The organism is Syntrophobotulus glycolicus DSM 8271 (assembly GCF_000190635.1).
Classification (GTDB): Bacteria; Bacillota; Desulfitobacteriia; order Desulfitobacteriales; family Syntrophobotulaceae; genus Syntrophobotulus; species Syntrophobotulus glycolicus.
Map to the genome: position 1 here is coordinate 173,015 of NC_015172.1, position 115,343 is coordinate 288,357.

The 115,343-nt window shown below is 44.0% G+C and carries 95 protein-coding genes, 10 tRNA genes, 5 rRNA genes, 3 pseudogenes and 1 other annotated feature (2 of these 114 running past the window's edge); of the genes and pseudogenes, 90 read left to right on the forward strand and 23 right to left on the reverse strand.

Annotation, left to right across the window (positions count from 1 at the left end):
• Positions 1 to 2,760 carry the 3' portion of a pyruvate:ferredoxin (flavodoxin) oxidoreductase gene (gene nifJ, locus SGLY_RS00835; RefSeq protein WP_013623407.1) on the forward strand. Its footprint begins 777 nt before the window's first position, so only the last 2,760 of its 3,537 coding nucleotides appear in the window; its start codon lies off the left edge, out of view; the stop codon is at positions 2,758 to 2,760.
• A gap of 89 nt (positions 2,761 to 2,849) precedes the next feature.
• Here the strand turns inward: nifJ and SGLY_RS00840 are convergent, their stop codons facing one another.
• A complete protein-coding gene (locus tag SGLY_RS00840; protein ID WP_013623408.1) occupies positions 2,850 to 3,047 on the reverse strand; it encodes a CDIF630_02480 family spore surface protein in 198 nt (65 codons plus the stop codon).
• Between the two features lie 169 nt (positions 3,048 to 3,216).
• On the opposite strand from SGLY_RS00840, the gene SGLY_RS00845 reads away from it, so the two are divergent.
• From SGLY_RS00845 to rsmI, 6 genes are read left to right on the forward strand one after another with little or no spacing between them, the layout of a single operon-like run.
• On the forward strand, positions 3,217 to 3,528 hold the full coding sequence (locus SGLY_RS00845; RefSeq protein WP_013623409.1) for a sigma factor G inhibitor Gin: 312 nt from the start codon (positions 3,217 to 3,219) through the stop codon (positions 3,526 to 3,528).
• Positions 3,529 to 3,582: 54 nt separating this feature from the next.
• The gene (locus tag SGLY_RS00850; protein ID WP_013623410.1) at positions 3,583 to 5,034 is read left to right on the forward strand and encodes an aminotransferase class I/II-fold pyridoxal phosphate-dependent enzyme; all 1,452 of its coding nucleotides are present in this window, start codon (positions 3,583 to 3,585) and stop codon (positions 5,032 to 5,034) included.
• A 33-nt stretch (positions 5,035 to 5,067) separates the two neighbouring features.
• Positions 5,068 to 5,928 (forward strand): DNA polymerase III subunit, encoded by an 861-nt coding sequence (locus SGLY_RS00855; protein ID WP_242822965.1) that lies wholly within the window; start codon positions 5,068 to 5,070, stop codon positions 5,926 to 5,928.
• On the forward strand, positions 5,921 to 6,667 hold the full coding sequence (locus tag SGLY_RS00860) for a PSP1 domain-containing protein (protein WP_013623412.1): 747 nt from the start codon (positions 5,921 to 5,923) through the stop codon (positions 6,665 to 6,667). Before SGLY_RS00855 ends, SGLY_RS00860 begins: the two co-directional genes overlap by 8 nt.
• 2 nt (positions 6,668 to 6,669) lie before the next feature.
• Complete coding sequence (locus SGLY_RS00865; protein ID WP_013623413.1) at positions 6,670 to 6,978, forward strand: initiation-control protein YabA; 309 nt, start codon at positions 6,670 to 6,672, stop codon at positions 6,976 to 6,978.
• Positions 6,979 to 6,995: 17 nt separating this feature from the next.
• Entirely contained in the window at positions 6,996 to 7,865 is an 870-nt protein-coding gene (gene rsmI, locus SGLY_RS00870) for a 16S rRNA (cytidine(1402)-2'-O)-methyltransferase (RefSeq protein ID WP_013623414.1), read from the forward strand.
• Between the two features lie 43 nt (positions 7,866 to 7,908).
• Here the strand turns inward: rsmI and SGLY_RS00875 are convergent, their stop codons facing one another.
• Positions 7,909 to 8,166 carry an AbrB/MazE/SpoVT family DNA-binding domain-containing protein gene (locus SGLY_RS00875; protein WP_013623415.1) on the reverse strand — a complete coding sequence of 86 codons (258 nt, stop codon included), beginning with the start codon at positions 8,164 to 8,166 and terminating at the stop codon, positions 7,909 to 7,911.
• A gap of 218 nt (positions 8,167 to 8,384) precedes the next feature.
• Here SGLY_RS00875 and metG point away from each other — a divergent pair, with 218 nt between their 5' ends.
• Both metG and SGLY_RS00885 read left to right on the forward strand, forming a co-directional pair.
• Entirely contained in the window at positions 8,385 to 10,352 is a 1,968-nt protein-coding gene (gene metG / locus SGLY_RS00880; protein WP_013623416.1) for a methionine--tRNA ligase, read from the forward strand.
• Positions 10,349 to 11,113, forward strand: coding sequence for a TatD family hydrolase (locus SGLY_RS00885; protein ID WP_013623417.1), 765 nt, complete (start codon positions 10,349 to 10,351; stop codon positions 11,111 to 11,113). The genes metG and SGLY_RS00885 overlap by 4 nt, the downstream gene beginning before the upstream one ends.
• Before the next feature lie 35 nt (positions 11,114 to 11,148).
• Here SGLY_RS00885 and SGLY_RS00890 read toward each other — a convergent pair whose 3' ends face one another.
• The 8 genes from SGLY_RS00890 to SGLY_RS00930 all read right to left on the reverse strand — a co-directional run bounded on the left by SGLY_RS00890 (position 11,149) and on the right by SGLY_RS00930 (position 19,644).
• Positions 11,149 to 11,865: a M48 family metallopeptidase gene (locus SGLY_RS00890; protein ID WP_013623418.1), complete on the reverse strand. Its 717-nt coding sequence runs from the start codon at positions 11,863 to 11,865 to the stop codon at positions 11,149 to 11,151.
• A gap of 72 nt (positions 11,866 to 11,937) precedes the next feature.
• Positions 11,938 to 12,942 carry a signal peptidase I gene (locus SGLY_RS00895; protein ID WP_013623419.1) on the reverse strand — a complete coding sequence of 335 codons (1,005 nt, stop codon included), beginning with the start codon at positions 12,940 to 12,942 and terminating at the stop codon, positions 11,938 to 11,940.
• Between the two features lie 265 nt (positions 12,943 to 13,207).
• Positions 13,208 to 13,963 carry a TIGR03915 family putative DNA repair protein gene (locus SGLY_RS00900; protein ID WP_013623420.1) on the reverse strand — a complete coding sequence of 252 codons (756 nt, stop codon included), beginning with the start codon at positions 13,961 to 13,963 and terminating at the stop codon, positions 13,208 to 13,210.
• 60 nt (positions 13,964 to 14,023) lie between these two features.
• Positions 14,024 to 15,334, reverse strand: a complete 1,311-nt coding sequence (locus SGLY_RS00905; protein ID WP_013623421.1) for a putative DNA modification/repair radical SAM protein — start codon at positions 15,332 to 15,334, stop codon at positions 14,024 to 14,026.
• Complete coding sequence (locus SGLY_RS00910; protein WP_013623422.1) at positions 15,331 to 15,915, reverse strand: indolepyruvate oxidoreductase subunit beta; 585 nt, start codon at positions 15,913 to 15,915, stop codon at positions 15,331 to 15,333. The genes SGLY_RS00905 and SGLY_RS00910 overlap by 4 nt, the downstream gene beginning before the upstream one ends.
• The gene (gene iorA / locus SGLY_RS00915) at positions 15,915 to 17,639 is read right to left on the reverse strand and encodes an indolepyruvate ferredoxin oxidoreductase subunit alpha (RefSeq protein ID WP_013623423.1); all 1,725 of its coding nucleotides are present in this window, start codon (positions 17,637 to 17,639) and stop codon (positions 15,915 to 15,917) included. Before iorA ends, SGLY_RS00910 begins: the two co-directional genes overlap by 1 nt.
• Positions 17,640 to 17,805: 166 nt before the next feature.
• Positions 17,806 to 19,101, reverse strand: coding sequence for a phenylacetate--CoA ligase family protein (locus tag SGLY_RS00920; protein WP_013623424.1), 1,296 nt, complete (start codon positions 19,099 to 19,101; stop codon positions 17,806 to 17,808).
• A 240-nt stretch (positions 19,102 to 19,341) separates the two neighbouring features.
• Positions 19,342 to 19,644: a type II toxin-antitoxin system Phd/YefM family antitoxin gene (locus SGLY_RS00930; protein ID WP_013623425.1), complete on the reverse strand. Its 303-nt coding sequence runs from the start codon at positions 19,642 to 19,644 to the stop codon at positions 19,342 to 19,344.
• Between the two features lie 303 nt (positions 19,645 to 19,947).
• On the opposite strand from SGLY_RS00930, the gene rnmV reads away from it, so the two are divergent.
• The 12 genes from rnmV (at position 19,948) to SGLY_RS00990 (ending at position 33,592) form a co-directional block, all read left to right on the forward strand.
• A complete protein-coding gene (rnmV, locus tag SGLY_RS00935; protein ID WP_013623426.1) occupies positions 19,948 to 20,514 on the forward strand; it encodes a ribonuclease M5 in 567 nt (188 codons plus the stop codon).
• Positions 20,507 to 21,400, forward strand: coding sequence for a 16S rRNA (adenine(1518)-N(6)/adenine(1519)-N(6))-dimethyltransferase RsmA (rsmA, locus tag SGLY_RS00940; protein ID WP_013623427.1), 894 nt, complete (start codon positions 20,507 to 20,509; stop codon positions 21,398 to 21,400). The genes rnmV and rsmA overlap by 8 nt, the downstream gene beginning before the upstream one ends.
• Positions 21,401 to 21,676: 276 nt before the next feature.
• Positions 21,677 to 23,446 carry a methyl-accepting chemotaxis protein gene (locus SGLY_RS00945; RefSeq protein ID WP_013623428.1) on the forward strand — a complete coding sequence of 590 codons (1,770 nt, stop codon included), beginning with the start codon at positions 21,677 to 21,679 and terminating at the stop codon, positions 23,444 to 23,446.
• Positions 23,447 to 23,643: 197 nt separating this feature from the next.
• Positions 23,644 to 24,471, forward strand: a complete 828-nt coding sequence (gene yabG / locus SGLY_RS00950; RefSeq protein ID WP_013623429.1) for a sporulation peptidase YabG — start codon at positions 23,644 to 23,646, stop codon at positions 24,469 to 24,471.
• 48 nt (positions 24,472 to 24,519) lie between these two features.
• Entirely contained in the window at positions 24,520 to 25,323 is an 804-nt protein-coding gene (locus tag SGLY_RS00955) for a cyanophycinase (RefSeq protein ID WP_013623430.1), read from the forward strand.
• A 98-nt stretch (positions 25,324 to 25,421) separates the two neighbouring features.
• A complete protein-coding gene (cphA, locus tag SGLY_RS00960; RefSeq protein ID WP_013623431.1) occupies positions 25,422 to 28,049 on the forward strand; it encodes a cyanophycin synthetase in 2,628 nt (875 codons plus the stop codon).
• Between the two features lie 81 nt (positions 28,050 to 28,130).
• On the forward strand, positions 28,131 to 29,039 hold the full coding sequence (gene ispE / locus SGLY_RS00965; protein WP_013623432.1) for a 4-(cytidine 5'-diphospho)-2-C-methyl-D-erythritol kinase: 909 nt from the start codon (positions 28,131 to 28,133) through the stop codon (positions 29,037 to 29,039).
• Positions 29,040 to 29,113: 74 nt separating this feature from the next.
• Positions 29,114 to 29,821: a GntR family transcriptional regulator gene (locus SGLY_RS00970; protein ID WP_013623433.1), complete on the forward strand. Its 708-nt coding sequence runs from the start codon at positions 29,114 to 29,116 to the stop codon at positions 29,819 to 29,821.
• Positions 29,822 to 29,851: 30 nt separating this feature from the next.
• Positions 29,852 to 30,667, forward strand: a complete 816-nt coding sequence (purR, locus tag SGLY_RS00975; RefSeq protein WP_013623434.1) for a pur operon repressor — start codon at positions 29,852 to 29,854, stop codon at positions 30,665 to 30,667.
• A gap of 168 nt (positions 30,668 to 30,835) precedes the next feature.
• Complete coding sequence (gene spoVG / locus SGLY_RS00980; protein ID WP_013623435.1) at positions 30,836 to 31,093, forward strand: septation regulator SpoVG; 258 nt, start codon at positions 30,836 to 30,838, stop codon at positions 31,091 to 31,093.
• Between the two features lie 180 nt (positions 31,094 to 31,273).
• Positions 31,274 to 32,635 carry a bifunctional UDP-N-acetylglucosamine diphosphorylase/glucosamine-1-phosphate N-acetyltransferase GlmU gene (gene glmU, locus SGLY_RS00985; RefSeq protein ID WP_013623436.1) on the forward strand — a complete coding sequence of 454 codons (1,362 nt, stop codon included), beginning with the start codon at positions 31,274 to 31,276 and terminating at the stop codon, positions 32,633 to 32,635.
• 15 nt (positions 32,636 to 32,650) lie between these two features.
• A complete protein-coding gene (locus SGLY_RS00990) occupies positions 32,651 to 33,592 on the forward strand; it encodes a ribose-phosphate diphosphokinase (protein ID WP_013623437.1) in 942 nt (313 codons plus the stop codon).
• 63 nt (positions 33,593 to 33,655) lie between these two features.
• Here SGLY_RS00990 and SGLY_RS00995 read toward each other — a convergent pair whose 3' ends face one another.
• Complete coding sequence (locus SGLY_RS00995; protein WP_013623438.1) at positions 33,656 to 34,456, reverse strand: PRC-barrel domain-containing protein; 801 nt, start codon at positions 34,454 to 34,456, stop codon at positions 33,656 to 33,658.
• 99 nt (positions 34,457 to 34,555) lie between these two features.
• Here SGLY_RS00995 and pth point away from each other — a divergent pair, with 99 nt between their 5' ends.
• The 37 genes and pseudogenes from pth (at position 34,556) to SGLY_RS01190 (ending at position 75,187) form a co-directional block, all read left to right on the forward strand.
• Complete coding sequence (gene pth / locus SGLY_RS01000) at positions 34,556 to 35,113, forward strand: aminoacyl-tRNA hydrolase (protein WP_013623439.1); 558 nt, start codon at positions 34,556 to 34,558, stop codon at positions 35,111 to 35,113.
• Positions 35,114 to 35,500: 387 nt separating this feature from the next.
• Positions 35,501 to 39,049: a transcription-repair coupling factor gene (gene mfd, locus SGLY_RS01005; RefSeq protein WP_013623441.1), complete on the forward strand. Its 3,549-nt coding sequence runs from the start codon at positions 35,501 to 35,503 to the stop codon at positions 39,047 to 39,049.
• A gap of 40 nt (positions 39,050 to 39,089) precedes the next feature.
• Entirely contained in the window at positions 39,090 to 40,025 is a 936-nt protein-coding gene (locus SGLY_RS01010; RefSeq protein ID WP_013623442.1) for a peptidylprolyl isomerase, read from the forward strand.
• 244 nt (positions 40,026 to 40,269) lie between these two features.
• Positions 40,270 to 40,818 (forward strand): stage V sporulation protein T, encoded by a 549-nt coding sequence (gene spoVT, locus SGLY_RS01015; RefSeq protein WP_013623443.1) that lies wholly within the window; start codon positions 40,270 to 40,272, stop codon positions 40,816 to 40,818.
• Between the two features lie 88 nt (positions 40,819 to 40,906).
• Positions 40,907 to 42,010: a nucleoside triphosphate pyrophosphohydrolase gene (mazG, locus tag SGLY_RS01020; protein ID WP_013623444.1), complete on the forward strand. Its 1,104-nt coding sequence runs from the start codon at positions 40,907 to 40,909 to the stop codon at positions 42,008 to 42,010.
• A 105-nt stretch (positions 42,011 to 42,115) separates the two neighbouring features.
• Positions 42,116 to 42,388 (forward strand): HU family DNA-binding protein, encoded by a 273-nt coding sequence (locus SGLY_RS01025; protein ID WP_013623445.1) that lies wholly within the window; start codon positions 42,116 to 42,118, stop codon positions 42,386 to 42,388.
• Between the two features lie 83 nt (positions 42,389 to 42,471).
• Entirely contained in the window at positions 42,472 to 42,747 is a 276-nt protein-coding gene (locus tag SGLY_RS01030; protein WP_013623446.1) for an RNA-binding S4 domain-containing protein, read from the forward strand.
• 174 nt (positions 42,748 to 42,921) lie between these two features.
• Positions 42,922 to 43,203, forward strand: a complete 282-nt coding sequence (yabP, locus tag SGLY_RS01035) for a sporulation protein YabP (protein WP_013623447.1) — start codon at positions 42,922 to 42,924, stop codon at positions 43,201 to 43,203.
• Positions 43,204 to 43,259: 56 nt separating this feature from the next.
• The gene (gene yabQ / locus SGLY_RS01040) at positions 43,260 to 43,715 is read left to right on the forward strand and encodes a spore cortex biosynthesis protein YabQ (RefSeq protein ID WP_013623448.1); all 456 of its coding nucleotides are present in this window, start codon (positions 43,260 to 43,262) and stop codon (positions 43,713 to 43,715) included.
• Between the two features lie 157 nt (positions 43,716 to 43,872).
• Entirely contained in the window at positions 43,873 to 44,142 is a 270-nt protein-coding gene (locus SGLY_RS01045; protein ID WP_013623449.1) for a sigma factor-like helix-turn-helix DNA-binding protein, read from the forward strand.
• Positions 44,105 to 44,440 carry an FtsB family cell division protein gene (locus SGLY_RS01050; RefSeq protein ID WP_013623450.1) on the forward strand — a complete coding sequence of 112 codons (336 nt, stop codon included), beginning with the start codon at positions 44,105 to 44,107 and terminating at the stop codon, positions 44,438 to 44,440. Before SGLY_RS01045 ends, SGLY_RS01050 begins: the two co-directional genes overlap by 38 nt.
• 250 nt (positions 44,441 to 44,690) lie before the next feature.
• Positions 44,691 to 46,817 carry a SpoIIE family protein phosphatase gene (locus tag SGLY_RS01055; protein WP_013623451.1) on the forward strand — a complete coding sequence of 709 codons (2,127 nt, stop codon included), beginning with the start codon at positions 44,691 to 44,693 and terminating at the stop codon, positions 46,815 to 46,817.
• 38 nt (positions 46,818 to 46,855) lie between these two features.
• Positions 46,856 to 48,283 carry a tRNA lysidine(34) synthetase TilS gene (gene tilS / locus SGLY_RS01060; protein ID WP_013623452.1) on the forward strand — a complete coding sequence of 476 codons (1,428 nt, stop codon included), beginning with the start codon at positions 46,856 to 46,858 and terminating at the stop codon, positions 48,281 to 48,283.
• Positions 48,284 to 48,387: 104 nt separating this feature from the next.
• Entirely contained in the window at positions 48,388 to 50,325 is a 1,938-nt protein-coding gene (gene ftsH, locus SGLY_RS01065; protein ID WP_013623453.1) for an ATP-dependent zinc metalloprotease FtsH, read from the forward strand.
• A gap of 31 nt (positions 50,326 to 50,356) precedes the next feature.
• Positions 50,357 to 50,809 carry a nucleoside-diphosphate kinase gene (gene ndk, locus SGLY_RS01070; protein WP_013623454.1) on the forward strand — a complete coding sequence of 151 codons (453 nt, stop codon included), beginning with the start codon at positions 50,357 to 50,359 and terminating at the stop codon, positions 50,807 to 50,809.
• Between the two features lie 51 nt (positions 50,810 to 50,860).
• The gene (locus SGLY_RS01075; RefSeq protein WP_013623455.1) at positions 50,861 to 51,553 is read left to right on the forward strand and encodes a DUF881 domain-containing protein; all 693 of its coding nucleotides are present in this window, start codon (positions 50,861 to 50,863) and stop codon (positions 51,551 to 51,553) included.
• 2 nt (positions 51,554 to 51,555) lie between these two features.
• The gene (locus SGLY_RS01080) at positions 51,556 to 52,260 is read left to right on the forward strand and encodes a DUF881 domain-containing protein (protein WP_041444531.1); all 705 of its coding nucleotides are present in this window, start codon (positions 51,556 to 51,558) and stop codon (positions 52,258 to 52,260) included.
• 121 nt (positions 52,261 to 52,381) lie between these two features.
• On the forward strand, positions 52,382 to 54,052 hold the full coding sequence (locus SGLY_RS01085) for a formate--tetrahydrofolate ligase (protein ID WP_013623457.1): 1,671 nt from the start codon (positions 52,382 to 52,384) through the stop codon (positions 54,050 to 54,052).
• Between the two features lie 130 nt (positions 54,053 to 54,182).
• A pseudogene (gene folP / locus SGLY_RS18285) lies at positions 54,183 to 55,010 on the forward strand (dihydropteroate synthase); the annotation flags it as partial.
• Between the two features lie 12 nt (positions 55,011 to 55,022).
• Positions 55,023 to 55,394, forward strand: a complete 372-nt coding sequence (gene folB / locus SGLY_RS18290; RefSeq protein WP_169312036.1) for a dihydroneopterin aldolase — start codon at positions 55,023 to 55,025, stop codon at positions 55,392 to 55,394.
• Positions 55,391 to 55,861, forward strand: a complete 471-nt coding sequence (gene folK, locus SGLY_RS01095; RefSeq protein ID WP_013623459.1) for a 2-amino-4-hydroxy-6-hydroxymethyldihydropteridine diphosphokinase — start codon at positions 55,391 to 55,393, stop codon at positions 55,859 to 55,861. Before folB ends, folK begins: the two co-directional genes overlap by 4 nt.
• 259 nt (positions 55,862 to 56,120) lie before the next feature.
• Positions 56,121 to 57,044 (forward strand): Rossmann-like and DUF2520 domain-containing protein, encoded by a 924-nt coding sequence (locus tag SGLY_RS01100; protein ID WP_013623460.1) that lies wholly within the window; start codon positions 56,121 to 56,123, stop codon positions 57,042 to 57,044.
• Positions 57,041 to 57,904: a pantoate--beta-alanine ligase gene (gene panC, locus SGLY_RS01105; protein ID WP_013623461.1), complete on the forward strand. Its 864-nt coding sequence runs from the start codon at positions 57,041 to 57,043 to the stop codon at positions 57,902 to 57,904. The genes SGLY_RS01100 and panC overlap by 4 nt, the downstream gene beginning before the upstream one ends.
• A 5-nt stretch (positions 57,905 to 57,909) precedes the next feature.
• Positions 57,910 to 58,293: an aspartate 1-decarboxylase gene (panD, locus tag SGLY_RS01110; protein WP_013623462.1), complete on the forward strand. Its 384-nt coding sequence runs from the start codon at positions 57,910 to 57,912 to the stop codon at positions 58,291 to 58,293.
• Positions 58,294 to 58,357: 64 nt separating this feature from the next.
• A complete protein-coding gene (gene nadA / locus SGLY_RS01115; RefSeq protein ID WP_013623463.1) occupies positions 58,358 to 59,287 on the forward strand; it encodes a quinolinate synthase NadA in 930 nt (309 codons plus the stop codon).
• A gap of 21 nt (positions 59,288 to 59,308) precedes the next feature.
• The gene (gene nadB, locus SGLY_RS01120; RefSeq protein ID WP_013623464.1) at positions 59,309 to 60,928 is read left to right on the forward strand and encodes an L-aspartate oxidase; all 1,620 of its coding nucleotides are present in this window, start codon (positions 59,309 to 59,311) and stop codon (positions 60,926 to 60,928) included.
• Positions 60,915 to 61,784 carry a carboxylating nicotinate-nucleotide diphosphorylase gene (gene nadC / locus SGLY_RS01125; RefSeq protein WP_013623465.1) on the forward strand — a complete coding sequence of 290 codons (870 nt, stop codon included), beginning with the start codon at positions 60,915 to 60,917 and terminating at the stop codon, positions 61,782 to 61,784. The genes nadB and nadC overlap by 14 nt, the downstream gene beginning before the upstream one ends.
• Complete coding sequence (locus SGLY_RS01130) at positions 61,781 to 62,548, forward strand: type III pantothenate kinase (protein ID WP_013623466.1); 768 nt, start codon at positions 61,781 to 61,783, stop codon at positions 62,546 to 62,548. Before nadC ends, SGLY_RS01130 begins: the two co-directional genes overlap by 4 nt.
• A gap of 71 nt (positions 62,549 to 62,619) precedes the next feature.
• Positions 62,620 to 63,585 carry a tRNA dihydrouridine synthase DusB gene (gene dusB / locus SGLY_RS01135; RefSeq protein WP_013623467.1) on the forward strand — a complete coding sequence of 322 codons (966 nt, stop codon included), beginning with the start codon at positions 62,620 to 62,622 and terminating at the stop codon, positions 63,583 to 63,585.
• Between the two features lie 187 nt (positions 63,586 to 63,772).
• On the forward strand, positions 63,773 to 64,243 hold the full coding sequence (gene greA / locus SGLY_RS01140; protein WP_013623468.1) for a transcription elongation factor GreA: 471 nt from the start codon (positions 63,773 to 63,775) through the stop codon (positions 64,241 to 64,243).
• 151 nt (positions 64,244 to 64,394) lie between these two features.
• Positions 64,395 to 65,858: a lysine--tRNA ligase gene (gene lysS, locus SGLY_RS01145; RefSeq protein WP_041444905.1), complete on the forward strand. Its 1,464-nt coding sequence runs from the start codon at positions 64,395 to 64,397 to the stop codon at positions 65,856 to 65,858.
• A 349-nt stretch (positions 65,859 to 66,207) separates the two neighbouring features.
• A 16S ribosomal RNA gene (locus tag SGLY_RS01155) occupies positions 66,208 to 67,773 on the forward strand.
• 136 nt (positions 67,774 to 67,909) lie between these two features.
• A tRNA-Ala gene (locus SGLY_RS01160) sits at positions 67,910 to 67,985 on the forward strand.
• 204 nt (positions 67,986 to 68,189) lie between these two features.
• Positions 68,190 to 71,229, forward strand: a 23S ribosomal RNA gene (locus SGLY_RS01165).
• Positions 71,230 to 71,340: 111 nt separating this feature from the next.
• Positions 71,341 to 71,445 (forward strand): 5S ribosomal RNA (gene rrf, locus SGLY_RS01170).
• Together the 16S, 23S and 5S rRNA genes with 1 tRNA gene alongside form the textbook arrangement of a ribosomal RNA operon.
• Before the next feature lie 709 nt (positions 71,446 to 72,154).
• Entirely contained in the window at positions 72,155 to 73,264 is a 1,110-nt protein-coding gene (locus SGLY_RS01180) for a M20/M25/M40 family metallo-hydrolase (RefSeq protein WP_013623471.1), read from the forward strand.
• Positions 73,265 to 73,891: 627 nt separating this feature from the next.
• Positions 73,892 to 75,187 (forward strand): glycosyltransferase family 2 protein, encoded by a 1,296-nt coding sequence (locus SGLY_RS01190; protein ID WP_013623473.1) that lies wholly within the window; start codon positions 73,892 to 73,894, stop codon positions 75,185 to 75,187.
• Between the two features lie 104 nt (positions 75,188 to 75,291).
• Here SGLY_RS01190 and SGLY_RS01195 read toward each other — a convergent pair whose 3' ends face one another.
• From SGLY_RS01195 to SGLY_RS01210, 4 genes are read right to left on the reverse strand one after another with little or no spacing between them, the layout of a single operon-like run.
• A complete protein-coding gene (locus tag SGLY_RS01195; RefSeq protein ID WP_013623474.1) occupies positions 75,292 to 76,401 on the reverse strand; it encodes an efflux RND transporter periplasmic adaptor subunit in 1,110 nt (369 codons plus the stop codon).
• Positions 76,402 to 76,414: 13 nt separating this feature from the next.
• On the reverse strand, positions 76,415 to 77,116 hold the full coding sequence (locus SGLY_RS01200) for an efflux RND transporter periplasmic adaptor subunit (RefSeq protein WP_013623475.1): 702 nt from the start codon (positions 77,114 to 77,116) through the stop codon (positions 76,415 to 76,417).
• Between the two features lie 34 nt (positions 77,117 to 77,150).
• A complete protein-coding gene (locus SGLY_RS01205) occupies positions 77,151 to 78,725 on the reverse strand; it encodes a DHA2 family efflux MFS transporter permease subunit (RefSeq protein ID WP_013623476.1) in 1,575 nt (524 codons plus the stop codon).
• Positions 78,694 to 79,167, reverse strand: coding sequence for a MarR family winged helix-turn-helix transcriptional regulator (locus tag SGLY_RS01210; protein WP_013623477.1), 474 nt, complete (start codon positions 79,165 to 79,167; stop codon positions 78,694 to 78,696). Before SGLY_RS01210 ends, SGLY_RS01205 begins: the two co-directional genes overlap by 32 nt.
• A gap of 215 nt (positions 79,168 to 79,382) precedes the next feature.
• On the opposite strand from SGLY_RS01210, the gene SGLY_RS01215 reads away from it, so the two are divergent.
• The 12 genes and pseudogenes from SGLY_RS01215 to SGLY_RS18000 all read left to right on the forward strand — a co-directional run bounded on the left by SGLY_RS01215 (position 79,383) and on the right by SGLY_RS18000 (position 84,020).
• Positions 79,383 to 79,458, forward strand: a tRNA-Val gene (locus SGLY_RS01215).
• A 5-nt stretch (positions 79,459 to 79,463) separates the two neighbouring features.
• Positions 79,464 to 79,539: transfer RNA gene (locus SGLY_RS01220), tRNA-Asp, on the forward strand.
• A 3-nt stretch (positions 79,540 to 79,542) separates the two neighbouring features.
• Positions 79,543 to 79,618: transfer RNA gene (locus tag SGLY_RS01225), tRNA-Phe, on the forward strand.
• Positions 79,619 to 79,627: 9 nt separating this feature from the next.
• A tRNA-Gly gene (locus SGLY_RS01230) sits at positions 79,628 to 79,702 on the forward strand.
• 10 nt (positions 79,703 to 79,712) lie between these two features.
• Positions 79,713 to 79,787, forward strand: a tRNA-Cys gene (locus SGLY_RS01235).
• 6 nt (positions 79,788 to 79,793) lie between these two features.
• Positions 79,794 to 79,882 (forward strand) — tRNA-Leu (locus SGLY_RS01240).
• Between the two features lie 7 nt (positions 79,883 to 79,889).
• Positions 79,890 to 79,966 (forward strand) — tRNA-Val (locus SGLY_RS01245).
• Positions 79,967 to 80,702: 736 nt separating this feature from the next.
• Positions 80,703 to 81,824: a Shedu anti-phage system protein SduA domain-containing protein gene (locus tag SGLY_RS01250; RefSeq protein ID WP_013623478.1), complete on the forward strand. Its 1,122-nt coding sequence runs from the start codon at positions 80,703 to 80,705 to the stop codon at positions 81,822 to 81,824.
• A 104-nt stretch (positions 81,825 to 81,928) separates the two neighbouring features.
• A pseudogene (locus tag SGLY_RS17340) lies at positions 81,929 to 82,640 on the forward strand (IS3 family transposase); the annotation flags it as partial.
• Positions 82,634 to 83,293 (forward strand): annotated as a pseudogene (locus tag SGLY_RS01265) (transposase); the annotation flags it as partial. The pseudogenes SGLY_RS17340 and SGLY_RS01265, both read left to right, overlap by 7 nt.
• Before the next feature lie 287 nt (positions 83,294 to 83,580).
• Positions 83,581 to 83,817 (forward strand): YkoF family thiamine/hydroxymethylpyrimidine-binding protein, encoded by a 237-nt coding sequence (locus SGLY_RS01270; RefSeq protein ID WP_013623479.1) that lies wholly within the window; start codon positions 83,581 to 83,583, stop codon positions 83,815 to 83,817.
• Positions 83,818 to 83,867: 50 nt separating this feature from the next.
• The gene (locus SGLY_RS18000; RefSeq protein WP_169312001.1) at positions 83,868 to 84,020 is read left to right on the forward strand and encodes a hypothetical protein; all 153 of its coding nucleotides are present in this window, start codon (positions 83,868 to 83,870) and stop codon (positions 84,018 to 84,020) included.
• Between the two features lie 110 nt (positions 84,021 to 84,130).
• Here SGLY_RS18000 and hcp read toward each other — a convergent pair whose 3' ends face one another.
• Complete coding sequence (gene hcp, locus SGLY_RS01275) at positions 84,131 to 85,774, reverse strand: hydroxylamine reductase (RefSeq protein WP_013623480.1); 1,644 nt, start codon at positions 85,772 to 85,774, stop codon at positions 84,131 to 84,133.
• A 148-nt stretch (positions 85,775 to 85,922) separates the two neighbouring features.
• On the opposite strand from hcp, the gene SGLY_RS01280 reads away from it, so the two are divergent.
• Positions 85,923 to 86,600 (forward strand): Crp/Fnr family transcriptional regulator, encoded by a 678-nt coding sequence (locus SGLY_RS01280; protein WP_013623481.1) that lies wholly within the window; start codon positions 85,923 to 85,925, stop codon positions 86,598 to 86,600.
• Here SGLY_RS01280 and SGLY_RS01285 read toward each other — a convergent pair.
• On the reverse strand, positions 86,595 to 87,662 hold the full coding sequence (locus tag SGLY_RS01285; RefSeq protein ID WP_013623482.1) for a YkvI family membrane protein: 1,068 nt from the start codon (positions 87,660 to 87,662) through the stop codon (positions 86,595 to 86,597). The genes SGLY_RS01280 and SGLY_RS01285 overlap by 6 nt on opposite strands.
• Positions 87,663 to 87,757: 95 nt before the next feature.
• On the opposite strand from SGLY_RS01285, the gene SGLY_RS01290 reads away from it, so the two are divergent.
• From SGLY_RS01290 to SGLY_RS01345, 12 genes are all read left to right on the forward strand, one after another.
• Complete coding sequence (locus SGLY_RS01290) at positions 87,758 to 88,393, forward strand: hypothetical protein (RefSeq protein WP_013623483.1); 636 nt, start codon at positions 87,758 to 87,760, stop codon at positions 88,391 to 88,393.
• A gap of 102 nt (positions 88,394 to 88,495) precedes the next feature.
• Complete coding sequence (ytxC, locus tag SGLY_RS01295) at positions 88,496 to 89,308, forward strand: sporulation protein YtxC (RefSeq protein ID WP_013623484.1); 813 nt, start codon at positions 88,496 to 88,498, stop codon at positions 89,306 to 89,308.
• A 75-nt stretch (positions 89,309 to 89,383) separates the two neighbouring features.
• Positions 89,384 to 89,622, forward strand: a binding site (T-box leader).
• 53 nt (positions 89,623 to 89,675) lie between these two features.
• Positions 89,676 to 91,586, forward strand: coding sequence for a threonine--tRNA ligase (thrS, locus tag SGLY_RS01300; RefSeq protein ID WP_013623485.1), 1,911 nt, complete (start codon positions 89,676 to 89,678; stop codon positions 91,584 to 91,586).
• A gap of 102 nt (positions 91,587 to 91,688) precedes the next feature.
• A complete protein-coding gene (locus tag SGLY_RS01305) occupies positions 91,689 to 92,675 on the forward strand; it encodes a 3'-5' exoribonuclease YhaM family protein (protein ID WP_013623486.1) in 987 nt (328 codons plus the stop codon).
• 246 nt (positions 92,676 to 92,921) lie between these two features.
• Complete coding sequence (gene infC / locus SGLY_RS01310; protein WP_013623487.1) at positions 92,922 to 93,443, forward strand: translation initiation factor IF-3; 522 nt, start codon at positions 92,922 to 92,924, stop codon at positions 93,441 to 93,443.
• Between the two features lie 21 nt (positions 93,444 to 93,464).
• Positions 93,465 to 93,662: a 50S ribosomal protein L35 gene (gene rpmI, locus SGLY_RS01315; protein WP_013623488.1), complete on the forward strand. Its 198-nt coding sequence runs from the start codon at positions 93,465 to 93,467 to the stop codon at positions 93,660 to 93,662.
• Between the two features lie 36 nt (positions 93,663 to 93,698).
• Positions 93,699 to 94,082 (forward strand): 50S ribosomal protein L20, encoded by a 384-nt coding sequence (gene rplT, locus SGLY_RS01320; protein ID WP_013623489.1) that lies wholly within the window; start codon positions 93,699 to 93,701, stop codon positions 94,080 to 94,082.
• A gap of 95 nt (positions 94,083 to 94,177) precedes the next feature.
• Complete coding sequence (locus SGLY_RS01325; RefSeq protein ID WP_013623490.1) at positions 94,178 to 94,999, forward strand: TrmH family RNA methyltransferase; 822 nt, start codon at positions 94,178 to 94,180, stop codon at positions 94,997 to 94,999.
• Between the two features lie 70 nt (positions 95,000 to 95,069).
• Positions 95,070 to 95,207, forward strand: a complete 138-nt coding sequence (locus SGLY_RS18005) for a hypothetical protein (protein WP_013623491.1) — start codon at positions 95,070 to 95,072, stop codon at positions 95,205 to 95,207.
• 212 nt (positions 95,208 to 95,419) lie between these two features.
• On the forward strand, positions 95,420 to 96,442 hold the full coding sequence (pheS, locus tag SGLY_RS01335) for a phenylalanine--tRNA ligase subunit alpha (RefSeq protein WP_013623492.1): 1,023 nt from the start codon (positions 95,420 to 95,422) through the stop codon (positions 96,440 to 96,442).
• A gap of 35 nt (positions 96,443 to 96,477) precedes the next feature.
• Entirely contained in the window at positions 96,478 to 98,892 is a 2,415-nt protein-coding gene (gene pheT, locus SGLY_RS01340) for a phenylalanine--tRNA ligase subunit beta (RefSeq protein WP_013623493.1), read from the forward strand.
• Between the two features lie 64 nt (positions 98,893 to 98,956).
• Positions 98,957 to 99,217: a cell division protein ZapA gene (locus tag SGLY_RS01345; RefSeq protein ID WP_013623494.1), complete on the forward strand. Its 261-nt coding sequence runs from the start codon at positions 98,957 to 98,959 to the stop codon at positions 99,215 to 99,217.
• Positions 99,218 to 99,319: 102 nt separating this feature from the next.
• On the opposite strand, the gene SGLY_RS01350 is transcribed toward SGLY_RS01345, so the two are convergent.
• Positions 99,320 to 100,135 carry an MBL fold metallo-hydrolase gene (locus SGLY_RS01350; protein WP_052298658.1) on the reverse strand — a complete coding sequence of 272 codons (816 nt, stop codon included), beginning with the start codon at positions 100,133 to 100,135 and terminating at the stop codon, positions 99,320 to 99,322.
• 175 nt (positions 100,136 to 100,310) lie between these two features.
• Here SGLY_RS01350 and SGLY_RS01355 point away from each other — a divergent pair, with 175 nt between their 5' ends.
• Together SGLY_RS01355 and SGLY_RS01360 are read left to right on the forward strand one after the other, a co-directional pair.
• Positions 100,311 to 102,884, forward strand: coding sequence for a U32 family peptidase (locus SGLY_RS01355; protein ID WP_013623496.1), 2,574 nt, complete (start codon positions 100,311 to 100,313; stop codon positions 102,882 to 102,884).
• Position 102,885: 1 nt separating this feature from the next.
• A complete protein-coding gene (locus tag SGLY_RS01360; protein WP_013623497.1) occupies positions 102,886 to 105,267 on the forward strand; it encodes an endonuclease MutS2 in 2,382 nt (793 codons plus the stop codon).
• A 122-nt stretch (positions 105,268 to 105,389) separates the two neighbouring features.
• On the opposite strand, the gene SGLY_RS01365 is transcribed toward SGLY_RS01360, so the two are convergent.
• From SGLY_RS01365 to SGLY_RS01385, 5 genes are all read right to left on the reverse strand, one after another.
• Positions 105,390 to 105,623, reverse strand: coding sequence for a zinc ribbon domain-containing protein (locus SGLY_RS01365; protein ID WP_013623498.1), 234 nt, complete (start codon positions 105,621 to 105,623; stop codon positions 105,390 to 105,392).
• 117 nt (positions 105,624 to 105,740) lie between these two features.
• Entirely contained in the window at positions 105,741 to 106,346 is a 606-nt protein-coding gene (locus SGLY_RS01370) for a TetR/AcrR family transcriptional regulator (protein WP_013623499.1), read from the reverse strand.
• A 43-nt stretch (positions 106,347 to 106,389) separates the two neighbouring features.
• On the reverse strand, positions 106,390 to 107,640 hold the full coding sequence (locus tag SGLY_RS01375) for a sensor histidine kinase (RefSeq protein WP_013623500.1): 1,251 nt from the start codon (positions 107,638 to 107,640) through the stop codon (positions 106,390 to 106,392).
• 2 nt (positions 107,641 to 107,642) lie between these two features.
• A complete protein-coding gene (locus tag SGLY_RS01380; protein WP_013623501.1) occupies positions 107,643 to 108,314 on the reverse strand; it encodes a response regulator transcription factor in 672 nt (223 codons plus the stop codon).
• A gap of 149 nt (positions 108,315 to 108,463) precedes the next feature.
• Entirely contained in the window at positions 108,464 to 111,151 is a 2,688-nt protein-coding gene (locus SGLY_RS01385; RefSeq protein WP_013623502.1) for a transglycosylase domain-containing protein, read from the reverse strand.
• A gap of 254 nt (positions 111,152 to 111,405) precedes the next feature.
• Between SGLY_RS01385 and tyrS the strand changes: the two genes are divergently transcribed.
• The 5 genes from tyrS to SGLY_RS01410 form a co-directional block, all read left to right on the forward strand.
• Complete coding sequence (tyrS, locus tag SGLY_RS01390) at positions 111,406 to 112,647, forward strand: tyrosine--tRNA ligase (protein WP_013623503.1); 1,242 nt, start codon at positions 111,406 to 111,408, stop codon at positions 112,645 to 112,647.
• A gap of 338 nt (positions 112,648 to 112,985) precedes the next feature.
• Positions 112,986 to 114,551, forward strand: a 16S ribosomal RNA gene (locus SGLY_RS01395).
• A gap of 136 nt (positions 114,552 to 114,687) precedes the next feature.
• Positions 114,688 to 114,764 (forward strand) — tRNA-Ile (locus tag SGLY_RS01400).
• Positions 114,765 to 114,781: 17 nt separating this feature from the next.
• Positions 114,782 to 114,857, forward strand: a tRNA-Ala gene (locus tag SGLY_RS01405).
• 216 nt (positions 114,858 to 115,073) lie between these two features.
• Positions 115,074 to 115,343 (forward strand): 23S ribosomal RNA (locus SGLY_RS01410) (it continues 2,770 nt past the right edge of the window).

The following is a 115,343-nucleotide window of genomic DNA, read 5'->3' on the forward strand; positions in this document are numbered from 1 at the left end:
TTCGAATATTATGGTGCCCCTGATGCTGAAAATATCATCGTTGCTATGGGTTCGGTTACGGACACCATTAAAGAAACGATTGACTATTTAGCAACAAAAGGCGAAAAAGTCGGCGTGATCATCGTTCATCTTTATCGTCCTTTCTCAGCAAAATATCTTCTTGATGTCATACCTGCTTCAGTGAAGAAAATTGCAGTGCTTGACCGCACAAAAGAACCTGGTTCACTCGGCGAACCGTTATATCTTGATATTGTCGACGTATTCTACAATAATGATAAAAAACCGATCATTGTCGGCGGACGTTATGGTTTGGGTTCCAAGGATACAACTCCTTCCCAGATCCTTGCAGTATACGAAAACCTGAAGCTCGATCAGCCTAAGGACCGTTTCACTGTTGGTATTGTTGATGATGTTACATTTACCTCACTGGAAGTTAAAGAAGAAATTGACACCACTCCGGAAGGCACAATCAATTGTCAGTTCTGGGGCTTAGGTGCAGACGGTACAGTTGGCGCCAACAAACAGGCAATTAAAATCATTGGTGACCATACCGATCTGTATTCTCAGGCTTACTTTGCTTATGACAGCAAGAAATCCGGCGGTACAACCGTATCTCACTTAAGATTTGGGAAGAAAGAAATTAAAGCTCCATACCTGGTGCAAAACGCAAACTATGTCGCTTGTCACAACCAGGCTTATGTTGATAAATACAATCTCCTCAAATCCTTAAAACCGGGTGGTTCATTTGTTTTGAATACCCAATGGACCGTTGAGGAACTGGATGAAAAACTTCCTGGTTCACTGAAAAAAGCAATCTACGATAAAAAGGCAAACTTCTACATTGTTGACGCCATTAAGATTGCCAAGGAAATTGGCTTGGGCGGCAGAATCAATATGATCATGCAGTCCGCGTTCTTCAAGCTTGCCAATGTTATTCCCATTGATGACGCCATCAAATATCTGAAAGACTCCGTTGTGAAGACTTACGGTAAAAAAGGTCAGGAAATTGTCGACATGAACTATAAGGCTATTGACGCCGGTGTTAATGCCATTGTAAAAGTTGATGTTCCTGCGTCCTGGGCCAATGCGGACGCTAACGACGGGATCTTCCTCGGTGATGAAAATGATCCTGCGTTCATTAAAAAGGTTGTTCGTGTAATGGCCGCTCAGGAAGGGGATACTCTCCCTGTAAGCGCATTCGACGGTTATGAAGACGGAACATTCCCAGCCGGTACTACCGCCTATGAAAAACGCGGTATTGCGGTAACGATTCCTCGCTGGATCAAAGAAAATTGTATCCAATGTAATCAGTGCTCTTATGTTTGCCCACATGCAACAATCAGACCTTTCTTGCTCGATGCTGATGAAGTGAAAAAAGCTCCTGCCGGATTTGAAACCATCAAAGCAAGCGGGAAAGAGCTTGAAGGCTTACAGTATCGTATTCAGGTAACTCCTCTTGATTGTACCGGTTGCGGAAACTGCGCAGAAATCTGCCCGGCTAAACAGAAAGCGCTGGTGATGAAGCCTGCTGCTGAAGAAACCGAAGCAGAAATTCCAAACTGGAATTATGCGCTTACTGTTTCTGATAAAGATAACAGGATTGCGAACAAATATACGGTCAAGAACAGCCAGTTCCTCCGTCCGACCTTTGAGTTCAGCGGAGCATGCCCTGGTTGCGGTGAAACTGCATATGTCAAACTTCTGACTCAGCTCTTTGGTGACCGGATGATGATTGCCAATGCCACAGGCTGCAGCTCCATCTGGGGCGGTAGTGCTCCTTCCGTACCTTACACAGTAAATGCTAAGGGTCAAGGTCCTACATGGGCAAACTCCTTGTTTGAAGATAATGCTGAGTTTGGTTATGGGATGTTCCTCGGTGTTACACATCAGCGTGTAAAAATTGGCGAAGATATGACCGAAGCGATTAAACAAAATATTCCGGATTCCCTTAAAGAAGCGTTCAAAGAATGGATTGCCAGCATGTATGATGGCGATGCTTCTAAAGCTGCCAGTGTGAAAGTTGAAGCTGAATTAGCAAAAGTTGATCTGAATGCTAATCCTCTTCTGAAAAGCATCGCGGACAAGAAAGATCTTTTCGTCAAAAAATCCCAGTGGATTGTTGGTGGGGACGGCTGGGCTTATGATATCGGCTTCGGCGGTTTAGACCATGTTCTCGCTTCCGGTGACGACATCAACATCATTGTTCTGGATACTGAAGTATACTCCAACACCGGCGGACAATCATCAAAATCAACCCCGCGTGCTGCTGTTGCTAAATTCCAGGCAGCCGGTAAACAGATCCGTAAAAAAGACCTTGGGATGATGATGATGAGCTATGGATATGTCTATGTTGCACAGGTTTCCATGGGTGCCAGCTTACAGCAGACCCTGAAAGCCTTCCAAGAAGCTGAAAACTACAAAGGACCTTCCGTAGTAATCTGCTATGCTCCTTGTATTACACACGGTATTCGTACCGGTATGGCAACAAGTATTACCCAAGCCAAAAAAGCTGTTGAAGCAGGTTACTGGCACACTTACCGCTTCAATCCAGATCTTCTGGAAAAAGGCGAAGCTCCATTTACCTTGGATTCCAAAGAGCCATCTGCTTCCTTCAGAGACTTTATTATGAGCGAAGTTCGTTATACGTCACTCATGAATACCTTCCCGGATACCGCTGAGCTTCTGTTCCAGGGCGCTGAAAAATTTGCCGGCGAACGTTACAGAACTTACAAACGTCTGGCAGGACAGGCTTGGTTCTAAGATTCAGGTTAAAAAAGAGATTTACAATAGTTAATCTGGAGGCAATGTCAACATTGCCTCCAGATTTTTTTTCTTAGAATGACTGCGGACTATTTTTTGCTTTCGTTATCTACCCAGCCTTTGGCGTCAATAGTATCTTGTAAAGGCGGAATAGCGACATTGGATTCAGGTTTGAAATATTGCGCCTGAGACCATGCTGTCGTTGTATGTGGTTCGGACTCCAGAGACAATTCTTTCGGAATTTCTTGCCGTAAATCTTTTGTTTTTGCAGGGTGTTTTTTTGACATGCGAAATTACCTCTTTATTTTTTAGTATTTCATAATTCATTTTAATCATGCTTTTAATCTCTCTGGAAATAATCGACAATGAATACTAATAACCATTTTTTTCGGTAAGAATATACATATCAATAGAGGATTGAATCACACAGCAATTTGATTAAGGAGAACAAGATTCATGCCAAAAAATCAAAAGAAAAATTCAAGAAAAACTGAATTGAAAAAGCGGGCTGATCGAATAGGAGAAAGTACTTACCGAAAAGATGAAGAAGAAATGAACAATATTTATCCTAAGTGCATGATCTGCGGAAAAAATCCAGAGCAAGGCTTGCACGACGGACTTTGGCTATATAGGAAATTTATCTGCTCAAATTGTGAAAATTCGTTGATTTCCGTTGAGGAGCAAAAGGATTATGACCACACCATAAATGTGATTAAGGCAATCCTGTTTGGTCATAGGTTACAGTCTAAAAAATGTATGTTAAAATAAAGAAGACTGAAAATAACCGCAAAAACATTGACCTTAGATTTTTGGAGGTGCCGGGTGTATCCTATTGGGAACGGAATAAAGGAGTATCTAAATTCGAGGAGAATCTCTTTTCATACACCCGGACATAAAGGCCAAGAGACAATCCATGCCGGTATCGCTTTTCCGGAGGCTGATTTGACGGAATTACCGGGATTGGATATGCTCCACTCGCCGACAGGAATAATCGCCGAGGCTCAGGCCCAAACAGCCAGGATTTTTGGGGCTGATGAAACCTTTTTTCTTGTTAATGGGGGAACAGTAGGAAACCAGGCATCCTTGCTAGCCATTGCCAACCAAAACCCGCCTTCAGCTTTAGCGAAAACAAGGATCAGAGTGCAAAGAAATGCGCATAGATCTGTTATCTCGGGGCTGGTACTATCAGGACTCAGGCCAGAATATGTTCCTTCGGTGATTCATCCTGATTTTAACTTGGCATTGGGGTTGGATTTGCCCAGATATATGGCAAACGCGGAGGGAACGGCAGCATTTCAGATCACAAGTCCGAGTTATTACGGGACTTGTGTTGACTTGGGACAAATGGTAAGTATACGCAACGAACAATATCCTGAAGCTCCCATCCTGGTTGACCAGGCACACGGATCGCATTTTGGGGCGCATGGGTTTCCCCCTAACGCTTTGAGCCTGCAGGCAGACATTGTTGTACACAGCACTCATAAAACACTGGGTTCACTTACCCAGACGGCCTTGCTTCACGTTCTGGGAAGCAGGATAGACCGGCATAAAGTTCGACAGAGCTTAGAAATACTTCAGACATCCAGTCCGAATTATATTTTGATGGCTTCTCTGGAAAAAGTAGGAGAGCAGGTTCGCGATGCGAAAGCTTGGGATATTCTGTATTCGGAAGTTCATGAGCTGCACGCCAGGCTGGAAAATAAGATCCGGATACTGGGGGCTGGGGACAGAGGGAGATTCGGCATTAATGACTTGGATTGGTCGAAAATTCTGATCAATACTTCAGGTCTGTTCCTGTCCTGTGAGGAGATAGTAAGGCTTCTTAGGAATGAATATGGAATAGAACCGGAACTATGGGATGATGAGAATATTTTGTTTATGCTTGGGATTGGCAGCGACCCAAATGATGTCAATTATTTAGCCGGATCTCTGGAAAATATACTGAATAGAGACGGACAAGCCAAGAAGAGCCAGGCGCAAAAAAAAGCTAAAGTTCAACCGGAGATTGAACGCTGGAACTATGAGGATATTCCCAGACTGAGGCTGACACCAAGAGAAGCATGGCTGGCGCCAAAGAAAAGGAATATCGCCTTAAAGGATTCTCCGGGTCTGATCTCCGGCGAAACAATAGCAGTATATCCGCCGGGAATTCCCTTAATTGCCGCCGGGGAAGAGATCACCCCGGCTCTAGCGGATTTTTTGGCCCATCATGAGAAACGAGTCCGCTTTCAGGGATGGCAGGGCTATGGAGTCATTAATATTATCGATATTTAATGGTATAATGAAATGAGTATGAATTATTCTTTAATGAAACGAGCAGCTGAGCAGGGGAAGCTGGCACATCTACTTTTATTTTATAACAGCGGTGAAAAAGAGAGGACAGAGGCGGCCCTGGAACTGGCTATGCTCCTGAATTGCTCTTCTGTAAAAGACCGCCCTTGCCATGAGTGTATTTCATGCCGAAAAATCAGCCAAGAAAATCATCCCGATATCCACATCCTGAAGCTCCAGAAAAGCAGTATCGGAATTGAAGAAATCCTCAAAATGCAGGAGAATATCTATAAAAAACCTTTTGAGGGGAAATATAAGGTTTATTTGATCGAGCAGGCGGACAGGCTGACCCTTCCCGCAGCCAATGCTTTGCTGAAGGTTGCGGAGGAGCCGCCGGAGAATACTTTGCTGATCTTAAGCACAGCCAATTCAGAGAGGATTATTGCCACCTTGAGAAGCCGGGCACAGGAGGTATACTTTCCGGTTCCGGATAAGGACGTTTTTCTGAGGAATGGGATTGAGTCAGAAACTTCAGGAGAGATTGATTATGAGCTTGCTTATAAACTGGGCGGCCGGGATCCCGATCTGATTCGCCGGATTGTCGCTATGGGAACAGAACGAGTTGAAAATTGGCTGGAAACCTATCTCGCAGTAATTAAAGGTGATTTTTTAAAGATGTATTCCTTGTTTCCGTTGGATAAAGAAGAGGCATTGGTGCTGGTACAGGTTTTACAGATATATTTCATGAAAGAAATCACTGAAGGCAGAGTCCCGCCGGCCTACCTTCCATCAATTAATCAGGCTGTCATCGCATTGCAAAGACAAGCCAACAGTCGGCTGGCAATAGAAGTTCTTGCCCTTAAACAGATGAGAATTGGAGGAAACACACTTGGCTAAGGTTGTTGGTGTACGCTTTAAGGCTGCAGGAAAGATTTACTTTTTTGCCCCGGGCAATCTGGAAATTAAACAGGATGATGCCGTTATTGTCGAAACAGCCAGAGGGACGGAATACGGGAAAGTCGTTCTCGGCTTAAGGGAAGTCAGTGATAAGGAAATTATTGCTCCTTTAAAAGAGGTCATTCGTAAGGCCACTCCGGAAGATACAAAGATTTACCACGGCAATAAAGACAAAGAGCAGGAGGCTTACAAGATTTGCCTGGAAAAGATCGCTGCGCATAAGCTGCCGATGAAGCTGATTGATGTTGAATATACCTTTGACGGCAATAAGATTATTTTTTCCTTTACAGCGGAAGGCAGGGTTGATTTCCGTGAATTGGTTAAGGATCTTGCGTCAGTGTTCAGAACCAGGATAGAACTTAGGCAAATCGGAGTCAGAGATGAGGCAAAGATGTTGGGCGGTCTGGGCTGCTGTGGGAGAGAGTTATGCTGTACAACATTTCTTGGGGACTTTGAACCGGTCTCGATCAGAATGGCAAAGGACCAGAATCTGTCACTCAATCCGACTAAAATATCAGGTATTTGCGGCAGATTAATGTGTTGTTTAAAATACGAAAACGGATGCTACGAATGCCAGTCAAATCAAGAAAATAAAAAATTCCCGTACAGTACGGAGATATGGGAAGATGATGTCTCTCCGGAAGATCTTAAGAAGCTGGTCGACGAATCGGAGGAATAAAATTGGGTCAATTTACCCAGGCTATATCAGAGATTGAGGATCATTTAGGCAGGCTGCTGGATGAAATAAAAAGCTTAAGGCAGTATGTTCAGTACCTGGAAGAAGAAAATATTAAACTGAAAAGACAAATTTGCGCAGTTTCTGAGGCAGATACCGAAAGAGTGCAAAAAAACGCTGCTAAAATTCAGAAAGAGGCTCATGAAAACTTGGAACGGCTTTATTTAGAAGGATTTCATGTCTGTCATCTGTATTTTGGAGAGCAACTCGACGGGCCATGCTTATTTTGTACTGCTTTTCTGAAAAAGGACTGAACAAGTAGGGAGAAAACATGTCAGAAAGTGATCATAAAGGAAGCTTATATATTTGCGCTACTCCGATCGGCAATCTCAGTGATGTTACCCTAAGGGTACTGGATACGTTGAAAAAGGTTCATTTTATCGCGGCGGAGGATACCCGGCATTCCAGAATCCTGCTCAATCATTATGGAATAAAGGTTCCGTTACTCAGTTACCACGAACATAATGAAAGAAAAAGAGCGGAAGAAATCATAGAAGCACTAAAATCAGGGCAAGATGTGGCCCTGATTTCTGACGCCGGAATGCCCGCGATATCTGACCCCGGACAGATACTCATCAAGCGGTGTCAGGAAGAAAAGATTAGCGTTGATGTTTTACCGGGCCCTAATGCAGCTTTGACAGCCCTTGTTCTTTCGGGGATAAGTACGGAGCATTTTCTGTATCTGGGATTTCCTCCCGCCGGGAAAAGTGAGCGCAGAAAATTATTAGAAAAAATTAAAGAGCTGCGATTTACATTAATTTTCTATGAAGCCCCTCACCGTTTGCTTGATACCCTACAGGTGATGCATACCATGCTGGAAGACAGGGAGGCTGCTGTTGTCAGGGAATTGACAAAGATACACCAAACCGTCCATAAGGGGAAAATATCGGAGTTGATTCAAGAGTTTGAACAAAAGGCGGCAAAGGGAGAGTGCTGCATCATCATCAGCCCTGCGGAGGATATCCAGGATCATGGAGATCCGGATTTATGGGTTAAAGAGTATCAGGACTTAAAAACGCAGGGGATGCCCCCAACAGAGGCAATGAAAAGGATAGCGAAAAAATACGGAGTAAGCAAAAGAGAGATCTATAAAGCGACCCTGGACAATGAGAATAAAAAAGAAAGGCATAAGCCTTTCTAAAACAATCCTGAATATGATATCGTATGTTTAAAGAAAACAATTATTAGACAGCTTTATTGGCGACTTCGCCCATGGCAGCAGCACAGTCCATACAAACATTTTTGCCACGGAAGTTTTGCACATTGCTGGCGTTTCCGCAAAAGACGCAAGCCGGTTCATACTTTTTAAGGATGATTTTTTCTTCATCAACATAAATTTCTAAAGCATCTTTTTCATCGATTCCTAAGGTTCTGCGCAGCTCGATAGGTAATACTACTCTACCTAATTCGTCAACTTTTCTGACGATTCCCGTTGATTTCATCATTTCTCCTCCTTCTTCCAACAACTTTCGACATCTATTAACCTTATCTTACCAATAATACCTTAAGAAGTCAATAGTAATTATGGCTTAAAAACACCAATTTATTATAGAAGTTACCAGATAGATTTTATTTTTTATCATTTAAATTGATATTTTGAATCTAAAAACTTATTTATGATATGATATGAGAAGTCAGTATTTTGGAAAGGAGTAATATCATGAAATATTACATAACAACCCCGATCTATTATCCAAACGCCAGTCCCCATATCGGAACGGCTTATACAACGATAGCCGCTGATGCGATGGCCCGCCTTCGCAGAATGATGGGCGATGATGTATATTTCCTTACGGGTACCGATGAAAATGCTCAAAAGATAGTCAGAACTGCAGAAAGCAAAGGAATGGCTCCGCTTGACTATGTCGACAATATTGTTGCGAAATTTAAGGAATTATGGCGAATTTTAGACATTAGCAATGATGACTTTATTCGAACAACGGAAGAACGACATGCTAAGGTTGTCCAGCACTTTTTCACAAAATTGTTTGAACAGGGAGATATTTATAAATCGGAATATGAAGGATGGTATTGTACGCCCTGTGAGACCTTTTGGACCGAGAACAGATTGGTGGAAGGCAGATGTCCCAATTTGGACTGTGGAAGAGAAGTTGAACTTCTGAAAGAGGAAAGCTATTTCTTTCGTTTATCTAAGTATCAAGACAGATTACTCGAATATATCAAGGCAAATCCGGAATTTATTCAGCCTGTTTCCCGGCGTAATGAAATGATCAAATTTATAGAGAGTGGCCTGGAGGATTTGTGTGTAACCAGAACGACATTTGAGTGGGGAATACAAGTGCCTTTTGATCCCAAGCATGTCGTATATGTATGGCTGGATGCCCTCATTAATTATATTTCTGCCCTTGGCTATCCGGACGGGGAAAAATATCAGAGATACTGGCCTGCGGATCTCCACCTTGTGGGCAAGGATATTGTCAGATTTCACACTGTTATTTGGCCGATTATTCTGATGGCCATGGAGATCCCCCTACCCAAGAAGGTCTTTGGGCATGGTTGGTTCATGAGTAAAGAAGGGGGCAAAATATCCAAATCGCGGGGTAATGTCCAGGACTCATTTGAACTGATTGCGCGTTATGGTTCTGACCCCATTCGCTATTTTTTGCTGAAAGAAATGCAGTATGGGTTAGATGGGACATATTCGGAGGATGATCTGGTTGAAAAGCTGAACAGTGATTTAGCAAATGATTTGGGTAATTTTATCTCCAGGTCCCTGGCTATGGTGGAAAAGTATCGCGATGGAATTGTACCAGAGCCCGGAGAAGACTCTGTACTGGATAAAGAGCTGAAGGAATTGGCCGTCAGTGTGAAAACCGGGATTGAAGAAAAAATGCTGGATTGTGATACAGCTAAAGCGATAGAGTATCTCTGGCAATTTGTCAGCCGCTGCAATAAATACGTGGATGAGACGGCACCCTGGGCTTTGGCGAGGGATCCAGAGCAGAAATGTCGTTTAGACACGGTTTTATACAATTTAATAGAGGCCATCAGGATTCTGGGAGTCTTCTGCGCCCCGTTTATGCCTGGTATTCCCCTGAAATTGCAACCTTTGCTCAATAGCGGGAATCTGTTTACTAAATGGAATGATGCCGGGAAATGGAAGATTATTGTACCGGGAACCAAGGTCATAAAAGGGGACCCGATCTTTCCGCGTATTGATCTGGAACAGTTTGAAAAAGCGGCAAATGACAGCAAAACTTCTGAAGAAAGCTCAGGGCTTGAGACAAAGTCAGCTCATGGGCAGAAATCTCAAGAAAAACCGGCTGAAATGGCCCCATTAAAGGAAGAAATCACGATTGAAGATTTTGCCCGAATGGATCTGCGGGTAGCTAAAGTACTTCAAGCGGAGAAGGTCGAAAAGACGGAGAAACTCCTTAAACTGGAGGTAGAGCTTGGAAATGAACGGAGAACAGTTGTCTCCGGGATTGCACAATATTACCGGCCGGAAGACCTTGTCGGACAGAAAGTCGTCTTAGTAGCTAACCTAAAATCTGCTAAGCTAAGGGGGATTGAATCAAGGGGAATGATTCTGGCAGCATCAGACAGCGGAAAACTGGAGGTTTTGACGATAGAAAGTGATCTTCCATCAGGAGCTCAGGTCAAATGATTTGGGATACACATGCTCATCTTGATGACGAACAGTTTGATCAGGATTTATCAGCTGTGCTTGAACGGGCAAAGGAAGCCGGTATTACACAGATCATAAACCCCGGACACAGCGAAACCTCCAGCAGAAATTCTGTTAAAATAGCCGGAAAGTATGATTTCATCTATGCGGCAGTAGGAATTCATCCCCATAATGCGAAAGACTGTACGGAGAATACTTGGGAACTCCTGAACAGATTAGCTCAAAATCCCAAGGTAATTGCCTGGGGAGAAATTGGCTTGGATTATTTTAGGGATCTCTCCCCGCGAGAGCTGCAACAAAAGCATTTTATTCAACAGATTGAACTGGCCAATGAGGCAGGTTTGCCGATCATTGTGCATAATCGGGATGCCCATGCCGATTTATTGAAGATCATTAAACAGTACCGGCCGGAAAACGGCGGCGTTTTCCATTCTTACTCCGGATCATGGGAAATGGCTAAAGAATTATTGAAAATGGAATTTTACCTTTCTTTTTCAGGGCCCCTGACCTATAAAAATGCTCGTCATGCAGTGGAAGTGGCTCAAAATGTGCCTCCGGACAGGTTTTTGCTTGAAACCGACAGTCCGTATCTCCCTCCCGAACCTTATCGGGGGAAGAGAAATGAACCGGCTCATGTCAAACTGGTGCTGAAGAAACTGGCGGAGCTTAAAGGGCTGTCTTTGGAAGAAACGGCAAGGCTCAGTACGGAGAATGTGAAAAGGCTTTTCAGGTTAGCTTAAAATGGAAGAGCTCAGGAAATTCCTGAGCTCTTGCTTTATATTTTCATTAATAGTTGTCCGTAATCGCGCAGCCACAGCCTCCATCGTTCATATTCGGGCATATAGTTTCGCACCTCTTTCCAGAAGGTTCCCGAATGGTTCATCGATCTTAGATGAGAAAGCTCATGAATAATGACATAAGCGACAACCTGGTTGGGGGCCATAATAATACGCCAGTTAAAGTTAAGGTTCCCTTTAGATGAGCAGCTGCCCCAGCGGGTTTTCTGATCCTTGATTTTAACTTTTCCGTAGGATAAACCCATTACTTTAGAATAATAATCTACCATATCGGGGAGAATTTTTTCTGCCTGATTCACATACCATTCCCTTAAAACAGCGCGTATACTATTGGGCTTGTTTTCAGAGGGGATACACTCAGGCAGAAAGACATAGATTTGACTTCCCTTAAAAGCGGCATAACCGTTAATTAAATCAGCGTAAACAATTTTCAGCGGGTAGAATCTTCCCCGGTAAAATAACTTTTCCCCGGTAACAAATTGATAAGAAGAGTGGAAGCCCTTTAGAAGATTCAATTTTTTAGCAAGAAGATCACTGTTTTCTTCGATGTATTTCCGCGCATCCTCATAAGTTACACTTTTGGGAACAGCAACTCTCAGCTTAAAATCATGGACTGAAAAGCAAAGCCTTTTCGCTCTGTTGCTTTTATACATTTCATATTCAATTATCTGACCGTTAAAACGCAGCAAGTCCATTCCTATATCCTTATATTCCGATTAATCCATTCTACAATAATAATAAAGTGAATTGAATAATTAATAAATATATTATTTCATTTTATAAAAAAATTTTTCCATTAAAGGAAATAACATAAGCGGAAGCCCGGGAATTAAAGATACAGTAATGAGGGCCAGGCTAAAACTGATTCGGGTAAGATCATGGATCAAATGAGGAGGAAGAAGAGGCAGAAAAGTGGCAACCCAAAGATAGGAAGACTCTTTTCCCTCTTGAAAGGCCTGAATGATCAGGTTAGGGTAAACAGAATGATCAGCCGGAATAGTTTCCTCCGGGTTAATGACTTTGAGGCCGGGGTCTGATGTATGATAAGCCAGAATTAAAGGAAAGGGCCATCGATTATCGATTTTCCCCAATTCTTTTTGAAGAGAGGTATGATCAGGGAAATCATGATTAATGAACCAGAGTTGGCTTGAGGAAACCGTATAAGCAGCAATCAACAAAGATAAGAACAGGCCGCCTCCGCCAAAAAGCACATTTTTTTTATAGGACAGAATTTTATTTATTCCTGTTTTGGTCATCACGGCATCAATGATCAAAAGAAGAAGAACCGTGATAGACAATAAAGGTAAAACAAGGATGAAGTCTTTTACTTTATTCAGCCAAAGGAAAACAAAACCTAAAAGCGGAAGTTTAAGAATTATTCCGCCCGGAGCAATCACTTTGCCGGCAATCGAGTTAGGCATAACAGCGGGAAATCCCTTCATTTCCTGATCGGGCCGGAGGTTGGCAGTCCCTTTAGTGACATACCCATCCCGGTCATTGCCGGATATGATTTGGTGAATAATCCACTGATTGGAAGAAAAAAAAGTACTTTCTTTAAAAAGTACAATATCCCCGGGACGGAAGACTGCTGAAGAATGAACGGGACGGACGAAAACAATATCTCCACGAGATAATAAAGGGTACATACTATTGGATTGAATGACCGAAAAAAAAGCCGGCTTATGGGTCACTGTCCCTGTGATAACGGCTAAACTAACGATTAAGACAGCCATTCCGATTAAGCAACGAACCATAACCCCAATTTTCTTCATGAATATTTCCGATCTGAATATAATTAATAACAGGTGTCAATATCCATAATACATAGAAAATAATGGGAAAAGCAATCAAAAGTGTTTGATGATATCTGACAAAAAGGAAACCAGGTATTGTCAATAGAAGAAATTATGACAGCAATCTGTAAAAAGCATGAGCAATCTTGTCAGAGGGAGTAATAATTTTTTTTGTTTCTAAAATAAAAACTGGCTGTCCGGGCAAGAAAAGCATTTACCCTGCTGAACGATGATGATATTGAGGTCATTGCCGGTGATGGCCGTTCAGGATATTGTTAAATTCCGGCAAGTCTTTTCGATATCTATGAGGGACAAAACGGGCTTGCAGGCGGGGATTTATTCGATGAGCGATCCCAATCCGGTCGAAATATTTCAGCCAAAGCTCCTGGTAGAAAGCCTCATCAGCAGAGAGGCCAAGGCTGATTTCTGAAGAAAAATCACTGACATACCATTCTTTCGTATCATAAATTACAGCCAGCTCCCTTTTTTTATCGTGGATCATAAAATGTTCTTGTTTGAGCCTGTCTGCAAAGAAATCTGCCAGCAAAATAATGATATTATGGTCCGGCGCTAAAGAGGAGTAAAGGAATTTGCCCATGTCCGCAAAACGAAGCAATCCTTCAAAACGGTGGGCTTCAAAAGACACCTTATGGGCGGTTTCTAAAACAGGAAGCACATCAGGATGAGTACGGTAAGCACTGACTGATGGTCCCAATTTAAAACCGAGCCGGAGATAGCTATGGATTAAGTTCCCTTTATCAGGGCGGTTGGATAAAAAAACATAGTAGGTATGAGTTAAGGCTTCCCTGGATATTTTTGAGCTTATTGCGGAGTAAACCTTGAAAGCCAGTTCCGGGGCGGTTTGAACAGAGAGGCAGGAATTGAGCAGACTGTACTGATAATCGTCTTCAAGGTAGATACCTGTTGCCCGGTCTGAATAATAGCTGTGATAAATGCAAGTCAGAAGACCATCAAAGCTCCCGTCATAAAGATAGTCCATGATTGATCCTCTCTTTTAAGGATAATAAAGGTAATGCAAATATGTCCTGAAGGATATTCTCTAAAAAGAGAACTGCAATTGCTGAGGTTCTTCGGGTGGTTTAAGCATTTTGGCGATTCGGTTGGATTCAATCGGGATTTTTCCATAGTATTGTCCGGAACAGAGAATAAAATATTTGGCTCGCTTAAGGACAATGCCCATTTTGCCAAGGTGATCGTAGTGTACTGGGGCCAGCCTGCGCTGCCGGAGAATTCTTAAGGCGGATTTCACACCAATGCCGGGAACACGCAGCAATTCTTCATAAGAGGCACGGTTAATTTCAACCGGGAAAAAATTAATATTCCTCAATGCCCAGGCAGTTTTGGGATCATAGTCTATTTCCAGCCTGGGGAAAGAGGAATTAACGATTTCATCCACTTTAAAATGATAAAATCGCAGCAGCCAATCCGCCTGATAAAGCCTATGCTCCCGCAAGAGCGGAGGCAGAGAGGCCAGGGCGGGGAGATGAGGTCCGTCATTCACGGGAACATAAGCGGAATAATATACCCTTTTCAGAGAAAACCGGTGATAAAGAACATCTGTGGTTTTCAGGATAGTTAAATCCGTATCGTCGGTAGCGCCGATGATCATCTGAGTAGATTGACCGGCCGGCGCAAATTTTTTTATATTTCTGAATTTCCTTCGTTCTTCAGTATTCGCTGTGATTTCATTTTTGATTTGATCCATCGGCGCAATTAATAAAGGCAAAGATTTTTGGGGAGCGAGAAGCCGGAGGCTTTGTTCGGTAGGCTGTTCAATATTTACACTCAGGCGGTCGGCCAAGAGACCAGTCTTTTGAACGATTAAAGGATCTGCTCCCGGAATGACTTTAACGTGAATATATCCACAGAATTGATAGTCGTTTCGCAAGATCTGAAGAACGCGGTATATTTTTTCCATGGTATGATTAGGACTGATTTCCACTGCCGAGCTCAGAAAAAGTCCTTCAATATAGTTGCGGCGGTAGAACTGAATGGTAAGATCAGCGATTTCTTCGGCCGTGAAACTAGCCCTGGGAATATTGTTGCCGGCACGGTTCAGACAGTAGCTGCAGTCATAGATACAGCAGTTGGTCAGAAGTATTTTGAGAAGAGAAATACAACGTCCGTCAGCAGACCAGGAATGGCATATCCCATAAGCTTTGGAATTGCCGATTTTACCATGGTTAGCTTTATTTACCCCGCTGGAGGCGCAAGAAACATCGTACTTGGCAGCCTCGGCCAAAATAGCTAATTTTTCTAAAGTGTCAGCATTTTTTTTCATCATATCACCAAGACTATGGTAACATAAATTAGCCTCTGATGCAAACACCTGTTCGATATGCGCGGTCAATTTCCTCCTGCGGTTCGTCCGGCAAAAAAGGCTTTGATGTTGATATCCACCAGCTTAGGAGGTACGAATTCATTTAAAGCATCAAGCCAGAGCTGCCAGTCAAACTCAAGGTAAGCAGATAAAAGCCCGAGAAGAACAACATTGACCGTTTTAGAACTTCCGGAATCAATAGCTTTTTGCAAAGCGTCAATGATGAGGACATTTTTACATTCTTTTTTTATGAGGTCAAGAACATTCCCCGGATATTTTGCGACCCCTGTAACAACCGGCATAGGATCGATTTGCTGGTTATTCACCAGAATATATCCGTCTTTCTTCAGGTAATTCAGCCAGCGCAAGGCTTCGAGCTTTTCAAAAGCAAGAATAATATCGGCTTCGGATTGCGGAATAATCGGAGAAGCGACTTTCTCTCCGAAACGGACCTGAGTGACAACACTGCCGCCTCTCTGAGCCATACCGTGGATCTCTGAAACTTTCACATCAAGGCCTGCACGCTGAAGGACCCCTGCCAGCACCCGGCTGGCAAGAATTGTCCCCTGGCCCCCTACGCCAACAATTAAAACATTCGTAATATCGGACATTATTGCACACCTTCCTTTTTAATCGCATGACGTGTGCATACGGTCTGACATAATCCGCAGCCAACACATTGAGTAGAGTTAATGACGACGCGTTTATTTTCTTTGACGATACAAGGACAGCCCAGTTTTAAACATTGCATACAGCCCACGCAGTCAGAGGTAACAAAACAAGAAGTTCCTTTGCTTTTTTCGATCAGAACACACTTGCGTTTCACGATGATTACGGAAGGTTCTTCAGCGGCCAATTCGGCTTTCATGATCTGCTCCAGTTCGGCCAAATTGAAAGGATCGACGATTGCTACGCGCTCTACACCCACAGCTTTGGCCAATAGTTCCAGATTTACTTCTTTATTGGCTTCTTTTTTGATGGTACAGCCATTGGCCGGATTATCCTGATGGCCGGTCATCCCGGTTGTTCTATTGTCAAGAATGATGGTTGTGGTTGTCGCCTTATTATAAACGACATCGATAAGTCCGGTGATTCCGGAATGAATAAAAGTAGAATCACCGATCACAGCAACCAGATTACGGGCAAAATCTTTGCCCCTGGCTTTTTCCATGCCAATAGCAGCGCCAATACTTGCCCCCATACAAATCGTTGTATCCATGGCATTGAGCGGAGGAAGGCTTCCCAAGGTGTAACAGCCGATATCTCCGGTTACGGTCAGATTAAGCTTTTTAAGCATATAGAATAAGGCTCGATGAGGACAGCCCGGACAAAGGACTGGCGGACGGACGGGAATATCCTGAGTAACAAGAGCAGGTGTGTGTTTGAGCATTTTTTCATTAATGATCTCCGGCAGGATTTCCCCGATATTGGAAAAGATATCCTTGCCATGGGTCTTTATTCCCCAAGCTTTCATTTGATCTTCAATAAACGGGTCCAGTTCTTCGATGACGTAAAGTTCGTCAACCTTCTGCGCAAAGTCCCTGATCATTTTTTCCGGCAGGGGATAGGACATGCCTATTTTAAGAACGGATGCCGAAGGAAGCGTCTCTCGGACATATTGATAAGCTACCCCGCTGGTAATAATTCCGATCTTTGTTTCATGCCACTCAACCCTGTTGAGGGGACAGGAATCAGAATATTCTTTTAAGGCAAGCAGTCTTTTTTCCAAATCAAGATGTCTTTGGCGGGCATAGGCGGGAATCATGACATATTTGTGCGGATTTTTCTTGTATTCTTTCAAACCTTTCTCTTCACGGTCATTGAATTCAACCAGAGATTGAGAATGGGCAATCCTTGTGGTAATCCTCAACATGACCGGAGTATCGAATTGTTCGCTGATCTCCAAAGCTAATTTTGTGAAATCTTTTGCTTCCTGGCTATCGGAAGGTTCGAAAATTGGAATCTTGGCTGCTCTGCCTAGATGGCGGTTATCCTGTTCATTTTGGGAGCTGTGCATTCCGGGATCATCGGCGGAGACCAAAACCAATCCCCCGTTGATACCGGTATAAGCAAGGGTAAACAAAGGATCGGCCGCAACATTAACCCCCACATGTTTCATGGCGACCAGAGTCCGTCCGCCGGCAATGGAAGCGCCTAAACCTACTTCCAGAGCAACTTTCTCATTAGGGGACCATTCGGAATAGATTTCGTTATACTTGGCGGCATTTTCCGTGATTTCGGTACTGGGAGTACCGGGATAAGCAGTACAAACCACCACTCCCGCTTCCCAAGCGCCGCGGGCAATAGCCTCATTTCCTGTCAGCAATTTTTTCATGTTCAATATCCAGTCCTCTCTTTAGTAAGGCCAAAAGCCATGACAATCCAGATTAAATCAATAAAATTAATTATAGTACAAAAAGTAAATCCAGATCAAGATGACCTGGATTGAAAAGAGGTATTGTCAAATTATACATAAAGATATTCGGATTAGAAGATCGTGTTTAGCGAGAATCAAAAACTCTTTTGGACTTACCGGTGGTTCTTTCCAGAGTACCCGGCTGAACAATTCTGATCCGGGCATGCAGGGAAAGAACACTGTATAGCTTTTGCCGGATAAAGTCTTCAAATTCTTCCAGACGGGAATAAGGTTCAAGAAGATCGGGACTGGTCAGTTCAACGACAACTTCCAATTCATCAAGGTAATTCTTTCGGGAAACATTAATAAGATAATGAGGACCAATCCCTTCGATAGGCATAAGAATGCTCTCAATTTGGGAAGGAAAAACATTGACACCCCTGATAATCAGCATGTCATCAGTCCGTCCTGTCACTTTGCGCATCCGGGCCGTTGTCCGGCCGCAAGAGCAGGGCTCTTGGTCAATGCAGGAAATATCCTTGGTTCGGAAGCGGATTACAGGGAAAGCCTCTTTAGTCAGAGAGGTAAAGACCAGTTCCCCCTCTTCACCGGGTTCCAGGATCTCACCGGTATCAGGGTTGATGGTTTCAACAATGAAGTGGTCTTCAGCAATATGATGGCCGGCATGGGATAAACATTCGCCCGCAACACCCGGCCCCATGACTTCGCTTAGGCCATAATTGTCCGTAGCCACAAGATGGAGACGGGATTCAATTTCTTTGCGCATTTCTTCAGTCCAGGGCTCGCTCCCAAACAGTCCTGTTTTCAGCTTCAATGAAGCAATATCAATACCAGATTGCTCAGCTACTTCCGCAATATAGAGGGCATAGGATGGAGTGGCAATCAAGGTGGTCGTACCAAAATCCTGCATCAGCATCAACTGGCGTTCGGTATTGCCGCCGGAAGCCGGGATCACCAGGGCGCCAACTCTTTCCAACCCATAGTGAAGGCCGAATCCGCCTGTGAACAGACCATAATTAAACGCGATTTGAGCAACATCATCTTTGGTTACCCCGGCTAAAGTAACCATTCGGGCGGTCAGCTCAGTCCAGGTATTCAGATCATTAGCCGTATATCCTGCGACTACGGGACGGCCGGTTGTACCGGAAGAAGCGTGAATTCTGATCAGGTCTCTGGCCGGCACAGTAAAAAGGCCAAAAGGGTAATTGTCCCGCAGGTCATTTTTTGTTGTAAAGGGCAGCCGGGCCAAATCCTTCAAGCTTTTTATGCTTTCCGGTTTGATCCCCAATTCGTCAAACTTTTTTCTGTAATGCGGCACATGGCTGTACACTCTGTTTACCGTCCATTTTAAGCGTTCCAATTGCAATTCGTTTAGTTTTGGACGTGGCATACATTCATGTTCTTGGTCCCAAATTAGCATATTACTTTTCTCTTCCTTTCAGATGGCGGGCAGCAAGGCTGATAAAAAGAATAAAAAAGCTGTCATCAAGACAGCTTTAATAAGACTACAGTTTGAAATAATCTATGCCACCATTTCCCGAAACATTGAAATCATTGAAGTTCAAACCGGTCCGTCTACCTTGCTTGCTTTAATCATTAAAAACATCAGAGAGCCAATACATAATGACTAATCTTATTTTATCTGATCCGATAAATATCATCAATCATTTTCTTCTTTGGACAGAAAAATGTTGATTTCATCGTCCGATAAGATCCCGGAATGATCATCACCGGTAAAAACGGGGGCCGAGAAGAGGGGAGCATGGAGGGAATCCAGGCTGTCCTTGCTTTTCAGCAGTTTTGAATATTCTTCGATAGAAATAATGACAGCTTGAGGCTTATTATTCTTCACGACAATATAAGGGTTTCCGGTATCCTCTACGGACTGTATAATTTTAGAGGCTTGTCCTCGTCCGAGTTCTGAAACTGAGATCATATGGTCAAAGAGTTTCCTCAGATCCATATCGCTACCTCCCTTTATTCAGGAGTCTGGAAATAACAGGCTGTTCTATTTGATTATAAAATGGAATAATGGATAATTCAATATTTCTCAAAGGAATCAGCAAATAATTTTCATGAAGATTTACATGAAAAAAATCGATTCTCATAGGATCAGAGGGTAAAAAATCAAAAAGAGCAAAAAATGTATAGAAAAGATCATTAATTTGATAAAATACAGTAGGCGAATATCGATCAGACTTATTGTTTTCGAAAACGCCGTAATGATTGGTGCCCGTGGATGATCATCTGAAAAAGAGGTAAAGAGATGGATATCGAGGAATTGATTGTAGTAGAAGGAAAAAATGATGCCCATGCAATACGCCGGGCCCTGGGTGATGTGGATGTTCTGTGGACAGAAGGATTTGGCTTATCACAGAAAAAGATTGCCTATCTTCGTGAAATGGCAGTCAGACGAGGAGTCATTGTGTGTACTGATCCCGATTTTGCAGGAAAAACAATCAGAGATAGGATCAGTAAATGCGTTCCGGGAGTAAAACATGTTTATCTGCCCAGAAAAGAAGCTTATGATCCCCTGCGTAAGGATATTGGCATTGAAAACGCTTCTCTTGAGGATATTCGAAAAGCATTTCTGAAGAATGTCGGGGAGAAAACGAGGGTATCCATCCACCAGCCGGAATATATCATGGAGGATCTCTTGGAAGCGCGTTTAGCCGGCTGTGAAGGAGCCAGAGAAAGGCGAAACCGGGTTGGGGCAATGTTAGGGCTGGGAGATACGAATGCGAAACAGTTTTTATTCAGGTTAAATCGTTTCAGGGTAAATAGAGCCGACTTTCAGGAAGCATTAATGCCGGAGCAGATCAATCATGAATAATTCAAGCAAAGACCTCAAAAGAAAAGAGACTTTACTTCAGTATACGAAACGGGTCCTGCGGGGAGGGAAAACAATCCGTAAATCTTTGGGACAAAATTTTCTCGTTAGCGCTGAAGTGGTAGAATCGATCGTTGCGGCAATAGGAGAAAATCATTTTTGGCCTGTGGTTGAAATCGGTTCCGGCCCCGGTGGACTGACAAGGGCTCTGGCGGAAAAGGTTGATCAACTTTGGGCGGTAGAATTAGATCAAGAGAATGTAGAAATCCTCCGCGAAGAAATGCCGCCGGAAAAAGTAAAAATCCTTCAGGCCGATGCGCTGAAGCTTAATCTGGAGGAACTTTGGGGTAAGCAAAAAGGTTGGTTGGTAGGGAATTTGCCGTATTACATTACCAACCCTTTGCTGATGCATTTTTTAGAGCAAAGTTCAAATTTGTTTGGGATGATTGTAATGGTTCAAAAAGAAGTCGCCGAACGAATGACAGCGAAACCGGGAGGAAAAGAATATGGTATTCTCTCCATTGCTGTTCAATTGGCCGCAGATGCCAGAATCCTTTTTGAAGTTCCGCCAACCTCATTTCATCCCCAGCCCAAAGTGACCTCAGCTGTAGTCAGGCTGGATATTCGTCCGTTTCCCGATTTCGATTGTGAGCGGGATGAGTTTTTCCGAATTGTGAAAGCGGCCTTTGCCCAGAGAAGAAAAACCTTAGCAAATGCGTTGAGCGCAGGACTGCATATTTCCAAGGAAGAAGTCATAACGGCTTTGGGAAAGGCCGGGCTGGAGGGAAAGCGCAGGGCTGAGACCTTGAGCATAGCGGATTTTCAGGAAGTCACTAGACAAATGACAGGACGAAAACAAGTCAGCGAAAAGAATAGACAAAGCGATTAGGACGTAAGGCCTAAAAAACGGCGAAAATACTAGTAGGATAGTCATAATTTTGTATAAATTGATTGAAGCAAGGATAATGTTCATGGTAAAATAATCGAAATCTAAATATTTACATATTTTTTTGACTGTTTTTCAAAAAAATAAAGGAAAATTGGAATTTATTCAGAAATAAATTATGTAAATATTTTCTTTTCCAAAATATTTCTCTTATTCTAAAACGACCACAGAACTGATAAAGTATGTGAGGAATAGAAAATGCTAAGGAGGAAGAAAGCCGTGAAAAGCATCAAGAACAGACTCATTATGAATATGGTTATTGTTGCATGTATAACCTTGCTGGTTTTGGGCTCTTATACAATTTATAGCCTCAAATCTATCAATGATCAGGATCTGGAGAATTATAAGGATACGTTATATCAGAGTTTTGACAGGGAAATCAAGCTGGAAGTTGAAACTGCTGTAAGTTTAATTGATCAGGTACATAAGAAACAATTAAATGGAGAATTGACTGAAGCCCAGGCGAGGGCAATGGCCGCGGATTTAGTCAGGCAGCTGCGTTTTGATGAAAATACCAGCTATTTCTGGATTGATACAACTGCAGGTGTTAATGTTGTGCTTCCCGGCGATCAGGCGGAAGGCACAAACCGTCTGAATGCCCAGGACTCCAACGGTGTAAAGTATGTGGAGGAATTTATTAAAAACAGCAAGCTTTCAGGCGGAGGGTATACGGATTATGCTTTTCCCCATCCGGGGGAAACAGTTGCTGTTGCCAAAAGAGGCTATACCTTGTTATATCAGCCTTATAACTGGGTTATTGGCACAGGTAATTATATCGATGATATTCAGGAAGTTGTTTTAGTAACCGAACAAAAGAAAAGAGCGGAATTTTATTCCCACATGCTGATGTCACTGTTGGCTGTAATCGTTTCCCTTGGTGTATCGGTACTTTTAGGGGTTTATTTTGGAAGAAAGATCGCCAATCCGATTGTCCAAATTACAGATTCAGTGAAAAAGGTTGCTGAAGGTGACCTGCGCGTAGAGAAAATTGAGATTGCCAATCAGGATGAACTCGGACAGCTTGCTCAGGGGTTCAATACAATGACAGAGAACTTACGACAGCTGGTTAAACAAATTACCGGGTCATCGAGCCAGCTTGCATCAGCTTCCCAGCAGTTGTCGGCAGGTGCGGAACAGCTTGCGAAAGCTGCCTCTTCTGTTGCGGAGGTAATTTCCGAAGTTTCTGTCGGAACCGAGAAACAGTTGGAAGCGGTCACAGAGGTTTCGGTAGTTGTTGAAGAAATGAATACGGCTTTCGGCAATATTATTACTGAGGTAAAGACGGTGACGGAGGTTTCTGAGCAAACCACCTTGACAGCTGAGGAGGAAAGCCTGGAAATTGACAACACAATGACCCAAATGGCCAATATTGAAACATCAACGAACAATGCCGCCCAGCTTGTCAATCATCTGGGAGAGCGTTCCAGAGAAATCGGACAAATCGTAGACACGATTTCCGGCATAGCGGAGCAAACGAATCTATTGGCGTTAAATGCGGCCATTGAAGCGGCCAGGGCCGGTGACCAGGGGAGAGGATTTGCTGTTGTTGCAGATGAAGTGCGTAAACTGGCAGAACAGTCTCAAGATGCTGCCAAGCAGATTGCGGACCTGATCAAACAGATTCAACAGGATACGGACCGGGCTGTCAGTGCCATGAATTCAGGCACGGAAGAGGTTAAAACGGGAACCAATTCCGTCAATAATGCGGGCAAAACCTTTAAACAGATTGCCACCCTGATCAGCAACGTTTCCGAAAGAGTCAATGAATCCGCTGAACTGCTCAACCAAACGGCAATGAACAGTGAAAAGATTGTTGGAGCAGTGCTTGAGGTGGATAGAATAAGCAGGGAAATCGCTGCTCAGACTCAGTCTGTAAATGCCGCGGTTGAGGAACAGACCGCCTCATCCGAAGAGATTGCATCTTCGAGCAATATGCTGATGAAGAATGCCGAAGAAATGCAAAATATTCTTTCCAGGTTCCATATCTGATTTTTGGGACTGAGAAAATTTAGGCTGAGAACAAAAAAATATTGTAAAAGAAACGTCTTCGTGCTTAGGCAGCGAAGGCGTTTCTTTTTAGATTGTAAAGGGTTTTCCCTAGTTTTATACAAGATTGGAGGGCAAAATATAAAGTAAATCATAGAATATTATTAGCGCACAGGTTGATGCACAGGGAGGTTTCTTCGATGTTGGGAATCGGAAGTGTTGTGGCCCGTCGTTCTTACAAGGAGGATCTGTTTCATATCATCATTGATTTTAAAAAAGACGGCAGACATAAAAAAGCGGTGCTGAAAGGAGTAAACTACAGGTTGTCTGCCGATGCTTTCATGGAGGATCTAGTTTTAAAGAAAGAAAAGGAATTATTATACTATAGTCTGGCTGACGCGCAAGAAGTGTATAAGAAGATGCATAAAGTAATCTATGATCGTAAATTTCAGCCTGAGGAAGAGTATTTTGAAATACCGGGGAGAATTTTGCATCTTGATGGAGATAAAGAATATCTGGAACAGTGTACGAAGATTTATAAGCAATTGGGACTTCAGGCCAAAGGCATATGCGTAACGGAAAAAGAGCAGCCAAAGGTCATTGGCAAGATGCTTATAGAAAATCCGACAGATATTTTGGTTCTTACTGGGCACGATTCAATGATCAAGGGCAAAGAAGATTACAAAAGCCTTGATAGTTACAAGTGCTCGCATTTTTTTGTAGACTCTGTCAAAGAGGCAAGAAAAGTTCAGCCGAATAAAGATTCCCTTGTAATATTCGCCGGTGGGTGTCAGTCAAATTTTGAAGCAATTATCAAGGCAGGAGCAAATTTTGCTTCCTCACCGAAAAGGATGCTGATTCATGCGCTTGACCCGGTCTTCATTGTCGAGAGTATTGCTTTTACCCCCATTGATCGAACAGTGTCAATTAAGGAAGTGTTGATGCATACGGTCACAGGAATCGACGGAGTAGGCGGGATTGAAACCCGGGGGCAATTGCGTCGCGGATACCCTAAAATTGAGTGTTAAGAATAAAAAAGGTAAGTTTCCGCAGACAATAAAGAAGGAGGGATCGGAATGAAAGAAAAAGTCTGTGGAAATTTACTGATTATCGGGGGAGCAGAGGATAAAAAAAATGAGTGTATTATTCTCAGGCACTTTATTGAAGAAGCCGGAGGGTCAAACGGCAAAATCTGCATTCTGACAGTTGCTTCTGAAGTTGAGGAACAAATGGGGAAAATGTATGTTCAAGTATTTCAAAGACTGGGCTGTACCTCTGTCGAGGTAGTACATATAAAAGACAGGAAACAGGCGGCAGAAAAGCAAACCGTAAAAGCCTTGAAGGAGGCCAAGGGAATATTTTTCACAGGAGGAGACCAATTGCGGATTACCGGCCTGCTTGGAGGGACAATTGCGGAGAAGATTATCCAAGAAGCCTATCATCAAAAGAAAATCATTGCAGGGACAAGCGCCGGCGCCTCTGCAATGTCGGATACGATGATCATTGGCGGAGATACCGACACTCCTGAAAAAGACAGTATAAAAATGGCCCCGGGACTGGGACTGCTGGGGGGAGCAGTGATTGACCAGCATTTTTCTCAAAGGGGCAGGATTGGAAGGTTGTTGCTTGCTGCGGCAATGAATCCATTGATTCTAGGCCTGGGCATTGATGAAGATACAGCAGTCCATATCCGGGACAATGGAGTACTTACTGTTCTTGGCCGCGGAACAGCCATGATTGTTGATGCTTCCTCAACGGTAATGTCAAATGTCTGTGAGACAGGAGAACAAAGGCCTCTTTATTTGTCTCCCGTTACTTTGCATGTCTTATCTGAAGGGTGTATTTATTCATTGACAAATCGTTCTATGCTCAATAGCTGAACAGAAAAAGAAAATAAATAGGAAAAGAATAGTAAACAGGAAAAGGGAGAGAATAGAACTAGATGAATTTTATACCATATGCGGAGGTTTCAAACAGAATGAGAATAATTCAGGTCAATGCAATTGAAGGACCAAACTACTTTCATCATAAACCTGTAATAAGAGGAATCGTTATGATACCTAAAGAAAAAAGGAAAACCACTGATCAAATCGATGGTTTTAATGAAAGATTGCTGCAAGCAATTCCAACCTTAGCTGAACATTCGTGTTCCAGAGGAAGAAAAGGCGGGTTTATTGAAAGAATAAGGGAAGGAACTTTGTTGGGGCATGTTTTGGAGCATGTTGCCATTGAAATGCTGAATTTGGCCGGGGAAAGAGTATCCTATGGCAAGACGACGACATTGGATGAAAAAAAGGGAGAATATGAGGTAGTTTTTGTCTACCATAGCCGTAAGGCGGCAATAGAGGCCCTGAAAATGGCCTGTCAAAATCTTAACCTGATCCTGGATCAAAAGGAAATCAACCTGCAAAAGGAGATCAATAAACTTGTAAGCCTGATTGAAGAATCCAAATATGGTCCTTCTACAGCAAGTATTGTCGATGAATGCGTAGGCCGGGGAATACCAGTTCAGAGATTATCTGAAAACGGACTTCTTCAATTGGGGTATGGGTTCCGGCAGCAAAAAATATGGGCGTCAATGAGCGGAGAAACATCCTGTGTAGGAGTGGACATCTCTTGTGATAAGGGGTTGGCCAGGCAAATTTTATCCGATGCGGGGATTCCTGTCCCCCAAGGGAAGGTCGTGGAGACGGAAGGAGAGCTGAAGCAGTATTTCCGAGAACTCGGTCAAGCAGTTGTGATCAAGCCTTGTGGAGGGAACCAAGGTAAAGGAGTATCGACAAACATCAAAACGGAGGCGGAGGCCTTAATCGCCTTTCGTTTGGCAAAAAGCTACGGCTCAGGAGTGATTGTTGAACGATATGTGAAGGGATTAAACTATCGGTTTTTAATAGTAGGGAATAAAATGGTTGCCTGTGCCCGAAGAGTACCGCCTTTTATCACGGGGGACGGAACCTCGACAATAAAAGAGCTGGTCATGAAAGAAAACAGTTTGTCAATGAGGCAGGAAGGACACAGTGGATATCTCAGCAAGATTGCGATTGACCCCATCGTCGTGTTTGAATTAAAGCGTAAGGGATTATCTCTCGAGAGTATTTTAACAAAAAACAAAAAAATATTTTTGCGGGAAAGCGCCAATTTAAGTACCGGAGGTATTGCTGTAGATGTGACGGAAGAAGTTCATCCCGACAATGCTCAGTTGGCGGTTTGGTCCGCTAAAGCGATTGGGCTGGATATTGCGGGGGTGGATTTTAATTGTGAGGACATCAAAAAATCCTATTTGGAAAAAGGGGGAGCTGTCCTCGAAGTGAATGCTTCCCCTGGGCTGCGCATGCATCTTAGGCCCAGTACGGGGAAGCAAAGGGATGTGGGGGCGGAAATCGTGGACAGGCTTTTTCCCGAAGGAAACGGCAGAATTCCGATCATCGCCGTCACAGGCACAAACGGCAAGACGACTGTGGTGCGCATGATCAATAAAGTTCTGCTGGAAAATATGGTGAGAGTAGGGATGACGTCAAGTGAAGGAGTATTTATCAACGATAAACTGCTTGTGACCGGAGATATGACCGGGCCTCAGAGTGCTCAGATTGTTTTAAGACATCCTGATGTTCAGGCGGCAGTATTGGAGACTGCTCGCGGGGGAATTTTAAGGGCGGGACTGGCCTATGATTATGCGGATGTAGCCGTTATTACTAATGTATCGGACGACCATCTGGGACAGTATGGAATTGAAACAGTTGAAGAAATGGCTAAGGTCAAAATGCTTGTGGCAGAAAGAGTAAACAAGTATGGATATGTCGTCCTGAATGCCGATGATCCTATCGTGGCCGGCTTTGATAAAAGAACAGAGGCCAAAGTTATTTATTTTTCCTTAGATCCGGCGAACCGGAAATTGTGTAAACATATTGCTTTGGGCGGCACGGGGATTTTTGTCGATAAAAATCAGATTAAGCTCGGTCAGGGATTTGATGTTCAGCAGATCTGCAAGATCCAGAATATCCCTTTGACTTGGAGCGGGAAAGCCAAACATAATATTGAAAATATCCTGGCGGCAATCGGAGCATGCTGGGCTTTAGGCTATTCGGCAAGCCAGATGAGGAAATCCCTGAAAAAATTCGGCAGTGAAAACAAAGATAACTATGGAAGGCTGGAATATTACGAGGTAAATGGAGTGACGATTATTCTTGACTATGCGCATAACTGCGCCGGTCTCAAGGAAGCAATTTCAACTCTTCGGCAAATAAAGAAGAGGAGAATAATCGGGTGTATCGGCTTACCGGGCGACCGCAGAAATGAAATGGTAAAAAAATACGCGCGGATAGCCGCGCAGGGCTTTGATGATATTTTTATTAAGGAAGATTTATGCAAGAGGGGTCGGCAAACAGGAGAAATCGCTGAAATATTGCATAATGAACTGATTAAAGCGGGCTTTCAGGAAAAGAATCTAAAAAAGGTTCTTGATGAGAAGGAGTCTTTCAGGCAGGCAATAAGTCAAGCGGAGCCGGGGGATATCGTGGTTGTTTTTTTTGAAAAAGCAGAACCGTTAAGGAGAATCATTAAGGAAGCTTCTGAAGATAGGCAAAAAAAAGGCGCTTATCAGCTTTAGAAAGATTTTTCTGGCGAAAAACCTGGAGAATAGGATATAATTGAAGGAAAATAATGTTATAATGTAAAAAAAGGTTGAAACATGATTAATGAAATTGAAATGACTGCCTATGCTAAAGTAAATTTAGCCTTGGCCGTTACTTCGCGGAGAAAAGACGGATACCATAATATTCAAACGATTTTTCAAAGCATCAGTCTGAGTGATATGGTGAAGGTAAGGCTTGTTCCGGAAAAAGGGATTAGATGTGATTGCGGCAGCTTAAGTGGAGAAAAGAACTTGGCTTATGGAATTGCTGAAAAATTTCTTTGTTCACTCAACCCTGAAGGGCGATCAAAACACTTAGCGGAAACGGGGATTGAAATCACTATTGACAAGCATATTCCCCTAGAGGCCGGTCTGGGTGGCGGCAGCAGTGATGCCGCAGCTGTACTGAAGGCTTTAAATCTCCTTTATGGAAAGCCGTTGACGGAGGAAGGACTGCTGAGCATCGCTTCGCAATGCGGTTCAGATACGGCTTTTTGCTTGGCTGGGGGTACCCAATGGGGAGAGGGGACGGGAACCGAGCTTGAACCGTTGCCGGAAATGCCTCCGGTAGAAATGATCGTAGTAAAGCCTTTGGCCGGTGTTAATACTGGTCTGGCCTATCAGTTGTTTGACGAGCAGGCTGTTTGGGGCAAGCTTGATCAGGCAGATTGGAGAAAGGCATTGCAGGGGCAAGACAGAAGGGAAATAGGCAGGCTGATGCAAAATTCCCTGGAAGATGTCTCAATTAAAATTGTTTCGGAAATAGGGGAAATCAAAAAACTCCTGATAAAGGCCGGATGTATAGGAGCTTTGATGTCAGGAAGCGGTTCGGCGGTCTTTGGAATCGTCCGTGATGCCGAACATGGCAAATTTGTAAAAGACATTCTGGGCGAAAAGGGCTTTTCTGATTCCTGGCTGGTGCGAACAATAAGGAATAGTGAGATGGTCTTCCGATCAAGCAGTTAAATCAGAAGATCCGAGGAGAAACCGGAAAACGAAGAAGAGAGCAAAGGCCAATATATGAAAAAGGAGTCAGGCAGATGGAAAGACGTTTGGTACCGGTTAAACTTGATAGTTATAAACCTCTGCGGGAGATTGTACTTGAAGCGCTTAGAGAGGCTATTGTATCCGGAGTGCTTGAGCCGGGGGAGCGTTTGATGGAGATTCAATTGGCTGAGGAAATGGGCGTTAGCCGGACTCCGGTTCGTGAAGCCATCCGCAAGCTTGAGCTTGAGGGTTTTGTGGTGATGATTCCGCGTAAAGGGGCCTATGTTGCAGGTGTCTCCTATAAGGATGTCAAAGACGTCTTTGAAATCAGGAGAGCTCTTGAGGTATTGGCGGCGGGCTTGGCGGCGGAAAAGGCGACAGATGATGAGATTGAGCAAATGGAAAGGGCTTTGCATTATGAAAATGAGCCGAATTCCCTGGACGAAATTGTTCAAGCGGATACGGATTTTCATGCCCTTTTATATAAAGCCAGCAGGAATGAAAGACTGACTCAAATATTATCGAATTTAAGGGAACAGATTCAACGTTTTCGGGCAACTTCGCTGGCTGTGCCGGGAAGACTGAAAACAGCCATTCAGGAACATATGGATTTGGTAGATGCGATCGCCAGACACGATGTGGAAGGGGCGCAAGGCATTGCTATGCTGCATATTGAAAATGCGTCGAATGTGATGTTTGAAACCATGAGAGAATCAGAATCACGCCGTCTCAATCGCAGCAGGGAGCAACAAGAATTCTAGAATACCAGTGATAAAGACAAAGAGGGAAGAATGAAAAGAACGGAAAGAATAGCAGTCATAACCGGAATACTGATGTCAAGGCCAAATGACCTTATCCCCCTTAGTTTTTTTGCGTCAAAATTCAGTACGGCCAAATCAACAATCAGTGAAGATTTAGTGACGATAAAGGAAAGCATACACCTCGCGGGGAAAGGCACATTGGACACTTTGCCCGGTTCTTCAGGAGGAGTAAAGTTTTTGCCGGGGATCGGAGAACATGAGGCAATGGAGTTCCTGAACCGGCTTGCGGACAAGCTTAGTTCTCCGGACCGGATGCTGCCCGGAGGATTTCTTTATATCACCGATGTTCTTTTTGACCCTTCAATTGTCAGACCGCTGGGTCTTATTTTTGCACGCTTATTCAGAGAGAGAAAAGTCGATGCCGTTGTTACCGTTGAGACAAAGGGAATCCCGTTAGCCTTGATGGCCGCTGATGCCCTGGGAGTGCCGACAGTAGTGATCAGGCATGGGAATAAAGTCACAGAAGGTTCTTCGGTAAGTATTAACTATGTTTCGGGATCGTCCAAAAGGATTCAGGCAATGACTCTGGCCAAAAAAGCTTTGGCTCCAGGTCTGAGGGTGTTGGTCATTGACGACTATATCAAGGCGGGAGGTACGGCCAAAGGCATTATGAGTCTAATGGAAGAATTTGAGGCTGAAGTTGTTGGGTTAGGGATCCTTATGGAAGAAGCGATCTCTGCTTCTGTAAGACTGGTGGATAATTACTGTGCCTTGTTAAGCCTTGTCCAAATCAATCAGGCGGAAGAAAAAACGGTTATTCAAGCAAATCATCTTTGGAAAAATTAATGAGAATGGTTAATCATATTTATGTTAGAAAAAGCGTTATTGATCGGGGAAAATATAGAAAAAGAAAAATATTTTGATAATTTTAACTAGAAAAGAAGGATTTTTTTGCCACATAGAGAATAAAATTGAAAGAGATTTCTTGCACGCATAAAGAAGGGTGGTGATTCTGTGGAAATAACAGATGTCAGAGTCCGGAAGGTGAATACTGAGGGTAAGATGAAGGCTGTAGTATCGGTAACTTTTGATAATGAGTTTGTTGTTCATGATGTGAAGGTTGTTGAGGGAACGAATGGTCTTTTTGTGGCAATGCCGAGTCGCAAGACTCCAGAAGGTGATTTTCGTGACATAGCTCACCCTATTTCTTCTGCGGCAAGAGAAAAGATCCAGACCAGAGTATTGGAAGAATTTGAAAAGAATCTTGAGTAGGATTTTAATCATAATGGAGATTGCCGAAAAGAGACCGTGTCAATACGGTCTTTTTTGATGTGATAATTTCTTTTTTTAATGTCAGATAAAGTGGTATAATGTATAATGTAAGACGAAGAGAATAACATTCTTGGTCTTTCTTTTTGGGCTCAATTTTCAATTTGGAGGTATTGATCTGTTATGTCTGATTTTGCAGCGGTCATCCTTGCGGCAGGAAAAGGAACGCGCATGAAATCCGATTTGCCCAAAGTTATGCATCAGATTGCCGGTAAAACGCTCATCGATCATGTTTTGGGCAGGGTTGGAGAACTTGGATTAGTTGATGTCATCACAGTAGTTGGTCATGGCAGGGAAATTGTTGAAGAACATCTAAAAGACAGAGGAAGATTGGTCGTTCAGGATAAACAATTGGGTACGGGACATGCCATCATGCAAGTTCTGCCCTTGTTGTCCGATCAGCAAGAGATCATTGTGCTAAGCGGAGATCAGCCGTTGTTTAAGCTGGAGACTCTTCAGGCTCTTCTAAGAACTCATATTACCGGAAATGCTGCCGCTACCGTGCTTTCAGCCGTGATGGACAATCCTTATGGTTATGGCAGGATTCTGAAAAAGGACGGGCAATTTAACGGTATTGTGGAAGAAAAGGATGCTTCGGAAGAACAGCGGGCTTTACACGAAGTGAACACGGGTACATATTGTTTTCAAGTAGAGGCTTTAAGGGAAGCTCTTCAGACGATTACCCCCAAAAATATCCAGGGTGAATATTATTTAACGGATGTTTTTGCAATCATGCAGCAAAAGGGACAAGTCATAGAGACATGCTGCACTGTTGATCAGACGGAATCATTGGGGATTAATAATCGAATTCAACTGGCTCAGGCCGAAGAGATATATTACCAGCGGATTAAGGAATATTGGATGAATGAAGGAGTGACGATGGTGAATCCCGCATCAATTTTTATTGATGCAGAAGTGGAGCTAAGCCAAGATATCCTTATTCATCCATTTACTATTCTTAAAGGAAAAACGAAGATCCGCAAAGGGTCCGTAATCGGCCCATATACGACCATAGACTCCTGTGTATGCGGTTCCGAATGTCGGATAGAGAGTTCAACCGCGAAAGGTGCTGTTATTGGGGACAAATGTGTGATCGGTCCCTATGCTTATTTAAGGCCCGGTACAGTACTGGATGATATGGTTAAAATCGGGGATTTTGTGGAAATTAAGAACAGCACAATTGCTAACGGCTCCAAGATTCCGCATCTCAGCTACATAGGGGATTCCGATATTGGAGAGAATGTTAATATTGGTGCAGGAACGATCACCTGCAATTACGACGGCTTTGTAAAATCCAGGACTGAAATAGGTGATGGAGCTTTTATCGGCAGCAACACAAATTTTGTCGCTCCGGTCAAGGTCGGCAAAGAGACGGTGATTGGCGCAGGTTCCACGATCACCAAAGACGTTCCGGACAAAGCGTTGGCCTTGGAAAGATCCACCCAAAATATCATCATCAACTGGCGGTCCGCCAAAGACAAATAAGAGGAGATGGAAGTAATGGCAACAAGGGAATTAAAAATTTTTTGCGGCAATTCCAATCGAAAGCTTGCGCAGGAAATAGCAGACTATTTAGGGATCTCCATAGGGGAAGCAAGGGTAAAATGTTTTCAGGATGGAGAGTTAAATATCGGCATAGATGAGAGTGTGCGGGGAGCAGATATCTTTGTTGTCCAACCTACCTGTGCGCCGGCCAATGACAGTATTATGGAATTATTGATTATGATTGATGCTCTTAAGCGGGCTTCGGCAAGCAGAATAACCGCTGTCGTGCCCTATTATGGATATGCCAGACAAGAGAGGAAGTCTCGGGGCAGGGAACCGATCACGGCCAAACTGATGGCGAACTTGATCACCAAAGCGGGGGCGGACAGGCTGGTGTCGATGGACCTGCATGCTCCGGCTATTCAGGGTTTTTTTGATATTCCGGTCGATAATCTTCCTTGTGTGCCCATCTTGGCCGAATATATCAAAGAAAAGGATTTGGAAAATATCTGTGTCGTTTCTCCGGACATTGGAGGAGTGGCCAGAGCTCGTGAACTCGCTTCAAGGATAGGCGCCACTTTAGCAATTGTTGATAAACGCCGTCCCGAACCGAATGTTTCAGAAATCATGCATGTTATTGGGGAATTGAGGGATAAGACGGCAATTCTGATTGACGATATTATTGATACCGCAGGGACCATTACTCAAGCCGCGGCCGTCCTGAAAGAGAAGGGCGCCAAAGGAGTATATGCCTGCTGTTCGCATCCTGTATTATCCGGACCGGCTATAGAAAGGCTGGAAGGGTCGGTTATCGAAGAAATCGTGATTACGAATACGATTCCATTGGCTGCAGAAGAAAAATGCGGTAAAATTACAGTTCTGTCGGTCGCTCCTTTGTTAGGGGAAGCCATTGTAAGAATTCATGAAGATCTATCGGTCAGTAAGCTCTTTAGTTAAATCACAGCAGAAATAAAAAAGTCAGACATCTTATCGGTAAACTGTCTGACTTTTTTATTTACTTTAGGTGAAATTTTCATACTTGTCACTGTCATTTGGTTTTTTATCTGAATCCGCAGAAAGGTCAGTACTGGTATTTTTCTCTTCAAGCAGGGATATTTCCGACTGGTCGGAAAAGCCGGCAATATCCTCCGGGGCAAAATTGTCCTCGAGTTCTTCGGGATTCTCGTCCGGTAAGAGAGAAACATTTTCAGTTTTTTTTCTGTTCTTTGTAAGATATTGATTAATCTGATGTCCTTTTTCTGATGCTTTGCTGGAAGCAGAATGCCAAAAAGATTTGATATTTTCATTGAGTCCTTTATTATAAATTTCCAGCTGGGATTCTGTATCTTTACTCACGATAACTGCATGAGGGCCAATCGTAATAATTAAATCGGCGTTAAGATAAGCTTTACTGCCAAAGATTCCTTCGATACGCCCTTCACTGAGCTCCAGATTAACAATGTGGCCGTTTTGGCTGTCGATATAAAATTCTTCCACGATCCCAAGGGTTTTCCCTGTTTCGGTAATGACCTTGATGCCAATGACAGAAGCCTTCTCCTTCAGAAGGTCCAGAATATCGGGCAAGCTGGTCGCTTTTTCCACTTGGCTTTCTGTGCTTATGGTAATCGCGTTCTCGCCGACACTAACAACTCTATTATAAGGAATGATCCTTTGCTCTTTAAAAAAGCCGGTCGGATCAATGACTAAAGCTGCGATCCCTTTTGATTTCGGATTCACGACCAGATTGCGGACATAGCCTATCTGTTGGCCTTCTTTGAGAGAAATGATGGGCAGGGACAAAAATTTTTTGCTAGGCAGCACATTTACTCCCCCTTTTTTGGTAAAATTTATTTGGAAAGATATACTATCTCGCTTCAATTTATTCTGCTATGTAAATTAATATGCTTGAAAGGGAAAAATATGAAAGCAGTGATCGGCTTAGGCAATCCGGGAATAAAATATGCGGATACCCGGCACAATGTCGGATTTATGCTTTTAGACAGAATCGCTGGAAATGAGGATGTTCAATATTCTAAAGGCTTTAAAGGGAAATTTGCCGAAATAAGGCATCAGAATAGGAAGATTATTTTATTGAAACCGTATACCTTCATGAACTTAAGCGGACAATCAGTCGCCGAGCTGATCAACTATTACAAGGTTCCTTTGGAGGATATGCTTGTTATTCATGATGATATGGATATTGCTTTGGGCAGGCTGCGTTTTAGAGAGAAAGGAAGCGCCGGCGGGCATAACGGAATAAAATCAATTATTCAGGAATTGGGCACCCAGGAATTCTGGCGGCTTAAGATAGGTGTCGGCAGACCCCAAAAGGAAAGAGATGTGGTCAGTCACGTTCTTTCCGGTTTTGATCGAGAAAGCCGCGAAGTGCTCTCGGAGACTTTGGAGAAAGCCCGAAAGGCTGTGTTTCTCTGGCTGGAAGGCAAGGAAGCCGAAGCTATGCAAAACTACAATTCTTAAATAGGGTACTGTACAATATAATATTAGGAAAAAATATCTTTGTTCTTTATTTTGAAGATAAAATAAAATTATACGTGAAAAGCAGCCCCGGTCTGTATAACTGTTTATGGATAGGGTAAATCTACTTGTGGGGGTGTTTTTACATTGTATATGTTTAAAGTGTGTCGCTGCTGTGATGCGATTATCGGTGAAATAGAGTTTGAAAATATTCAAAAATTAAAAGCGGACAAAACCATGGATCTCATCGGTAATGTAGCTTATACTCTTTGTCCCCGGTGTATGAAAGAATTGGAAATCAATCAGAGGAGTTTCTATCAATAGTACAATCGCGGGAAAAGGCATATCCTTGAAAGAAAATTCACAAACTATTTGGGCGGAGGAAATCGGATGCCGACTATTGATGACTATTTAACCAAAGGACTGGAATTGGATCAAATTCAAGCAGCTATTGAAAAAAGGGATTCTCCTCAAATGATTTTTCATATTTCCGGAAGTATGAAGACTGCTTTGGCGGCAAATTTAATCAAAAAGAAGGGCCAGAGTTTGATTCTTACGTTTTCAGATGAGCAGGCATTGAAATGGATCAATGATCTGCAGACCTGGCTTCCCCAAAGGCGGATTTTATTCTATCCCACGACAGAGTGGCTTCCTTTTGAAGTGCTTGGACGGAGCAGGGAAACTACGGCAGAGAGAATCAGAGTCCTGCGGGCTCTTTCGGAGGGAGGAAATGAGATCATTGTCGCTCCCGTTCAAGCAATAGTCCGGAAGCTTTTTTGTCCGGAACATTGGAAAAAGTATAGTTTGCAGGTCGCTGTCGGAAAGACGTATCCTCTCGATGAATTGATCAAGACTTTGGTCACCGTGGGGTATGACCGGCAGGAAATCGTGGAGGCCCGGGGTCAATTCGCTTTAAGGGGGGGGATATTGGATATTGCTCCTTTGGATTGTGAACCGGTAAGAATAGAATTTTTTGATGAAGAGGTTGACTCGATCAGGACCTTTGATCTGGAAACGCAAAAATCATCTGATGCGCGAACCGAAGCATGGATTTTTCCCGTACAGGAATATGTGATTAAAATAGAGGAGCAGCAGGAACTGAAGTGGGAAATCAAAAACAAGGCCCGCAAGGCCGTCGGTCGGCTGCTGAGGCTGGGAAAAACTGAAGCGGTCAAGCGATTGCATCATAAAGTTGAATATTTGGGGGAGAGACTGGACCAGGGGATAATGGACGAAAACAGTTATCCTTTTCTGAGTTTGCTTCCCATAAAGTTTGTTTCTTTGCTTGGTTGGCTAAATGAACAGGCCTTGATTTTTCTTGATGAGCCCTTGCGCTTAAAGGAACAATTAGATTTTCAACATTCACAAAGGATGGAGGAATATACCGCCAATTTGGAAAAAGGTGAAGAATTCGTTGATCCGGACAGACTTTTTCTTCATTTTGAAACGATCGTCAGCAGCGAGCAAGAAAAAACGGTGGTGGGAATGGCAAATTTATTTCGGGAAGTCCCCGGTCTTTTTCCTCGCCGGGTACATCATATCAATGCCCGCCCGATTGCAGGGTATCATAAGACTTCGATGCTGGTCGAAGAGATCAAGAAAATGGCAGCGACCGGAAATACCGTCGCCTTATTTGCGGGGAATCAAGACCAGGCCGGCAGATTAAGCCAGGGATTAAAAGACAGTGGGATGGAAAATCAGATCCGGGGAATGGAAGATGAGGTCGCCACTAGGGGAATCAGTATTTTTCCCTGGGCCTTAGATCAGGGCTTTGAGCTCCCGGCAGGCAAGCTTGCGATTTTTACGGAGAGTGAAATTTATCGCAAGGAAAAACGTCGTCAGGTTAAGGCTCAGCGGCAAAATAAGGACGAAATGCTGCTTTTTGCGGACCTTAAACCCGGCGATTTCGTTGTTCACCTTTATCACGGAATCGGAAAATTTATTGGGATTGAGAAAATCGGGGTCGATGGGATAGAAAAGGACTATTTTGCCATAAAATACGCGGGAGAAGACAAGCTTTATGTTCCTTTAGATCAGATCCAGCTTTTGCAAAAATATCTTGGAGCAGATGCAGACAGGGCACCGAAGCTGAACAAGCTTAACGGGAATGAGTGGAATAAGGCAAAAAGTCGTGTCCGAAGCGCTGTCAAGGAAATGGCGATTGATCTAATCGAGCTTTATGCCAAGAGGGAAAGCTCTAAAGGCTATGTGTTCAGTGCGGATAATCACTGGCAAAAAGAATTTGAAGATAAATTCCCTTATGAAGAAACCGCCGATCAATTGCAGAGTATTCAAGAGATAAAGAAAGATATGATGAAGTCTAAAGTCATGGATCGTCTTTTATGCGGGGATGTTGGTTATGGAAAAACGGAAGTCGCAATGAGAGCGGCTTTTAAAGCGGTCGCGGATGGAAAGCAGGTGGCAATCCTGGTGCCCACAACCATTTTAGCTCAGCAGCACTATACAACATTTCAAGAAAGATTTATGGATTACCCGGTAAAAATTGAGATGATCAGCCGCTTCAGAACGGCAAAGGAACAAAAACAGATTATCCGGGGCCTAAAAGACGGGACAATTGATATTATTATCGGGACTCATAAATTGGTTTCTGAAGGAATAGATTTTAAAGACTTAGGGCTGCTGGTTGTGGATGAAGAACAGCGTTTTGGGGTAACCCATAAAGAAAAAATTAAAGCGTTAAAAACGAATGTCGATGTTTTGACTCTCTCTGCTACACCCATTCCAAGAACTTTGCAGATGTCTCTGGTCGGACTGAGAGATATGAGCGTAATCAGTACCCCGCCGGACGACAGGTACCCGGTTCAGACTTTTGTGGCGGAATTTAATCCGGATATGGTCCGGGATGCCGTTCGCAGGGAGATTCACAGAGGCGGACAGGTGTTTTACGTTCATAACAGGATTGAAAGCCTGGACAGAGTATTAAGAATGTTAAAATCTCTTGTGCCTGAGGCCAAGTGTGGTGTTGTGCATGGCCAGATGAATGAAACTCAGCTGGAGAACGAAATGATTTCCTTTTTAGAAAAAGAAAAAGATATTCTGATCTGTACCACAATCATTGAAACCGGGTTGGATATGGCAAATGTAAATACTCTTATTGTGGATGAAGCGGATAGATTTGGGTTAAGCCAGCTTTATCAGCTGAGAGGGCGGGTAGGCCGTTCTAATCGGAAAGCTTATGCTTATTTTTTGTATCAGCCTAGTAAAATATTGACCGAAGAGGCTGAAAAAAGATTGAGTACCATCAGGGAGTTTACAGAGTTTGGTTCCGGTTTTAAAGTGGCTATGCGGGACCTGGAGATCAGGGGAGCGGGCAGCTTGATCGGAGGAGAGCAGCATGGGCATTTGGCTGCGGTTGGTTTTAACTTATATGTACGGATGCTCAAGGAGGCCATCCAGGAGCTCAGAGGGGAAGAAACAGAGGAACAGATGGAACCAAGTATTGATATTCAAATCAAAGCCTTGCTGCCCGACGAGTATATTATCGATAAACAGGCTAAGGCGACTTTGTATCAACGGATGATCGGAATTTCCGGTGAAGAAGAGATGAGTGAGATGCTGGATGAACTTGTGGACAGATTTGGAACACCTCCCCAGGAAGTTGAGAATCTAATGGAGATCATCAGAATCCGATACCGGGCGAAAACCTTAAAAATTGATCAGATTGTTCAAAGCAGACAGGAAATAACATTGCGTTTTGCTCAAGATCCCGGGCTTGCCGGCGAGCAATTAATGGAACTGGCGTCAAATTATCCTTATCCTTTAGCTTTTGCATTCACTGAAGGACAATTAGAATTTAAAATCAGGTTGCGTACAGTATTTCAAGATGATGTGCCCAAAGTGATTCTTAAATTGTTTGACCGGCTGGAGCAGGCCAAAAAGGAAATAGGAAAATCAAGTGAATTGCTTAACCAAATATGATTTGCTATAATGGGTTTCATTAGCCTGTGGAGGAGAAAAAATGAAAAAAAAGTTTGGATTGGGATTGGGTTTGACCATCTTGTTGGGGTTAGGGCTTATACTCGGAGGATGTTCCAATGTTGATTATGTTGCAAAGGTCAATGATGAGCTTATTGCCAAAAAAGATTTTGACAATAAGCTGAATGATATCAAAACCTATGTGCAAAGTCAGGGAGTAGACTTTACAACGGAAGAGGGCAAAGCCTATCTTCAGAATATACAGGGGCAATTGTTAAGCATGTCCATTCAGGATGCGATCATCAGACAGGAAGTCAAAAAGAATAATTGGGACACAAATATCCCCCAAATTACGGAAAAAGTCAATCAAATCAGCCAGAAAAACGGCGGAGATCTGGCGACATATCTTAAACAGCAGGGTTTGACGGAAGAAGATTTGAAAAATACTTTTGCTTTTGCTTACTATACCGGTAAGGATGCAACAGTTTCTGAGGAGGAAACCCGGCAGTATTTCGAAGATCATTTTGATCAATACGGGGGCCAGATGGAACAGGTTAAGGCCCGCCATATTCTGGTCGGCACTGAGGATGAAGCCAAGGATATCATCAGGCAAATTCAGGCCGGAGCAGATTTCGCCGCTCTGGCCAAGGAAAAATCTACTGATGGGTCCAAAGATAATGGAGGGGAGATAGATTATTTCACCAGAGGGAAAATGGTGGAGGAATTTGAGAAGGCTGCTTTCGACATGAAGATCGGTGAGCTTACAACGACCCCGGTTAAAACGAAATACGGCTATCATGTTATTCAAGTATTGGATCATAAACAGACGGTCAAACCTGATTACGAAAAGGTGAAAGAAAAGGTTCAAGCGGACGCCCTGGAAAATGCCCAGAATCAAAAGGCTGAAAGCTATTACATGAAACTGGCTCAGGAGGCCAAGATCGAATACGCTAAGGGCTATGAACCGACCACAGAATGATTACCCGGCGGCTGTAATCGCATACGTTCAGAAATGACAAGAGGATGTCCTTTAAGGGATATCCTCTTTTGATCATCGTCATAGTTCAGATCATCAGAAAATCAAGAAACAACAAACAAGTGAAATTGTTGAAGAAATTTCAAGAATATTTATGCTTTTTGGCATGGAAAAATATGAATAATATTAATCATGCTGATATATACTAAGATTGAATCATGATAATGGCAAAAGGAGGGAGAGCTGATTGAAAGCAACCGGAATAGTCCGAAGGATTGATGATCTCGGCCGCGTTGTAATTCCTAAGGAGATTCGACGCACTTTACGCATCAGGGAAGGCGATCCTCTGGAGATTTTTGTTGATAGGGAAGGGGAAGTCATTCTAAAAAAATACTCACCGATTGGAGAGCTTGGCGATTTCGCAAAAGAATATGCCGATTCTTTATATGAAGCAACCGGGCATATCGCCTGTATTGCTGATAGGGATGTCATTATTGCTGTTGCAGGAGCCTCCAAGAAGGAGTATTTGAATAAAGCCCTTGGTCCAGTCGCTGAGCAGGCCATGGAAGAAAGAAAAACAATTGTTTCCCAGGGAGAAAGCTCTATTCTGAAAGAAGCGGACACAGATGACAGAAACAAAGTATCCACACAGGTTATTGCCCCGATCATAGCCGAAGGGGATCCCATAGGGGTTGTGATCCTGATGTCCAAAGATCCGGCAGGCAAAATGGCCGAACTTGAGCTTAAGCTGGTCGAAACGGCTGCCGGCTTTCTTGCAAAGCAAATGGAGCAATAGAGAAATATTTCTACATAGACTGTTGGCAAATCGGAAAATTTGTTAACAGTCTATATTTTTTGTATAATTTTCCTGGGGAGGTGAAAAAATGAAACCATTGTTTCGCATTCTTGGTCTGACAGAACCGACAATGGAAAAAATCAGTCTGGAAAAATATAGATTACTCAAAGATTCAGCGAGGATATGGGTACTTCCGCCCTATGGCAAGTGGCCGGAGGAGATGAAAAGAGAAGGCCTGAACGTATCTTTGATTACGCCTGAGGATCTGATCGAACTTTTGGGAACAGGAACGAAGCGCCAATTCCCTGATCAAGATATTCTCCTGGTTATACCCGGTTATGTACTTCCGGAAGGTGCCCTGGTCAAAAAGATTAAAGCTCTGGGCCAAGATGATTATGAGCTTTCTTTAGAACCGGTGCCCCCCTCTAACGAATTGGACAGGCTTGTCGGCATTATGGCTGAATTGCGTTCCCGCCAGGGATGTCCCTGGGACAAGGAGCAGACCCATGAATCCTTAAAAAAGTATTTGATAGAAGAGACCTATGAAGTGATTGAGGCAATAGAAATTGGAGATTTGCATAATTTTTGTGAAGAATTGGGAGACTTATTATTACAAATCATATTTCATGCCCAAATCGCGACCGAGAATGGCGGGTTTGACATCAGCAAAATTATTGAAGGGATAGCTGAGAAGCTGATTCGAAGGCATCCGCACGTATTTGGAAACGAAGCTGCAGCTACCAGCACCGAGGTTTTGGAGAGCTGGGAAAAAATCAAGCGTGCTGAAAAGAAGGATCAGGTTGAGACGGGAGGTACAGATTACTTTCATTTGCCCTTAGGACTACCGTCCTTGATGCTGGCGGAAAAGACACAGAAAAAAGCCGGTAAAGCAGGATTTGACTGGGATTCCTATGAAGGCCCGCTGGCTAAGGTCGAAGAGGAAACGGCGGAGTTGAAGCAGGCGATCGCTTTGGGAATGGGGAGAGAAGAGGAACTGGGGGATTTATTGTTCTCCATTGTCAATCTTGCCCGATTCTTCCAGATAGATTCCGAGGAAGCTCTTCGCTCCAGCACTCAAAAATTTCAGAAGAGATTTAGAAAAATGCTTGAACTTATGGCTGAAAAGAATCTTAGTCCGGAAGGCATGGATCTGGAACAATTTGATATTTATTGGGAACAAGCAAAAAAATGAAGGAAAATATAGCAAACAAGAGGTATTTAGCATTGCGCCAGAAGGAAAATCGTTATTTATAGCGAATATAGGGTCAAACAGTAAAACTTTTTAGGAGGGACTACTTTGAATAAAGCGGAACTTGTGTCTGCTGTAGCAGAAAAAATTGACTTTACTAAAAAAGATGCAGAAAAAGCCGTGGCTGCTGTTATTGAAACAATCAGTCAGGCTCTCGCTGCCGGTGACAAAGTGCAGCTGGTTGGTTTTGGGACATTTGAAGTGAAAAAACGCGAGGAACGCGTAGGAAGAAATCCTCAGACAAAAGAAGAGATTATTATTCCTGCGTGTAATGTTCCCGGTTTTAAAGCTGGAAAAGCTTTAAAAGATGCTGTGCAGTAAAGGGCCTTTAAATGTACCCGGAATTTACAAGAAAATCAGGATCTTCGGACCTGGTTTTTTTGTTTGGAAAGGAATAAAATGCGGTGAGACTGGATAAGTATTTAAAAGTTTCAAGGTTAATCAAAAGACGTACTGTGGCCAAAGATGTATGCAGCGGAGAGAAAGTGAGCATTAACAGCAAGGTGGCCAAACCTTCTGCTGAGGTCAAAATTGGTGATGTGATCGCAATAGAGATGAAGAACCATCTTCTGGAAGTAAGGGTGGCGGCAACTCCTGCCAATATCAGAGCAGATGAGGCTTCGAGCCTGTATGAGGTGCTCAGGGATGAAAAAAAGAAAACCGAGGGATTTGGGGAATAAGTAGTCGGAACGGGAAGAGGCTGTAAAAGGGCTCAACATAATGATCAGACCGGATGGGCGATATAGACAGGCCAGCCGGTCTTTTTATTGATTTTGTCTTTTGGTTACCAGGATGATGTCTAAATGAACGAATTTATGAATATTTTTAGTCAGAGGAGAATTGGAGGGATATTGATGGTTAAGAAAACAGATGCACTTGAACACAAGATTACGATGGAGAACAGGAGCCAAATTAATCTGAGTGGAGTAAACAAAGTCAAATCATTTGAAGCCAAAGAAATCGTATTGGACACCATTCAAGGGGTTTTGGCCATTAAAGGGCATGAACTTGGAATTAAAAATTTAAATTTAGAGGACACCCAGGTAGAAATCGAAGGAATGATCGATTCCCTGCACTATTCAGCGAATAAATCAGGAACGACATCCCGCTCTATTTTGGAAAAGATGTTCAAATAACTCTAAATCTTCAATGGCACCGCTGAAGGGAGAGATGAAAAATCGCTCAGTTTGTTGTGCTGTTTAAAATTATTGTGAGCGGTATAGCAGTAGGTCTGGCTTTTGATGTTTATCGGATTATCCGTTGGAAATTGCAAACAGGCAAGGTATTAACTTTTTTTGGCGATCTCCTTTTTTCGATGTCTGCGTCAATGATCATGATTTTATTTGTTGTGGAGGCCAATCATCTTGAATTGCGTTTCTATGTATTTTTGGCTGTTTTAGCGGGGCTTTTGATTTATCTCGGCTTGTTCAGTAAACCGATCAAAAAAGTCATCACTGGTGTTTTTAATATCTTGAACCGGATCTATACCCAAATCATATGGATGATCTCATTTGTATTTAGAGCCGTCAAAAGTTTATTGGAGGGCGTGATGTCGGTACCCTTTTCTATTTTGCGCTGGCTGGCCTTATTGCTGTTTCGGATCGTAGAAGCGATTTATCGCAGTGTACATAGGACTAAAAGACTATGAATCTAAAGGAAAATTCAAATAAGGTTTATTGATTTTACTGAAAATCCAAAGTATAATAGCAGTAATTAACAATTCTTAACGGTTTTGTAGTTGATTTGTACACAGTATGTGGATAATATGTGGATATTAACTCTCCAGAGCAGTGGGATGTGCCGGGATGCATGTTGAAATAAGAGGTTTGGAAAGATTAAGCTTTCGGGAGCGTCAGGCGGTTATCCTGAAAGAGAGCGGAAATTCAATTGAAAAAATAGCCCGGATCTTAAAAATCAGTACGAGCTCGGTTTCAACGATTCTTGCGCGGGCGAAGACAAAAGGCTATCAGATTATAGCCATTATCCCCGAAAATGAATTAGGGCTTGAAGAGACGTTGACGGAGGAAAGGATTTCTGATGAAAGCAGCAGTCAAGAGCAAGAAGAAGATGATTAATAAAACAAAAAAAGCGAAGAAAAAAAAACTTAATCCGGTAGGCTTTATTTTTTTCAGCATCATCTTGTTTCTGGCTGTAAGCTGGACGTACAAGCTTATTCAGACTGATTATGCCGTAGAAGTGGAGAAGGCTGGACTCAACCAGAAAAAGCAGGATTTGATCGCTAAGAACGAACAAATCCGCAATGAGATTGAGCAGTTGAATACTCCTGAATATATTGAACAGCTGGCCAGAGAAAAGATTGGATTGGTGCGTAAAGGAGAAATCATGGTCGCCCCTAAAAACACAGAACCGTAGAAAGATGGTCAATAGAAGAGGAACCCTGCTTGCCTGGTAAGTTGAAGGAAGCAGGGTTTATTTATGCTGAGCAGATGGCGTAAGAATATGTCTCATCACAAATATTACTGGGGAAAGGACAAGAACAAAAGGCCTCAGCGGGAGAAAAGCAAGAGAAAAAGAATTTGCTGACATAAATTGATCCCGGGTTAGACAAGCTTCGCTAAAAGCATAAGCTATAATAATGCCATCAAATGTAAGGGGTGGCATTATGGCGGAATGGGCTCCGGCACGAGCCGGCTTTATGAAGAAACAGACAAATATCATACTGGGTCATCTCATTTGGGCTCTGGGCGGCATCCTTTTTGCCAGGGCCAATATTGAAGGGATTTTCGCCTTTGGCACAGCATATTTGGCCTTATTGATCCTGAAAGGAGAAAAAAACATTGTCACAGGGCTGGCGGGGATCATCATAGGGAGCCTTACCGTTCAAAACTACTCACTGCTTGCCTGCCTGGGCGGGGAAACATTGCTTTATTATTTGGTTTTGAAGAACAAGAAAAAGGATAAGAATAAAGCTCTGATTCTGGGAGCTGCCGTATTAGGGGCGAGCTTTCTGAGCGGAGTGTTATTGTTTCTCTGGATGAAAGGCCTAAATACTGAAGAAATCATCAGAGTATCGGCAAGAGCTCTGATCGCTGCCGCCTTTTCTCTTTTGCTTGATCACGCATTAGCCGATCATCATCATATTTTAAAAGCTACCGAAAAGAAGGAAATGAGTATAACCCTGTTAATTGTGATATCAATAGCTTTGAGCGGACTAAATCAAGTCGTGTTTGGATATGCCAATCTGCAGATCATTCTCGTGTCTTTTCTGGTGCTTTCGATCGCTTCCAGGTTTGGAGCGGGTCTGGGCGCGGGAGCCGGTGCAGTACTGGGTTTTCTGCTGCAGTGGAATTTCGGCCCGGAAAGCCTGATCAATGCGGGGTTGTATGGACTGAGTGGATTTATTGCCGGAGGGTTTGGAAAATTCGGCAAGCCAATCACCTGTGTTGCCTATGTTTCCGCAGTCCTGATGTTTACCTTTTTTGTGAACAGCTTGATCATTCCCATGCATCTCTTATCTTCAGGTCTCGGCCTTTTGCTTTTTTTACTCCTTCCTCAGGGCGGGCCTAAGACCAATATTCTAAAGAAAAGAGTTGTTCCTGAGATTGAAACAACGGTAAGTAAAGTAAAAACTTTAGCGGAGATTTTCGACCAATTGGCTTTCGGTCTGCATGCGGCGGGGGTGGAATCCTGCAGATTGAAGCCGGAGGTTCCTGAGCTGATGAATATGCTGGTTGAGAGGATTTGTAAAAATTGCCCCAATATGAGTTATTGCTGGGAAAAAGAGTTTTATAAAACATATAATCATCTGTTTGATCTTTTTATTAAATTGGAAAATGAAGAAAGTATAGAAACGGATCATCTGCCGGGAGAATGGAGAAAGACCTGCGGACGCTTTCAGGAGGTTATCCTCGCTGCCAGGTTCATTTTAGACCAGCAAAAAGACAGGGAGACTTGGCAGAAAAGAATGGCCCTAAATAAAGATGCGTTGGCAAAACAATACAAGAGTGTTTCAGATGTCATTGGTCATTTGGCCCAGGAACTGCATTCAAGGCATAATCAGGAAGAAGGAAGGCCATTGGTTTGGGGCCGCCAGCAAAAAAATCTGATCGATATCGGAATCGGAACCTTTGTCAAAGAAGGAAATGGAATCAGCGGGGATAATTTTAATGCAGTGCCCCTGTCTTCAACAAAAATGGCTCTTATTGTCTGTGACGGGATGGGAGTCGGTGAGGAAGCGGCCAGAATGAGTTCAGCAGCTCTGACCATATTGGAGCAATTGTTAAGCACGGGATTTGAACCTGAGGGGGCTGTTAAAGCACTGAATTCTATCCTTGTTTTAAGGTCTCCGGAAGAAAGTTTTGTTACGGTTGATATGGCAATATTGGATGTTCAAGAACAAAAAGGCAGAATAATCAAGATTGGAGCTGCGCCATCCTATGTTAAAGATGGTTCCGATGTCAAGGTGCTAAGTACATCAAGCCTGCCCGCGGGAATTTTTAATGAAATAGAGATACCCGTTGTTGAAATCAGCTTTACGGATGAAATCCTGATCCTTCTGACTGATGGTGTGATTGACGCGGGGAAGAACATTGATGTTCATCGGGACTGGCTCAAGGACATGTTAGAGAAAACAGCGGTCTGCACGGCACAGGAAATGGCTGAAAAGATTATAGAAGAAGCAAAAAAAATGGCTAATCATAAAATGGAGGACGATGGAATAGTCCTGGTGGTAAAAAAGAAAGAAAAAACCTTTGACAAAAATAAATCGTCAATGGAAAATAAGCATTAAGATGAAGGAATAGGTTACGTCATGCCGGAGGAAGACAGATGTATGCGAGACTGAAAAAAGATATTTTACCAATCCTGGTTCCTTCGGGGTCGAGAATTTTGGTGGCTGTATCAGGAGGGCCTGATTCTATCGCGCTCTGGCATATTCTAGACCGCTATGCCCGGGAGGAAAAAAGCGATATCTCCCTGGTCATCAGTCATATTCATCATGGGGTCAGGAGAGAGTCTGATCAAGAAGAGGAGATGGTCAGAAAACTGGCGGGAAAGTTTGAAACAGAGCTTTCTGTCCACAGATTTAAGGCCAAGGACTATGCGGACAAAAGCAAAAAGTCATTTCAGGAAGCGGCGCGGGAGTGGCGTTATGCCCGTTTTCAGGAAGATAAAGACAAATATCAATGTCATTTGATTGCAACGGCCCATCATTTGGGTGATCAGGCAGAAACACTTTTATACAGGCTGCTTAGAGGGAGCGGAACATCAGGTCTGGGGGGGATATACCCTTCAGCAGGAGAGATCATCAGACCTTTGCTGACGGTAAGCAAACAAGAAATCTTGGCATACTGTGAAGCGGAGGGTCTTTCTTTTGCTTTGGATCAAAGCAATTTTGAGCCGGTTTATGTCCGGAATAAAATCAGGCTGGAATTATTGCCGATACTGAAAAAAAACTACAACAGCAGAATAGAGGAAGCATTGGGCAGGACCGCGGAGCTTTTGCGTTGGGACGAAGAATATATCCAGACTCAGGTTGTTGCACTCTGGAGCAGGTATTGCCTGGAGGAAGATGGGAGGAGGATTGTATTTTCTCGTGAAGCGTGGCAAGAGCCGAATGCGGTATTATCCAGGCTGCTCCGCCTGGCGGCGGAAAAGATCAATGGTGATCCGCGGGGATTGGAGTTTAAGTTGATCAAAACCTTAATGGAAGAAGGATGGCAACAGGACTGGCAGCAGGATCTTCCCGGGATAAAGGTCTGCGGAATGAAGGAAGGCCTGGTTTTTTTGCGCAGGGAGATAAAAAGTGAAGAAAAAGATCATAATAAAAAAGAGAACATTCCGGCAGAGAGAGAGAGGCAAAAGCATGAAGTGCAATTGGAGAAAAACAGGTGGAACAGCAGTAACGAATTAGGGATAAAGGTGCTGCTGTCCCAGGAGTCAAAGACAGATCAACAATGTTTGTCGACAGTTCTCAGCGGCAATGCATTAGAGAGACTGGAGGTTCCTTTGGTATGCAGGGCGCGTAAAAACGGAGACAGAATGTTTTGGCGGGGGATCGGCCATAAAGCAATCAAAAAAGTCTTTCAGGAGCATGGCATTACAGGTGAAGAACGCAGAAAAATCCCCCTGATTGCTGTCGGATCTCTTGTTATCTGGATACCCGGAGTGTGTCGCAGTGACAGTCTGCTTCCCCAAAATGAGGACGAGGAGAAGTGGTTTTGTCTTATCCGGCACATCCCCCGGAGCCTACTTTGAATTGATTGTAAAATAATTTTCGGCATGATATAATACTAATATTGTTTAAAAGGCAGAAGTTTATGTGGATAGTTGTTTTCCGTTAGAGAGGAGGATCTGCGGAATTGAAAATATTTAAAAATGTAGCCATTTATGTTTTTATTCTTTTGCTTGCGGTTTTACTGTTAAAAGTCGTCAATCCTCCCGCCGAAACCAGTGCCAAACTGGATTATAGCGGGTTTAAAAAAGCGGTAAGCGAGAATAAGGTAAGCAATGTTTCCATAGTAGTCACCGACCTGACGTATAAATACACCGTGACGATGACGGATGGGACAAAAAATGAGGTATCCGGTCCGAAAAATGACCAGAAGCTCATTGATGATCTGGCAGTCCTGAATGTTCCTTCAACCTATGAAGAGCCGCAGGGAGCACCCTGGTGGTTTTCCGCTCTGCCTACTTTACTCATGCTGGTGTTTATCTTTGGCTTGGTTTTCTATATGATGCAGCAAACTCAGGGCGGTGGCAGCAAGGTTATGCAGTTTGGCAAAAGCCGGGCCAGGTTAGTGACCGAAGACAAAAAAACAACATTCAAAGATGTCGCCGGAGCGGATGAAGTAAAAGAAGAATTGGAAGAAATCGTTGATTTCTTAAAATCTCCCCGTAAGTTTAATGAAATAGGGGCGAAGATTCCGAAAGGAGTTCTCCTATTCGGCCCTCCGGGAACAGGAAAAACCCTTCTGGCTAAAGCGGTATCCGGTGAGGCCGGGGTTCCTTTCTTTAGCATCAGTGGTTCCGATTTCGTGGAAATGTTTGTCGGGGTAGGGGCTTCCCGTGTCCGAGACTTGTTTGAGCAGGCCAAAAAGAGTGCTCCATGTATTGTCTTTATTGATGAAATTGACGCGGTTGGCAGACAACGTGGAGCGGGACTCGGCGGTGGACATGACGAGCGCGAGCAAACCTTGAATCAGCTTCTGGTTGAAATGGACGGGTTTAACGGGAATGAAGGAATTATTATCGTTGCGGCGACGAACAGACCGGATATCCTGGACCCGGCCCTTTTAAGACCCGGGCGTTTTGACAGGCAGATTGTTGTCAGTGTGCCAGACGTCAAAGGCAGAGAAGAAATTCTGGCAGTCCATGCCAAAGGGAAGCCTTTGGCCGGTGATGTTGATCTGAGTGTATTGGCCCGCAGGACACCAGGGTTCACCGGGGCGGACCTGGCCAATCTGTTTAATGAAGCGGCGCTGTTGACAGCGAGGCGGAACGAAAAAGCTGTCTCCATGAAGGCTTTGGAAGATTCTATTGAACGGGTGATTGCCGGTCCTGAGAAAAAAAGCCGGGTGATCAGTGAGTATGAAAAAAAACTGGTTTCTTATCACGAAGCGGGCCATGCCCTGCTCGGGGAATATTTGCCCCATACTGATCCTTTGCACAAGGTGTCGATCATTCCACGGGGCCGGGCCGGCGGATACACTTTGCTTTTGCCGAAAGAAGACCGCAATTATATGACAAAGTCCCAGCTTTTGGACCAGGTGACAATGTTGCTCGGAGGCCGGGTTGCTGAAGCTTTGGTGCTTCATGAAATCAGTACAGGAGCATCAAATGACCTGGAAAGAGCAACCGGGACGGTAAGAAAAATGATTACCGAGTTAGGGATGTCGGATGAACTGGGTCCTGTAACATTTGGTCATAAAGAGGAACAGGTGTTTTTGGGAAGGGATATCGCAAGGGACCGCAACTATAGTGAGGCCGTAGCCCAGGCTATTGATAACGAAGTCCGCAGAATGATTGATGAGTGTTATCAAAAGGCTCAGGATATTATCAATGAGAAGATGGATATTCTCCATGCAATTGCCCAGGCGCTCATGGAAAATGAAACATTGGAAGCACCTGAGTTTCAGAAAATCGTTTCACGCTTTGATTCAAGCAATCTGAAGGAAAGAAGAATGGAAAAGATTGAGGAACACAGTCCTGAAGAAGGTACCGGTGCTTCCGGAAACGGCAATGAGGAGAATAAAGTGGTTGAAGGTAAAATAAGCGGTTTTCCGGAAGTGGAAATATAAATCATAAACTATACAAAAGGAAGGTTATGGCATGTCGGAAAGGACTTTTCTATTATTGAAACCTGATGCGATACAAAGAGGTTTGATCGGAGAAATTATTTCCCGGTTTGAAAAAAAAGGACTGAAATTAGCAGGGCTTAAGCTGCTGAGTGTCAGCAGAGAATTGGCTGAAGAACATTACGCGGAGCACAAAGGAAAAGGTTTTTTTGAACCGACTGTAAGCTATATTATGTCTGCTCCTGTTGTTGCCATGGTTTGGGAAGGCCCGGAAGCGGTTGCATTGTGCCGAACGATGATGGGGGCGACCAATCCGAAGAATGCTGATCCCGGTTCAATCAGGGGCAGCTATGCGGTAGATATCAGCCGCAATATCATCCATGGATCGGATTCTGTTGAAAGTGCCGTTCGAGAGATTGCTTTATATTTTAAATCTGAAGAAATTTTGGACTATGCAAAAGCTGGGGAAGAATGGCTGAGTGAGTGAAAGCAGAGACACCCGAAAGGGTGTCTTTTTTAATAAACAGGAGTGGTTGAAATGCGGTTAAAGAACAATACCGGGTTGAAAATTATTTCCATCGTAGCATTGCTCACGGGGCTTTTTTTATCTTTAGTGATCAAAGTTTATTATCAGCAGCAGGATAAGAACACTGCGCAAGAAGCCGCAATCCCAAGCTTAATGCAGCTTGAGATTGAAAACGAACAGTTGGCCAAAGAAAATCAAAAACTGACCGAACAATTACACAAGATTGAGTCCGGTCAAAACACCCGGCAGTGGGATGACGCCATGATGAATGCCGGGCTTGTAGCGCTTAAAGGGCCGGGGATAAAGATTACTTTGGATGACGCCAAAAACCAGTCTGATCCTCAGGGATTCAATGTTATTCATGAAGAATACCTGCGAGAACTGATTAACATCCTTTGGAACGGCGGAGCGGAGGCGATCGCGGTGAATGACCAGCGCGTGACCTCTCATACGGAGATCTTCTGCAGCGGTTCATATATTCAGATCAACGGCACCAGGCAAATGCCGCCTTATATCATTACAGCCATAGGAAACCAGAGCAATTTGCAGTCCGCCCTCAATTTCTATGGCTGGGACAAATTGGGTGAGTATCAGCAGCAGTATGGGATTACGAGAAAATTAGATGTGCCCCCCGTAGAAGCGGTAACCGTCCCTGCCGGAATACTCTATAGATATCAGTTTGCTCAAGCGGCAAAGGAGTCTTGATGATGTGGAATAAAAGAATTTTGCCTGCAATTACAATTGCGGCTTTACTGATCGGATTTTTGATTTCCTTGCAATTCCAGACGCATAAAAAAGCGACAAGGGCGGAACAATTGCAGAACGACAGAATGGCCCAGGCGAGAACAGTTGTTGATCAGCTAAAGGAAAGAAACCAAGATCTCCAGTCAGAATATAAAACATTAACAGCTGAGATAGAAAAGCTCAGCACAAAGGAACAAAATAGCGGGGCTGCGGTCACCCAGCTGGACCAGTATAAGAAAATGGATGGGACTGAAGCGGTCAAAGGACCGGGAATTAAAATGACCATTCTGGATAGTGGTCCGGATGTTAAAGTTCTTGCGCCCATCCTTCCGGAAGATCTAAAAAAGATTGTAAATACCCTGCGTCTTGCCGGAGCAGAAGCGATAGCGATTAATGGACAAAGGATAGTCGGGACAACGTCGATTGTTTCAAGCGGCCCTTCCAATATCGTGATCAACCAGGTGCCGATCAGCAAAATCCGGGGATCTTCTTATGAAGTCTTAGCAATCGGAGATCCCGGTAATCTTACCGATTATTTGGACAAAATGATTGCGCAGGCCTTAAAAGAAGACGGGATAAAAGTTGATATCATAAAAAACCAGAGCATTACAATTCCTTCCTATAAAAGGGGATATGAGTTTAAGCTTTCGCAAAGGCTTGATGGATAAAGCGGGATAAGCATGAAGAGGGAATTTCTTACAGGAAGAATAAAGCATCTTGTTATATAATATAAAAAGCTTGGCTTGAACAGATTTTGTTCATCGCATACTTGAAAAGGAGCTGACCTTGATGAAAACTGACATTGAGATAGCCCAGGGAGCGAAAATGAAACCAATCAATGAGATAGCTTCTGTGATTGGGCTGAATGAAGATGACTTGGAATATTACGGAAAAACCAAGGCGAAAATCAGTCTGGATGTATGGAAGAGAGTAAAGGATAATCCTGATGGAAAGCTGATTCTTGTAACGGCCATTAACCCAACACCGGCAGGGGAAGGAAAGACGACGACAACTGTTGGGTTGGGACAAGCCATGGCCCAAATAGGCAAGAAAGCGATGATTGCCTTAAGAGAGCCTTCTTTGGGTCCCTGTTTTGGAATCAAAGGGGGGGCGGCAGGCGGGGGGTATTCCCAGGCTGTTCCGATGGAAGATATTAATCTGCATTTTACAGGGGATTTTCATGCCATTACCTCCGCCCATAATCTCCTTGCTGCGATGCTGGACAATTCTATTCAGCAGGGTAATCTCCTGAATATTGATCCCCGTCAGGTTGTCTTCCGCAGAGTCATGGACATGAACGACCGTTCTTTACGGAACATCGTACTGGGACTCGGTGGCAGGATGGACGGTATTCCCCGCCAGGGCGGTTTTGACATTACGGTTGCTTCGGAAATTATGGCCATTCTCTGCCTGTCAGAAGACCTGATGGATTTGAAGGAAAGGTTTGCTAAAATTGTTGTAGCCTATACGTATGACGGCAATCCTGTAACAGCCGGGCAGCTGGGAGCTGAAGGCGCAATGGCGATGTTGATGAAGGATGCCATAAAACCCAACCTGGTCCAAACTCTGGAAAACACGCCGGTGTTTATTCACGGGGGACCGTTTGCCAATATTGCTCATGGCTGTAACAGTGTTGTGGCAACAAAATTAGGTCTTAAGCTGACAGACTACCTCATTACGGAAGCCGGTTTCGGTGCCGATCTGGGGGCTGAAAAATTCTTTGACCTGAAGTGCCGGTTTGCAGGCCTCACGCCTGCCCTGACCGTGATTGTCGCTACAGTCAGAGCCTTAAAAATGAATGGCGGAGTAACCAAAGATAATCTGGGCGCGGAAAATCTGGACGCGCTAGCCAAAGGGATCGTTAATCTGGAAAAGCACATTGAAAATGTGGGTAAGTTCGGAGTGCCTGTCGTAGTCGCCATTAACCGCTTCCCTACCGATACAGAGGCTGAATTGCAGTTTATCAGGGAGCGTTGTGCCAAACAGGGAGTTGAGGTTGCCTTATCCGAAGTATTCACCAAAGGCGGCGAAGGCGGAATTGAACTTGCTGAGACCGTTCTCCGGACGATGGAGAAGACAGAGTCTAAATTTAAAGTGCTCTATGACGATCAAGATTCTATTCCATTAAAAATAGAAAAAATATGCCAAGAAGTTTACGGAGCAGATGGAGTATCGTTTACTAAGGAAGCTGAAACTGCCATAAAGAAATATATAGATTTAGGCTATGGCTCTTTGCCGGTTTGTATGGCTAAAACCCAGTATTCTCTGACAGACGACCCGACTAAGCTGGGGAGACCCGCAGGCTTTACAATAACGGTCAGGGAGGTCAGGCTGGCCGCCGGAGCAGGATTTTTAGTGGCCATCACAGGAGCGATGATGACGATGCCGGGATTACCGAAGAGACCGGCCGCTATGAATATGGATATTGATGCCGAAGGAAAAATTACAGGGCTGTTTTAATGGCATAGGAAAAGCAGGCAGAACCAAAACAAGCAAAACTCAACTAAGCCGGAGATTTTTCTCCGGCTTTTTGGACAGACTCCCGCTAAGGAGGGAACGCATGAAGAGCGAAGATCATGTAAAAAGCCCGGAACCGGTTAAAGGGACGATCATCAATTGCCGCGGGCAGCATCTTCTGTTAGGAAATAAAACGTTAATCATGGGAATCCTTAATCTGACTCCGGATTCCTTTTCCGATGGAGGCCGTTTTTCTAAACTGGAGCCGGCCCTGGCCCAAGCCCAAAAGCTGATTGAAGAAGGAGCTGATATTTTAGATATCGGCGGAGAATCAACCAGACCCGGCCATACGGAGATCAGTGCGCTGGAAGAGTGGCAGAGGCTGGAACCGGTTATCAGGCATCTGAGTGTGCATAGCCCTGTTCCCCTTTCGGTGGATACCCAGAAGGCGGAAGTGGCAATGAAAGCGCTTGAGGCCGGGGCTCATATCATCAATGATATCTGGGGGCTGCAGAAGGATCCCGGAATGGCAGAGGTTGCGGCTTATTTTGCTGCACCGGTGATTATCATGCATAATAAGGAAGAGGCGGCTTACAAAGACCTGTGGAGTGAGATGCAGGATTTTTTTCACAAAAGCATCGAGATTGCGCTAAAGAACGGGATACAGGAAGAGCAAATTATTCTTGATCCGGGGATTGGCTTCGGCAAAACGCCCGCGCATAATCTTGAAATATTAAGTCGGCTGGATGAATTGAAAAACCTGGGCAGGCCGGTTTTATTAGGGGCATCCCGTAAATCGATAATCGGAAAGACTTTGGGCTTGCCGGTAGAAGAAAGATTGGAACCGACGATTGCGATCAGTGTTCTCGGGGCAGCAGCCGGAATAGATATTCTTCGGGTACATGATGTCAGAGAAAATAAAAAAGCGGTAATGATGGCAGATGAAATTATACGAAGAAAAGGAGATGCGGTCATGAAGGAGAATAATGTCATCCATCTCCGGGGAATGGAGTTCTACGGATACCATGGAGTGATGCCTGAAGAAAAGATCACAGGCCAAAGGTTCATTGTCGATATGGATATCTATCCTGATGTGCCGCTGATCAGCGGCTCAGACAACATCGAATTTACAGTTGATTATGCAGAAGTATATGGGGTAATCAAAAGGTGTGTTGAGGAAGAAAAATATAATCTTTTGGAAACATTGGCTGAGCAGATTGTTAAGGAAGTCATGAAGCGTTTTTCCTGTACAAAAATAAGAGTAGAGGTCCATAAGCCGAATGCCCCTATACCGGGTATGATCAGAGATATTTCTGTAGAGCTTAAGCGGGAAAGAAAGCAATGAGAGCTTTTTTGGGATTGGGGAGCAATTTGGGAGATCGAAGAAGCTATCTGAAAAAAGCAGTGAGAATGCTTAAAGAACGGTCCGGGATCACAATGATTCAGGAATCCGGAGTTTATGAAAGCGAACCATGGGGTGAACTGGGACAGAATAAATTTCTCAACCAGGTGATTGAGATCGAAACAAGCAGCCGCCCGGAGGAACTTTTAAGTCAATGCCAGAAAATAGAAGCGGCTTTAGGCAGGGAAAGATCTGTGCATTGGGGACCCAGAACCATCGATATTGATCTATTGCTTTTGGAAAATGTCCGTATTGATTCGGCGCATCTGAAAATTCCCCATCCTTATTTGGAACAGAGAAATTTTGTTCTAATTCCTTTAAAAGAGATCGCTCCGAATCTGGTCTTGCCATCAGGCAAAGTGCCCTCAGATTATCAAGAGGATGAAAAAATTTGGAGATACAGAGGATAAGACAATACTTTGGGTATAAATTGTTATTGTATTCTATAGAATATCTATTATAATAGACTCAGGTTATCGTCTTTGGGCATTGTTTAGGTAATATCCGCAAGGAATTGTACTGAACATGCTGAATGAAGAAGAATGAAGTACACACCAATTTTCATGTTTCGCTTTAAGCCGCTTGGATTACCAATAGACTGAGACGGTGAGGGCGGGAGCTTTAGAGCGTGATTAAAGCAAACACCTTCACTCGCAGTGAGGTGTTTTTATGTTTAAGGACAAGACAAAATTTGGAATCATTGGAGCCGGTGTAGTGGGGACTGCTCTGGCCGTGCTGCTATCCCGCCAGGGATGGCAGTGTGTGGGAGTGAAGACACGCAGCAGGAAATCCTTTGAACGTTTTTACGGTTATCTGCCGGGACCGAGGATGGAACTGGATGCTATGGTTACGGAGGCAGATGTCATCTTGATCACGACTCAGGATGCTGAGATCGAAAAGGTTGCTGAGCAGCTTTCTGTACTGGGAGGTCATAAGATAGGGCAAATCTGGGTACACTGCTCAGGATCTATAGGATCGCGCGTCATGCGTAAAAAACCATGGCTGACCATTCAGTATCTTTCGATCCATCCCCTTCAGGCTTTTGCTCATGTGGATAATGCTTTAGCTATTCTTAAAGGGACTCATTTCGGGGTCGAGGGAAACAACCGGGAGACAGAAGAAAAGGGGCGGGAAATTGTACGCTTGCTTGGAGGAATACCCCATATCATAGATCCCGACCAAAAAACCCTCTACCATGCGGGAGCAGTTGTCGCTTCCAATTACATGGTTTCTTTGGCCGAGTTGGCCGTAAGGCTTTTTGCTCAGGCCGGAATCAAAGAAGATGCCTTGAAAACTCTGATGCCGCTGATGAAAGGCGCATTGCACAATATTGAAAATACCGGATTGCCTGGCGCCCTGACCGGACCGGTTGCCCGGGGCGATTGGCAGGTCGTACAAAAACATTTGGATAAAATACCTGTTGAAATGAGACCTGTATATAAAAATTTGGGGGTTCTCGCTTTGGAAATAGGAACAAGAAAAAAGGAGCTCAGAGGTGAGCGCTACGATGAAGACGCGTACAAAAAAATGACAAATCTGCTTGGCCTGAAACAGGAGCAATTGTTCAGTTTCAAATTGGAGGGAACAAAATGATATTGACAGAATACATCTCTGTTTTACAGGAAAAGATTATGCAGGCCAGACAGGAAGAAAAAACGATCGTGCTTATTCCAACGATGGGCTTTTTGCATGAGGGGCATTTGTCTATGGTCAATACAGTAAGACAGGATGATGAGGACTGTGAAAAAATATGTATTGTGATGAGTATTTTTGTTAATCCGCTTCAGTTCGGACCTCGCGAAGACTTTGAACAATACCCGCGTAACCTGGCTAGAGATGTCCAATTGGCTCAACAGGCAGGGGTTGATTTATTATTTGTCCCTTCTGTCCAGGAAATGTATCCGGAGGAGAAAACCCTGACAACAGTCAATGTGGAGGGAGTGACTGAAGGATTGTGCGGGGATTCACGTCCGGGACATTTCTCCGGAGTAGCTACAGTTGTGGCCAAACTCTTTAATATTGTCCTTCCTGATGCAGCTTTCTTTGGGCAGAAGGATTATCAACAGTATATTGTGATCAAAAAAATGGTCAAGGACCTAAATATGCCGCTTAAGGTTTATGCGGTTCCTACAGTGAGGGAGGCTGATGGGCTGGCGATGAGTTCCCGCAACGCATATTTAACCCCGGCAGAGAGGAAACAGGCTCCTGTTTTATATCAAGCCCTGCAAGAGGCCCAAGCCTTAATTACTGAAGGGGAGCGTAATCCTGAGACAGTCCGTCAGAATATGATGAATAAAATCACTGCGGAAACCACAGGGGAAATTGATTATGTGGAAATCAGAAGTGCCGAAAATTTATCCCCTGTAAAAACCATCAGGAGAAAAATTGTTATCGCTTTAGCAGTAAGATTAGGAAATACCCGTTTAATTGATAATATTATTGTCGAGGTGTAAAAGAAATGTACAGAACGATGATGAAATCGAAGATACACAGAGCTACAGTGACCGAGGCAAATCTAAATTATATAGGCAGCATAACCATTGACAGTTTCTTAATGGAGAAAGCGGATATCCTCCCGAATGAAAAAGTCCAGATCGTGAATAATGCTAATGGTGCTCGTTTTGAAACATATGTCATACCCGGAGACGCGCATTCCGGCGTGATTTGTTTAAACGGAGCCGCAGCCAGGTTAGTCCAGGTCGGAGACGAAATCATTATGATTACTTACGGGGTGTTTGACGATAAAGAATGTCAAAATTACTCCCCTAAAGTAGTCTTTGTGGATAAACGCAATGCCCCTGTAAAGCTTACCTCTGAAGAGCCGCACAGTACCTGCTCTTGACATGCTTATACTCCACGCATAGAATTTAGAAGAAGATGTTCCTTTTTGGAAGGGAGACGCAGAAATGGCTTCATTGACTGAAGAAAACAAAAACCGGATCATAGAAGAAATCAGGGAACTCAAAAAAAGCCGGAATGCTGTCATATTAGCGCACTATTACCAGGAAGGGGAGATTCAGGATCTGGCCGACTTTGTCGGTGATTCCCTTCAGCTTGCCCAGCAGGCCGCAAAGACAGAAGCGGATGTTATTGTTTTCTGCGGAGTGCATTTTATGGCTGAAAGTGCGGCAATACTCTCACCTGAGAAAATTGTTTTGCTTCCTGACGAGAAGGCGGGGTGTCCCATGGCCGATATGATTGACGCCCAGATGCTCCGGGAGGAAAAGGAAAGAATACCGGGAGTTAAGGTTGTCTGTTATGTGAATTCCTCAGCGGAAGTAAAAGCGGAAAGTGATGTCTGTTGCACATCTTCAAACGCGGAAAAAATTATTAAAGCGGTACCGGAGGAAGAGATTCTTTTCGTTCCTGATGGTAACCTGGGAAAATATATCGCTGCACAAACGGGAAAAAGGCTTCATTTTTGGCCCGGATTTTGTCCTACCCATCATAACCTCCGAAGAGAAGATATTCTTCAAAAACGCGCAGAGTATCCGCAGGCAGAAGTGCTGGTGCATCCCGAATGCAGGGAAGAAGTGTGGCGTGAAGCAGATTATGTGGGATCTACCGCGGGAATAATCAGGTATGCCCGGGAGTCGGATAGTAAGGAGTTTATTATCGGGACAGAATGCGGGATTCTTCATCAGCTGCAGAAAGGCTGTCCGGACAAGGTGTTTTACCTGGCATCAAGGGTATTGCTTTGTCCCAATATGAAGAAGATTACTCTTCAGAAAGTCAGAGATTCATTATATGGGTTGTCACCTCGAATCACTGTTTCGGAAGAAATCGCGAATAAGGCTATTCATGCACTGGAGCAAATGCTGTCCCTATCAAAATAATGACTGTAGGATGAAGATTAAATGAAACATAACGCTTATTTGATTCCTTGGGACAAGAAGAGTCTAAAAGTAAATCAAACTGAAATTCTGATCTTGGGAAGCGGCATTGCCGGCCTATATGCCAGTCTGAAATTGAAGGGCGAGTATCAGGTAACGATCATTACAAAAAGCAGGATTACGGAAAGCAATACGGAACATGCTCAGGGCGGAATTGCAGTTGCCTTAAATGTAGATGATTCCCCCGGCGTACATATTGAGGATACCTTAAAAGCGGGGGCGGGATTATGCAATATTGAAGCAGTCAAGATCATGGCTGAAAAAGGACCGGAATGTGTTCGGGACCTGATTAATCTGGGAACGGAGTTTGACCGGGTAAATAACGAGCTTGATTTTACCAGAGAAGCAGCCCACAGCAAAAATAGGGTTCTTCATGCTCTGGGGGATGCAACCGGCGGTGAAATTGAAAGGGCTTTAGTTGAAGTCGTGCAAAAAAGTTCCGGAATCCGGGTTGAAGAGAATACATTTGTCATTGATCTGCTAAGGGAAGCAGATCAAAGCATAGCCGGAGCCTTGGTCTATAATGAAGACAATAAGAAGATGGAAGCCTGGCTGGCAAAAGCAGTTGTTCTGGCCACAGGAGGGATTGGTCAGTTATATAAATATACGACCAATCCCGAGGTTGCGACAGGGGATGGCTTAGCGGCTGCTTACCGGGCCGGAGCGGAGCTTATGGATATGGAATTCGTGCAATTTCATCCGACAGCTTTATTATTGCCCGGAGCCCCCAGTTTCCTTATTTCCGAAGCGGCCAGAGGAGAAGGGGCGAAACTGGTCAATCATCAGGGAGAACGGTTCATGGAGAATATTTCCGGCAAGGAGCTGGCCCCTAGAGATGTGGTAGCCAGGGCGATTTGGAGCCAAATGAAAACCGGACAGGTTTACCTCGATTTTACATTTGCCAGTATTCAGAGACTGGAAGAAAGGTTTCCGAAAATATCCAAAACTTGTTTGCAGTATGGTATAGATATTACAAAAACCCCGGTGCCGATTGGCCCTGCTGCCCACTACATGATGGGGGGAATAAAGGTGAATAACGGCGGGGAAACAAATTTGCCCAATCTCTATGCTTGCGGCGAATGTGCTTGCAGTGGGCTGCATGGAGCGAATCGCCTGGCAAGTAACTCCCTTTTAGACGGGCTTGTTTTCAGCGCAGTTATAGCGGGAACCATTAAAAAGAAAAAATTAACAATGCCGACTTGGGCTGAAATCATTAATTTTCCGGCATCTCAGGAGGGCATTCAGGATACAATAAAAGAAACAAAAGGACCTCCCCAATTAAAGTCGGAAATACGTGAAATCATGTGGGAAAAAGTAGGCATTATTCGTCATGAAGAAGGACTGAGAGAAGCGGCCCAAACCCTGGAGCACTATTCTCATCATTTTTTCCCCGAATTAAGAGTTGAAGAGATGGAATTAGCCAATATGCTTGAACTTAGCCTTCTGATTGCCGAAGCCGCACTCCACCGCCACGAAAGCAGAGGAGGCCATTTTCGCAGTGATTACCCCTTAGCACGGGAAGACTGGCGGAAGCATTGTGTGCAAAAGAAAGGAGACCGTAACATCAGTTATGAATCTATATGAGGAGATCATTGACAGAGCGCTGAAGGAAGATATTGGCACCGGGGATTTGAGTTCGCAGATTATTCCTGAAGACTATTTGGGAATGGCGAGAATATATGCCAAAGAGCATGGTGTGGTGTGCGGCTTGCAGATTGCGGAGGCTGTCTTTAAACGGGTTGATCCGGATATCACGATTGAGTTTAAGATCAAAGACGGAGATCTGTTCAAAGCCGGTGATCTTATTATGTCGATCCAGGGACCTTTAGGGTCGATTCTCCAGGCCGAGAGGACAGCACTTAATTTTTTACAGCATCTTTCAGGGATTTCTTCTTATACCAGATTATTGGTGGATAAAGTTTCTGATCTGGGGGTCAAAGTTGTTGATACCAGAAAGACAATCCCAGGAATGAGAGTGCTGCAAAAGTATGCGATTAGGGTTGGCGGCGGGCAGAATCACAGATTGGGACTTTACGACGCCGTCATGCTCAAAGATAATCATCATGCCGCTGTTGGTGGTCTGGAGGAAGCCATCTCCAGGGTCAAGGCAAAAATAGGACATATGGTGAAAATCGAAGTTGAATGTGAAACACTGGAACAAGTAGAACAATCCGTTAACTCCGGGGTAGATGTGATTATGCTTGATAATATGAATATTGAAGAGATGAAGACAGCGGTGCGGAGTATTGCAGGAAGAGCTATTACAGAAGCTTCAGGCGGGATAACTGAAGAAAATATCCGTGAAATTGCCGAAACGGGAGTAGATGTCGTATCTGTGGGCAAATTGACCAATTATGTCAAAGCCCTTGATTTTTCTTTGGTAGTGGATGAGTCCAAACCTTCAATGAAGAAGTATGCTCAACAGGGTGAAAAAGTATGATCCTGGTCTATGATGTTGGAAATACAAATATTGTTTTTGGAGTTTATCAGGGCCGTCAATTGCTTCAGCATTGGAGGATATCCACCGATAAATCACGGACAGCAGATGAATATGCGGTTGTGATGAAAACTCTTTTTTCTTTTTTGGATTTGCGTTTTGAAGAGATAAAAGGGGCGATCATTTCTTCGGTCGTTCCCCCTGTTACACCAACCCTGGAAAAAATGATTCAAAAATATTTTAAGGTGAAGCCGATGATTGTCGGTCCGGGAATTAAGACAGGAATATCCATTGTCATGGACAATCCGCGTGAAGTGGGAGCCGACCGTATAGTAAACGCTTTAGCTGCCTATGTTAAATATGGGGGACCTTTAATTATCGTGGATTTTGGGACAGCTACGACATTTTGTGCGATTACGGCTAAAGGAGAATATTTAGGGGGTGCGATTGCCCCGGGGATTGGGATTTCGACAGAGGCTTTGTTTCAAAGGGCTTCGAAATTACCGCGGATCGAGTTAATTAAAACAAAAAATATTATCGGCAAGAATACCATTCAAGGGATGCAGGCAGGAATCTATTATGGGTACTGCGGGCAAGTGGACAGAATCGTCTCAAATATGAAAAAGGAATTGGGCGGCAGCCCTCAGGTTATTGCTACCGGAGGCTTAGCAGAGCTTATTGCTGAAGATTCGGAGATGATAGAAAGGATTGATCCTTTCCTTACGCTGGAAGGGTTGTTGGAAATTTATGAACGAAATGCCAGGTAAGGTTCTAAGTTTCCGGCAGCAGGTTAACGAGCATTGTCCATGCTCGTAATTTATTGATATAGGTGAAAACATTGAAACTGGGAAGCTACGGTATGGATAAACCGGTATTTATGGCACCTCTGGCAGGTGTTACGGATAAAGCCTTCAGGCAAATTGTCAGGCAGCTTGGCGGCAAGTACATGTATACGGAAATGATCAGTGATAAGGCTTTAATCTTTCATAATCCCAAGACCATTAAAATGCTGGATCTAAAGGAAGAAGAAGAGCCTAGAATCGTTCAGCTTTTCGGTTCGGAGCCTAGAATAATGGGTGAGGCGGCCAAAATTGCACAAAATTGCGGAGCGACAGTCATAGATATTAATATGGGCTGTCCTACACCAAAGATCGTTAAAAATGGGGAAGGGGCGGCTTTACTGAAGAATATTCAATCAGCTGTGGAGATCGCATCAAATGTGGTCAAAGCCGTGGACGTTCCTGTCTCGGTAAAAATGCGGCTGGGCTGGGACCGCGGCAATATTGTGGCTGTAGAGCTGGGCCGAAGGCTGGAAGAGGCAGGGGTCGTTATGTTGACCCTGCATGCCAGGACAAGGGAGCAATATTATGCTGGAGAGGCGGATTGGGAATGGATTGCCAAACTCAAAGAAAAAGTTAAAATTCCGGTTATTGGAAATGGAGATATCTGCTCACCTCAGGATGCAGCAAAGATGATCAGCAATACGGGCTGTGATGGAGTGATGATTGGCAGGGGAGTGATGGGCAATCCCTGGATAATTGAACGGACAGCCATCTTTTTGAAAGACCATTTTTCGAAACAGGAACCGGGGAATCAAGAACGGTTGGAAGTGTTGAGAAGACACTTTGCACTGCTTTTAAAATATAAGGGAGAGCGAATCGGAGTAAACGAAATGCGTAAGCATGCGGTCTGGTATACCAAAGGAATACGTCATTCAGCCCGTTTCCGGGATCAAATCATGAAAAGTGAAACCAGCCGGGACATGGTTCAGGTTATGGAGAGGATTTTTTCTGAACAGGAATAAATTCAAAACTGCTTGACAAGATCAGGGGGGTTTCTTATAATTACCAATAAACTGTGAGAAGAAGGCTCAGCAGTGTATATTTTTTTTGTATCAGCGTATAATTAGTCCGAAGAAACGCTTTTCATTGATGAGAGAATTTGAATTCTTTTTGGACAGATGAGGAAGAGAAATAGGAGGGGTAGATTCAATGCCCGAAAAAGAGGTCATACTTACACTTGATGGTCTGAAAAAGTTAGAAGATGAATTAGAAAATTTAAAGACACATAGACGGAAAGAAGTCGCTGAAAGAATTAAACAGGCAATTGAGTTTGGTGATATCTCCGAAAACTCGGAATATGATGATGCGAAAAATGAACAGGCCTTTATAGAAGGCAGAATCATAACTCTTGAAAAGATTTTGCGTAATGCCAGAGTAATTGATGATAATGAGGAAAGAGATTTTGTCTCGCTCGGCTCGACTGTATTGCTTAAAGACATCGAATTCGGAGAAACCGAAGAATATACTATTGTTGGTTCGGCAGAGGCAGACCCGGCAGGAAATAAGATTTCCAACGAATCTCCCGTTGGTAAGGCCGTTTTGGGACAGGCAAAAGGGAGCGTTGTAGAAGTAAACGTACCTGCCGGAATATTGCGTTACGAAATTATGGATATCAGATAAAAAATCAGTACAGCTTTAATCCTGATTAACCGGCCCGTAACGCCATATTGGTGTTACGGGCTGGTGTTTACAGAAAAAAATATCTGGTATATTATTTATAAGAAGAAAAAAGAGTCGATATTACTGGGGGAAACAAAAAATGGATCAAATGATGGAGCAGATCAATGAGTTGATTCGTATCAGACTGGATAAGGTTTCGGAACTCAAAGCCAAGGGAATTGAACCCTATGCCGACCGTTATGAACGAACTCATATCTCGGAAGAAATTATCAACGGCTTCGATCAGCTTGAAGAAAAAGAAGTATCGGTTGCCGGAAGAATCATGTCCAAGCGTGATATGGGCAAAACCTGTTTTGCTCATATTCAGGATATCGGTGGCCGTATTCAAATATATTCAAGGGTGGATGCATTTGGGGAAGAAAAGTTCGAAACCTTTAAAAGTTTAGACATCGGGGATATTATCGGAGTCAAGGGCATTGTTTTCAGAACGAAAAAGGGTGAAATTTCCATCAGGGCTGAGGAGTACAGGATTCTATCCAAATCGCTGCGTAATCTGCCGGAGAAGTTTCATGGTCTGACGAATGTAGAAACACGTTATCGACAACGCTATTTAGATCTGATCATGAATAGTGATGTCAAGCAGACCTTTATTGTTAGGAGCCAGATCATCAGGGCAATGAGAGAGTATTTGGAAGACAAGGGTTTCTTGGAAGTAGAGACTCCCACTTTGATGACCATACCCGGGGGTGCGACAGCCAGGCCGTTTATTACCCATCATAATGCCTTGGACATGCAGCTTTATATGAGAATTGCGCTTGAGCTGCCGTTAAAGAGGCTGATTGTTGGCGGATTTGAAAAAGTGTATGAAATTGGCCGGATTTTTCGCAATGAAGGCATCTCGGTCAAGCATAATCCGGAGTTCACAATGATGGAGCTATACCAGGCATATGCCGATTATGAAGATATCATGAACCTGACAGAGGATATGATTATTTATATCACCCGGAAGGTGCATAATACATTGGAATTATCCTATCAAGGTGAGACAATTAATTTTGCCAAACCATGGAAAAGAGTAAAGATGCTTGATTTAATCAAGGAATATACCGGGATTGATTTTGAAGAAATTCAAACTGATGAAGAGGCCCGTGCTGTTGCCGATTCGAGAGGCCTGATCATCGGGAAAGATGAAACAAAAGGCAAAATCATTAATGCTTTTTTTGAAGAATATGTGGAATCTAAGTTAATTCAGCCGACTTTCGTCATTGGTCATCCGGTGGATATTTCTCCACTTGCCAAACGAAATGCCAGGAATCCGGAATATACAGACAGATTTGAGTTATTTATCTACGGCAGAGAGACAGCAAACGCATTTTCAGAGCTTAATGATCCGATCGATCAAAGAGGCCGGTTTGAAAAGCAAATGGTTGAACGGGAAAAGGGAGACGAAGAAGCCCATATGCTGGACGAAGATTTCCTCCAGTCTTTAGAATATGGATTGCCTCCTACAGGAGGCCTGGGTATCGGGATTGATCGTTTAGTTATGCTGCTGACAGATTCAGCCTCCATCAGAGATGTCATCTTATTCCCGACAATGAAACCGCGTGAAGAATAAAATTTCTTAAAAAATACATAATTTTTAAGAAAGTGAGTATGCTTTAGATATTCGGAGCAAAATGCAATATAATCTCATATATTTTTTGCAAAGACGGAATAAGTCATCATATTTATGCTTGAAACATGTTCAAAGTCATGGTATATTAACTGCTGTGCCCAAAAAGCAGAAAAGCAAGAGAGCGCAAGGTCATTGAAAACTGAACAGCAAGGAAAAAGACAAATAAGAACTCGTCAAAAAAAAGAGAAACAAAAGCTAAGCGAAAAAGTAGAGCGAATTGGATTCTCATAAAAAGAATGAAGAACACAGGGAGCAATCCGGTGTTTAAATAGGAACGGAAGTTCCGATTTTTATGGAGAGTTTGATCCTGGCTCAGGACGAACGCTGGCGGCGTGCCTAACACATGCAAGTCGAACGGAGAATATTGAGGAAGCTTGCGAATTGATATTCTTAGTGGCGAACGGGTGAGTAACGCGTGGGTAACCTGTCCTCATGACCGGAATAACAGTTGGAAACGACTGCTAATGCCGGATAAGCTTTTGGTAAGGCATCTTACCGGAAGGAAAGCTGGCCTCTGAATATGCTAGTGCAAGAGGGTGGACCCGCGTCTGATTAGCTGGTTGGTAGAGTAAAAGCCTACCAAGGCGACGATCAGTAGCCGGCCTGAGAGGGTAAACGGCCACACTGGGACTGAGACACGGCCCAGACTCCTACGGGAGGCAGCAGTGGGGAATCTTCCGCAATGGACGAAAGTCTGACGGAGCAACGCCGCGTGTATGAAGAAGGCTTTCGGGTTGTAAAGTACTGTTGTCAGGGACGAACCGTATATGTGTAAATAATGCATATACCTGACGGTACCTGACGAGGAAGCCCCGGCTAACTACGTGCCAGCAGCCGCGGTAATACGTAGGGGGCGAGCGTTGTCCGGAATTATTGGGCGTAAAGGGCGCGTAGGCGGCTGTATAAGTCTGATGTGAAAGTGCGGAGCTTAACTCCGTAAAGCATTGGAAACTGTACGGCTTGAGGACAGGAGAGGAAAGTGGAATTCCACGTGTAGCGGTGAAATGCGTAGATATGTGGAGGAACACCAGTGGCGAAGGCGACTTTCTGGACTGTAACTGACGCTGAGGCGCGAAAGCGTGGGGAGCGAACAGGATTAGATACCCTGGTAGTCCACGCCGTAAACGATGAGTGCTAGGTGTAGAGGGTATCGACCCCTTCTGTGCCGCAGTTAACACAATAAGCACTCCGCCTGGGGAGTACGGCCGCAAGGTTGAAACTCAAAGGAATTGACGGGGGCCCGCACAAGCGGTGGAGCATGTGGTTTAATTCGACGCAACGCGAAGAACCTTACCAAGGCTTGACATCTACAGAATCCCGAAGAGATTCGGGAGTGCCTTTCGGGGAACTGTAAGACAGGTGGTGCATGGTTGTCGTCAGCTCGTGTCGTGAGATGTTGGGTTAAGTCCCGCAACGAGCGCAACCCCTATATTTAGTTACTAACAGGTAAAGCTGAGGACTCTAGATAGACTGCCGGTGACAAACCGGAGGAAGGTGGGGATGACGTCAAATCATCATGCCCCTTATGTCTTGGGCTACACACGTGCTACAATGGGCGGTACAGACGGAAGCGAAGCCGAGAGGTGGAGCAAATCCGAGAAAGCCGTTCGTAGTTCGGATTGATCTCTGCAACTCGAGATCATGAAGTCGGAATCGCTAGTAATCGCAGGTCAGCACACTGCGGTGAATACGTTCCCGGGCCTTGTACACACCGCCCGTCACACCACGAAAGTTTGCAACACCCGAAGCCGGTGAGGTAACCTAAGGGAGCCAGCCGTCGAAGGTGGGGCAGATGATTGGGGTGAAGTCGTAACAAGGTAGCCGTATCGGAAGGTGCGGCTGGATCACCTCCTTTCTAGGGAGAACCGGACTTTAAGTAGTCCACTTCCAGGTCGGTGCATAGGGGATGGGCGTAAGAGCCTTAACCCTAGAGCAAGACGAGTTTAAGTTTGTCCATTCCGCTGTTTAGTTTTGAGTGACCACGTAAAACTGGGGGTATAGCTCAGCTGGGAGAGCGCTTGAATGGCATTCAAGAGGTCGCCGGTTCGATCCCGACTACCTCCACCATTTAGTACGCTCATTTTAGTGGGAACTTAAAATCCAAAGAGACCGGAAAGAACCGGAAACAGAGGAAAAAGTAAAGATTGCCAAGCAGAAGCAGAAATGATAAGCTGGTAATCCTGCTCCAAACAAGTTCTTTGAAAACTGCACAGAGAAAAAAAGCGTAGGAAGAAGAATCTAACTGACTAATCCGTAAAAAGATTAGGAATAGGTCAAGATAGAAAGGGCATACGGTGGATGCCTAGGCGCTAAGAGTCGAAGAAGGGCGCGGTCAGCAGCGAAATGCCACGGAGAGCCGTAAGCAGGCGACGACCCGTGGGTACCCGAATGGGGCAACCCAACCGGAGTCATATCCGGTTATCACATAATGAATCCATAGTTATGTGAAGACAAGCCGGGGAACTGAAACATCTAAGTACCCGGAGGAAAAGAAAGAAAAATCGATTCCCTGAGTAGCGGCGAGCGAAAGGGGAAGAGCCCAAACCAGACTCTTCGGAGTGTGGGGTTGTAGGACTGCCAATAAAGAAGATAAACTTAGGCGAAGCGAACTGGAAAGTTCGGGCAAAGAAGGTAAAACCCCTGTAGGCGAAAAGTTTAGAATCGGAGGCAGGATCCTGAGTACCGCGGGGCACGAGGAATCCCGTGGGAAGCAGGGGGGACCACCCCCCAAGGCTAAATACTCCTTAGCGACCGATAGCGAACAAGTACCGTGAGGGAAAGGTGAAAAGCACCCCGGGAGGGGAGTGAAATAGAACCTGAAACCGTATGCTTACAAGCAGTCAAAGCACAAGCAATTGTGTGATGGCGTGCCTTTTGTAGAATGAACCGGCGAGTTGTGATATGCAGCGAGGTTAAGTATTAAAGATATGGAGCCGAAGCGAAAGCGAGTCTGAATAGGGCGTCGAGTTGCATGTTGCAGACCCGAAACCGTGTGATCTACCCATGGCCAGAGTGAAGGTGGGGTAAAACCCACTGGAGGCTCGAACCCACTGTCGTTGAAAAGGCAGGGGATGAGTTGTGGGTAGGGGTGAAATGCCAATCGAACACGGAAATAGCTGGTACTCCTCGAAATAGCTTTAGGGCTAGCCTCAATGAATGGTATCTGGGGGTAGAGCACTGAATAGGCTAGGGGCCTTATCGGTTACCGAACCTTATCAAACTGCGAATACCAGATATAAGAAATTGGGAGTCAGACTGTGGGGGCTAAGCTTCATAGTCAAAAGGGAAACAGCCCAGACCGACGGCTAAGGTCCCTAAGAGACGCTAAGTGGGAAAGGATGTGGAACCGCCCGGACAACCAGGATGTTGGCTCAGAAGCAGCCACCATTTAAAGAGTGCGTAATAGCTCACTGGTCGAGTGGTTCTGCGCCGAAAATGTAACGGGGCTCAAGCGTCACACCGAAGCCACGGCAAGGGATCGATTCATTAAGACTTCAGAAGAGAGAACGACATTAGAAATTTTGCCACAGAATAGAGAAAGAATAAGACAGAAGCAAAATTTCCAAATGGACTCAGGGAAAAAGCAAAGAGAGCTGAGGGTTTAATGAATCGATTCCTTGGGTAGAGGAGCATTGTCACAGCGTAGAAGTTGAACTGTAAAGTTTGGTGGAGCAGTGACAAGAGAGAATGCCGGTATGAGTATGCGAAAAGGAAGGTGAGAATCCTTCCCGCCGAAAATCCAAGGTTTCCTGGGGAAGGCTCGTCCGCCCAGGGTAAGTCGGGACCTAAGCTGAGGCCGAAAGGCGTAGGTGATGGACAATTGGTTGAAATTCCAATACCACCTTTGATTGTTTGAGCGATGGGGTGACACAGGAGGACAAAGCGAGCGTGTGACTGGTAGAGCACGTCCAAGCTGCAAGAGGGTGCTGCAGGCAAATCCGCAGTGCGAAACCTTGAGCAGTGATGGGGAGCGAAAAAAAGTAGCGAAGCGCAGAGTTCAAACTGTCAAGAAAAGCCTCTAGTGAGAGAGAAGGTGCCCGTACCGTAAACCGACACAGGTAGATGAGGAGAGAATCCTAAGGCGCGCGAGATAACCCTTGTTAAGGAACTCGGCAAAATGACCCCGTAACTTTGGGAGAAGGGGTGCTCTAGAAATAGAGCCGCAGAGAATCAGTCCAGGCGACTGTTTAACAAAAACACAGGTCCCTGCAAATCCGTAAGGAGAAGTATAGGGGCTGACGCCTGCCCGGTGCTGGAAGGTTAAGAGGAGATGTTAGCCGTAAGGCGAAGCATTGAATTGAAGCCCCAGTAAACGGCGGCCGTAACTATAACGGTCCTAAGGTAGCGAAATTCCTTGTCGGGTAAGTTCCGACCCGCACGAAAGGCGTAACGATCTGGACACTGTCTCAACAAGGGACTCGGCGAAATTGTAATACCCGTGAAGATGCGGGTTACCTGCGACAGGACAGAAAGACCCCATGGAGCTTTACTGTAGCTTGACATTGGATTTTGGTATAAAATGTACAGGATAGGTGGGAGGCAGAGAGCCGAGTACGCCAGTATTCGGGGAGCCGCCGGTGGGATACCACTCTTTTTGTACTGAAATTCTAACAAGTGTCCCTAAGCGGGACATTGGACATTGTCAGGCGGGCGGTTTGACTGGGGCGGTCGCCTCCTAAAGAGTAACGGAGGCGCCCAAAGGTTCCCTCAGCGCGGGTGGAAATCGCGCGAAGAGTGTAAAGGCAAAAGGGAGCTTAACAGAGAGACAAACAAGTCGAGCTGGTACGAAAGTAGGGCTTAGTGATCCGGTGGTACCGAGTGGAAGGGCCATCGCTCAACGGATAAAAGCTACCCTGGGGATAACAGGCTTATCTCCCCCAAGAGTTCACATCGACGGGGAGGTTTGGCACCTCGATGTCGGCTCATCACATCCTGGGGCTGTAGTAGGTCCCAAGGGTTGGGCTGTTCGCCCATTAAAGTGGTACGTGAGCTGGGTTCAGAACGTCGTGAGACAGTTCGGTCCCTATCCGTCGCAGGCGCAGGAAATTTGAGAGGATCTGTCCCTAGTACGAGAGGACCGGGATGGACGGATCACTGGTGTACCAGTTGTACCGCCAGGTGCATAGCTGGGTAGCTAAATCCGGATCGGATAAACGCTGAAAGCATCTAAGCGTGAAACCGGCCTTAAGATGAGATTTCCCATAGCGAAAGCTAGTAAGACCCCTGAAAGAAGATCAGGTAGATAGGCCGGAAGTGGAAGCACGGTGACGTGTGGAGCGGACCGGTACTAATCGGTCGAGGTCTTGACCTAAAGGAAGATAAAGAAACCTATGTAAAAAGCTCTGTGCAGTTTTGAAGGAACACAGCCAGGGATGGCAAAGGAATTTGAACATCCCGGATAAAGGCAAAGGCCTTCAAGTGATCTGGTGACAATACCGGAGGGGTACCACCCGTTCCCATCCCGAACACGGAAGTTAAGACCTCCAGGGGCGACGATACTTTACGGGAAAATAGCAGGTTGCCAGGTAAGATAAGAAGCATTCGTTTTGCGCGAATGCTTCTTTTTTCTATAGGTGGGTGTAAGCGCTTAGAAAGGTAAAAATAACCACTGTGCTAACTTGTTTTCCGCAGGGAAATAAACAGTGAGAAAACAAAAACCAGTCCACTGACAGCGAGGGTTTGCAAGTCGTTAAATAAACGTAAAAAGTTTGGAATAAGTTTGCCAAGAGGTGAGAAATAGGCAAGAATGAGGCTCATATTAATAAAAAGGGCGGGGATACAAACAGAAAAAATAATTATCCAGTCAACATGAATTTTTCCCGGAGTTTTTAATTTATTGATGATGAATGGACTGGCAAGCAGCAAGCCCAGAAAAATCGGATAAAATGTTGCAGCGATGATTGAGGGAGTGGAACTAAAGGATTGAACAGAAATTAGTCGGAGGTAAAGGGTGAATTTTGAGCCAATAATCAGGAAAAAGATAATAATCAAGCTATATAAAAGATATCTGACAAATCGCTTCAAAAGAAATTACCCTCCCTTAATATTACTTCAAATTAATTGATAGGCATTTTATCATAAATATATTTAAAGCAAGAAATAAAATGCTATAGAGAAGGTTAAAATTTAATGAAAATTACTGATGAAATAGAAAGCTGTCGGTGTTATTCTTATAAATAAGGGAATAATATGAAAAGGAATTGAAGATTCAAAACTATAGATAAAGGGGATTTACAATGGCAATTGATGTGATCGAAGAGTTTATAGAACTTGTCTCGATTAACAGTCCGTCCAGAAAAGAAGGACAGTTAGCGGCATATCTGAAGAAAAAGCTTGAAGAATTTGGAGCAAAGGTCATTGAAGATGATTCGGCTCAGAAGACCGGCAGTGATACAGGGAATATTATCGGAATTATAGAAGGAAATGTTCCTAATGCTCCTTGCATAATGCTCAGCGCCCATATGGATACAGTCGAGGAAACAGAAGGTATGGTGCCGGTTATCCGAGATGGCATAATTTATAGCGATGGCGAACATATTCTGGGGGCTGATGATAAAGCGGGAATTGCGATTATTCTGGCTGTATTATCGGAAATTAATGAAAAGAAGATTCCTCATGGCCAGATTGAGGTAGTATTCACAGTCCAGGAAGAAGTAGATTTAGTGGGAGCAAAAAACCTTACATATAAGCTTCAGTCAAATTTTGGCTATGTCCTTGATGCAGACGGACAGGTTGGTAAGGTCGTCATTAGAACCCCTACCCACATCACCCTGGATCTTGTTGTAACAGGAAAAGCCGCACATGCGGGAGTAGCTCCAGAGCAGGGAATAAATGCTCTGGTTGTTGCGGCCAAAGCGATCGCGGAAATACCTTCAGGCAGACTGGATAAAGAAACAACAAGCAATTTTGGGGTCATAAAAGGTGGCAAGGCAACAAATATTGTACCGGATAAGGTTGAGATCAAAGCTGAGGTAAGAAGCCGTAATGAGGACAGGCTGGAAGCGGAAGTAAAAAGAATGATCGATGTTTTTTCAAGGATAGCAAAAGAAAATGGCGCTGATTTTGAATATACACAGAAGTTATCTTATAAAGCATTTCAGATTAATGAAAATGATCCGATTTGTACTGTCTTAAAAAAGGCCGGAGAAAAAATAAAGATGGATATTTTGTTTGAACCTACGGGAGGAGGGCTTGACGCAAATGTCTTCAATGAAAAAGGTATCCCATGTGTTGCCTTAGGTTTAGGAAACGATAAACCCCATACGAAGGAGGAATTGGTTTCTATTAAAGGAATGAAAGATTGTGTAGAATTGTTGAAAACTGTTTTGGAAATTAGTCAAGAATGATTAACTTTAAATAAAAACGCGGAAAAACGGAGAAAATAGAGAAGAAATAAATTAAGAAATAATGATAAAAAACCAATTGACCATGCTTCTTTAACCGGGGATATTCACATAAGCTGTATCAGGTGACAGTTTATGTGGAAACGCTTAAAACGTGAATTATTATTTGAATATTATTGGTATAGACGACATTTTAAGGTGCTAAGGCAATTGGAGAGCCCTCTGGGGTTTTTTGGTGCGGTCTTCGTCATTTCGTCTATTTTTCTCCTCGTGATTATTGGTCAGGCATTTGCCGCGATTTTCAGAAATATGATTCCCGTAGTGAAAGGATCAGATATTGCCGGTGTATATTGGACCTCTATTATTCTGGCGATAAAATTTACTATAGTCTTACTTATATTTATCGTGTCCTTAATCATTGTTTTGTTTATTAAGTTTTCCCGAAAAAGGTAGACAAAAAAACTTTATTTAAGGAAGCTGCGATTTCCTTATTTTAGAAGATGAAACAGAAATGATGAATTTAGCATTATAATGCTTAAATTCTTATATTTACAAGAAAAATAAACAATAACCTTTATTGCAGGTTATTATTGCATGTGGTAAAATTTATTAGCTGAGGGGGGAAAGAAGTTGGAAGCATATATTGCCATTCTTGGGCAAATATTTAATGTCACTATGGTTTTGATTCAAGTGTTGATCATTTTTGTAACCCTCTATTATTTTACACTTGCAATTGTTGGCTTGTATCGGAAACCTGAGAGAAAAGATTATGATCTTGTTAAGAAATTTGCAGTTATTGTGGCTGCTCATAATGAAGAAGCAGTTATAGGTCCCTTGGTGAATAATCTGAAGAATTTAGATTATCCTGAGGAACTTTTTGATGTTTATGTTGTAGCGGATAATTGCAACGACAAAACAGCATTAATAGCCAGACAAGAAGGAGCCATTGTTTATCAGAGAGTAAATCACCAAAAACGAGGTAAAGGTTATGCATTGGAATGGATGTTTAACAAGTTGTTCAACCTAAAGAAAGAATATGATGCTGTCGTGCTTTTTGACGCGGACAACCTTGTCAAGGGTGACTTCCTTCAAGAAATGAATTACAAGCTCTGTGAAGGCGCTAAGATTGTTCAGGGTTATATTGATTCCAAGAATCCGTTCGATACATGGGTAACGAATACGTTTTCTATTGCTTTTTGGTTAATGAACCGTATGATCCAATTGGCTCGTTTTAATTTAGATATTTCTAATGTACTGGCGGGAACAGGTATGTGTATATCCTGTGATGTATTGAAGAAATTCGGATGGGGTGCCCACTCCTTAACAGAAGACTTAGAGTTTACGATGAAAGCTTTATCTCATGGGGTTAAAACGACTTGGGCCCATGATGCGGTAGTCTATGATGAAAAGCCTTTAACCTTTATGCGTTCCTGTATTCAGAGAAAAAGATGGGCACAGGGTCAGGTAGATATTGCCGGGAGATATTTTTTTATTCTCTTATTTAAAGGTTTTAAAGAAAAGAAATGGATGTATTTTGATGCCGCTATTCATGTTTTTCAACCCTACTTTTTAATGATCACCACTCTATTTCTTTTTGTTCAAATTCTTCCTGTATTACAGGACTCGTATTATAATGTGTTTGCAGAGCTCATTCCTTATACAGTATGGCAAATTGTTTCAAGTGGGATTACGATTTTTCCGGTGGTGTCTCTTTACTTAGACAGAGCGCCGTTGAAAGCATATTTTGGGTTGATCCTTTATCCGATATTTATGTATAGCTGGGTGCCGATTATTTTCTTAGGGTTTATCGACCGCAATAAAAAAGAATGGTCACATACTCTTCATACCCGTTCAATCAGCTATAAGGATATGGTCACAAAGGAAGCTCAGGCAAAGGAAGAAAAGGTTGTGGAACTGAAATCTTAGCAGCGCTAAAAATGTACTTAGGGCAATAAAATAATTGATAAAAAACGAGAACGACATGTTTAATGACGCTCTCGTTTTTTAGTTTACTCCTCTGGTATCAATCCTTATTGTGATATCGTGACACTGTCTCCATCCAAAATGTTTAGGGGCTCAGAAACGATGATTTGCTCTTCCGGATTCAGACCGCTAATCACAACAGTGTAAGCATCTCCGGCTAAACCAAGTTTAAGCGGTGTTCTGACAGCCTTGCCGTCTTTAATCAGATACACATAATCAGAGCCATTTTGCTGAAATAAAGAGGTATTCGGAACTGCAAGGGGGGCATTGATTTCATATTTGATGGAAGCACTCCCGGTCATTCCGATTCTCAAAGTGTGGTTAGCGTTTTCAACTTTAATTTTTACAGGAAAGAATTGCCCGGTTGAAACGGAAACAGGGCTGATGAAGATAATTGTGCCCGAATAGGTGGTTCCGGGGACGCTGTCGGTAATAATATCAACTTTTTGACCGACTTTGAGATAGTTGACCATGGATTCGGAGATATTACCATTTAAAATGAGATTCTGTTCGGAAACGAGAGAGACAATAGGAGTACCGGTCGTAACGCTTTCCCCAGGAGTCACATTGCATGAAGCGATAACTCCATCCAAAGGGCTTTTGAGATCAGCCTTATCAAGATTATTCTCAATGGTTTGGATACTATTTTGGGCAGCATCAAGTCCGGACCCCTGAGCTGTTTCATATTGTGACTTCGCCAAATTTAATTTGCTTGTGATCTGCTCATAATCCTGCTGGGAAACACTTCCGGTCTGATAAAGCTCCTGATAGCGATTATAAGCTTTCTGAGCGTCATCGTAAGAGATCTTAGCCTGATTTACGGCCTCAACACTTTTGCGGTAGTTTGATTGAGCCAATTGGAGCTGGAGTGAAAGGTCTCTCTTGTCCAGAGATAAAAGGACTTCTCCTTTTCTGACTGCCTGTCCTTCTTTAATATTCAGGGTAGTCACAGTGCCGGTCAGCTGTGAAGAGACGGCAGCACTTTGCTCTGCGTCTAATATTCCGGAAACCGATATGGTCCCGCTTATTTTCTGACTGCCGGCAATCCCAGATTTAACGTTTTTGCTCTCGGAGCTTTGGGAGTTTCCACATCCCGCAATAAACACTGTCAGGTAAAAACACAAGAATGTCAGTAAGGCTTTTTTAGGTATATTCATTTCTTTCTCTCCCTTATTCTGCTAGATGTATTCTGATTTCTGCGCTGATGCCCGGAAGCAATTGTAAATCCGGATGAATGGGGAAACGAATTTTGATGGGAATGAGCTGAGTGACTTTGGTAAAGGTGCCGCTGGAGTTTTGAGCGGATATAATGGAGAAGGTAGATGCTGTAGCCTGTCCTATTTCGCTGACTTTTCCCTGAAATGTCTGGCCAGGGACGGAATCTATGGTAATATCAACTGGCTGACCGATCCTTATTCGGGATATTTTATTTTCTTCAATATTGGCGGAGATATAGATATCATTAGTATTGGCAATGATGGCCAGGGTTTGATTAGGGTTGACGATCTCTCCTTCTTGCACAGCAGTCTTAATAATCTGGCCGGTAACAGGAGCAACGATTTCAGCTTTGCTGATACTCATGCTTCCGGTTTGCGGCAGCGTTTTGACACTGATCGCAGAGCTGCTGGCTACGGAATTGGTATCTTGCCGGCCCAAGGTTTGGCCAGCTTTGACGATGGAGCCCTCCTGAGCCGTCCAGGAAGTAATTTTGCCCGTGATTTGAGGGGAGACAATGATTGTAGCGGCAGCAATTCTTGAATCATCTGTCTTTATATAATATTTATTTTGGTGCCAGTAATAACCGAAAATACAGGCACCCAGGAAGACCATGATGATCAGAAGAATAATGATAATTTTTTTTTTGTTTTTCATGTTTGCCTCCAAAATGTTTAGTCAGAATAAAATATTATTCCATGATGATTGAATGATCTGTTTCTGAAGTTGAGCCTGCTGAGGGAATCTCCTTAGAAGGTGATTTAAGCTCTTTTTTTCGAGGAAGAAAGAAGGTAAGGAAAAAGGCCGGTAAAGTGATCAGTGCCGTGAGAAAAAATAAGTTGTCAATTGCTTTGACAAAAGCTAATTTAGCAATGTTGATCTGAAGGAGGGTCATAACAGTTGTACGATCTGCAACTCCTGAAACAATCAAGCTCTTCAAATTATCATCATTGATCGTCCAGTTGAGATAAGCAGTAAAATAGGTGTTGTTATCGTTTAGCAAAATAGTAAGAAACGCCAGCCCAAAAGCTCCCGCCACTCTGCTGATGATATTCGTAATAGCAGAACCGCGGCCAATTTTATCGGCAGGAAGCGCGTTCATAATGGCAGTTTGGACAGGCATCATGGTAAGCCCCATTCCGATTGAGCGAATACAGTTCCAGCCGATTATTGTGCTGAGAGGGGTATTCAGATTAAGATTTGTAAAAAGATACGTACTGAAGGATATCAGCAGGATTCCGATTGAAACTGGAGGGATGGGACCAAAACGGTCGTAAAGTTTTCCTGATATCGGGAGAAAAATGCCGCTGACTAAGGCCGGAGGAAGCATAAGCAGACCAACCTTCAGAGCACCCAAACCTCGAATTGACTGGAGAAAAAGGGGGACATAAAATAAGCCCGCATACATGCCTATAGTAACGATAACCATGATCAAGTTCCCCATAGCAAAGGAAGGGTTCTTAAATACTCTTAAATCCAGCAGGGGATTGGGCGTAGTCAATTCGTGAAAAACAAATAAAATGAATAAAGCTATGCTTGAGTAAATAAGCAGAACGATTGAGATAGAAGTCCAGCCCCAATCTTGTCCCTGGCTAAGAGCCAGGAGAAGACAGAAGAGCGCGGAGGAAGAGGTCAGACAGCCTAAGATATCAAAAGAACCGGCATGATTTTGGGGAAACTCTGGAATCAAAGAAGCCGCCAACAAGATCCCGATAATCCCGATGGGAACATTGATTGTAAAAATCCAACGCCAATTGACATACTCGACTAAGTATCCGCCCAGTGTTGGGCCTAAAGCCGGAGCAACCATCATGGATATGCCGAACATTCCCATAGCGCTGCCTATTTTTTCTCGGGGAACAATTTTATATAACATGGACATTGTCGTAGGCATAATCATACCGCCTCCAATGGCCTGAATCACCCTTGCGGCAATTAAAAAGTTCTCTGATAAAGCGATGGAGCACAGTGCCGAACCCAGAGTGAAAGAAAACAAAGAATAGAGATAGAGCCGCTTATAGCCTAAATAGTCGCCCAACCAACCGCTTGTTGGAACAATGACCCCTAAGGCTAGCATATAAATCGTAACAACCCATTGAATATGAGAGGTAGTCGTCTGAAAATCATTCATCATTGTGGCAATAGCGACATTGACGATACTAGAATCCAGCATTGCCATGATCGGACCAATAAAAATAATCAATAGAGAAAGCTGCCATTTCATCCCCTGTCGATCAGCAGCAGGGATTGGGGTTATTTCGTCCATCGGCTACCTCCTCAGAAGCTTCAAGTAAAATCTTATCTATTTTCTTTAGTTCTCCTATCATACCAAGCCATAACTCTTCAGAAAAAGAGTTGTTTGCAGGAGAGAAGATCTCCTTGAGAATTTCTTCAATGACCAGGCGGTTTTCCATATGTTTAGGACCAAGAGTCACCAGTACCACTCTGCGGTCGTCAGGAATACGGGATCGAACGACCAGGCCTTTCTTTTCCATACGATCCAGAATTCCTGTCAAGGTACTGTTTGGAATGCCAAGATGATTGGCCAGTTCTGTAGTCTTGCAAGAGGAGGAGTGTTTTAAGGCATGAATGATCCACATTTCTACGGCTGTCAGATTATCTTTACATCTATTCTGAAACAGTTTGACGGCCTGATTGTGAATACGGTGACAGGACTGAAAAAACTCTAAAATAATCTTTTCATCCATAAATTCACACCTCCTTTATTTCGAAGTCGTTTATTTCGAAGTCGAATTAAACATGATTAAATACTATAACTGAAACCATAAACTGTCAATAAAAAAAAGACTTCATCCTCAATATGATCATGGGCTTTAGATCAGATAAATCCTTGATTTAAAGGAAAAAATCCTTTGACAGAAAATCAAATTTTGTGTATACTGTTAAACGTCACAATATACAGGGGCGATTAGCTCAGCTGGGAGAGCGCCTGCCTTACAAGCAGGATGTCGGCAGTTCGATCCTGTCATCGCCCACCATTTGTGGCCCCGTGGTGTAGTGGTTAACATGCCTGCCTGTCACGCAGGAGATCGTCGGTTCAAGTCCGATCGGGGTCGCCATTTGCCTCGGTAGCTCAGTCGGTAGAGCAGAGGACTGAAAATCCTCGTGTCGGCGGTTCGATTCCGTCCTGAGGCACCATTTTTTCACGCGGGTGTAACTCAGTGGTAGAGTGTCACCTTGCCAAGGTGAAAGTCGCGAGTTCGAATCTCGTCACCCGCTCCATTGTGTCTTCGGCGGCATAGCCAAGTGGTAAGGCAGAGGTCTGCAAAACCTTTATCCCCCAGTTCAAATCTGGGTGCCGCCTCCAAATCCTGCCGAAGTGGCGGAACTGGCAGACGCACGGGACTTAAAATCCCGCGGGAGTTAAATCCCGTACCGGTTCGATTCCGGTCTTCGGCACCATTTTCTTGGGTTTGTAGCTCAGCTGGTTAGAGTACTGCGTTGACATCGCAGGGGTCGGAGGTTCGAGTCCTCTCAAACCCACCATTTTCAAAAACGAAAAGACCTCGTAAACGTTGATTTTAAGCGATTTACGGGGTTTTCATTTTTAATAAATTGGGGCTTGGACATCTTAATTATAAATCCGTAAAAACCCCGCAGAATCCGTAGATATCAATAGGTCTGGACTATCTAGATTGACAAATCCACAGACAAAATCTCGGGCAAAATTAAATTGAAAACACTCAGTCCTTAAATATTAGGGATTGAGTGTTTTTATTTGTCTCAATTATTTTAAAACGATCAAAAGGTGGAACACGAGCAAGTAGTATTCCTTGTAGGACAACTACTTGTTTAGCTAATTTTGATTCAGTTTCTGAATTCGCTTTTTGTCTAATTGTATTCTTGCCGAATTATTTGAATAATGGATTTTAATGCTTTTTCAAAGTATAATGTTAATAAGTGAAAGCAATACTCGTTAGAAGGTGTTAAGATGAGATCATTTTTTAATATAGTTAATTCTATGGATGGCAATATGCTATCTAGTTAAAATTATAGTAAGATGCTGACTATTGGACTATTCGTGCAAAATGAATTAATAGAAAGTAACATTTACCGAAATAAAGTTCGGTAAATCTCAATAAATCAGGAATTACCGAAAAGATATACGTGAACGCCATAGTTATGTGAAAGATGGCGCAAAGTGACGCGACATCGTGTCGCGTCTGATATATAAGAAGGTATCTTTTAGAGTCCATAATATAATTACTTTGGAGGGGTTTGAATGGGACGTTTAGACGATAATTGGAAGGAAGGTAAAAGATTTTTACCAATTCTATCAGGTGAAGATGAGGGCTTTAAAAAACTATTTGATGAAAAAACTAATAGAATTAATAGAGATAACTATGAAGGACATGGTTTTGCATGGGAAATAATGAATAATTGTCAAGAAATAGTATTAGGTTATGAAGAAAAAGTTGGATACTGCTTAAATCTTGTTTTAAGAAGTATTGATATGAAGACCTTTGAAATAATTGTCGAGGCTGCACTACAAATGCAATGTGGAGAAGATATTAATAAAGTTAGGGATATTATTGGAATTGCTATGATAAAAGATGTCCCAGTATTTGGAGATACTATTGAGCTTCATGAGAATTTAAAGGATATTCAGAGTAGCATAATCAAAGAAGGTTTTACTTCTTTTTTTGATGGGGAAGAAAAAAGAGTTAAGATAACGAGATTTAACGACTTTGATTTAAATAATAGTAAGGAAATCTTGAAAAACCTATCATGTTCTCATCTAATAACGCCCGGTGAAATAAGAATAGTGAATGAGAAAATATCAAGCGATTTTCGTCAATATGCAAATGCTGCAAAATTCATAGACTCTTTGCATTTAGTTATTAAAGAATTCTCCGAACTTCTTAAATCTAAAACGAGAAACGAAAACCAATTACAAGAATATATTACAAGAAACCCAATACTGTTTGGTACTGAGTATAAGTCTATTAAACCTAAGCATTGTCTAGGTAGTGAATATGAAATGGACTATGCATTACAGAGATTTGACGGTATTTTTGATTTGGTTGAGCTAGAATCAAGTAGTTTAGGGTTGTATACGAAAGATGGAAATCCTAGAGCTGAGTTAACTCATGCCGAACAGCAGATCCTGGATTGGCAAGAGTGGCTAGAAGAAAAAAATTTTTATGCTAGGGAATATTTGAAGGATATTCGGAGTCCAAAGGGTTTTGTTGTTCTTGGTAGAAGTGAGAGTTTGAATGATGATCTAAAGAAAAAACTAGCAAGAAGAAATCTTACATTCGGGAATAAGCTTCAGGTACTAACATATGATGATTTGTTAAATAAGGTAGAAACGTTTCTTGAAATAATAAAAAAAAGCAATTAATTTTTTATTCAAGTGCCGCCGTCCGTGGCGGCTCTGGCTTCGTGGGGTATAATGCTCCCATAGGATGAGACACAAAGCAGGGAAAAATAAGTTATACTGAAAACATGAATAAGCGAAACCATTATCCAGCCGAATTTAAAACCAAGGTAGTCCTGGAGGTAATACAGGAAGCCTCCACCGTCAATGAAATTGCCGCAAAGTACGGTATCAGTCCTGTTGTTATCAGCCGTTGGAAGCAAGAGTTTCTGGAACGAGCCGCGGAGGTATTTAAGAAAGGGCCTTCGGATGCCGAGAAAGAACTTGATAAACAGTAGCGTCACGTAGCAGAACTTGAACGCAAGGTTGGTCAGCTCACCTACGAAGTGGACTGGCTCAAAAAAAAATCTGGGCAAATTGTCGGAGCCGACTGGCAGAAAAAGTTTCGTTGACCGGGACAATCCCCGAATTAGCGTTAAGCGCCAGGCGCAATTGCTGAGCATTAACCGCAGCAGTGTTTACCGCCGTATTTCTGAGCAGAAGACCCTTTCCGATGCGGAATTATTTGTGATGCGCCGGATCGATGAGATCCACACGGGTGAGCCAACCTGGGGCTACCGAACCATTACAACAATCCTGAGAAGAGACTATGGCTTGCTTATCAACAGAAAACGAGTTCGCCGCATCCTGCGGGATATGGGGATTTACACAATTTATCCGAAACCCAATCTAAGCAAACGGTACCATTCCCAATACATCCGGCCGTACTTGTTGCGCAAGCTGGAAATCAACCGGCCGGATCAGGTGTGGGGGATAGACATTACATATATTCGAATGAAAAACCCGGCGACACGAGCTGCCTGAAAGAACATTTAGAAACCTTGGAAACCATCCTGGATGGAAAATTACCAAAGAGTATCATCGCCGATGCCGGTTATGGCAGTGAAGAAAACTATGAATATTTAGAGAGTAAAAAACGAAAGCATTTCGTAAAATACAACACCTTCCACAAAGAGGCCAGTAAGAAATGGAAGACAGATATCACCAGGACACAGAACTTTACCTATGATCATGAAAACGATGAATATATCTGTGGTCACGGCAGACCTTTGGTTTTTCTTTATGAGCAGCAGCGTAAAAGCGACAATGGCTATAAGAGCCAGGTCCGGGTGTATGAATGTCTGGAGTGCTCCGGTTGCCCGCATCGGGAGCGTTGTGTAAAGTCGGCTAAAGAGTTCGCAGGCAGACGGATCTATATTAATCTTAAACTGAACAAGTATAAGGAACAGGCCCGCAAGAATCTATGCTCGCAAGAAGGCTTAAAGATGAGAAGCTTGCGGCCGGTTGAGGTGGAGAGTGTCTTTGGCGATATAAAAGGGAACTTCGGGATGCGAAGATTCCTGTTAAAGGGATTGGAAAAAGTAAGATTGGAGTGGGGGTTACATTGCATTGCTCATAATATGAGAAAGATGGCGGCAGTAACAGCCCCATAATTGATAGTGACAAAAAATTGTCCTGGATATGTAAACGGGGGACGTCGCGAAACTAATGTTTCGTTACGTCCCCTTTGCAATTATGATTTTGCTGCGTTTGACACCAGCCAAGCGCTTTTTTCGTTTAGATACGAAACAATTTGATCAATGGTGACACGCACAGCATCATCATCATGATAAAAAATAGGCAGGCAAAACGTCAGGGTGGATATTTTTAACTTTCATACTTTTAGCTCCTCTGGGGGATTCTATATGCTGAAATGAAAAAATGACAAGGAGGGTTTGTCATGCTGTGTGCAGAAGTTTCGGTCTATCCCCTGAAAACGAATAATGCCACCCAAGTTATTGACGGAGCTATCGAAGCGCTATCCCGGGAACAGGTAAAGTACAAAGTTGGTTCGATCAGTACCCATATTGATGGCAATGATGAGCAGGTCTGGTCCGGTATTAGAAAGCTCTATGATGAGGCGAAAAAAACAGGCGAGGTCAATATGGTTGTGACTTTTTCCAATGCCGAACACTGAGGGGATCAAATTTCTCATCGTGAAAATCAACTATTCAAATGGTAACCTATTTGAATAGTTTTTTGCATCTTAAACAAGCGCTTACTCCGGCGGATATGAAGCTGGAAACATCCCCTTTGAAACAAAAGATTAAACCTGAATTCGGCAAAATCAGGCTTGCTACGATCAGTGATAACGAGAAGATCAAGATCTATGATAACTGAGAAGTCAGGATCTATTCGGATTGAGAAAACCAAGTTCTAAAGAATGAAAATTGCTTCCAGCCCAAAATGACTGGAAGCAATTTTCGCACTTAACCTCGGAAAGCGGGATACTAGCCGATCATTGAGGAAAGATCTTCAGCGGGAGTTGTAATGCCGCCAATTCCAAACGTCTCAACCAGAATTTTGGCGACATTGGGAGAAAGAAAACCGGGCAGTGTAGGACCGAGATGAATATTCTTCACTCCCAGTGACAGCAGGGCCAACAGAACCAGAACGGCTTTCTGTTCATACCAGGCGATATTATAAACGATCGGCAAGTCGTTAATATCATTCAGATCAAAAACCTCTTTAAGCTTGAGAGCGATGACGGCAAGGCTGTAGGAATCATTGCATTGTCCGGCATCGAGTACACGGGGGATACCGCCGATATCGCCAAGATTGAGCTTATTATACCGATACTTGGCACAACCGGCAGTAAGAATAACCGTATCTTCAGGCAGGGAGGCAGCAAAATCCGTATAATAGGATCTGGTTTTTGCCCTGCCGTCACAGCCGGCCATAACGACAAATTTCTTGATGGCCCCTGATTTCACGGCTTCAACCACTTTGTCAGCCAGGGCAAGAACCTGCTGGTGGGCAAAACCACCTACAATTTGGCCCTTTTCCAATTCGGTTGGCGGAGGACATGTTTTGGCCAGAGTAATGATTTCGGAAAAATCTTTGGGATTATTCCCAACTCTGTCCGCGATGTGTTTAATCCCTTCAAAACCGACGATACTGGTCGTAAACAGTCTGTCCCGATATGAATCTTTAGGTGGAATCAGACAGTTTGTGGTTAACAAGATAGGGCCGTTAAAGCTGGCGAACTCTTCGCCCTGTTTCCACCAGGCATTGCCATAGTTGCCCGCGAAGTGGGAGTATTTTTTGAAAGCGGGATAATAATGGGCGGGGAGCATTTCACTGTGTGTGTAGACATCAACACCGGAACCTTCCGTTTGCATGAGAAGTTCTTCCAGATCCTTTAGATCATGTCCGCTGATTAAGATACCAGGATTGCTGCGGACACCAAGATCAACCGTAGTGAGCACAGGATTACCGTAAGTGTCGGTATTTGCTTTATCGAGAAGGGCAAGGACACTTACACCGTATTTACCGGCTTCTAAAACCAGCGCAACGAGCTCATCGGCGGATAGGGAAGGATCAAGAGTAGCCACGAGGGCCCTGTTGATAAAACTAAGAATTTCTTCGTCAGCAAAGCCGAGGACTGCGGCGTGGTGATAATAAGCGGCCATTCCCTTAAGTCCGTAAATAAGCATATATTGCAAGGAACGGATATCTTCGTTTTCTGTGGCAAGAATACCAACGTCAGCGGCTTTGGCAGCAAATTCTTCACTGCTGCCGGCGGTCCACTCAGCGGCTGCGGGGATATTTTCCAAACGAATATGAGAATCGGCAAGAGCTTGCTTGAGTTGACCACGCAAGGTTAGACCCTCTTTAATTTTAGCCTCAATCACAGCATGATCGAAATTTACATTTGTTACTGTCGTAAAAAGACTGTCAATAATGTATTTATCCGCATCGGCAGGGACAATCCCATTTTTTTTGGCCTGAAGAGCATAATAAGATAAACCCTTTGTCACAAAAATCAACAGATCCTGTAAATTGGAGACATCAGAGGTTTTACCACATACCCCCGCTTTGGAGCAACCATGATTACCGGCTGTTTCTTGACATTGATAACAAAACATTGACATAGAGTGACCTCCTTTAGAATATTTTTTCTAGATCTATCGTAATGTCTGGAAGATCGTAAGGCGGTAACCTATGTTACAATGATCATATAAAAAGGTTTGACAAAGGCTTATCCCTGCTTTGATCATGAATTGACCGGAGGGTATGATTGTGGAGAGAATCCTTGCTGCATTAACTTTCTGTCCTTTATTTCAGAAATTAAGTATTCAGCAGATGAAAGAGATGACCAAAGAGATGACATTTCAATTGGCTCACTATCAGAAAAATGATGTTCTGGCTATCGAAGGTGATCCCTGTACCAAAATCGGTATTGTCATCGAGGGAAGAGTAGAGATAAACAAATTATTAGCAAATGGGAAAAATGTGAACATGGAGACGTTAAGCAGAGGGGATGTTTTCGGGGAGGTCATTTTATTCCTGGGAAACAGCTATCCGGCAACCATTGTTGCCTCCCAAAAATCGGAGGTATTGTTTGTTTCTAAGGAAGAAATATTAAAAATGCTTGCTTTAAACAGAGATTTGATGGAAGGAGTTTTACATTTATTTGCCCAAAAAATTTTTTTGCTCAACCAAAAGGTGACCTTGCTTTCTTTGCAGACTATCCGGCAGAAATTAACCTGGTATCTCTTAAAGGAGTATAAACGGCAGAAAACATTAGAAATCAACCTTGAAAACTCAAAAGTAAGCTGGGCTGAAAAAATTGGGATACCCAGGCCTTCGCTTTCAAGGGAATTAATAAATATGCAGGATGACGGATTGATTATCTTAGATAAAAATAAAGTGAAGATCGTTGAACTAAAAAAACTTGAAGCATGTCTCTACTCATGAATCTTTCTGAAACAGGATTTTCACATGCTTCCCGACAAGACAAAACAGAAAGACAATTCCGGCCCATCCGATAAGAGGATAATAGATCACAACAGATTCTGAAAAACCATAGCGGGCCAGAAGGACAGCGATGGCACAGGCAAGGAAAGAATAGGCGACTCGGGATGCTTTATCGGTGGAAAGCCGTAAAGTGAAGCCATACAAGATACTGACAGCGGTAGTATAGATCTCCAACAAGATAATTATCCCATATCCCCAGGGGATCAGAAAATGAATTCGGGAAGCCAGATAGAGCATAGGGACTTGGTGGCCGGCAGTTTGAGGGAAAGTACAAACAAGGGCGAAATTGATCGCCAGGATTCCTGCTCCCAATCCAAGGCAGCCGAATGTAGCGCCCAGGGCATTTTTCTTCTGATCAGTGGATAAACGACCCAGAGAAGATAAGATGGCCAGAGCAAGAATGATATTATAGGAAACATAAAGGACGGAAGAAGTAATCCAGCTTTTGGTTGCGCCAAGGGAACCGGTCTGTATTAATGAAAGATTGGAGATCCCTGTAGAATTAAGGGCAAAAGTAAAAACCGATACCCCCAATACAGCCGCCAACATGAAAGGAACGACTATGCTGATGGCTTTGATGACATTATTTTGGCCGGAAACCACAGTAAAAAAAGTCAAAGAGAGCATGACCAGACTGCCTGCAACAGGCGGCAGACCAAAAAGATCGTTGAAGACGGCCCCGGCCCCGGCGGCCATAACAATTAATACGGAGATAAAGCTGATGGTCAGAAGTCCATCAATTAAACGGCCTAATTTTCTCCCCATAATATAAGCAATGAGATCATAATGGTTTTTCGCTTTGATCCGCTGGGAAAAATGCATGATTAACCAGGAAAAGTAGCCAAAGAAGATGGTTGCCATGATGATGCCCAGCAATCCCGGTTTACCAAAGACAGTAAAAAATCTGAAGATTTCCTGCCCTGTTGCGAATCCGGCACCAACGACCGTGCCGATTAAAGAACAGGCGATGGTGGTCACGGATAAGTGTTGTTTCTGGATCACTTTATTCCCCCGCAAAATAAATAGACAATAGTTTATACTATTATATGGAGACCGGCCCTATAATAAGTACTAAAAGGTTAATGACGGAGGTAAAAATGTTTTCAAAGAGGAAGCCGATTTATACTACTTTTATTATTCTTGTATTTTGCTTTTTTATCATCTGTGGCCTTAGCAGTTTCCGGGAAGAGCAATTGGCGGTCAAAATCGCTGTGCAGCAGGTCAATAATGCCTTGGTGAAACTGGCTCCCCTTATTGAAACAAATCAGCTTAAGGACCTGATTCAGACCAGAGCAGAAGACAACTCTTATTATGGCTTATTGAGTCAGCAGCTTGGCCAATCCGCTGCGGATTACGGTCTGGCCGGCCTTTATATTGCAGCCAGAACTGCAGATAGCAAATGGTATCATATTGCAGACAGCAGACCGGTTTCCGATCCGCTGCACAGCCAGTTGGGACAAGAGGAAATCAGTGCTCCGGTAACTTGGGAAAAAGCCATTCGCGGAGTCAGGATCGAGCCGGAACTGACCCGAGGCGACAGGGGTACCGTTATTTCTTCTTACGTATCACTTCAGGATGAAAAAGGACAGATCTATGCCTTTATCGCGGGAGAATACAATGCGGCTCAGATTTCTGATTTTATTTATGTTACGCTATATGTGCAGCTGGGGATAATATTGCTGTCCCTCGTGATGATTGGCTGGGTTTGGAGGAAGGCCATGAAAAAAGAATAATCTTCTCAAAAGCTGATATAGTGAAGATTAAATTGGAATAAGAGGTCTCCCTTACGGAAATATTAGGTAATAAAGCCGCATATATTTTTCTGGAGGGATGACATGGAATATTTGACTATTGAATTAGCGACTTCCGGTTTTCAAGAGGGGTTAATGACAGCCTTGACAAATCTGCGGGACAAAGACCGGATTCCGCTGAATCTATTGGAATTATCACGCGGCCGGAATTATAAGGTGTGCTGCGAGTTTCCCCGTCTTAAAGAGGAGGGGCAGGGCAGGACCGCTGTTTTGATCTATTTATATTATTTGGCCAGGGCCCTTGCGGATAATGTCATCAGGATTTGGGAAAAAAATGATTCCAGGAAATTGTTGTGTACGGAATATGGTATTGCTCAAGGAGAGACAGAGAAAATCATAGAAAGGCTCAGCTCTTCAGGGAGCAAAAAAAGAGATGTCTTGACCAGGTCTTTTCTGGAATATTTCCAAAACAACACTTATCTGGATCTGGACGGGTTTATGTGTTTCCGGGCCCATGAATATAAAGCTCAGTACAGACAGGCCCTTTCCAAAGCCGTGAATGATTATGAGCAACAGCGGGAAGATGAGATTTTTATTCAAATTTTAGAGAGATTCATGGATGCTCAGGATCAAAAAGTGAAGACACTGGACCTTGTGATGAAAGAAAAGCTGATTCTCATCTGTGATCAAAAAGGGAAACGGATAAAGGAAGATCATTTTGATGAGAATTACGGGGATCTGGTGATCAGCATTATTCTCAAATATGCGCCTGAAAGAGTGATCATACACTCCGGTAACCTGGACCAGAAGGGAGATCCGAATTTCCTTTTGCTTTTGAAAGAGGTTTTTAAAGGTAAAGTGAGCTATTGCACGGGCTGTTCATTATGTCAAGAATAATTAATTGAAATAACAGGTTCCGTAATTGACAAGGGAAAAAAACTAAGATAAGCTAAAAAGAAGAAATGATGACGGATTAATACGAAGAAGGGGACAGTAACCCTACAAAGCAGGTTAAAGAGAGGAATGCCGGGGCTGTAAGCATTCTGCCTGTTGTCAGGTGAAGACCACCCTGGAGTGCCGGACGGAAACAGCAGGAGTATGAACGGCCGTTGCCCCCGCGTTAAGGGGGACTGGAGAAAAATGGAGTCCAAGAGAATTGGCTTTTCATTTTATTTGGGTGGAACCACGGGAATGCAGCTCTCGTCCCATAAGGGATGAGGGCTTTTTATATTTCAGAGAAAATAAAAATTTGGGAGTGATACCGGTGATTAAAGTAAGGTTAAAAGACGGTTCGGAGAAAGAATTCCAGGAGGGGATAACTCTTGGTGAACTGGCAGTTTCTATTTCCCCGGGCTTGGGCAGAATTGCCGTAGCGGCCAAGGTCAACAATGAAACGAAAGATCTTTCAAGCATATTGAGTACGGATGCTGAAGTGGAGATTCTTACGATGGACAGTGAGGAAGGATTAGAAATCATGAGGCATTCCTGTGCCCATTTACTGGCCCAGGCTGTTCAGGAGCTTTATCCCGGAACGCATTTCGGCATCGGCCCGGCAATTGCCAACGGCTTCTACTACGATTTTGATTCAGAGCATATCTTCACCCCGGAAGATCTTGAGAAGATCGAACAGAAAATGAAGAAGCTGGCCAAAGAGGGCCAGAAGTTTACAAGACAGGAATTGGCCCGGCAGGAAGCATTAAGCTTTTTTGAACAAAAAGGAGAACAATATAAAGTTGAATTAATCAGAGATCTGCCGGAGGAGGCTGTGATTTCCGTATACGCTCAGGGGGATTTTGCGGATCTTTGCGCAGGGCCCCATCTTCCTTCTACTAAACCGATTAAAGCGTTTAAACTGCAGAGTGTTGCCGGAGCCTATTGGCGAGGCAGCGAAAAGAATAAAATGCTGCAGAGGATTTATGGTCTGGCTTTTGCCAAGCAGACCGAGCTGGATGATTTTTTGTTTAAATTAGAAGAAGCGAAAAGACGTGATCACCGTAAATTGGGAATGGAACTTGACCTTTTCAGCCTTCATGATGAAGGCCCGGGGTTCCCTTTCTTTCATCCTAAGGGAATGGTTATCCGGAATTTGCTTGAAGACTTTTGGCGTAAGGAACATTTTAAAAGGGGATATGTGGAGATCAAAACACCGATCATTCTCAACAGGGCATTATGGGAACAATCAGGGCATTGGGATCATTATAAAGAGAATATGTACTTTACGAAGATTGATGGTGTTGATTTTGCAGTCAAGCCGATGAATTGTCCGGGCGGGATGATTATGTATAAAACCAAACTGCGCAGTTACCGAGACCTGCCTATCAGGTGCGGGGAGCTTGGCCTTGTGCACAGGCATGAGCTGTCAGGCGCGCTGCATGGGCTGCTGAGGGTAAGGAATTTTACGCAGGATGATGCCCATATCTTTATGCTTCCATCACAGATTAAGGATGAAATCATCAGGGTCATTAATCTTGTCGATGATTTCTATAAGGTATTTGGGTTTGAATATCATGTGGAGGTTTCGACAAGACCGGAAAACTCCATGGGTTCGGATGAGGAATGGGAAATGGCCACAAGGGCTTTGACTGAGGCTTTGGAAGCCTTAAATATGAGCTATAAGGTTAACCCCGGGGATGGCGCTTTTTACGGACCTAAAATCGATTTTCACTTAAAGGATTGTCTGGACAGAACCTGGCAATGCGGTACGATCCAGCTTGATTTCCAAATGCCGGAGAAATTTGACCTCAATTACATTGGGGAAGACGGGGAAAAACACCGTCCTGTAATGATCCACAGGGTGGTGTATGGAAGTATTGAGAGATTTATCGCCTTGCTGACCGAGCACTATGCGGGGGCTTTTCCGGTCTGGCTCGCACCGGTTCAGGTGAGAATTTTACCGATCAGCGACAAGCACAGTGAATATGCCGCTAAAGTCGCTGAAACGCTTAAAGAGATGGACATCAGAACGGAAATTGATGAACGCCGGGAAAAAATCAGCTATAAGGTTCGTGAGGCCCAAACGGAAAAGGTCCCCTTTGCACTGGTGGTGGGAGATCAGGAGGCTGAGGAAGGCAGTTTGGCCGTACGGCGTTATGGGGAACAGAATACTGTAAAAATGAGCAGGGAGGAATTCCTGGCCACGATTATTGAAGAGATTCAAACGAAGAAGATCAGATGATCTCAGGTCAATGGATTTTGGCATTGGCAAAGCAGATTCCCATAGTCATGATAAACGCAGATGAACAGAAAGTGCCAAACAATAGATCGGGAGGGGAAAGGTATGTGGGAAAGAAAACTGAGCGACTATAAGGTTGGGGAATCTTTTATGGCATTTTTCCTGATTCGGAAAGCAGAAAGTAAAACAACAGCTGCCGGGAATAAATATCTGGATATGATATTTGGTGATTCCAGCGGGGAAATCAGTGCCCGGTGGTGGGACTGTAAGGAAGAGGACGAACTTGAGTATGTCAAGAATACTCTGGTTAAGGTCAAAGGCATTGTAGCTGAATGGCAGGGCAGAAAACAAATCAAGGTTGAAAAAATGCGGGCAGCAAATGAACAGGATGGTGTGAATATTGGGGATTTTGTGCCGATCGCGCCGTGGGATCCTCAAGACATGTATAAAGAGCTTCACGAGTACACGATGAAGATAGGCCATACCGGAATAAGGGACCTTGTTCAATTTATTATTTGTGAATCAGGAGAGAGAATATTAACTTTCCCGGCAGCCATGCAAAACCATCATTCGGTGAGATCCGGTCTCCTCTACCATACTCTTACTATGCTCAGGGCGGGGGAAAAATTGCTGGAAGTTTATGATTTCTTGAACAAGGATTTGCTCCTTGCCGGTATTATCCTGCATGATATTGCCAAGTTGGATGAAATAAACGCCAATCCTTTAGGCATTGCATCCGACTATACCATGGAAGGTCAGCTTTTAGGCCATATTATCCAAGGTGTCAAGAGGATAAATCAGGCCGCCCGGAATACCAATCTTGATGCGAGGACTGCGGCACTTCTTGAGCATATGGTTTTAGCCCATCATTATGAACCGGAGTTTGGGAGCCCGAAAAGGCCTATGATCCCAGAGGCCGAAATATTGCATTATCTGGATATTATTGATGCCAGGATGTTCGATATGAAGAAAGCGCTTGAGCAAGTGGAGGAGGGAGAATTTACCGAAAAAATATGGACCTTAAATAACAGGAAGCTTTATAAGCCGCAGCATGCCCTTGTGCAGGCCGACGATCAGGAACAGGAAGAATAGATAGAACAAAAGAATGAAGAGAACAAGGAAAATAGAAAGAAAAAAGAGAGATTGACAAAATAGATTGACAGAGAGCTCTGAAGTTGTGTATACTATTAAAGCCAAGTAGAAGCCATCCGCTTCTCACCTCATGGCGGCAGCTTTATGAGGTAAGTGGGTTTTTGCTCATTATTGTAGTAAGGAAGACGGGTGGAAGTCCGTCTTTTTATTTTTGCATTTGGCAATTAAATTCGGGGGTGATTTCTTATCAGTAAGGATCTGCGGATTAATGATGAAATCCGGGCTCGGGATGTTCGATTAGTCAGTGAAGAAGGCGAACAGCTCGGGATAGTATCAATCAAAGAGGCTATGCAAATTGCCGGGGAAAAGGAATTGGATCTGGTTGAGATTGCGCCGACAGCCAAGCCACCGGTTTGTAAGCTGATGGATTATGGCAAATATAAATATGAGCAGGCGAAGAAAGATAAAGAAACGCGCAAAAAACAAAAAATTGTTGAGATCAAAGAAGTAAAATTACGGCCGAATATCGAAACGCATGATTTTGAGACAAAGGCCCGCAATGCGCAGCGTTTCTTACAGGATGGGGATAAGGTAAAAGTAACCATTATGTTCCGGGGAAGAGAAATCATGCATCCGGAACAGGGACGGGTTCTTTGTATCCGTCTGGCTGAATTTGTGGGAACGGATTCAACAATTGAACGTGAACCAAAAGTTGAGGGTCGAAACATGGTGATGATTCTGACCCCCACGAATACAAAGCATGACTAATATTGAGAAGGGGGTTTTCCAATGCCAAAAATGAAAACACATCGTGGTGCTGCCAAACGGTTCAAAAAGACCGGAACAGGCAAAATTGTGCGAGCCCACGCCTATAAAAGACATATTCTTGAGAAAAAGTCGCCAAAACGCAAGCGTAATCTGCGCAAATCAACAATTATGCATAAGACTGATGCCAAAAGAATTGAGCGCATGATCGCTTATCTGTAAGAACAGTGAATTATTACCACAAGGAGGTCTTCAACTATGGCCCGAGTAAAAAGAGGCGTAAGGGCGCATCAGCGTCATAAAAAAATATTGAAACTGGCCAGAGGATATAGAGGCAGAAAAAGCAAGCTCTTTAAGATGGCTAAACAACAGGTTGTCAAATCCATGGCCTATTCGTTTATTCACCGCAAACAGAGGAGACGCGATTTCCGCAGACTTTGGATTGCCAGAATTAATGCGGCTTCCCGTATGAATGACATTTCCTACAGCCGTTTGATGTACGGTCTTAAACAGGCCGGAGTCTTTGTGAACCGCAAGATGCTGGCTGATTTAGCAATCAATGATCCGGGGGCATTTACCAGCCTTTGTGATCTTGCCAAAGGTAAGCTGAATGAAGGGCCTGCTGTTCAGGCAAATGCCTAAGCTTTGATCCAATAGCGGAAAATTAAAATACGAAGAACAGAGTTCGATTTCTTTATGCAAGTATCGGACTCTTCTCGTATCCGGGGGGGATTCCGATGATCACTTCGGTGCGAAATGAACAGGTTAAACATATTGTATCCTTACATCAAACCAAAGGAAGAAAAACATCCCAACAATTTTTCGCTGAAGGGCGGAGATTTGTTGGTGAGGCATTAATGCGCAGCAAAAGGATAGAAAAGATATTCTATTGTCCGGCCAAAGGAAGTACATGGGAAAGAGAAAAGTTGGAAGAACTGATTTTAGAGGCGGGAAAATTGAGGATTCCGGCTGAAGAGGTTTCTGAGGACGTGATGAAAAGAATATCGGCCACAGAAGAACCGCAGGGGATTCTGGCCTTAATCAATCAGGAAGAATACTCGTGGGACGATATTCAGATTGAGCCGGATACCATACTGTTAATACTTGACGGTATTCGTGATCCGGGAAATTTGGGGACGATCCTCCGCGCTTCTCTGGCTGCCGGGGTGAAGAATGTTGTGCTGACACGAGGAACAGTGGATTATTATAATCCCAAAGTCCTGCGCAGCAGTATGGGAGCGGTTTTTTCCATGTGCATTCTCCAGGAAATAGAGAGGCCGGACATTTGGGCTTTCTGTCGCCAAAATCATTTAAACCTGGTTGTTTCTGCCTTGGAGGGCCAGTCTGTTTATCGTCAGAAAATGGATCAAAGCCTCCCTCTGGCTTTAGTTATCGGAAGTGAAGCCAATGGAGTAGCTCCGGAATTTTCGGAAATCTCCCCCAAAAAGATCATGATCCCCATGCAAAATAATGTGGAATCATTAAATGCAGCCTTAGCGGCAGGGATCCTTTTATTTGAGATCCGGCGGCAGGCCGATTTCTTGAAAAACACCAAATGAAATGATATAATGCAGGCAGTTGGATAAAGGAAGCGGCATTTGGAACCGGCCATGAAAGGTGGGTCTGACGATGACGACAGAAGAATGGTTCTGGAAAGCCTTTAAGGCCACCGGTTCTCCCGAATTGTTTCTGATCTACAATGTTCAGAGTAAAAAAAGAATAAGTCAAAGATGCGATGAACAGGAAAAAAGGAGTACCGGTCTTTAAGGGAGGTTGACCATGACTGAGAGTCGGCCAGACGGGAATCCTCCTCGCAAGAGGATGAATTTCACACTTGGGAGCATTGTTCGGCGGCCTGCCGTTAAAAGGCCTCAAGAGCGGCTTTTGCCGAATAAGGGTGGTACCGCGGGAAATTACTCTCGTCCCTGGCTGGGATGGGAGTTTTTATTTTTGTTTCGTTCAGTGAAAGGATGAAAAGTATGCGGGAAGAAATTAAAAAGATTAAAGAAGAATCATTGACATTAATACAGAGCGGTTTGACAAGGGACGAGTTGCAGGAGCTTAAAGTCAAAGTGATGGGAAAAAAAGGCTCCCTGACGGCATTGTTAAAACAACTGGGCAGTTTAAGCTCTGAAGAAAGACCGCTTGTCGGCCAAATCATCAATGAAGTCAGAGCGAGTTTGGAACAGGCTTGGGATGAAAAGATGAAAGAGCTGGAAGAGCAAGCCTTGTTAAAGAGGCTTGAGGAAGAATTTTTGGATATTACACTTCCCGGAATAATGATGCCGAGAGGGCATCAGCATCCGCTGACCAAAGTGATTGAGGAAATTGAAGATATTTTTATCGGAATGGGCTTTCAGATTGCGGAGGGGCCGGAGATTGAAACTGATTATTATAACTTTGAAGCGTTAAACCTGCCGAAGGACCATCCGGCCCGTGATATGCAGGATACTTTCTTCATTACAGAAGAGATCTTGTTAAGAACGCAGACCTCCCCTGTTCAGATCAGAACAATGGAAAAGCTTTGTCCCGGTCTTCCGGTCAAAATCATTGCTCCGGGTAAAGTTTTCCGCAATGATGATGATGCCACACATTCACCGATGTTTCATCAAGTCGAAGGGCTGCTTGTGGACAGGGGAGTCCGGATGTCCGACCTGAAGGGGATATTACTGACTTTCTCCCGCCAAATGTTTGGGGAAGACAGGCAGATTCGCTTAAGACCGAGTTTTTTCCCTTTCACGGAGCCCAGTGCTGAGGTGGATGTTTCCTGTATGCTGTGCGGAGGCAAAGGGTGCAAGCTTTGTAAAGGAACCGGTTGGATTGAAATTCTTGGGGCGGGAATGGTTCATCCTAAAGTCTTGGAAGCGGGCGGATATGATTCAGTTCAAGTTACCGGATTTGCCTTTGGGATGGGTGTAGAGAGAATTGCCATGTTAAAATACGGGATTGAAGATATGCGGCTTCTTTTCGATAATGATTTGCGTTTTCTGGCACAGTTCTAGAAAACCTGAAAACTGTTAAAGACGGGAGGAGAACCATGAAAGTAAGTCTGAACTGGCTGCGTCAATATCTTGACTTAGAGGACAGCGCTGAAACAATTGCGCAGATTCTGACCAGCGGCGGAATCGAGGTAGAACGTATTGAAAATCTCAATAAAGGTTTCTCGAAGGTGGTTATTGGGGAAATAACCGGGCTTCAAAAACACCCCAATGCTGAGAAACTGCAGATATGCAAAGTAAATGTTGGGGAAGAAGAACTGGTGATTGTCACCGGAGCGGATAATATCCGGCTGGATGACAGGATTCCCGTAGCCCTTTGCGGGGCCCGGTTGCCGGAGGGGCTTAAAATCAAGCCTGCCAAATTAAGAGGAGTGGAGTCATTCGGAATGCTTTGCTCCGAAAAGGAACTGGGGATAGATTCTTCCGCGGGTACAGAGCGGAGCAAGGGCGGGATTCTCATCCTGCCTGGAAAACCGCCGCTCGGTATGGATATAGGAGAATACCTGGGCTTAAATGATTGGGTGATCGAGCTGGAACTGTATCCTAATCGTCCGGATTGTCTGGCGATGGTCAATGTGGCCAGGGAACTGGGGACACTCGTCCGTCAAAAGCCCAAACTGCCTGTTTGGGCTGATCTGCAGGGCCCTTCCTGGGAACCGGCTGAAAGCCCTCAGATATTGATTGAGAATCCGGAGCTTTCCTGGCGCTACTCTGCCTTATTGGTAGAAGATGTTTGTATTGAACCTTCCCCGGTATGGATGCAAAACCGTTTAAGAGCGGCGGGAGTACGACCGATTAACAATATCGTGGATATTACAAACTATTGTATGCTGGAGATGGGGCAGCCTTTACACGCTTTTGACCTGGATAAACTGAACGGGCAGATCCGGGTGCGCACTGCTCGTCAAGGAGAAAAATTAGTATCCCTGGATGGAGTGGACCGGGTGCTCGAATCCGGTATGCTGGTGATTGCTGATGATAAAGGACCTGTAGCGATAGCGGGGGTAATGGGCGGTCTTGATACCGAGGTGACGGAAGGGACGACCAGAGTCCTCTTTGAGTCGGCCCACTTTTTGGGAGCCAGTGTGCGCCGCACAAGCCGCAGGCTGGGGCTAAGATCAGAATCTTCAAACCGCTTTGAGAAGGGAGTCAATCCATATGGCACAGTGCCGACACTGGGCAGAGTAGCCGAACTGTTAAAAGAATTGAAGGCCGGGAGAGTTGTGGGATTCACGGAAAAAGTCTGTCATTTGCCACAACAGCTTGAGGTTAAGCTTAACTTGGAGAAGACGTCCAGGGTGCTTGGCTTTGAGATCAAGAAGGAAGAGATGTGCGATGTATTAGCTGCGCTGGATTTTCCTTATGAAGAGGTGCAGAAAAATCAATTCGCGGTCAAAATCCCCTCATACCGGCAGGATATTAAGATTGAGGAGGATATGATTGAAGAGGTCGCCCGGATTATCGGTTATGACCAGATACCGACCACTCTCCCCGGAGGAAGCTTAACTCAGGGCCACAAAAATCCGGCGCAGCTGTTCCGGAGAAAAATTCGTCATTTGCTGGTTGGCCTGGGGATTAATGAAGTTTTGACGTATTCCTTTGTAAAAAAAGAACAGGATTTCAAATGGGGAAAACAGAGCAAGTCGGTCTCACTGCTTAATCCTTTAAGAGAAGAAACGGGAGTAATGAGAACCTCATTGCTTCCCGGTTTACTGGAAGTCGCCGCCCGCAATACCGCCAGAAGAAATCTCGATTGCCTGATTTTTGAAATTGGCCATGTCTATTTGGCTAAAGATCATCCGATCAAAGAGCTTCCGCATGAAATAGCGAAAATAGCGGGTTTGGCGGTAGGCACAACCTCAAGGCATTGGCTCAATCCTCAAATGGAATATGATTTCTACTATGTCAAGGGATTATTGGATACAATAGCCGAGCATTGTGCTATCCGGTTTAGATATCAAAGAACAGATGATGAAAAGCTGAGGTCTCTTCTGCATCCGGGCAGATCGGCGGAAATTTTCATTGGAGAGGTGAAGGCCGGGTTCTTTGGCGAGCTTCATCCGCTTTTAGAGGCGGAATGGGGAATGGAAAGACCGGTAGTATTCGAACTGGATTTTGACCTCCTGGCGGGGCATTCTTCTGAAAATATCATTGGAAGATCCTATACACGTTTTCCTGCGATTCAAAGAGATTTGGCTGTAGTCGTCCAAGACAAGGTATCTGCTGAAGAGATCAAGAGCCGGATTTTGCAGTTGGGCGGAGAACTGTTGCATAAAGTTGAAATCTTTGATGTATATAAAGGAAATCAAGTTCCCGCAGGGCATAAAAGCCTCGCTTTCTCCTTGAAATATCTGTCACCGGAACGAACGCTTACTGATGATGAAGTGAGCAGTTTGAATATTGTCATTTTAGAAGCGATTCAGAAGGAATTTGGTGCCGAATGGCGAAAATAAGCAACGAATCGGTGTGATTCAATCCGGTTTCCTAAAGCCGTAAACGGGAGAGGGAGGGAAAAGAGTGACACAAGAAGCAAACAAAGTTATTGTTCACATCTTTGGCGAACAACACGCGATCAAAGGAAAAGGTTCGGAGGATTATATCAGAAGCCTTGCTTATGATGTGGATAGACGGATGAAAGAGGTGTCCTTGAAGTATCCCCTTCTGGCCGCACACCAGGTGGCTGTTCTGGTCTCTCTCAATATGGCGGATGAAATCGCCAAGCTGAAAGAAGAACAAAAAACAGTATTGGATATGCTGGGAGAAAAGACGGAGCTCTGAAAAAGGGCAGAAGATTTGTTTCCGGCAGATTGACAATAGAAGATAAAGGGGATGAAACGAAAATAGTGTTCGTCGCATCCCTTTTTATTTTCCGGAATATCTTTAACGGGGCAATACCCAGGAGGCACCAACTTCCTGAATAGCCAATTTTTCCATTTGTCCGGCGGCGGCCTGGCGGAAACGCAATATAGGCTCATCCATCGGCTCTTTAGATAATTTAAATGTTCCCCAATGCATGGGAATGATCCATTTCGCTGATATTTCCTCAATCATTTTCCAGGCCTGTTCAGGCGTAGCATGGCTATGTTCAAACGATTTGGGAGAATAAGCGGCAATACCCATAATCGCCAGGTCGATGGATATTCCCTTGAGCTGTTGGGCAATGAGAGTTGTATATCCGGTATCACCGCCAAAGAAAATATTGACTCCGTTTTTGGAGAGCAGGAAACTGTTCGCTGTCATTTCTTTATTCCAGGGTAAACGCGCTCCCCAATGCTTTCCTTCGATCGCTCTGATGTTAACTCCCGATAAAGAAATATTTTCCTGCCAATGGATTTCTTCTATGGAGCGAAAATTCATGTCTTGCCATAGATGCCTGGTATTTCTAGCCGTGAGGGAAACGGTATGTTCAGATTGCAGACAACGTAAAGTAGGGTAGTCGAAATGATCGGTATGAGCATGAGAAACGAGGAGGAGATCAATTGGCCCAACATCACCGGCACTTAGAGGAGCAGCGATATAACGACTGGGGCCAATCGTTTTATTCCCGACAGGGGTGAGGCCTATGCGTGGGCTTAAAGCAGGGTCGAGAATAATTTTGGTGCCGAAAAAATTGAGCAAAAAGCTGGCGTGACCAAGCCAGGCAATGGTAACCTCATGATCGGACCAGTTTTTCGGAGTCAGGATAGGATTAGGCATAGAAGTTTCACCTGTTAAAAGTTTTTTTATCAAATCCAGTATAATATACAATTGTTATTATTTCCTTAATAGAGAATTTAATTTCTCAATAGAAATGGAATATTTGATTGCACCAAGGGTGATGATGCATAATAAGAAGAGAACAAACAAGCAGGGGAAGAGGAGCAAATGATTTATGGACGAACCCTTTAATCAGGGTAAAAGAACAAAAAGGCTGGAGCTTTTAGCCCCGGCAGGGAACGATGAAGCGTTCAGGGCTGCAGTTGAAAATGGAGCCGATGCTGTTTATTTGGGGGGCAAAATGTTTAATGCCCGGGCTTCTGCCGATAATTTCGGGCTGGAGGAACTGAAAAAAGCACTGACTTATGCTCATGACAGAGATGTAAAAATATATATAACAGTCAATACCTTAATCGCTGATCAGGAATTTCCGCAGTTTGTCGAATATCTTTTCCACTTGCACCGCATGGGGGCTGATGCCGTAATTATTCAGGATTTTGGGGCCGCTTTCTTAATCAGCAAGGTTTTGCCGGAGATGAAGATGCATGCCAGTACTCAAATGACCCAGAATAATAGTATGGGGCTGCCCTTGCTGCAAGAATTGGGCTTTTCCAGGGTTGTTCTGGCAAGAGAAGCTGCTTTGAAGGAAATCAGCGAGATTACGGCAAGAACACCAATGGAAGTAGAAGTGTTCGGACATGGAGCATTATGTATTGCTTATTCCGGCCAATGCTTGATGTCAAGCTATATCGGAGGGCGCAGCGGCAATCGCGGAAGATGTGCCCAACCGTGCCGGATGGCCTATCAGCTGGTTGACAGAGAGGGCCGAAACAGGTCAATGATAAATAAAGGAGGAGAACATCTGTTAAGTCCTCGCGATTTATGCCTTATCGACCATCTGGCTGAGCTCAAGGAAGCCGGTGTGCAATCCATAAAAATTGAAGGAAGAATGAAAAGACCGGAATATGTGGCAACTGTTGTACGGATTTACCGGCAGGCGATTGATGCCCTTGAAGGAGAAGCCAAACCTTTTGGGGAGAAAGAAAAAAGAGAATTGCTGCAGGTTTTCAATAGAGATTTTACAACGGGATACCTTTATAATCGGCCTGGAAAAGAACTGATGAGTTTCAGCAGGCCGAATAATCGGGGAACCAGATTAGGCAGAGTGGTAGAAGCCCGGGCCGGAAGGCTGGTGCTTAAGCTTGAAGCCCCTCTTTCACCAGGCGACGGAATTGAAATCTGGACATCTAAGGGACGGGAAGGAATTTCTGTTCGCAGAATTTATGATCAGACAGGTAAACAAGAGATCGCGTCAGCTCTTGCGGGAGAGACTGTACAACTGGATTTTACAGGCAGTGTACATCATGGGGACCGGATATTTAAGACAAATGATGCCGAACTGATGGGGAAGGCCCGTCTGAGCATGCGTGAAGGGAAGGAAGCCCGCAGAAATCCGCTTAAGTTCACGATATCAGGATCTCAAGGACAAAGGCTGATGTTGAAGGCTTCTGATGGAGAGAGACAAGTAACCATCCAATCTCAGATGCCGGCAGAAGAAGCAATGAATAAACCTCTGACTTCGGAATATTTGCAAAAACAGCTGGGCAGGCTGGGGGGGACTCCATATTATCTTGAGGAATTGACCAACGACCTCAGCGGCAATATCATTGTCCCGGTTAAAGAACTGAACGAAATGAGAAGAATGGCTGTAGAAAAACTAATCAGGCTGAAAAAACCGGAAGTGATGGTCATTCCGGGCAATATTTTTGATGAGAGAATGAGGGTCTTTGCTGAAGAAAGTAAATTACAAAAGATTGATTTACCGCAGAGGAGGCTGTTAACTGTTGCCGTAAGTACCACTGAGCAGGTTGAAGCAGCAGTCAAAGCGGGTGCGGATAGTATTCTTATCGGCGGGGAACAGTGGCGGTCCAAAAGAAAAATGGATTTGAATGAACTTCAAAAAGCGGCGGAGATTTGCCGGAGGAAAGGAAAAAAGCTTGTCTGGAGGCTGCCGAGAATTTTGAATGAAGGACAGGCAGATGCCCTGAAAAGGACAATGAAGGAGGTCGCCCTGCTGAAAAACAGGCCTGCTGTTATGGCGGCAAATCTGGCCGGTTTGCAAATGGCGCTGGAAACAGATCCGCATTGGGAGGTCCAGACAGATTATTTCCTTCATGTATTTAATCAAAAAGCCTATCATTACCTTGTCCATAAAGGAGTATCCAGTGTTACCCTATCAACTGAACTTAACAGCGGGCAAATCATGGAGATTGCTAAAACCGGTAATGTTCAGATGATGGTATTTGGGGATATGGAGATGATGGTCAGTGAGTTTTGCCTGGCAGAAGCCCTTCTGAGTCCGGCAGACACGGAAAACGGGCCAAAAACCGGAAAGTGTTCTGTTCCCTGTTCTAAAGGAGGTTTATTTCTGAAAGATCGCATGAATTACCTATTTCCGCTAGAATCGGACCGGGAATGCCGCATGCATATTTTTAATGCCCGGAGGTTAAATTTATTGACTGAATTGGGTAAGATTGCAGAACTGAAGGTGAAGAATATTCGTCTCGAACTTGTCCGTGCTGATGAAAATCAAACAAAAATGTGTGTGGAAATCTTCAGGGAGGCATGGCAGAACCTTGGCACAAAAACCGTGGAGGAGAAAACTGTAGTCAGGGGGATGAGTGAATTGGAAAGGCTGTTTGGCGGAGGATTTACTAAAGGACATTTTTATAGAGGGGTGCTTGGATAACGTGGAGCTGTCGGAAAGAGTATTGGGAAAACTTGATTTTATGAAAATAAAAGAACAGCTTAGCGGCTATTGTATTTTGGCCCGGGCTAAGGAGATGGTGGAAGGGCTTGTTCCCAGCTCCGAAATCAGGGAAGTTCGCAACAGGCTGAGGGAAACAGATGAAGCAAAAATCCTGCTTCGCTTCAATCCGCTATTTTCCGTCAGAGGGGCAAAAGAAATCAGGCCCAGTGTGGAACGTTGTGCAAGAGGAGGGATACTCCAGCCGGAGGAATTGCTTGAAATAAAAGATACCGTACGGGTTGCCCGGCAGGTCAAAAATATCCTCACAGAGGATGGAACGGCTAAGAGTAATGTTGCAGAACTATTTTCTCTCCGGGGTATCGTTTCAGAGGTTGCGCCGCAGAAACCCCTGGAGGATGAAATATCCCGCTGTATCAATGAGGATGGCAAAATCGACGATAAAGCTTCTGAGGATCTTGCCAAGATCAGGCGTATGATTACGGGGATTCACCAACGTCTTAAAGATGTTTTAGATGGGATTATGCGTAATCCCGCCACTCAAAAAATGCTGCAGGACCGCGTAATTACGACCAGGGGAGACCGGTATGTTGTTCCGGTCAAGCAGGAATACGGCTCGGCATTTAATGGAATTGTTCATGACCAATCGGCCAGTGGAGCGACGTTGTTTATCGAGCCTGCCGCAGTTGTCCAACTGGGAAACGAACTTCGAGAAGCGGTTCTTCGCGAAAATCGGGAAGTCCAGCGGATTCTTCAGCAGCTGACGGCAATTGTGGCAGTCAAAGTGGACGAAATCGCAGCTTCTTTCGAAGCTTTGGCCAGATTGGATTTTGTTCTGGCCAAAGCTTTATTAAGTGATAAAATGAATGCCGGGTCACCTCTGGTTTTGAACAAGCCTCAGATCAAACTCAATAAAGCCAGGCATCCGCTGTTAAGCGGAAAGGTTGTTCCTCTGAGTATCGAACTGGGGGAAGATTTTAATATTTTGGTCATTACCGGTCCCAATACGGGTGGAAAAACCGTGACCTTAAAGACGGTTGGACTGATGTCAGTCATGATGCAGTCAGGATTACATATTCCAGCTGAAAGTGATTCGAAGCTAGGGGTATTCCGGAAAATTTTTATTGACATCGGCGATGAGCAGAGTGTAGAGCAGTCTTTAAGCACCTTCTCGGGGCATCTGAAGAATATTGTGGGGATTGTGAAAGAGGCTGATGACAAATCCCTTGTTCTTTTTGATGAAATAGGAGCCGGAACTGATCCGGCCGAGGGCGCCGCTTTAGCAATGGCGATTATCAGCGAATTGCTTGACAGGGGCTGCAGGGGGATTGCGACCACCCATTACGGGACCCTGAAAACCTTTGCCTATAACACAGCGGGGCTCGAAAATGCTTCTGTAGAATTCGATCCTGAAACCTTATCCCCAACGTATCGGTTGATGATAGGAATACCGGGGAGGAGCAACGCGTTCAGTATTGCCGAAAGACTTGGCCTGCAAAAAAACATTTTAGATTTGGCCAAAACATATATCTCCGAGCGTCAAATGAAGGTATCTGATCTTTTGGAGAATCTTGAAGAGACCCAAAGAGAGATCGAACTTGGTAAGCTGAAAATTCAGGAAGAACTGCAGAAAGTAACCCGGGAGAATGCCCAAATCGCAGAGAAAGCCCGGTTAATGGACGAAAAATACGAAGAGATCGTGCAAAAAGCTAAAGAAGAAGCAATGGAAATTGTCCGTGGCTCTAAGCACGAGGCGGAAAAAGTGATCCTGGAAATTAAGGAAGCCCAAAAAGAAGAGCAGAAGAAACAGCAGGCAGCAATAGAAAAAGCGAGGCAAGGCCTGAAAAAACTTTCAGAAGGTCTATATAGCGGCAAGGAACGGTCGGGAGGCAACCTCAGGCCGGAACAAGTCAAGCCCGGCCAATTGGTCTATTTGCCTAACCTCCGTCAAAAGGGTCAAGTGATCACAAAGCCTGATCATAATGGAGAAGTTGTTGTCCAAGCCGGGATCCTGAAAATATCTGTATCGATAAGCGAGATCAGAATAATCGATGAAACCAGAAAGGCAGAACATTTTGAAAAGACCATTCGTGGCAGTATGGGCTTGAGTAAAGCAGTCACCCTGCGCAGTGAAGTGGATCTGAGAGGCAGAATGGTCGATGAAGCTGAGGGGATTCTGGATAAGTATCTTGATGATGCAGTTTTGACAGGCATCAACCAGGTCAGTATTATCCATGGTAAAGGCACAGGTTCACTGAGAAATGGAGTACACCAATTCCTGAAGAGACATCCTCATGTTGTAAGCTTCAGATTGGGGGAATACGGAGAAGGGGACTCGGGAGTGACCATAGTGGATCTTAAATAGCAAATATCGGCAGGAAAAAGGACGTTTGTAATCATTGAACGAGAACATGCCTGAGGATTTTTGTTCATGAGTCAGACAAAGAGGCGCACCTGATCCAAGTCATCAGGTGCGCCTCTTTGTCTCTATTGCCAGGCAGGCAGTGTTTTCATGATATTCCGGGCTGTCTCATCAGCCACTTCTTTGTTCAAGCCTTGAGTTTTCATGATAAATGAGGAAAATCCGTCCAGTTTTTCAGTGTATGATTGCATTGATCCGTCTGGCCGCGCACAGTGGACGCAATAGTCCTTTGAAAGATCTCCTGCCGCGAACTCGGAAGCATCTTTCATGGGCATTCCGCAGGCAATACATGTTTTCATCAAATTCACTCCTAAATCTTTTTTATGTTGAGACGAAACAGGTGAAATCGAGACCAAGTGATCAAATCAGAGAATCTAATTTGAAGAAAATTAAACGAGAGTGACAAGTCGGTATCTTCAGCAGGGATTTGCTTGAGAAAAGCTTTTCGTGATTAATTGGCAATAGTAAGCCAACAGTTCCTTCCCGCAGTTTTTCAGAACAGATTCTCCCGGCGCAAAAAGGTCATGATTGGCTAAGTAATAGTGGATAAGGGCAATCCACCCGTTAAAAATCAGATGAATAGGAAGAGCACGATCATCTTGAGCACAAAACTGGCGTTCGATAGCCTGACCTAAATGAAAGGAGACACAGGATTGAATCATGACAAGGGTATCTCTGGCTTCAAGGGGCAACAAGCTTTGTTCGCTGACTAACCTGGAGTAAAAAGGCTCAAATTCAATCAATCCTTTTAAATGAGCGGCAAACACATCTCGAACAGAAGCGTTTTCCGCAAGAAGATCATGGAGCCTGGTGGCGATTTGAGATCCAAACGCATTGATGACGGAAATAAAAATATCTTTCTGGGTGGGGAAATGAACAAAAATGGTTCCGTGAGAAACATTTGCAGCTCTGGCTATTTCGGCAGTGGTCGTATGAACAAAACCGTTCTCCCCATAAAGCGTTAGAGCAACATTAATGATGCGTGTGCGAGTCTCTTCTTTCTGCTGTTTGCGTATGGCCATAAACGATGATGACTCCTAACTCAGTGAGTATATACTCATTATATTATTGCAGGGCTTTTTTGTCAATCTGATTTAAAGGCAGATCAACAGTAAAGATTGTGCCTTTACTAAGGTCGCTTGATACCTTGATGGTTCCATTATGGCTTCTAGTGATCCATTCAGCGATGGAAAGACCGAGACCTGTGCCGCCCTGAGCCCGGGAGCGAGACTTGTCTACCCTGTAGAACCGCTCAAAAATCTTTTCCAGGTGCTCTCTGGGAATTCCTTCTCCGGTATCCGAGACAATCAGCTCTGCGTGGGAAGCTTTTTTGCGCAAGTCGATACTGACGGTTCCGCCCGGAGAAGTGTGTTTTATGGCATTATCCAGAAGAATGACGGTAAGCTGCTTGATTTTATTCTCATCTCCGGCAAATGCCGGTATTGAATCATAGCTGGTGATCAGAGCAATATTCTTTTTGTTTGCCATTGATTCCAAAGGAGCGGTTGTTTCTCGGAGAGCCTGATCAAGAGAAAAAGTCGTCTTTTCCAGAATCAAAGCATCGGAATCAGCTCTGGCTAAAAATAAGAGATCGTCAACAAGAGTGGACATGCGTTTGGTCTCTGATTCAATGTAACCAAGCCATTTTTCTTGATTTTCTATAGTTTCCTGAGGGTTTCCCTGAACAAGTTCCAGGTTTGTTCTGATGATGGTTAGCGGAGTCCTTAATTCGTGTGAGGCATCGGCGACAAATTCCTGCTGGCGCCGCCAGGTTTTTTGGATGGGGGCCATCGCTTTATCCGCCAGGAAACGTCCGCCGAAGAAAGCCAAAATCAGATAGATTAACCCGGCAAGACCTAAGGTCAGCATAAGAAAACCGAGCATGGATTTCTCTCTGTCATAGCTGGCAAAAGAGATCAGCAAACTCTGACCGCTTTGGTTTTGAGTAATCTGATAAATATAGGATTGGTTCATGATTTTTATCTCGCCCCGGAGACTTTTCCCGGTAAGAACTGTATTGACAATCTGAGGAAGTCTATCAGGTTGGAAGGGCAGGTCTGTCAGAGAAAGAATGATGTTGCCGGTAAGGTCAGTTTTGAGAATAAAATATTCAAAATTACTGGTAGGATATTTGTTGTTTTGATTATCCGGAACTTGATAGCCCAGGTCCGCGCTGATCAGTTGGAGGATTTGTTGAGTCTGGTTCATCATTTGAACCTTCACAATGACATAAGTACTTACCCCGAACAGCAATAGAAAAACAAAGATTACGCCCAGATTGATCAAAGTAAGTTTCAGGCGAAGTCTTTTGAACATTTTTAAACCTCCTTCAGAGAGTAGCCGATACCTCTGATCGTTTCAATCCGAATGCTGTCCGAGGGTATTTTCCGGCGCAGGTAGTGAATGTACAATTCAACGGTGCCAGTCTCCACCTCTGAATCCAAACCCCAAACTCTGTCTAATATTTGTTCTTTAGTCAAGACTTGACCGGCATGACGAAGAAGAAGATCAAGAAGAAGAGATTCCTTAAGAGTAAGCTTTATTTTTTCTTCTCCGCAAATGATCTCTCCCTGTAAAGGATCAAAAACAATATCTCCGAGAGACAATTTTTCATTGGGAAGAAGAACATTGGATTTCCGTCTGGATAAAGCCCTGATTCGTGCTAAAAGCTCTTCTGAAGCAAACGGTTTGACCAGATAATCATCTGCACCGGAGTCCAGACCGATCACCCTGTCCTGGACGGAATCTTTAGCAGTGAGGAGAATAATGGCAATATCTATTTTTTTCAGCCGAAGGTTTTTCAGAACAGTAATCCCATCTCTTTCGGGAAGCATCCAATCAAGAATGATGAGATCGTAAACCCCAGATTCTGCCATATCCTGTCCGGTTTCACCATCGTAGGCAATATCTACCCCGTATTTATTTTTTTTGAGGATATAAGCCAGGGCTTCGGCCAGCTTTTCTTCATCCTCAACAAGAAGGAGTCTCATATTGATCACCTCAGTTTATTTTAGCGAATTTATTTTTGTAATTGATTAGGATTTTAATCGATTCTATAAGAAAATTCAAAGTAAATATTTGCCCAAAAGAAACAAGACGCCTCAGCTTGAATGAAGACGTCTTGTTCTTGTAAATCCGGTTATTGGATTTCTATGGTCTGGGCATTTGAGGGAGGACCAATATTGAACGTTGTGTTATCCATAAGCGCAGCCCAGAATGTATAGGTTCCGGAAACAATTTTACCGCTCGAATTCAGATCATAGAGAACTGTTCTTGAAGCGCCCTCGGAGGCAATCGTCTTAAGGCTGGATTGATCTGGTTGTTTCAGATAGACGATGATCGTATATTTGTCTGAATCAAATGTTCCGTCTACAGGCAAGGAGATGGTTTGTTTATGATTGCTGAGCTTTCCTAAAGAAGGAGTAGGGATATTGGTGTTGCCTGCGGGAGGGGAAGAATCAGGAGAATCCGGGGGAGAAGTGCCTGGAGGAGTAGAAGTATCTGAACCTGGAGCGCCCTGTTTGCCAGGCATCTTATAAGGTGCTTCATCACCAGGCCATGTTATACCCTCAGACCGGCCGGTAACATTAAGGACCAGTTTATCTATAGCATAAGGATCTTCTTCAGGTGCCAGGACATTTGGATTGGCCGGGTCTACCTTCACATTGATCCAGACATTGCTTGTGGTGACCGGAACATTATCGGCCGGGCAGATTTCTGTCGAAATGAATTGCTTTGGAGTCAGATTGCTGGGAAGGAAACCGGACTTCCTATCGAACTGTACGCTGGTAATACCCGCCGGCATGGCGATGCTGGATTGCGGTGTCAGTTCCGAATGGGCCACAGTCATGACCTTTTTCCATATAGTAGTCGGATAACTCCCCCCATAGACTTTATACAGATAATGATTTTTATCCGGATCAGAATCATAGCCCATCCAAACAACCCCGACAAATTTAGGACTATAGCCGACAAACCAGGCATCAGGGTTTCCGGATTTATTTCCATAAATATTCGGATCAAGAGATGTTGTTCCGGTTTTGCCGCAAATATACCAACCGGGCAAATTAGCCCTTGTGCCTGTTCCTGAAGTGACGACAGTACGAAGCAAATCATTCATCACATAGGCAGTAGTTTCCTTCATTACTCTTTGCTGCTTAAGAGTATTTTGGGCAATGACCTTACCATCCTGATCGGTAACCTTTACGATGGAATAAGGTTCGCTTTTTATGCCATTGGCCGGAAATGTCGCATAAGCTGAAGCCATGTCAAGAGTAGAGACCTGACAGGTGCCAAGGGACAAGCTCAGTACTTTATCCTTTTCGGTAAGTGGAAGCCCAAGCCTATTTTTGGCGAAGTCCCATGCATAATCAATGCCCAGTGCATTCATTAATTTTACAGCATAGACATTAACTGAATTATTCACTGCCGTACGCATGGTGATGAGGCCTTTCCAGCCGGAAGTCTCTGTATCATAGTCGACCGGAGCCCAGTAACCGCCGCTGCCGTCAGCGTAGCTGACCGGCATATCGTCAAAGACTGAGCCGGGATAGAAACTGCCTTTTTCAATGGCCGGTGAATAGACCGTTAAAGGCTTGATGGTTGATCCCGGTTGGCGGGTAGCCTGCCAGGCCCTGTTAAATCCCATTTGAGTAGTGTATTCTCTGCCGCCGACCATCGCAGCAATGGCACCTGTTTGAGGATCAAGTACAGTCATTGCACCCTGAACAATATTTGTGTTGTCTTTACTGGCGGGGAAGTTGTTGGGATCGGCAAAAGCGTCCTCGGCAGCCTGCTGTACCTTGGAGTTACAGGTGGTATAAATTTTTAGGCCGCCTTTATATATTTGATTGGGAGTAATGTTGTATGTTTTTTGCAATTCATTTATGACATAGTCCACATAGTAGGGATGGGTTTTCGTCAGTGTGTTTGCCTCAGTATATTTTACGGTTGCTTTTTTCTTTTTCACATCCTCAACAAAAGTAAAAGGTTCATTTTTGTATTCTTCATATTCTGCCGGGGTAATGATATTATTGTCCCTCATCACGCTAAGAACAATAGTCCGCCTTTGTTCAGCTTTTTCGGGATCTACATAGGGATCATAAGCACTTGGAGCCTGAGGAAGTCCTGCCAGAAGAGCTATCTCGGCAGGGTTAAGGTCTTTTAATTCTTTTCCGAAATACGTCTGGGCTGCGGTTCTGATGCCAAAAGAGGATTCACCAAAGAAAATTCGATTAAGATAAAAGGTTAAAATTTCATCTTTAGTATAATTTTTTTCTATTTTAAGGGACAGAATCAGTTCCTGAATTTTGCGTTCAATAGTTTTGGTTTGCGGGTCGGAAATAAAGGCGTTTTTGGCAAGCTGCATAGTTAACGTGCTGCTTCCTTCAACATATGAGCGCGCACGAATATCAATCATAATTGCCTTTACTAAACGAATCGGATCAAGTCCATGGTGTTCATAAAAACGTTTATCTTCCACAGCGATAACAGTCTTTTTCACCATATCGGGTATTTCTTCGAATTTTACCGGCAATCTGTTTTCATCAGCATGAAGCTGGGCAATTTGTTCTGAATTCGCGTCATAGACAATTGAAGATTGATTTTGACTGTAAAGCATCTGGGGATCCCAGGCGGGAGTTTTTGCGATAGCGTAAATTGTGTAGCCGCCAACAATGATGCTTGAACAAATCAATATCGTAAGTATGGTCAGCAGTATTATTTTTTTCGGGGGCAAATTACCTTTCCTTTTTGCTGAGGGAATTCTTCGGTTTTTTAAGTTGCCGGATTCCGGAAATTTATTTCCGGAGTTTTTTTGATCAGCCATCTTTTTTCCTCCTGTTTGAGAGAGTAACCGGAACAAGTTTCGCTAGTTGCTTGTGTAAGTGCGATAAATCAGCGTTGTGTCTAAGTGCACGAAAAGCAAAAGTTTTTGGTCAATGGACTAAGATAATATTTTTTTATCTGCTATTATAGCATACTTTATATTATGGCAAAAACATTGTTCATCCTGTATCGGTTGCCATAAGAGCGCTTTAAAAGTATAATAATTCTTACAAAATCAGAGAGAAAGCGAAAGGGATGTTGGTGTTGGCAAATCTAGATCAAGAGGTTGCGAAACAAATGGAAATACTTTCTACGGGAACTGCCGAGATTGTTCCCGTAGAAGAATTAAGAAATAAAATTAAAAATTCTCTGCAAAAGAACAAGCCTTTAAGAATAAAATTGGGACTTGACCCAACGGCCCCTGATATACACTTGGGCCATACAGTACCATTATATAAAATGAAACAGTTTCAAGATCTCGGACATCAAGCCGTGATCATTATTGGAGACTTCACCGCCAAAATTGGAGATCCCTCCGGCAAATCCGAAACACGCAAGCCAATGACAGAAGAGCAGGTGCAACATAATGCCCAAACGTATAAAGAACAAATCTTTAAGATCCTTGATCCGGACAAAACAAGAGTAGAATTTAATTCTTCATGGCTTTCCAACATGACTTTTTCAGATGTCATTAAACTTGCATCTTGCACTACTGTTGCCAGAATGTTAGAGAGAGATGACTTTGCTAAAAGATATGCCGAAGAAAGACCGATTAGTATTCATGAATTTTTTTATCCTTTAATGCAGGGCTATGATTCCGTAGCATTACAAGCCGATGTCGAGCTTGGCGGTACGGATCAAAAATTTAATCTCCTTATGGGCAGAACTTTGCAAAAGGAATTTGGACAGGAGCCGCAAGTAGCACTTACCACCCCGATTCTTGAGGGGCTGGATGGGGTACATAAAATGAGTAAAAGCTTAGGGAATTATATTGGTGTTTATGAAGCCCCGCGGGAGATGTTTGGCAAAACCATGTCCATGCCGGATGAAATCATGATTCGATATTTTGAATTGATTACAGCTGTTCCCGTTTTGGACATACGTCGTCTGGAGCAGGGATTGCAAGATGGATCAGTTCATCCCCGTGATTTAAAAATGAGGCTTGGGTGGGAAATCGTTCATATTTATCATGGCAAAAAGCAAGCGGATGAAGCCAAGGAAGAATTTATTAAAATGTTTCAGAGAAAAGAAGCGCCGGATGAAATGCCGGAGATCAGTATCGCTCAGATTGGACTTGAAAGTGGCGTCACAGATATGGTATCCATCCTGGTCAGTGCCGGGCTGGTTCCAAGTCGTGGAGAAGCCCGCAGGCTGATTGAACAGGGCGGAGTCAGAATAAATGATGAGAAAGTTTCTCAGGCTCAGTCCAGCCCAAGAATTAATCCCGGGGACGTCATCAAGGTTGGAAAGAGAAAGTTTGTTAAGATGGCACCTTAAATGCCGAATGATCATAGTATGTATAGGATTTAGGATTACTTACATTTGGATTCATGGAAAACAATGATTTTCTGCAATTTTTTTAGGTTTCTGGTTGACAGCCTTAAAACACCGTGATAATATAATAAAGCGCCTCAGGCCAGGGAGCCGAAAAAGCGGCGAAAGCAGGGGAGCGCAAGGTCATTGAAAACTGAACAGCAAGGAAAAAGACAAACAAGAACTCGTCAAAAAAAGAGAAACAAAAGCTAAGCGAAAAAGTAGAGCGAATTGGATTCTCATAAAAAGAAGAGAACACAGGGAGCAATCCGGTGTTTAAATAGGAACCACAAGTTCCGATTTTTATGGAGAGTTTGATCCTGGCTCAGGACGAACGCTGGCGGCGTGCCTAACACATGCAAGTCGAACGGAGAATATTGAGGAAGCTTGCGAATTGATATTCTTAGTGGCGAACGGGTGAGTAACGCGTGGGTAACCTGTCCTCATGACCGGAATAACAGTTGGAAACGACTGCTAATGCCGGATAAGCTTTTGGTAAGGCATCTTACCGGAAGGAAAGCTGGCCTCTGAATATGCTAGTGCAAGAGGGTGGACCCGCGTCTGATTAGCTGGTTGGTAGAGTAAAAGCCTACCAAGGCGACGATCAGTAGCCGGCCTGAGAGGGTAAACGGCCACACTGGGACTGAGACACGGCCCAGACTCCTACGGGAGGCAGCAGTGGGGAATCTTCCGCAATGGACGAAAGTCTGACGGAGCAACGCCGCGTGTATGAAGAAGGCTTTCGGGTTGTAAAGTACTGTTGTCAGGGACGAACCGTATATGTGTAAATAATGCATATACCTGACGGTACCTGACGAGGAAGCCCCGGCTAACTACGTGCCAGCAGCCGCGGTAATACGTAGGGGGCGAGCGTTGTCCGGAATTATTGGGCGTAAAGGGCGCGTAGGCGGCTGTATAAGTCTGATGTGAAAGTGCGGAGCTTAACTCCGTAAAGCATTGGAAACTGTACGGCTTGAGGACAGGAGAGGAAAGTGGAATTCCACGTGTAGCGGTGAAATGCGTAGATATGTGGAGGAACACCAGTGGCGAAGGCGACTTTCTGGACTGTAACTGACGCTGAGGCGCGAAAGCGTGGGGAGCGAACAGGATTAGATACCCTGGTAGTCCACGCCGTAAACGATGAGTGCTAGGTGTAGAGGGTATCGACCCCTTCTGTGCCGCAGTTAACACAATAAGCACTCCGCCTGGGGAGTACGGCCGCAAGGTTGAAACTCAAAGGAATTGACGGGGGCCCGCACAAGCGGTGGAGCATGTGGTTTAATTCGACGCAACGCGAAGAACCTTACCAAGGCTTGACATCTACAGAATCCCGAAGAGATTCGGGAGTGCCTTTCGGGGAACTGTAAGACAGGTGGTGCATGGTTGTCGTCAGCTCGTGTCGTGAGATGTTGGGTTAAGTCCCGCAACGAGCGCAACCCCTATATTTAGTTACTAACAGGTAAAGCTGAGGACTCTAGATAGACTGCCGGTGACAAACCGGAGGAAGGTGGGGATGACGTCAAATCATCATGCCCCTTATGTCTTGGGCTACACACGTGCTACAATGGGCGGTACAGACGGAAGCGAAGCCGAGAGGTGGAGCAAATCCGAGAAAGCCGTTCGTAGTTCGGATTGATCTCTGCAACTCGAGATCATGAAGTCGGAATCGCTAGTAATCGCAGGTCAGCACACTGCGGTGAATACGTTCCCGGGCCTTGTACACACCGCCCGTCACACCACGAAAGTTTGCAACACCCGAAGCCGGTGAGGTAACCTAAGGGAGCCAGCCGTCGAAGGTGGGGCAGATGATTGGGGTGAAGTCGTAACAAGGTAGCCGTATCGGAAGGTGCGGCTGGATCACCTCCTTTCTAGGGAGAACCGGACTTTAAGTAGTCCACTTCCAGGTCGGTGCATAGGGGATGGGCGTAAGAGCCTTAACCCTAGAGCAAGACGAGTTTAAGTTTGTCCATTCCGCTGTTTAGTTTTGAGTGACCGTAAAAAAATGGGCTTGTAGCTCAGCTGGTTAGAGCGCACGCCTGATAAGCGTGAGGTCGGTGGTTCGAGTCCACCCAGGCCCACCATTTATCAACAAAGACGTGGGGGTATAGCTCAGCTGGGAGAGCACCTGCCTTGCAAGCAGGGGGTCAGCGGTTCGATCCCGCTTACCTCCACCAAAACAATAAACGGTCAATCAAAAAGGAAGTTAAATGCTAACGTCATTCATGACGCATTTAACCAGACACATCCATGTGTCTAGAGTTCTTTTAGGTCGTTCCCGGACATCCGTGTCCTAGACGACACAAAGGGCATCCAGTTCTTTGAAAACTGCACAGAGAAAAAAGCGTAGGAAGAAGAATCTAACTGACTAATCCGTAAAAAGATTAGGAATAGGTCAAGATAGAAAGGGCATACGGTGGATGCCTAGGCGCTAAGAGTCGAAGAAGGGCGCGGTCAGCAGCGAAATGCCACGGAGAGCCGTAAGCAGGCGACGACCCGTGGGTACCCGAATGGGGCAACCCAACCGGAGTCATATCCGGTTATCACATAATGAATCCATAGTTATGTGAAGACAAGCCGGGGAACTGAAACATCTAAGTACCCGGAGGAAAAGAAAGAAAAATCGATTCCCTGAGTAGCGGCGAGCGAAAGGGGAAGAGCCC

Excerpts from the sequence above, each read along its gene's own strand:
- tyrS (WP_013623503.1), top strand. The coding sequence starts at position 111,406 with ATGTTGGTGTTGGCAAATCTAGATCAAGAGGTTGCGAAACAAATGGAA.
- SGLY_RS00885 (WP_013623417.1), top strand. The coding sequence starts at position 10,349 with ATGATTTGGGATACACATGCTCATCTTGATGACGAACAGTTTGATCAG.
- ytxC (WP_013623484.1), top strand. The coding sequence starts at position 88,496 with ATGGAATATTTGACTATTGAATTAGCGACTTCCGGTTTTCAAGAGGGG.
- SGLY_RS01365 (WP_013623498.1), bottom strand. The coding sequence starts at position 105,623 with ATGAAAACATGTATTGCCTGCGGAATGCCCATGAAAGATGCTTCCGAG.
- SGLY_RS01250 (WP_013623478.1), top strand. The coding sequence starts at position 80,703 with ATGGGACGTTTAGACGATAATTGGAAGGAAGGTAAAAGATTTTTACCA.
- SGLY_RS00855 (WP_242822965.1), top strand. The coding sequence starts at position 5,068 with ATGAAACGAGCAGCTGAGCAGGGGAAGCTGGCACATCTACTTTTATTT.
- yabG (WP_013623429.1), top strand. The coding sequence starts at position 23,644 with ATGTTGGGAATCGGAAGTGTTGTGGCCCGTCGTTCTTACAAGGAGGAT.
- SGLY_RS00895 (WP_013623419.1), bottom strand. The coding sequence starts at position 12,942 with ATGAAGAAAATTGGGGTTATGGTTCGTTGCTTAATCGGAATGGCTGTC.
- SGLY_RS00875 (WP_013623415.1), bottom strand. The coding sequence starts at position 8,166 with ATGAAATCAACGGGAATCGTCAGAAAAGTTGACGAATTAGGTAGAGTA.
- SGLY_RS01130 (WP_013623466.1), top strand. The coding sequence starts at position 61,781 with ATGATCCTGGTCTATGATGTTGGAAATACAAATATTGTTTTTGGAGTT.
- SGLY_RS01045 (WP_013623449.1), top strand. The coding sequence starts at position 43,873 with ATGCATGTTGAAATAAGAGGTTTGGAAAGATTAAGCTTTCGGGAGCGT.
- panD (WP_013623462.1), top strand. The coding sequence starts at position 57,910 with ATGTACAGAACGATGATGAAATCGAAGATACACAGAGCTACAGTGACC.
- SGLY_RS00920 (WP_013623424.1), bottom strand. The coding sequence starts at position 19,101 with ATGCTAATTTGGGACCAAGAACATGAATGTATGCCACGTCCAAAACTA.
- mazG (WP_013623444.1), top strand. The coding sequence starts at position 40,907 with ATGAAACCATTGTTTCGCATTCTTGGTCTGACAGAACCGACAATGGAA.
- lysS (WP_041444905.1), top strand. The coding sequence starts at position 64,395 with ATGGAGCAGATCAATGAGTTGATTCGTATCAGACTGGATAAGGTTTCG.
- greA (WP_013623468.1), top strand. The coding sequence starts at position 63,773 with ATGCCCGAAAAAGAGGTCATACTTACACTTGATGGTCTGAAAAAGTTA.
- SGLY_RS00955 (WP_013623430.1), top strand. The coding sequence starts at position 24,520 with ATGAAAGAAAAAGTCTGTGGAAATTTACTGATTATCGGGGGAGCAGAG.
- SGLY_RS01350 (WP_052298658.1), bottom strand. The coding sequence starts at position 100,135 with ATGCCTAATCCTATCCTGACTCCGAAAAACTGGTCCGATCATGAGGTT.
- SGLY_RS00930 (WP_013623425.1), bottom strand. The coding sequence starts at position 19,644 with ATGGATCTGAGGAAACTCTTTGACCATATGATCTCAGTTTCAGAACTC.
- SGLY_RS01375 (WP_013623500.1), bottom strand. The coding sequence starts at position 107,640 with ATGTTCAAAAGACTTCGCCTGAAACTTACTTTGATCAATCTGGGCGTA.
- SGLY_RS01010 (WP_013623442.1), top strand. The coding sequence starts at position 39,090 with ATGAAAAAAAAGTTTGGATTGGGATTGGGTTTGACCATCTTGTTGGGG.
- pheT (WP_013623493.1), top strand. The coding sequence starts at position 96,478 with ATGAAAGTAAGTCTGAACTGGCTGCGTCAATATCTTGACTTAGAGGAC.
- SGLY_RS01270 (WP_013623479.1), top strand. The coding sequence starts at position 83,581 with ATGCTGTGTGCAGAAGTTTCGGTCTATCCCCTGAAAACGAATAATGCC.
- ndk (WP_013623454.1), top strand. The coding sequence starts at position 50,357 with ATGTCGGAAAGGACTTTTCTATTATTGAAACCTGATGCGATACAAAGA.
- SGLY_RS00910 (WP_013623422.1), bottom strand. The coding sequence starts at position 15,915 with ATGTCCGATATTACGAATGTTTTAATTGTTGGCGTAGGGGGCCAGGGG.
- ispE (WP_013623432.1), top strand. The coding sequence starts at position 28,131 with ATGATTAATGAAATTGAAATGACTGCCTATGCTAAAGTAAATTTAGCC.
- SGLY_RS00840 (WP_013623408.1), bottom strand. The coding sequence starts at position 3,047 with ATGTCAAAAAAACACCCTGCAAAAACAAAAGATTTACGGCAAGAAATT.
- rsmA (WP_013623427.1), top strand. The coding sequence starts at position 20,507 with ATGAATAATTCAAGCAAAGACCTCAAAAGAAAAGAGACTTTACTTCAG.
- yabP (WP_013623447.1), top strand. The coding sequence starts at position 42,922 with ATGGTTAAGAAAACAGATGCACTTGAACACAAGATTACGATGGAGAAC.
- nadA (WP_013623463.1), top strand. The coding sequence starts at position 58,358 with ATGGCTTCATTGACTGAAGAAAACAAAAACCGGATCATAGAAGAAATC.
- hcp (WP_013623480.1), bottom strand. The coding sequence starts at position 85,774 with ATGTCAATGTTTTGTTATCAATGTCAAGAAACAGCCGGTAATCATGGT.
- SGLY_RS01075 (WP_013623455.1), top strand. The coding sequence starts at position 50,861 with ATGCGGTTAAAGAACAATACCGGGTTGAAAATTATTTCCATCGTAGCA.
- SGLY_RS00990 (WP_013623437.1), top strand. The coding sequence starts at position 32,651 with ATGGCAACAAGGGAATTAAAAATTTTTTGCGGCAATTCCAATCGAAAG.
- SGLY_RS00845 (WP_013623409.1), top strand. The coding sequence starts at position 3,217 with ATGCCAAAAAATCAAAAGAAAAATTCAAGAAAAACTGAATTGAAAAAG.
- SGLY_RS01370 (WP_013623499.1), bottom strand. The coding sequence starts at position 106,346 with ATGGCCATACGCAAACAGCAGAAAGAAGAGACTCGCACACGCATCATT.
- SGLY_RS01055 (WP_013623451.1), top strand. The coding sequence starts at position 44,691 with ATGGCGGAATGGGCTCCGGCACGAGCCGGCTTTATGAAGAAACAGACA.
- nadC (WP_013623465.1), top strand. The coding sequence starts at position 60,915 with ATGAATCTATATGAGGAGATCATTGACAGAGCGCTGAAGGAAGATATT.
- rplT (WP_013623489.1), top strand. The coding sequence starts at position 93,699 with ATGGCCCGAGTAAAAAGAGGCGTAAGGGCGCATCAGCGTCATAAAAAA.
- SGLY_RS01195 (WP_013623474.1), bottom strand. The coding sequence starts at position 76,401 with ATGAATATACCTAAAAAAGCCTTACTGACATTCTTGTGTTTTTACCTG.
- SGLY_RS01380 (WP_013623501.1), bottom strand. The coding sequence starts at position 108,314 with ATGAGACTCCTTCTTGTTGAGGATGAAGAAAAGCTGGCCGAAGCCCTG.
- SGLY_RS01180 (WP_013623471.1), top strand. The coding sequence starts at position 72,155 with ATGGCAATTGATGTGATCGAAGAGTTTATAGAACTTGTCTCGATTAAC.
- SGLY_RS01050 (WP_013623450.1), top strand. The coding sequence starts at position 44,105 with ATGAAAGCAGCAGTCAAGAGCAAGAAGAAGATGATTAATAAAACAAAA.
- panC (WP_013623461.1), top strand. The coding sequence starts at position 57,041 with ATGATATTGACAGAATACATCTCTGTTTTACAGGAAAAGATTATGCAG.
- purR (WP_013623434.1), top strand. The coding sequence starts at position 29,852 with ATGAAAAGAACGGAAAGAATAGCAGTCATAACCGGAATACTGATGTCA.
- SGLY_RS01200 (WP_013623475.1), bottom strand. The coding sequence starts at position 77,116 with ATGAAAAACAAAAAAAAAATTATCATTATTCTTCTGATCATCATGGTC.
- mfd (WP_013623441.1), top strand. The coding sequence starts at position 35,501 with ATGCCGACTATTGATGACTATTTAACCAAAGGACTGGAATTGGATCAA.
- cphA (WP_013623431.1), top strand. The coding sequence starts at position 25,422 with ATGAGAATAATTCAGGTCAATGCAATTGAAGGACCAAACTACTTTCAT.
- tilS (WP_013623452.1), top strand. The coding sequence starts at position 46,856 with ATGTATGCGAGACTGAAAAAAGATATTTTACCAATCCTGGTTCCTTCG.
- folB (WP_169312036.1), top strand. The coding sequence starts at position 55,023 with ATGAAGGAGAATAATGTCATCCATCTCCGGGGAATGGAGTTCTACGGA.
- pheS (WP_013623492.1), top strand. The coding sequence starts at position 95,420 with ATGCGGGAAGAAATTAAAAAGATTAAAGAAGAATCATTGACATTAATA.
- SGLY_RS01290 (WP_013623483.1), top strand. The coding sequence starts at position 87,758 with ATGTTTTCAAAGAGGAAGCCGATTTATACTACTTTTATTATTCTTGTA.
- SGLY_RS01205 (WP_013623476.1), bottom strand. The coding sequence starts at position 78,725 with ATGGACGAAATAACCCCAATCCCTGCTGCTGATCGACAGGGGATGAAA.
- metG (WP_013623416.1), top strand. The coding sequence starts at position 8,385 with ATGAAATATTACATAACAACCCCGATCTATTATCCAAACGCCAGTCCC.
- glmU (WP_013623436.1), top strand. The coding sequence starts at position 31,274 with ATGTCTGATTTTGCAGCGGTCATCCTTGCGGCAGGAAAAGGAACGCGC.
- rnmV (WP_013623426.1), top strand. The coding sequence starts at position 19,948 with ATGGATATCGAGGAATTGATTGTAGTAGAAGGAAAAAATGATGCCCAT.
- SGLY_RS01325 (WP_013623490.1), top strand. The coding sequence starts at position 94,178 with ATGATCACTTCGGTGCGAAATGAACAGGTTAAACATATTGTATCCTTA.
- rsmI (WP_013623414.1), top strand. The coding sequence starts at position 6,996 with ATGTCAGAAAGTGATCATAAAGGAAGCTTATATATTTGCGCTACTCCG.
- SGLY_RS01210 (WP_013623477.1), bottom strand. The coding sequence starts at position 79,167 with ATGGATGAAAAGATTATTTTAGAGTTTTTTCAGTCCTGTCACCGTATT.
- rpmI (WP_013623488.1), top strand. The coding sequence starts at position 93,465 with ATGCCAAAAATGAAAACACATCGTGGTGCTGCCAAACGGTTCAAAAAG.
- iorA (WP_013623423.1), bottom strand. The coding sequence starts at position 17,639 with ATGAAAAAATTGCTGACAGGAAATGAGGCTATTGCCCGCGGCGCTTGG.
- folK (WP_013623459.1), top strand. The coding sequence starts at position 55,391 with ATGAGAGCTTTTTTGGGATTGGGGAGCAATTTGGGAGATCGAAGAAGC.
- SGLY_RS00900 (WP_013623420.1), bottom strand. The coding sequence starts at position 13,963 with ATGGACTATCTTTATGACGGGAGCTTTGATGGTCTTCTGACTTGCATT.
- SGLY_RS00970 (WP_013623433.1), top strand. The coding sequence starts at position 29,114 with ATGGAAAGACGTTTGGTACCGGTTAAACTTGATAGTTATAAACCTCTG.
- SGLY_RS01085 (WP_013623457.1), top strand. The coding sequence starts at position 52,382 with ATGAAAACTGACATTGAGATAGCCCAGGGAGCGAAAATGAAACCAATC.
- SGLY_RS01355 (WP_013623496.1), top strand. The coding sequence starts at position 100,311 with ATGGACGAACCCTTTAATCAGGGTAAAAGAACAAAAAGGCTGGAGCTT.
- nadB (WP_013623464.1), top strand. The coding sequence starts at position 59,309 with ATGAAACATAACGCTTATTTGATTCCTTGGGACAAGAAGAGTCTAAAA.
- SGLY_RS01100 (WP_013623460.1), top strand. The coding sequence starts at position 56,121 with ATGTTTAAGGACAAGACAAAATTTGGAATCATTGGAGCCGGTGTAGTG.
- SGLY_RS01305 (WP_013623486.1), top strand. The coding sequence starts at position 91,689 with ATGTGGGAAAGAAAACTGAGCGACTATAAGGTTGGGGAATCTTTTATG.
- SGLY_RS01385 (WP_013623502.1), bottom strand. The coding sequence starts at position 111,151 with ATGGCTGATCAAAAAAACTCCGGAAATAAATTTCCGGAATCCGGCAAC.
- SGLY_RS01080 (WP_041444531.1), top strand. The coding sequence starts at position 51,556 with ATGTGGAATAAAAGAATTTTGCCTGCAATTACAATTGCGGCTTTACTG.
- SGLY_RS00890 (WP_013623418.1), bottom strand. The coding sequence starts at position 11,865 with ATGGACTTGCTGCGTTTTAACGGTCAGATAATTGAATATGAAATGTAT.
- pth (WP_013623439.1), top strand. The coding sequence starts at position 34,556 with ATGAAAGCAGTGATCGGCTTAGGCAATCCGGGAATAAAATATGCGGAT.
- SGLY_RS18005 (WP_013623491.1), top strand. The coding sequence starts at position 95,070 with ATGACGACAGAAGAATGGTTCTGGAAAGCCTTTAAGGCCACCGGTTCT.